This is a genomic window from Micromonospora sp. DT31 (assembly GCF_049841795.1).
In the GTDB taxonomy this organism is placed as follows: Bacteria; Actinomycetota; Actinomycetes; order Mycobacteriales; family Micromonosporaceae; genus Micromonospora.
Genome location: NZ_JBNCKZ010000006.1, coordinates 54,450 through 168,316 on the forward strand (window position 1 = coordinate 54,450; position 113,867 = coordinate 168,316).

The following is a 113,867-nucleotide window of genomic DNA, read 5'->3' on the forward strand; positions in this document are numbered from 1 at the left end:
GGCCGGCCACCACGACGGCGACCGGTTCGCCCGGCCCCGGCGCGGTGACGCCGAGCCGGGTCGGCAGCGGGGCGCACCCGGGCGGCTCGGCCCGACCGCCGGGGTCGGGCACGTCGACCGAGGGGAGTGGACCTGTCGTCATCAGGCGGCCCTCCCGGTGAGGCGACCGGGGCGACCCGGTTCGCGGTTTGTCCCTACTTGCAGGGGGGTGCCCTGCTTGCAGGCGGGTGCCGGAAGAGTACGGGTGCCGCGCTCCACCACCCAACCCATCTGGTACTCACCAGTAATTGCCAGATTACTCAACTTCACTACGTGACGCCGACGCGCATGGGGAAAACGGTCGATATGCTGCGTCGATGACCAGGTGGGAGTTCGTCGGACGAGCGGATGAACTCCACCGGCTGTCGTCGGCCATCGGCCGGCCGCACGGGCGCGGCCTGCTGTTCAGCGGCGACGCCGGGGTCGGCAAGAGCCGACTGCTGCGGGAGGGCGTGGCGACGCTGTCCCCCGAGCGGCACGCGATCTGGTCCGTCGCGGCCAGCGCCACCACCGCCGCGCTGCCCTTCGGCGGGCTGGTCCAGATGCTGCCCACCGCGCCGCCGCAGGGCCTGTCCCCCGCCGGCATCCTGCGCTGGGCCGTGGACGGGCTCCAGGAGCAGGCCGCCGGCCGGCCCATCGTGCTCGCCGTGGACGACGCACACCTGCTCGACCCGCCCTCGGCGGCGCTGGTGCACCTGATCGCCCGCGCCGGGAACACCACAGTGGTCGGTACTCTGCGCAACGGCGAACAGGTCCCGCTGCCCATCCGGGCACTCTGGACCGACGACCTCGTCGAGCTGGTCGAGCTGGGCCCGCTCGACCCGCGGGAGACAAGTGGGCTGCTCGCGGCCATCCTCGGCGGCCCGGTCGACGCCTGCACCGCCGAGCGGCTGTGCCAACTCTCCGCCGGCAATCCGCTGCTGGTACGCGAACTGGTGCTGGCCGCCGGTGACGAACTGCAGCGCAACTACGGCATCTGGACCTGGACCGGCCGGCTGGAGCTGGCGCCCAGCCTGACCGACCTGATCGACGTCCGGATCGGCCGGCTCACCCCCGGCGTCCGGGCGGTGGTCGAGCTGGTCGCCTTCGGCGAGCCGCTCGGCCTGCACCTGCTCCAGCAGACGGTCGACGCGGCCGACGTGGAGGCCGCCGAGGAACGCGGCCTCATCACCGTGACCCACGACGACAGGCGGCTCAACGTCCGCCTGGCGCACCCGCTCTACGGCGAGGTGATGCGCCGACGCTGCCCGGTCAGCCGCACCCGCCGGCTCCAGGCCACCCTGGCGGGCCTGCTCGAACAGGTCGGCAAACGCCGCCGCGACGACCTGTTGCGGGTCGCGGTGTGGCGGCTCGACTCGGGCACGGCACAGGACGTGGCGTTGCTGCTCGACGCGGCGGCCCAGGCGTTCGGCCGCTACGACGTGCCCCTGGCCACCCGGCTGGCCCGGGCCGCGCTGGCCGCCGGTGGCGGCACCGACGCGGCCGAACTGCTCGCCACCATCCTGATGTTCGGCGACCGGCCGGACGAGGCGCTCGTCGTCCTGGACCAGGTCGCCGACGACCTGCACGACGACCGACGGCGCAGCCGCTGGCTGGCCGTGCGGGGCATGGTCGGCTACTGGGGGCTCAGCCGGGAGTCCACCGTGGAGGAGATCGCCGCGCGTGGCGCGGAGCTGTCCGACCCGGCCGACCGGTCTCGGGTCCGCGCCTTCGAGGCCTGCATGCGGCTGCACCGGCTGGACATCGACGTCGCGGTACGGCTGGCGCAGGAGGTGCTGGACCGCCCGGCCACCCCGGCGGCGGCGCGGGAGCTGGCCCGCTGCACGCTCGCCCAGTTGCACGCGGCCCAGGGGCGATTCCAACGCAGCGCCGCCGCGATCGCCCGGGTGCAGGCCGAGGCCGCGCGCTGGCGGGCCGACATGCCCCACCTCCAACTCGCCATGGAACTGGCCCGGGGCACCCGGCTGACGCTCTCCGGCGACCTGCCCGGCATCGACGCGATCGTCGCCGACGAGTTCGCCGGCCTGGCCGGTGCCGGTGACTTCCGGCTCGGCACCGGCTACCTGACCATCCTCCTGGCATACTCGGCGCGCATGCGCGGACACGGCGAGGTGGCGCTCACCACCAGCCTGGAGGCGTGCGCGGTGCTCGCCACCAGCCGGGCGTACGCCGGCCTGGCGCACGCCGAGCGCGCCCAGGCAGCCGCGTTGCGCGGGGATGCCGCCCACGCGGCCGAGGCGGTTGCCGAGGCGGATCGCACCCATGCGCCGGGAATGGCCATCCTCTACCCCTGGCTGGAGCAGGCCCGGGGCGCGGCGCAGGCCGCCGTGGGCGACGTGCCGGCCGCCACCAAGCACCTGTGCGCGTTGGCCGACCGGCTGCGCGAGGACGGGCTGGCCGGGCACGAGTTGCTCGTCCTGCTCGACCTGGTCCGCCTCGACCAGGCCGCCGCACCCATCGGGCCCACCTGCACCGACGGCGGCCGGCGCACTGTGGCGCAACGCCTCGCCGAGCTGTCCGAGCAGGTCGACGGCGGGTTGCCACCCCTTGCCGCACGCTTCGGCCGGGCCGCGCTCGACGACTCCGCCGACGACCTGCTCGCCGTCGCCGACGACTTCGCCGCCCGGGAGCTCACCGTCTACGCGGTCGAGGCGACCGCGTTGGCGCTGCACCGGATGCGCCACGCCCGCGCCGGGGTCGCCGCGCCGGCCCGGGCCCGCCTCGCGGACCTGCTGCGCCGCTGCGACGAGATCACCACCCCGGCGCTGCGGCTGCTCCGCCCGGCGCTCAGCGACCGGGAGTGGGAGATCGCCCACCTCGCCGCCGACGGCGTGACCAGCCGCGCCATCGCCGAACGCCTGTTCCTGTCCACCCGCACCGTGGAGAACCACCTGCAGCGCGTCTACAGCAAGCTCGGCGTCGCCGGGCGCGGCGAGCTGCGGTCCGCGTTGCGGGCGATGCCGGGGCCAGACGGCGCCGGTCCGGCCTGAACTCTAGGCTGGGGTGGTGAGCACCTTCCGCCCCGCGCTGCTGACCGACCACTACGAGCTGACCATGGTCGGCGCCGCTCTGCAGGACGGCACGGCCGACCGGCGCTGCGTCTTCGAGGTCTTCAGCCGCCGCCTGCCGGCCGGCCGCCGGTACGGGGTGGTCGCCGGGACCGGCCGGCTGATCGAGATGATCCGCGACTTCCGCTTCGACCCGTCGGAGATCGACTTCCTCCGGCGTACCGGGGTGGTGGACGAGCGCGCCGCGCGGTGGCTGGCCGACTACCGGTTCACCGGCGACATCGACGGCTACGCCGAGGGCGAGCTGTTCTTCCCCGGCTCCCCGATCCTCACCGTGTCCGGCACCTTCGCCGAGTGCGTGGTGCTGGAGACGCTCGTGCTGTCCGTGCTCAACCACGACAGCGCGGTCGCCGCCGCCGCGGCCCGGATGGTCACCGCCGCCCGGGGCCGCGCGCTGATCGAGATGGGCTCCCGGCGGGCGCACGAGGAGGCCGCCGTCGCCGCGGCCCGGGCCGCCTATCTGGCCGGCTTCCGGTTCACCTCCAACCTGGCCGCCGGGCAGCGCTACGGCATCCCGACCGCGGGCACCGCCGCGCACGCGTTCACCCTGCTGCACGACGACGAGCGGGCCGCGTTCGCCTCCCAGGTCGCCACGCTGGGCAAGGACACCACGCTGCTTGTCGACACGTACGACATCGCCCAGGGCATCCGCAACGCCATCGCGGTGGCCGGGCCGGAGCTGCGGGCCGTCCGGATCGACTCCGGCGACCTGGCGGTGATCGCCCAGCAGTCCCGCGAGCTGCTCGACTCGCTCGGCGCCACCGAGACGAAGATCGTCGTCTCGGGCGACCTCGACGAGTACGCCATCGCCGCACTCGCCGCCGAACCGGTGGACATGTACGGTGCCGGCACCGCCGTGGTGACGGGCTCCGGCGCGCCCACCGCCGGTCTGGTCTACAAGCTGGTCGAGGTGGAGGGGCGGCCGGTGGTCAAGCGCTCCGAGCACAAGGCCACCATCGGCGGTCACAAGGTCGCCGTCCGCCGGCACAAGCCCACCGGCACCGCCACCGAGGAGGTCATCGTGCCGCAGGGCGTGCCGGACCGGCAGCCCAACGACCGGCTGCTCCAGCACTCGTACGTGGTGGCCGGCGAGCCGGCGCCGCTGCCCACGCTTGAGGAGTCCCGGGAACACCTGCGGCAGTGCCTGATCTCCATCCCGTGGGAAGGGCTCAAACTCTCCGTCGGGGACCCGGCGGTACCGGTGACCGTCGTACCCGCGAGCTGAGGAGGAACCGGTCAGATGACGAATGCCCTGATCATCGTGGATGTGCAGAACGACTTCTGCGAGGGCGGCTCCCTCGCGGTCGGTGGCGGGGCCGGCGTGGCCGCCGGGGTCTCCCGGCTGCTCGCCGCCGAACCGGGTCGCTGGGACCACGTGGTCGCGACGAAGGACTACCACATCGACCCGGGCGCGCACTTCGGCGATCCGCCGGACTACGTCGACTCCTGGCCCCGGCACTGCGTGGTCGGCACGGCCGGCTCCGAGTTCCACCCGGACCTGGTGACCGACCGGGTCGAGGCCGTCTTCCACAAGGGCGAGTACGCGGGCGCGTACTCCGGCTTCGAGGGGCATGCGTCCGACGGCCAGGGCCTGGCCGACTGGCTACGCGCACGCGGCGTGGACCGGGTCGACGTGGTCGGCATCGCCACCGACCACTGCGTACGCGCGACCGCGCTGGACGCCGCTCGGGAGGGCTTCCGCACCACCGTGCTGCTGGAGCTGACCGCCGCCGTGGCGCCGGGGACGCTGGACGTGGCGTTGCGCGCACTGGACGGCGCCGGGGTGACCATGGTGGGCGAGCCTGTGATCAGGGCCGCTTGACCGGGTAATCGCTTGCGGGTGTCGTACCCCGGCCCCAGGATGGCGCCGGAGGTACTGACCCTGGTGAACCTGAAGCCCTACCGGGAGGCGCTCGCCCTACCCGGTCTCCGGTCGTTGCTGCTGGTGTCGGTGCTGGCCCGGGTGCCGTTGACCGCCACCGGGGTGACGCTCACCTTCTACGTGGTGCTCGACCTGGGGCGTGGCTACGGCGCCGCCGGCCTGGTCGGCGCCGCGTCGACGATCGGCGCCGCGGTCGGCTCGCCGCTGCTCGGCCGGCTCATCGACCGTCGAGGGCTGCGGCCGGTGCTGCTGCTCACCACGGTCGCCGAGGCGTTGTTCTGGTCCGCCGCGCCCACGCTGCCGTACCCGGTGCTGCTGCCCGCCGCGTTCCTGGCCGGGCTGCTCGCGCTGCCGATCTTCTCGATGGTCCGCCAGTCGATCGCCGCGCTGGTGCCGGCGGAGAAGCGCCGCCCCGCGTACGCGCTGGACTCGATGGCGGTGGAGCTGTCGTTCATGGTCGGGCCGGCTCTCGCCGTCGCCCTGGCCACCGCCGTGACGCCGCGCCTGACGCTCTGGGCGGTCGGCGCCGGGATCGTCGGCTCCGGCGTCTGCTTCTGGCTGCTCAACCCGCCGGTCCGCGCCGCCGGCGAGCAGACCGGTTCGCCGCGTCGGGTGCACCGCCGCGAGTGGCTCACCCCGCGCCTGCTCGCCGTGCTGGCGGTCAGCCTGGCCGCCACGCTGGTGCTCGGCGGGACCGACGTCGCGGTGGTCGCCGTGCTGCGCTCCGGCGGCGAGGTCGGCTGGACCGGCGCGGTGCTGGCCGCCTGGGCGGTCGCCTCGCTTGTGGGTGGCTTCGCCTACGGCGCGGTACGCCGCTCGCCCTCCCCGCTGGTGCTGGTGGCCGCGCTCAGCCTCACCACCATCCCGGTGGGGCTGGGCGGATCGCACTGGTGGCTGCTCAGCCTCGCGTTGATCCCCGCCGGGGCGCTCTGCGCACCGACCATCGCCGCCACCTCCGACGCGGTGAGCCGGCTGGCCCCGGCGGGGGTACGCGGCATGGCCATGGGCCTGCACGGCTCCGCCGTCACGGTCGGCATCGCGCTCGGCGCGCCCCTGGCCGGCGCGGTGATCGACGCCTCCGCGCCCCTCTGGGGTTTCGTGGTCACCGGCGCGATCGGCGCGCTTGTGGCGCTGGCCGTGCTCCCGGTCGAGCTGCGCCACCGCCGCCACACCCTCTCCACCCCGTCCCGGGACCCGGAACTGACCCCCGCACCCCTGTAAGCCCACTCCCGCGCGGGTTGACCAGGGGGTTCGCGGGCGGACAGGGCAGGGCGCAACGGCAGCGGGCGCCGCACCCCGGGTGGGGTGCGGCGCCCGTGGTCAGGCTGGTGCGGCTCTAGCGCTGGTCCAGGTTGCCGGCGGTGTCCTCCTGGTAGCTGGCGCCACCGTTGACCTCGCTGGTCAGCGGCTTGGCACCGCCCTCGGGCGGACCGGCCAGGGACTGCCCGGCGGCCAGCTCGGGGAACTTCGCGTCGAAGGCGGGTCGCTCGGAGCGGATCCGCGGCATCTGGTCGAAGTTGCGCAGGGGCGGCGGCGAGCTGGTGGCCCACTCCAGCGAGTTGCCGTGGCCCCACGGGTCGTTCACCTCGACCACCGGGCCGGTCTTGTACGACTTCCAGCAGTTCCAGATGAACGGCAGCGTCGAGATACCGGTGATGAACGCGCCGATCGTGGAGATCATGTTCAGCGTGGTGAAGCCGTCGATGGCCTGGTAGTCGGCGTACCGGCGAGGCATGCCCTCGGTGCCCAGCCAGTGCTGCACCAGGAACGTGGTGTGGAAGCCGACCATGGTCAGCCAGAAGTGGATCTTGCCGAGCCGCTCGTCGAGCATCCGGCCGAACATCTTCGGGAACCAGAAGTAGATGCCGGCGAACACGGCGAACACGATGGTGCCGAAGAGCACGTAGTGGAAGTGCGCGACCACGAAGTACGAGTCGTGCAGGTGGAAGTCGAGCGGCGGGCTGGCCAGCAGCACACCGGTCAGGCCACCGAGGAGGAAGGTCACCAGGAAGCCGATGGCGAACAGCATCGGCGTCTCGAAGGTGATCTGCCCCCGCCACATGGTGCCGATCCAGTTGAAGAACTTCATCCCGGTGGGCACCGCGATGAGGTAGCTCAGGAAGCTGAAGAACGGCAGCAGCACCTGGCCGGTGGCGAACATGTGGTGCGCCCAGACGCTCATCGACAGGGCGGCGATGGCGATGGTGGCGGCCACCAGACCCTTGTAGCCGAAGATCGGCTTGCGGGAGAACACCGGGATGATCTCGCTGATGATGCCGAAGAACGGCAGCGCGATGATGTAGACCTCGGGGTGCCCGAAGAACCAGAACAGGTGCTGCCAGAGCATCGGGCCGCCGGTGGCCGGGTCGTACACGTGGGCGCCCATCAGGCGGTCCGCGGCGAGCGCGAACAGCGCGGCGGCCAGCAGCGGGAAGACCAGGATGGCCAGCAGGCTGGTGACAAGCATGTTCCACGTGAAGATCGGCATCCGGAACATGGTCATGCCGGGCGCGCGCAGGGTCAGGATCGTGGTGATCAGGTTGACCGCGCCGAGGATCGTGCCCAGACCGGAGATGGCCAGGCCGACGACCCACATGTTGGCGCCGACGCCGGGGGCGTGCTCGACCGTGCTCAGCGGGGTGTAGGCGGTCCAGCCGAAGTCGGCGGCGCCACCCGGGGCGATGAAGCCCGCGGTGGCCATCGTGCCGCCGAACAGGTACAGCCAGTACGCGAAGGCGTTGAGGCGGGGGAACGACACGTCCGGCGCGCCGATCTGCAGCGGCACCACGTAGTTCGCGAAGGCGAACACGATCGGCGTCGCGAAGAACAGCAGCATGATCGTGCCGTGCATGGTGAAGAGCTGGTTGTACTGCTCGGGCGACAGGAACTGCAGGCCCGGTCGCGCCAGCTCGGCGCGCATGATCAGGGCCATCACGCCACCGATCATGAAGAACACGAACGCGGTGACCATGTACATGATCCCGATTTGCTTCGCGTCCGTGGTGCGCAACAGCCGCGCGAGGGCCGACCCCTTGACCGGCTCGCGGACCGGCCAGGGCCGGGTCACGACCGGCTTGGGTGCGACGGTGGTCACGAGTGGCCTCCGGTTCTGGTTGTCCCGCTCGGCGCGCTGGTCATCGGCGCTGCCGTCATCCGTAGGGAGGATAGTCCCCGGTAGGTGGCCCCGCTGCGTGGGGTGGGCGGCTACGATCGCCCGCCCGTCAGGGCGGCCCGGTGAGGAGCCGGTAGTGCTCCTGGAAGATCCGTCCGCCCCGTCCGCGCAGCAGCGGGTCGCGCAGCGCCGGCGGCACGTCGCGGGTGCGGTTGCGGTCCCGGGTCCGGTCCCGCACCCAGCGGGTACGCGGGCGGCGGCGACTCTCATACGCGATCAGGGCGGCGTCGACGCTGGCGGCGGCCCGGAGTGACTCGGCGAGCACGACGGCGTCCTCCAGCGCCATGGCGGCACCCTGGGACAACGTGGGTGCGGTGGCGTGAGCGGCGTCACCGACGAGCAGCACCCGGCCGCGGAACCAGCGGCCCAGTTCGACCTCCTCGGTGCGCTCGGCGGTGACGGTCTCCAGCGCGGCCAGCACGTCGGGCACCGGCCCGCCGTAGGAGCCGAACAGCTCGTGCAGGCGCGCGGTCGGGTCGGCGGGCAGGTCGGTGCCGGCCTCGTCGGCATAGCAGTAGAGCCGGCCGGCGCCGATCGGCACCAGCAGGAAGCCGGCCCGCTGCCCGAGCAGCGCGGTCCAGTCGGCGATCCGCGGGCCGCCGCGCACCAGCGCCCGGTAGACGACCTGTCCGGCGGGGCGGGGCGGGCCGCCGAGCGCGGCCAGGGTCCGTACCGCCGAGCGCGGCCCGTCGGCGCCGACGACCAGGTCGTACTCGCCGCTGGTGCCGTCGGTGAAGCCGACCGCGACGCCGCCGGGCAGCGGGTCGACGGTGCTCACCTCGGCGCCGTGGCGGACCGCGCCGCCGGCTCCGGTGAGCAGCACCCGGTGCAGTTCGGCGCGGGGCAGCGCCCGGCACTCCCCGACCCCGGCCCAGAGCGTGTCGAGGTCGACCTCGCACAGCGTTGCGCCGGCGGCGTCGAGGAAGCGCTGCCGGTGGATCACCTGGCCGAGCGGGCGCAGCGGCCCGTCGAGGTCCAGCCGGCGCATCGCGCGGGCCGCGTTGCCGGGAAGGTAGAGGCCGGTGTCGGTCCGTTCGGTGGGCGGCAGCCGGTCGGTGACATCGGGCCGGAACCCCGCCCGGCGCAGCGCCCGGGCCACGGCGAGGCCGGCGAAGCCCGCGCCGACGACGAGGATGCGCAGGGGGGAACCACCCATCGTGGGGTACGCCTCCGGAGGGAACGGCACGCGTTGGAGGCAAGACATTACTCCGCGCAACCAGGCGTGGGAAGTGACCGTACGCTCCGGCGCGGGCCGCCGGTCGGCGTCGCCAGCCGTCCCACCGGCAGGAATCCCGGCTCCAACCGGGGGAGTCGACCGGCGGCGGTTTGCGGGGGCGTGAGCGCGCGGACGCGGAGAGTCAACCCGCCTGCCGCATTTGCGCAATGGTTCCAGGCATGTAAATGTATCTGTTGAATATGGGAGCGCTCCCGCGCATGTCCCCGACAGATCCGGCGCCGTCCCGCGCCGACCCAAGGAGCATCATGAAGCGTCCACTCAGAGCCCTCGCCGCGGCCGGTCTCCTGGCCGCCGGCACCATCGTCGCCGTCGCCCTCGGCGGCACCGCCTCCGCCGACACCCAGATCTGCGAGCAGTACGGCTCGACCACGATCGGCGGGAAGTACGTGGTGCAGAACAACCGCTGGGGCACCTCCGCCCAGCAGTGCATCAATGTCACCTCGACCGGCTTCTCGATCACCCGGGCGGACGGCTCCTCGCCGACCAACGGCGCGCCGGTCTCCTACCCGTCCATCTTCGTGGGCTGCCACTACACGAATTGTTCGCCCGGCACCAACCTGCCGGTCCAGGTGAAGAACATCAGCAGCGCACCGAGCAGCATCAGCTACAACTACGTCAGCGGCGCGACCTTCAACGCGTCGTACGACATCTGGCTCGACCCGTCGCCCAAGCGGGACGGCGTGAACCAGATGGAGATCATGATCTGGCTCAACCGGCAGGGCTCGATCCAGCCCATCGGCTCCCCGGTCGGCACCGCCAGCATCGCCGGCCGGACCTGGGAGGTCTGGCGGGGCAGCAACGGCTCCAACAACGTCATCTCCTACCTGTCGCCGTCGGCCATCCCCAACTTCAGCTTCGACGCGATGGCGTTCATCAGCGACACCCGCAACCGGGGCGCGATCACCAACGACTGGTACCTGACCAGCATCCAGGCCGGTTTCGAGCCGTGGCAGGGCGGCGTCGGGCTGGCCGTGAACTCGTTCTCGCAAACCGTGAACACCGGCGCCACGCCGCCGCCCACCACCACCGCCCCGCCGACCACGACGCCCCCGCCGTCCGGTGCGGCGTGCACGGTGACCTACCGCGCGCCGAACGTCTGGAACAACGGCTTCACCGCCGAGGTGACGGTCAAGAACACCGGATCCGGCACCATAAACGGCTGGACGCTCGCCTACAACCTGCCCTCCGGGCAGACCGTCACCAACGCGTGGAACGCCACCGTGAGCCAGAGCGGCTCGGCGGTGACCGCGCGCAACGCCGCGTTCAACGGCACCCTGTCGCCCGGGGCCTCGGCCACCTTCGGCTACCAGGCCACGCTCAACGGCAGCTACTCCGCGCCGAGCAGCTTCACCCTCAACGGCTCCACCTGCGCCCGGGGCTGACCACCGGACGCAACGGGGGCGCGGTCCGTGCGGACCGCGCCCCCCTTGCGTACAGCGGGTCAGCCGGCGAGGGCGTCGATGTCGCGCATCTCCTCGGCGGTCAGCGAAAAACCGAACACGTCGGCGTTGGCGCGGATCCGCTCCGGCGTGACCGACTTCGGAATGACCACGATCTCGTGGTCGATGTGCCAGCGCAGCACCACCTGGGCCGGCGACACGCCGTGCGCCCCGGCGATCCGCACCAGCACCGGGTCGGACAGGTCGCTGCTCTTGAACGGGCTGTAGCCCTCCAGCGCCACGCCCCGGTCCCGGTGCGCGATGTGCGTCTGCCGGTCGTACAGCGACGGGCTCCAGCGGATCTGGTTGACCGCGGGCATCTCCCCGGTGGCCTGGATCAGCTCGTCGAGCTGCGCCACCGAGTAGTTGCTCACCCCGACGGCCCGGGCCAGGTCCTCGTCCCGGGCGGCGAGCATCTCCCGCCACACCGGGATGCTGTCGCCGGACGCGGAGGGCGGCCAGTGCACCAGCCACAGGTCGACGTACCCGGTGTCCAGCGCGGCCAGGCTGGCCTCGATCGTCTCCCGCTCCCGGCCCACCCGGTCCGGGGGCAGCTTGGTGGTGATGAAGACGTCCTCGCGGCGCAGCCCGCTCTCCCGGACCGCGCGCCCGACCTCCTTCTCGTTGCCGTACATGGTCGCGGTGTCGATGTGCCGGTACCCGGCGTCCAGCGCGGCGAGCACCGCCTCGCACCCGGCCTCGGCGGTGGCCTGCCAGGTGCCGAAGCCGAGCAGGGGGATCCGGACGTCGCCGGGGAGCGGGAGGGTGGGCTGGTCGATGTCCATGTCCCCCGTTCTACCCCTGATCCGTGCCGGCACACCGGCATCCCGGCGCACACGGCCGCTCTGACGGAGAATGCGGGGATGGCGGACCGGTTGGCGGAGTACCGGCGCAAGCGGGACGCCGCGCGTACCCCGGAGCCGGTGCCCGCACGCGCCGGGGGCCGGAAGCGGTCCGCGCGGCCCCGCTTCGTGATCCAGCAGCACCACGCCCGCAGCCTGCACTGGGACCTGCGGCTGGAGCACGACGGCGTGCTGGCCTCCTGGGCGGTGCCGCGCGGCCTGCCCCGCGACCCGGGCCGCAACCACCTCGCGGTGCACACCGAGGACCACCCGATGGAATACCTGACCTTCCACGGCGAGATCCCGGCCGGGGAGTACGGCGGCGGGCGGATGACCATCCACGACACCGGGACCTACCGCGCGGAGAAGTGGCGCGACGACGAGGTGGTCGTGGTGCTCGACGGCGAGCGAACCAAGGGGCGGTACGTGCTGTTCGCCACCGGTGGCCGGGACCGGGACTGGATGGTGCGCCGCACCGACCCGCCGCCGCAGGGCTGGACGGCCATGCCGGAGCTGGTCCGCCCGATGCGCGCCACCGATGGTCGGCAGCTGCCCCGCGACGAGGCCGCCTGGGGGTACGAGCCGCGCTGGGCGGGCGTGCGGGCCATGGCGTACGTCTCCGGGGGCCGACTACGGCTGCGCGACGGCGACGACACCGACGTCACCGGGGCGTACCCGTGGTTGCGGGCGATGGCCGAGGCGCTGGCCCCCACGGAGGTGGTGCTCGACGGCGTGCTGGTCCGCATCGACCCGGCCGGGCGGGTCCGGCAGCCGACCCGGCGCGACGGGCAGTTCCTCGCCGTCGACCTGCTCTGGCTGGAGGGCGTGGCAAGCCTCGACGTGCCGTACGCGCAACGCCGGGACCTGCTCGACACCCTGGCGTTGGCCGGTTCGCACTGGCAGACTCCGCCGTGGTTCCCGGGCGTCGGCGCGGACGCCCTGCGGGCCGCCCGTGAGCAAGGGCTCCCGGGAGTGCTGGCGAAACGCCTCGACTCCCCGTACGAGCCGGGCCGGCGCAGTCGGCACTGGCTGAGCATCGACGCGAGCTGAGGACCACCGTGCACCTGACGCACCTGGAATGCCCGCGCTGCGGCCTGGACCATCCGGCCGACAAGCCGCAGAACCTGTGCGGATGCGGTTCCCCGCTGCTGGCCCGCTACGACCTCGCCGCGGTGGCCGCCACGGTCGCCCCCGAGCAGTTCGGGCTGCGCCCGGCCGACCTGTGGCGCTACCGGGAACTGCTGCCGGTCGCCGACCCCCGGTTCGTCACCACGCTCGGCGAGGGCTGGACACCACTGTGGCGGGCCCCGGCCTACGGCCACGAGATCGGCATCCCGGACCTGCTGGTCAAGGACGAAGGGTTGATGCCGACCGGCTCGTTCAAGGCGCGCGGCGCGGCCGTCGGCGTGAGCCGGGCGCGGGAGTTGGGCGTGGAACGGATCGCCATGCCGACGAACGGCAACGCCGGCGCGGCCTGGGCGACGTACGCGGCGCGGGCCGGGATGGGCGCGACGATCGCCATGCCGCTGGCCGCGCCGACCGTCTGCCGCGCGGAGTGTCGCGCCGCCGGGGCGGACCTGCGGCTCGTCGACGGGCTGATCAACGACGCCGGCCGGGAGATCGCCGAACTGGTCGCCGGGTCGCACGGGCAGATCTTCGACGCGGGCACGCTACGCGAGCCGTACCGCCTGGAAGGCAAGAAGACCATGGGGTACGAGATCGTCGAACAGCTCGGGTGGCAGGTGCCCGACGTCATCATCTATCCCACCGGCGGTGGCGTCGGGCTGATCGGCATCCACAAGGCGCTGCACGAGATGCGTGAGTTGGGCTGGGTGGAGGACCGGCTGCCCCGGCTGGTCGCGGTGCAGTCCACCGGCTGCGCGCCGATCGTGCGGGCGTTCGCGGCTGGCGAGGAACGCGCCACCCCGTGGCGGGACGCGCACACCGTGGCGTTCGGCATCACGGTGCCCGCCCCGCTGGGCGACGAGCTGGTCCTGTCCGCGCTGCGGGACAGCGCCGGCACCGCGACCGCGGTGGACGACGCGGAGATCCTCACCGACCTGCGGGACTTCGCCGCCCGTGAGGGCCTGCTGCTCAGCGCCGAGGGCGCGGCGACCCTGACGGCGGCCCGGCACCTGCGGGCCGGCGGGTGGATCCGGCCCGGCGAGCGCGTGGTGGTGCTCAACACCGGGTCCGGGTGCAAGGCGGGGTCCCCGCTCGACGCGTGAGACAGCGGCGGGGCCCCCGCTCGACGATCGGCTATCCGGAGGTCGGCGGCTCGTCCTCGCCGGCCTCCTCGGCGGCGTCCGCCTCCTCCTTCGTCTTGTGCACCGCGCCGTCGGCGTGCTCCGGCGGCCCGTAGACGGTGTAGAGCACCAGGGGGTTCGGCCCGGTGTTGACGAAGTTGTGCTTCGTGCCGGCAGGGACGACCACGAGGTCGCCGGCGACGACCTCCTTCTTCTCCCCGGCCACCCGCGCCTCGCCGGTGCCGCTGACGAACGTGAGGATCTGGTCGATGCCCTCGTGCACCTCCTCGCCGATCTCGCCGCCCGGCGGAATGGTCATGATGACCAGCTGGGTGTGCCCCCCGGTCCAGAGAACGCGGCGGAAGTCGGGACTCTTCTCGGCGACGGTCGCGATCGTGAAATGCTCCATGACCCGCTCATACCCCGTTCCCGCATCCGCCACGCCGCGGAGTCACGGATGGTGGAATTCCCCACGCCTGCTGGTTTGGGCCCGCCGCGACGGGGCATGTGCTGGCCATAAGACCGGCGCATCCGCTGGCCGGTCGAGCCAGGTCCCCGCTGACGTACGGCCCTGCCGGCTGCGGCGGTGGGAGACGGCCAGAGCGCGGCGACGTGACGACCACCGGTCGGGCGGCGCCGTGCGCTCGTCTGCGCTCACTCCTGCTCGGAGAACCCGAACTGGACCACACCCTCGTCGTCGACGAGCGCGTCCATCGAGGTGTCGTTGAGCAGTTCGGCGGCGTCGGAGTCCAGGAAGATCCGCGCCCCCTCGGTGTGCACCACCTGGTCGCCCTGCGCCGGCTGGGGCACCAGTTCGAGGGAGAGCGAGCCGGCGTCGGTGTCGGCGGCGATGCGCAGCCCGCCGGCCTCGGCGACGTCCTGCTGGGCGGCGAGGTCGCGGATCACCAGGACGGCGTTGTCGGTCATGGTCAGCATGGCGGAACTCCTCGTGGCTTGGTGTCGGGTTTCGCGGGCGACTCGGCCCACGCGGTCGACTCGCGACCCGGATGCGGGCGAAACACGTGGTCGCCGCGCGGAGGGGCCCGGTTCCACGGCCCTCACCCCCACCGTGCCTGCTGTCCGGGCATCCGTCAAATAGAGCCCGGTCAGCGGTAGCGCTCCCGTGAGCAGGTCTTTCCCGGCGCGGACCGGCTCGTGGAAAATAACCTTTCTCACCGGAGTCTTCTCCGCAGGAAATCTCCATGGCAGCATCGGGCCCATGCATCGTCGCCTATTCCCCCGGGCACTCGCGGGCCTGGTGCTCGTCGCCACCGCGGCCACCGCGGGCGCCCCCACGGCCACCGCCGAGGCGCCCACCCCCGCCCAGACCCGGCTGCACGCCACCATCGACGCGATCCTCGCCGACAACCGGCTCGACGGGGCGCAGGCCGGCGTGGTCGTCGTCGACACCACCACCGGCCGTACCCTCTACGACCGCAACGGCACGCGACGGCTCATCCCGGCCTCCAACACCAAGCTGCTCACCTCCACCGCCGCGATGGAGCTGCTCGGGCCGGGCCACCGGTTCGCCACCGACGTCAGCACCGACGGCCGGCGCCGGGCCGGGGTGCTCTCCGGCGATCTCTACCTGCGTGGCGGCGGCGACCCCACCATGCTCGCCGCCGACTACGACCGGCTCGCCGCACAGGTCGCCGCGGCCGGGGTACGGGTGGTCACCGGCGATCTGGTCGCCGACGACACCCGGTACGACCACGACCGGCTCGGGCCGGACTGGACCTGGGACGACGAGCCCTACTACTACGCGGCACAGGTGTCCGCGCTGACCGTGGCGCCGGACACCGACTACGACGCCGGCACCGTGATCGTCAACGCCGTGCCGGGCAGCCGGACGGGCGCCCGGCCGAAGGTGACCATGACCCCGGACAACGGTTGGTTGCGTATCGACAACCGGGCCGAGACGGTCGCCGGCGGCGAGACCTCGATCTCCTTCGAGCGGCAGCACGGCACGAACACCGTGGTGGTGACCGGCCAGATCGCGCTCGGCGCGGCCACCGAGAGCGACTGGGTGACGGTCTGGGAACCCACCGGGTACGCCGCCGACATCTTCCGGTCCGCGCTGCGCCGCCACGGCGTACGGGTCATCGGGCGGACCGTGCTCGGCACGGCCACCCCGGACACGGCCACGCCGCTGGCCCGGCACGACTCCATGCCGCTGGCGGAGTTCATGGTCCCGTTCATGAAGCTCTCCAACAACGGCCACGCCGAGGTGCTCACCAAGGAACTGGGCCGGGTGCTGTCCGGTTCCGGCACCTGGGCCGCCGGCCTGTCCGCGATCGGCAACTACGTCGGCGACTCCGGCATGGACACCGGCACGCTGCGCCAGCGCGACGGCTCCGGGCTGTCCCGCCGCAACCTGGTCCCGCCGGCCCAGTTCGTCACGCTGCTCACGTCCGTGCGGGACGAACCGTGGTTCGGCACCTGGTACGCGGCGCTGCCGGTGGCCGGCAACCCGGACCGGTTCGTGGGCGGGACGCTGCGCAGCCGGATGACCGGCACCGCCGCCGCGAACAACGTGCACGCCAAGACCGGCAGCCTGACCGGGGTGTCCGGGCTGTCCGGCTACGTCACCTCCGCCGACGGCCGGGTCCTGGCCTTCTCGATCGTGCTGAACAACTACCTGACCTCGTCGGTCAAGGGGTTGGAGGACCAGATCGCGATCGCGCTGGCCACCTACACCGAGAAGGCGACGTCCACGGCCCGGCGGGCGGTGCCGACCGCGCCGGAGTCGCCACGCGTGCCCGAGGGGCGGGAGTGCTCCTGGGTCAAACCGGCGCTCTGCTGACCGACCGTGCCGCCCTGGCGTACCCCGCCGGGGCGGCACGGCCCGCACCGTCAAGCGGACCGCACCGTCCAGCGGCTCTGGCCAGTCAGCGGCCCTGGCCGCTCAGCGCAGCGCGACGGCCTGCAGGCTGACGTTGCCGCAGTCGCCGAGCGATTCCTCCACCGTCCAGTTCATCAGCAGCCGCGCGCCGCGCGGGGCCTGGAACCGCACGGTGAACTCGGTGGTCAGTGCCGTGTGCGGATCCTCCATCCGGAGCGTGGTCGTCGGCCCACCGCCGGATACGCGCACGTCGAGCCGGCCGCGGGCCATCCAGAGACCGGCGTAGAGACGCACCGTGCGTGGGCGCCCGTCGGCGGTCACCGACAGCTCGAACCCGCTGCCCCGGTGACAGGCGTAGACGCCGGACATGGTGCCGCCGGCCGACGCCACCGGGTTGCCGTCGCGCCAGGCGTACGCCTCCGGGTTGTTGCTGAAGCTCTGCCGCCGCCCCCGGCCGCCCTCGTCCCGGATCTCGCCGGAGCCATCCCGCTTGCGGACCGCCCGGTCGGCGCCGAGCAACCCCCAGTGCACCCAGTCGGTGGGGCCGACGGCGGTCAGGTCGACAGTGGCGGGCACCTCGGCGCGGCTCACCGTGACGATCGGCGGCGGCACGCGTGACGGCGACGGGGTGGGAAGGGACGGTGACGGGCTCGGCGACGGTGACCGCAGCCGGGGGCGCAACCCCGGGTTGACCACGGTGTCGTCGGCCCCGTTCGGCGGGCCGACCCGGCCGGGCGGCGCGACCGGCAGGCCGGTGTCCTCGGCGCGCGGCTCGTCGTGCCGCTCGACGCCGAGGTAGGCCGCCACCGCCGCCAGGCAGAGGACCGCGGCCACCACTTCCAGCATCAGCCGCCTGCGACGACGCAACCGGCGCAGCGCGGACCGCGTCCGCGGAAGGTCGTAGCGGTGCGAGCCGGGACCGGTACGCGAATGGTCCTGCTGGCCCACCGCACCCTCCGCTCCGGTCGCGCGGCCCCGTGAAAACGGCCGGAACGCGACTGATTCACCGTGTCATCGGACGGCTGTTTGCGCCATATGTGGGCCGAAGGGCGTTTCCACTTCGTTACCGAGCGGCCGCGAGCGGGCCCGGCCCACGGGGCGGCTCAGCCTACCGCGACCGACTCCGGCGTCACCGCCGTCGTCCGACCCCGTCGGCGCCGCCGGTTGCTCAGCCGACCTGGAAACCGAGCGCCTGGGCCAACGCCACCGCCTGCTCGACGTCGACCCGCGCGCCGGAGCGCTCCACCGCCGTCGGGTCGAGTGCGGACAGGTCACTGCCCCGCAGGTCGGCACGGTTCAGCTTGGTGGCGTGCAGTTGGGCGCCGGAGAGGTCCACGCCGGTCAGCACCGCGCCGGTGAGGTCGGTCCCGGTCAGGTCGACCTCCCGCATCCGCACGTCGGTGATCCGCGCCCCGCGCAGGTCGGCGCCGGCCAGGGTGACGAAGGACCAGTCACCCCGGTCGATCCGCAGCGGACGCAGGTCGCAGCGGTCGAACGTGCTGCCGACCAGTTTGCAGCCGGTGAACTCGGCCTCGAAGAGATTGCACTTGCTGAACGTGCAGCGGGTGAACGCCGAGTCGGTGTGCCGGGAGGAGTTGAACGCCACGTTGCCGAAGACGCAGTCGGTGAAGACGGCACCCCGGCTGACCGCCTCGGTCAGGTCGACGTGGAAGAACTCACACCGCGTGAAGTGCCGGTCGGTCAGTTCCTCGGCATACCAGTCCTGCTGGCGGTACGTGGTGTCCTCGACGGGTTCCGGCATGCCGCCGACCCTACTGCGACCGACGGACACTTCCGGCCCGGCCTACCGGCCGGTACGTTCGCGTCGTGACTGTCACCGTGAGCACCGACCCCGGCCGTGTCGGCTTCGATCCCGCCCGGTTGGCACGGATCGACGAACACTTCGCGCGGTACGTCGACGACGGCCGGCTCGCCGGCTGGCAGGTCGTCGTCACCCGCCGGGGCGAGATCGCCCACTCCGCGACGTACGGGCTGCGGGACCGGGAGGCCGGCACCGCGGTGGAGCCGGACACGCTCTGGCGCATCTACTCGATGACCAAACCGATCACCTCGGTCGCCGCGATGATGCTCTGGGAGGAAGGCCGGTTCGAGCTGACCGACCCGATCAGCCGCTGGCTGCCGGAGTTCGCCGACGCGCGGGTCTTCGACCGGGGTTCGGTGCTCAAGCCGTACACCGTGCCGGCGGTCGAGCCGATCCGGATCTGGCACCTGCTCACCCACACCGCCGGCCTGACGTACGGCTTCGCCCAGGTCTCGGTGGTCGACGGCCTCTACCGGGCGGCGGGTTTCGACCTGGGCGTGCCACCGGGGGCGGACCTGGCCGCGGCCTCGGCCGGGCTGGCCCGGCTGCCGCTGCTGTTCCAGCCCGGCACGAGCTGGAACTACGGCGTCTCCACCGACGTGCTGGGCCGCCTGGTCGAGGTGGTCTCCGGGCAGTCGTTGGAGGCGTTCTTCGCCGAGCGGATCCTGCGCCCGCTGGGCATGACCGACACCCGCTGGTGGGTGGACGCGGCGGACGCCACGCGCCTGGCCGCCCTGTACGCCCCGCATCCGGCCACCGGTCAGGCGGTACGCGCCGACGCGGTGGGCCGGGCCGCGCTGGCGGAACCGACCTGGCACTCCGGCGGCGGCGGGCTGGTCTCCACGGCGGCCGACTACCACCGCTTCACCCAGTTCCTGTTGCGCGGCGGCGAGCTGGACGGGGCACGCCTGCTCGGCCCACGCACGGTGCGTTTCATGACCCGCAACCACCTGCCCGGCGGCGGGGACCTGGCGTCCTTCTCGCCGAACGGCTTCGCCGAGACGATCCTGGACGGGATCGGCTTCGGGCTGGGCTTCGCCGTGGTGCTGGACCCGGTGCCGTCGCGGGTGCCCAGCAGCGTCGGCGAGTACTACTGGGGTGGCCTGGCCAGCACCGCGTTCTGGGTGGACCCGGTGGAGGAGGTCACCGCGCTGCTGTTCACCCAGCTCATGCCGTCGAGCACCTACCCGCTGCGCGGCCAGCTGCGCCAACTCGTCTACGCCTCGCTCGTCGACTGAGCCGAGCCGTGGTGGGGTCCGGTGCCGGCGGACGTTCACCCGACGACCTCCACGTGCGGCGCCGACCTCGGCAGAGCCGGCAACACATCGCCTACATCGGTCGAACACTTGAGGATCGCTCAAGCGCGGTCCTTGCCGTGCGGCAGGTGGCTTCACGCGCGAAGATCGTCCTACCTTTCGGAATGGCTGATCTGACGCGCGCACGGTGAGAGTGGACATGACTGCGGATAGTGGCGGCAAGGGGCGTTCACCGGTGACTGCCAGCAACAGTCGGCGAAGCGGTGCCGACCTGGGTCAAGGTCGGGCGCCACGAACTCATCGTCGCCAGCCTCGGCGTCGCGGCGGTCTCCTGGTGCTGGTTTGTGTCGTTCTCAGCGGGCTGATCGTCCTCGGTGTGACACATGGTGCGGGGATAATCGACAGGCTGTCGCCGGCGTCATGTGAGAAGGGCACCGAGTCCCTGCGCGTCGTCGCGGCCCCGGAGATCACCTCCACTGTGGAAGCGGCCGTGCGGAGACTGGGCGACCAGGGTTCCACCTGCAACCGGGTGGAGCTCGTCAGTGAAGACCCGGCGGTCACGGTGCAGAAGGGCGCGCCGAAGGCGCTCCAGGTGTGGATCCCGTCGTCTCGGATCTGGTTGGACGGCCTCGACCCGGACCGGCAGATCTTTCCCGTCCACGACAACTACCTGGCCCGGTCTCCGCTGGTTCTCGCTGCCCCCGCGGGCGTGGCCGGCACGCCGTGGGCGCGATCCGACTTCTCGTGGACGACGTTGCTGGGGAGCGTCGCGGGAGGGGCGGTCAGGCTCAACATGGGTGATCCCACCCGGGACACCGCCGGCCTGCTGTCTTTCGTGGCGGTGCAGAAGGCCGCCGCCCCGCCTGGGACCGATGCCGGCGTCGCGCAGCTTCGCGCACTCGCGCTGCGCAGCAGGCTGCGCGACGACTCGGCGTCGACCGCCGACTTGCTGCGCCAAGCCGACGAGCGCGGTGACCAGAAGGCGCTCGCCGAACTCGGCTTCTTCCCGATAATCGAGCAGCAACTCTGGAAGCACAACGCCGGTCGGAGCAAGCCGGTGCCGAGCCTGTACGCCAGCGACGTCGCGGTCGAGGCCGATTATCCAGTGGCGGTCGCAGGCGAGGCCACCGCAACCGCCGCGCAACGTCGACTGCTGGCCAGCTTCATCGACAGTCTCCGGTCTCCGGACATCGGCGACACCCTGTTGGCCGAAGGCTTCCGCCTCACCGGGTTCGGGGGGCCGACACCCCGGCTCGGCGTCCCGATGGGGCTGCCCTTGAACCTCGCCGGTCCGCTGGCGGCCGTGGACCTGAACGTCGGCGTGAAGGCAGCCGAGTGGTCCCGCTACAGTCCGGAGCGCTTCCAGGTGCTCGTGGTGATCGACCGTTCAGGTTCCATGGCCGCTCCCGTGGCCGTCGGGAAGGGTCGCACCACGACCAAGGCGACGTTGCTTCGGACCTTCGGGGCCGTCGCCGCGCAGACGTTCACCGAGGACACGGAACTCGGACTCTGGTTCTTCGGCACACCGACCGGCAGGAGCCCGGCCACCGAGGTGGCGGTTCCCCTGGGGCCGCTCACCAGTGCGGTGAAGGGCGGAACGCGTCGTCAACTCATCGGCCGACAGATCGCCGGCTACCGCCCCATCCCCGACAGTGGAACACCGCTCTACCGGGCCGTGCTCGACGCGGTGAGCCATATGCAGGCCAAGGCCAAGCCAGGTCACCGGCCGATCGTCGTCGTGCTGACCGACGGCCGGGACGGGAACTCGCCCTACACCATGGACAGAGCGACGTTCCTGAAAGAACTCGTGCGGGACCAGCCCTCGGTGCCGGTGTTCTCGATCGGTATCGGCGAGACCGCGGACATGGACACGTTGCGCGCAGCCGCCGAGGCGACCGACGGCCGGGCCGAGGCCGCACTGAACCCCAAGGACCTCGCCGCCGCGATGGCGCGCATCTTCTTGGCGGCAGTCGCCGGAGGCAATTAGCGACGGTCGGCCACCGTGCGGCTGTCGCCCGGTGGCCGGCGCGTACCGGGTCAGTCGGCGAGCCGGGCCGGGAAACCGCCGGTGGCGACCGGGCCCCAGGACTCGATGGTCACCCGGATCAGCGACTTGCCCTGCCTCACCATCGCCGACCGGTACTCGTCCCAGTCCGGGTGCTCGCCGGAGATGCTGCGGAAGTAGTCGACGAGTGGTTCCAGCGCCTCGGGCAGGTCGAGCACCTCGGCCACGCCGTCGACCTGCACCCACGGGCCGTTCCAGTCGTCGGAGAGCACGCACGCGCTGACGCGGGGGTCGCGACGGATGTTCGTCGCCTTGGCCCGCTCGGGGTAGGTGGAGATCACCAGCCGGCCCTGCGCGTCCACCCCGCAGGACACCGGTGAGGACTGCGGGCGGCCGTCGGCGCGGGTGGTCATCAGCACCACCCGGTGCCGGGGCCGGAGGAATTCGATCAGGGCGTCCCGGTCGACCCGGGTGTTCGTCGCGATGCTGCGTGTCATGCCCTGGTTCTACCAGGCCCACGCGGAACCCTCAGCGCTGCCGATCGGCGGCGCGGCGCGGGGTGGTCTGCTCGGGCACGCGCGGACGGGCCGTGGGGCGCCAGGCCCGACCGTTGGCGTAGATCACCCGGAACCCGAGGTACGCGGCCAGCGGCGCCCAGTGCGCGGAGCGCATCCGCAGCTCGGCGGCGTTGTGCCGCTGCCCGTTGGCCAGCACGTCGAGCAGCACGGTCTCGAAGGCGGCCGACTCGACCCAGTCCACCTCGCGGGTGAAACCGCAGATCAGTGCCGCCCCGGTCACGTCGAGGAACTCGCGCAGCACGGCGTCGGAGGCGCGCAGCACCGAGCAGCTGCCGAAGTACAGCCGCCGGCCCTCGCCGCGCCCGGCCATCCGCTGGGCCACGTCCGACAGCTCGACGGAGTCCCAGTCGGTGAGGCAGAGCCGGCTCGGCTCACCGTGCATGGCGAAGAAGCCGACCCGGTGGTCGGCGTACTGCTTGAGCAGCCAGCGGTCGAGGAAGTAGAACAGCTCGTCGCGGGTGGCCGCGTCCTTGTGGATGTAGCGGATCCGGCCCAGGCGTTCGAGCAGGTCGAGCGTGGGCAGGACGGAGCCCCGTTCGTTGAGGTCGCGGTGCCACTGGCCCTCGACGCAGAACACTCCGCCGCGTGCCACCGCCCACCTCCTGCCCGTCCCAGGTCGCCGTCCGGGTCCGCGAGCAGACGTTACCGGCCACCTCCGACGTCGACAGCGCACGGGCCGCCCGATGAACCGCGCTTTTGCCCGCAGGACGGGCGAACCATGAATGTGAGAACAATTTCCGCTTATCGCGACGAAGTGGCCCGACGCCTGTCACGGTGAGAGGGACGGGACGTACCTGTCGAAGTGCCGTCGCCACCTCAGTTCCGCTCATCTATCGGGAGGACTCCTGTGCGCGTCAACACCTTCAAGCGAGCGGCAGTCGCATTCGCGCTCGCCCTGCCCGGCGCCGCCGTGGCGACCGTCGTCGCCGCGCCCGCGGCCCAGGCCGACGGCTGCTACACCTGGCCGCGGACCCTGACCCAGGGCCGCTCCGGCGAGGACGTCCGACAGCTCCAGATCCGGGTCGCCGGTTGGGCCGGATACGGCGGCGTCGTGCGCGTCGACGGGAGGTACGGCCCGGAGACGGCCACCGCGGTCAAGCGCTTCCAGGCCGCGTACGGGCTGCCCGCCGACGGTGTCGCCGGTCCGCGGACGTTCGCCAAGATCTACGGTCTGCAGGACAACGACTGCACGCCGAAGCACTTCAGCTACGCCGAGTTGGACAACGGTTGCGGCAAGGGCGGGTGGGGCGGGGGCCCGCTCTCGTCGTCGGCCACCCGGGAGAACGCAGTACGCACCATGTGGAAACTGGAAGCGCTGCGGCGCAGCCTCGGCGACAAGCCCCTCTACGTCACCAGCGGATTCCGCAACCTCGCCTGCAGCCGGCAGGTCGGCGGCACCGCGAACAGCCAGCACCTCTACGGCAACGCGGCCGACCTGACCTCCCGCGACCGCACCCTCTGCGAGATCGCCCGGTCGGCGCGTGACCAGGGCTTCAGCGGCATCTACGGGCCCGGCTACCCGGACCACGGCGACCACACGCACGTGGACTCCCGCAAGGAGAACAACCGGGACTCGATCGCCAACACCACCGACTGGTCCGCCTCCCGCTGCGGCGTCAACTGACCGCCGACGGCGGCCCGGCACGGGGATGAGGACTCCCCGGGGCCGGGCCGCCGTCGCGGGGGCCCACGACCCGCCGGTCGACGCCGCGACCGGCGGCACCGCACCGGGCCCGGCGGGTGTCAGCTCGCCCGCGGCCAGTGCGGCCGGACCACACGCGGAACCGCGCCACGCGCCGCAGCCCCGGACCGCACCGCCGGCCCGGGCGCACCCGGACGGGCGGCCGGACCGGGTGCGGCCGCCCGCCCGACCGGACGGGCGGCCGACGGACCGGTCAGCACGAACGGGAACGGCACGTGCACGAACGGGTTGCCGTGCCGGATCAGCGCGTCGACCTGACGGTCGTTGAGACCGTGCGTGGTCAGCACCCGGCGCCCCCAACGGTGCAGCCGACAGGGGAACGACGCGCCATCGTTGCGGCACTTCGGTCCGGCGGGCCACTCCTCGGCGGCGTGCACCACCACCGCCCGGACCGCGAGGCGCACATCCTCGGGGGTCAACGGCGCCGGCACCGGCACCTCGCCCAGAATCTGATCGATGGGGTCCGTCGACTGCTCACCAACTCGCACGGCAGGCCTCCCGCAGCTCGGCAGCGGTACGGCGGAACGGCCGCACCACATCCTCGCCCACTGGTACGGTCGGGGAGGCGCGACAGTTCAATACCGCCGGACACCGAAGTCAGACCAGGCCGGCGTCCTGCACCAGCAGCGCCACCTGCACCCGGTTGTTCAGGTCCAGCTTCGTCAACAGCCGGGACACGTACGCCTTGACGGTCGCCACGCTCATGAACAACTCGGCGGAGATCTCCGCGTTGGTCCGACCCCGGCCGAGCAGCAGCGCGACCTCCCGCTCCCGCTCGGAGAGCCCGTCCAGCAGGCGCGCAGCCCGCTGGCGTTTCGGGTCCGGCGCGGGTTGCGCCACGGTGGCGGTGACGTGGGCGATGAGCTTGCGGGTCACCGCCGGGGACAGGGTCGCCTCCCCCGCCGCGACCCGGCGCACCGCCGCCACGATCTCCGCCGGCGGGGTGTCCTTGAGCAGGAAGCCGCTCGCCCCGCCGCGCAGCGCCCGCAGCACCTGCTCGTCGGCGTCGAAGGTGGTCAGGACCAGCACCTCGGGCGGCTCGGCGGTGGCACGCAGCGCCTCCGTCGCGGCCAGTCCGTCGACCCGGGGCATCCGGATGTCCATGAGCACGACGTGCGGGGCGTACGCGGCGACGGCCGCCGGCACCTCGGCGCCGTCGGCGGCCTCCCCGACCACGGTCAGGTCGGGCACGCCGCCGAGGATCATCGACAGCGCGCCCCGGACCAGCGGGTCGTCATCGACGATCAACACCCGCACCGGGCCGCTCACCGGGCCGCCCAGGGCAGCCAAGCGGTCAGCCGGAACCCGCCGTCGGCGTCCGGACCGTGTTCGAGGCGGCCGCCGGCCAGCGTGACCCGCTCGGCGATCCCCACCAGACCGGTGCCGGTGCCCGGGATCGCGGTGGCCGGGCCGCCACCCACCGGCCGGGGATTGTGGATCTCCACCGCCAGCCCTGCCCCGGGGGCCCCGGCCAGCCGGAGCGCCACCACCGCGCCGGGCGCGTGCTTGCGGGCGTTGGTGAGCCCTTCCTGCACGATCCGGTACGCGCTGCGCCCGACCGCCGCCGGCACCGTGTCCGGTTCCGCCACCTCGTCGACCACGCCGACCCGTACCCCGGCTTCGCGGCTCTCGGCGACAAGCGCGGGCAGGTCGCCGAGGGTCGGCTGCGGCCGTTCCGGCGTGGCCCCCGGGCCCACCTCGGCCCGCAGCACGCCGATCACCTCGCGCAGGTCCTGCAACGCGGCGTGCGCGCTGGCCCGGATCACCCCGGCCGCCCGGGCGACCTCCTCCGGCGGGGCGTCCGGGCGGAACTCCAACGCCCCGGCGTGCAGGCTGAGCAGGGAGATGCGGTGGGCGAGCACGTCGTGCATCTCCCGGGCGATCCGGCCGCGTTCGAGCTGCCGAGCCTGGTCGAGCCGGAGCTGCTGCTCGGCCTCGGCCCGCTCGGCACGGTCGCGCAGCGACAGCACCAGGTGGCGCCGGGCCCGGACGAACAGCGCCCACGCCACCACCGCGGCGATGAACAGCGCGGTCCAGACCACGGAGGCCCAGAACGGCATCGTCGGATCGGGTCGGACGACGAGGTAGATCGGCAGGCTCAGGAGGTTCCAGCCCACCAGCGCCAAACCCACCGGCAGCGGTCGGTGGACCAGAACGGTGAACACGACGACCAGCAGCACGACGCCGGCGGTGGTCGAGAAGAACGCCAGCGGTGCGGTGGCCACCGCCAGCCCCACCGGCCAGCGCCGGCGTAACCAGAGCGCGCCACTGACGAGCAGGCCGGCGAGCAGGTCGACCTCCTCCAACCAGTGCGGGCCGGCGTTGAGCCCGAACTGCGGGCCGGGACCGGTGGCGTCGGCGTGCGTGACCAGCACCCAGAGCAGCGCGGCCAGGAAGAGCACGCTGTCGACGAACCAGTCCCGCGGGGTCCGCCGCGCCGCCCGGGTGGGCATCAGGGTGCCCGGCAGGAGCCAGGAATGATCGGGTACGGCGGCGCTGGTCACCAGCCCATGCTAGGAAGCCGTCCGGCCCGGCTGCCAGCTACCAAAGTCGACGACTGAGCAGGACCGAGGTCGACGCCGGCGCCGACCGCCGGCCGCAGCGGGTGACCGGGTAGCCCCGGCAGGCTCGACGGCATGATCGAAGCCGACCAACTCACCAAGCGGTACGGCCCGCACACCGCCGTCGCGGATGTCACGTTCCGCTGCGAACCGGGCACGGTGACCGGCTTCCTGGGGCCTAACGGCGCCGGGAAGTCCACCACGATGCGGATGATCTGCGGGATGACGCCGCCCACCTCGGGTGGGGCGACGGTCGCCGGCCGCCCCTACCGGCACCTGCCAAATCCGGGGCGGCAGATCGGCGTGCTGCTCGACGCCTCGGCGCAGCACGCGGGACGCAGCGGGCGGGAGACGCTCACGCTGGCCGCCCGCACCATGGGAGTGGACCAGGGCCGGGTGGCGGCGACGCTCGACCGGGTCGGTCTGAACGACACCGCCGCCCGGCGGCGGGTGGGCGCGTACTCCCTGGGGATGCGGCAGCGGCTCGGCCTGGCGCTGGCGCTGCTGGGCGACCCCCGGGTCCTCATCCTGGACGAACCGGCCAACGGCCTCGACCCGGAGGGGATCTTCTGGATGCGCGGCCTGCTGCGCGACTTCGCCGACCGGGGTGGCACGGTGCTGCTCTCCTCGCACCTGCTGCGCGAGGTGGAGGCGGTGGCCGACCGGCTGGTGGTGATCGGCGGCGGGCGGGTGGTCGCCCAGGGCGGCAAGGACGAGTTGCTGGCCGGCGCCGGCACGCTGGTGCGGGCCCGCGACCCGCACGCCCTGCGCCTGGCGTTGGAGCGGGCCGCGCTGCCGGCCACCGCCGGCACCGACGGCGGCTTCGTCGTCCGGGCCGAGCCGGGCGAGGTCGGCCAGGCCGCGGCCGACGCCGCAGTGGTCCTCACCGAGCTGCGCCCGGCCGGCAGCGGCGGCCTGGAACAGCTCTTCCTCACCCTCACCGCAGGCGCGTCGACCAAGGAGGCCGTCCGATGACCACCGCCACCCTGCCGACCGCCCCGCCGCGGCACGAACCGACCGTCGCCGGCCCCTCCCTGGTCCGGCTGACCGAGGTGGAGCTGCGCAAGCTCGCCGACACCCGGGCCGGACGCTGGTTGCTGATCGCGATCGGGCTGATCGCCGCCGTGATCGTGGTGGTGCAGCTTTTCGTCCTCGACGGGCGGGACCAGACGTTCACCGCGTTCTTCACCCCGTCGCTGTTCCCGGTCGGACTGCTGCTGCCGGTGCTCGGCATCCTCTCCATCACCTCGGAATGGTCGCAGCGAACCGCGCTGACCACGTTCGCGCTGGTGCCGCGCCGGGAGCGGGTGATCGTCGCCAAGCTCGCCGCGGTGGTGCTGGCCGCGCTCGCCTCGGTGCTGGTCAGTCTGGCCGTCGCCGCCGCCGGCACGGTTGCCGCGACCGCCACCGGCGGGGCGGGGACCTGGGCGTTCGACTGGCAACTGCTCCCCCACGCGGCCGTGTTCCAGGTGGCGAGCGCGCTGATGGGCGCCGCGTTCGGCCTGCTGCTGCTGAACACCCCGCTGGCGATCGTCACCTACCTGCTGCTACCCACCGTGTGGAGCCTGCTCGCCGCGATGATCGAGGGCCTGCGCGCGGCGGCCCGCTGGCTGGACACGTCCTACACGATGGAGCCGCTGCTCGGCACGGAGCTGAGCGCCGGACAGTGGGGCCGGCTCGGCGTCTCGCTCGCCGTCTGGGTGCTGCTGCCGCTGGCTGCCGGTCTGCTCCGTACGCTGCGCCGGGAGGTGTCGTGACAGTGGTGGAACCTGTGCCGGACGAAATCGTGGTCGACGGCGGACGCGGCGAACTGGTGCTCATGTGGGCGGGGTTCCCGCTGGTCGGGGGCGGGCTGGGGGCCGCGGTGACGGCCCTGTCCAGCTGGATCGCCGGGCTGCCGTGGTTCCCGTTCCAGGGTGTGTTCGAGCTGCTCGACCGGTGGCCTGACGAACTGTCGTACGCGATCGGCGCGGGGGCGGGCGTGCTCGGCGGCCTGCTGCTGGCGGTGGTCGCCGTGCGGGACCGACTGACCGTCACGGTCGGGCACCGGTCGGTACGCCTGCACCGCGACGGGCACGGTCGGGACGTGGCCCGCACCGACGTGGCCGGGGTGTTCGTCGACGGCAAGGCGCTGGTGCTGCTGAACACCGCCGGTGGTGAACTGGCCCGGGAGACGTCCGATCTGGACGGTGAGCGGCTGGGTGCGGCGTTCACCCGGCAGGGCTGGCCGTGGCTCGCGCAGGACCCGCACCGGGACACGTACCGGCGGTGGGTCGAAGGGCTGCCCGACCTGCCACCGGGCGCGGACGCCCTGCTGCGCGCCCGCCAGCGGGCGCTGGACGGCGGGCACGACGGCGAGGTCCGGGAGCTGCACGGGGAGCTGGTCCGGCTCGGCGTCGTGGTGCGCGACGAGGGAAAGCGGCAGTACTGGCGGCTGGTGGCCGGACCGCCGTCGCGGTGACCGCTGCTCCGGCGGGCTGCGATCTTGCCGACGTTGATTTACGTTTGTCGATGGTGGGCCGCGGCTCGTCGGATGCGGTGGCCCCCGGGCAGACGTCAGCGCGGCGAGAGGGGCCAGCATGTCGCAGAGCATCTTCCGGCGTAAGCCGGTCGAGGAGATCGCCGACGAGACCGACGAAGGTCTCTCCCGCGAGCTGGGGCTGTGGCAACTCACCGCGATCGGCGTCGGCGGCATCATCGGCGCGGGGATCTTCGCCCTGGCCGGGGCGGTGGCCAACGAGACCGCCGGCCCGGCCGTGCTGGTGTCGTTCCTGATCGCCGGCCTGGCCAGCGCCGCCGCCGCGCTGTCCTACGCGGAGTTCGCCGGCATGATCCCCAGGGCCGGCTCCGCCTACACCTACGGGTACGTGGTGCTGGGTGAGGCGGTCGGCTGGTTCATCGGCTGGGACCTGCTGCTGGAGTACACCGCGATCGTCGCGGTGGTGGCGATCGGCATCTCCGGCTACTTCGGCTTCCTGGTCAACGAGCTGGGCGCGGACCTGCCGGCCTGGATGCTCGGCGCGCCGGGCACCGGCGACGGGCACCGGGTCGACCTGTTCGCGGTGCTGCTCTGCCTGCTCATCGCGTTCCTGCTGACCCGGGGCATCAGGGCCGCCGCGCGGTTCGAGACGTTCGTGGTGGGGCTCAAGGTCGCCGTCGTGCTGCTGGTGATCGTGGTCGGCTTCTTCCACGTGAAGACCGCCAACTACTCGCCGTTCTTCCCGTTCGGGGTCGGTGGCGCGATCACCGGCGCCGCCACCGTCTTCTTCGCCGTGTTCGGGTACGACGCGATGAGCACCGCCGCCGAGGAGTCGCGCGACGCCCGCCGGCACATGCCGAAGGCGATCATCTGGTCGCTCGCCATCTCGATGGTGCTGTACGTGCTGGCCACGCTCGTGCTCACCGGCATGCAGAACTACCGGGACATCGACCCGGAGAGCGGCTTCTCCTCCGCGTTCGCCTCGGTCGGGCTGTCCGGCCTGGCCAGCGTCATCGCGGTCGGGGCGATCATCGGCATCCTCACCGTGATGTTCACGTTCATGCTCGGCGTGACCCGGGTGTGGTATTCGATGAGCCGGGACGGGCTGCTGCCGCGCTGGTTCGCCAAGGTGGATCCGGTGCGCCGGGTGCCGACCCGGGTCACCTGGATCGTCGGCGTCGGCTCGGCGCTGATCGCCGGTTTCCTGCCGATCCGGCAGGCCGCCGAACTGACCAACATCGGCATCCTGCTGGCCTTCGTGGTGGTCTGCGTGGCGGTGATCGTGCTGCGCTACCGCCGGCCGGACGCGCCGCGCACGTTCCGGCTGCCCGGCATGCCCGTGGTGCCGGCGCTCGGCGTGGTCTTCTCGATCTGGCTGATCACGTTCCTCGACCCGGTGACGTGGCTGCGCTTCGGCGTCTGGTTCCTGCTCGGCGCGCTCGTCTACGCGCTGTACGGCTACCGCCGCTCGGCGCTGGCCCGGCGCTCAGACGACGATCACCACCACGGCCAGCCCGGCGAAGGCGACGGACAGCGCCGCGCCCGTCCAGCGCCGCCACGGTGACGCCCCGGCCACGAGCGGCAACCCACGCCACCGCTTGACGGCGGGCACCACGGCGGCTCCGGCCAGCGCGGCGCCGAGGGGCCAGAGCCAGCCCGGCACCACCGACCAGTCGCCGAGCCGGTGGCCGAGGCCCAGGGACACCACCGCCCAGATCGCGTCGGAGAGCACGGTCACCCGGTCCCTGCCACGCCGCGCGGTGCTCCACAGGGACATGCCGCCGAGGAACGTGAGCGTCAGCGCGAGCGCGGCGCCGATCCAGCCGTCCAGGCCGATCGACTCGCTGGCCGCGTCACCCCGCACGCCGAGCAGCCGCAGGCCGATCGGGTCCATGTCGCGGGTGCTGTTGGCGAGCACCACCACCCCCCTGCCGGCGCCCCGGTCGTAGCCGAGGTACGACCGGAAACCGCCGGTGCCGCCGTTGTGCCAGACGATCTCCCGGTCGCCGTGGCGGCTGGTGAACCACCCGTACCCGATCCGGCGGTCGCCCCCGGCGTCGAAGCGCGGCGTCGCGGCGTCCGCGCCGGGGGCGGTGCCGGCGAGCATCGCGGCGGTGAGCCGGGCCAGGTCCTCGGCCGTCGACCAGATACCGACGCCGGCCGGGGCGTAGCCGGCGCCCAGCCACGGGTCGGCGGAGCGACCGGCGGCGGTGACGCCCTCCGCACGCCCGGCGGGCAGGCGGCCGTCGTCGGTGACGGCCACGGTGTCGGTCATGCCCAGTGGACGCAGCACGTCCCGCCGGAGCAGTTCCGGATAGTCGACCCCGGCCCGGGTCGCCAACGCCTGACCGAGCAGCGCCGCGCCGAGGTTCGAGTAGGAGACGGTGCCGCGGTCGTCGTCCGGCTCCACGCCCCGCGCGGCGGCGACGATCCGGTCGACGTCGTTGCCGGCGTACGCGTTCCCGGCGGTGGACGCCGCCCACCACGTCCGGAGCATCGCGCCCGGGGAGTCCAGCGCCAGCCGGGGCAACCCGGACCGGTGGCTGGCCAGCTCGGCGAGGGTGACCTCGCCGGCCGGACCGCTCACCTCGGGCAGGACGGCGGCCAACCGGTCGTCGGGGCGGACCGCACCGGCAGCCACCTGCTCGGCCAGCAGCATCCCGGTGAGCGGTTTGGTGATCGAGCCGATCTCGAACGGGGCGCCCGGTTCGACGGGCGGCCCGCCGGGAGCCCGGTCGCCGAGGCCGGCGACGCGGACCCGGTCGCCGTCGACCACGGCCACCGCCAGGCCGCGCAGACCCTCCGGATCACCGACGGCGGCGCGGACGGCGGCGGCCAGGTCCGCGTCGCCGGTCTGTTGCCGGCCCAGTTGCGGCGGCCCGGGCATCAGGCACGCCGCCACGGCTGCCGCGGCGAGGCCGGCGGCGGTGAGGACGATCGGGGTACGCATGCTCCTGCCTTCGGTCGGGGTGGGTGGCGCGGTCAGCGGCGGGCGGCGGTGAGGACGGCGAGCAACGGCACCACCCGCTCGGGCGGGATGTGGTAGCGGCCGCGGGCACCGCTGCGCAGCCAGCCCGCGGCGGCGAGTTGCCGCAGGTGGTGGTGGAGCTGGCCGGTGGTGCCGAGACCGTCGAGGTTGGCCAGTTCGGCGGTGCCGTGCCGACCGCCGAGGATCTCCCGCAGTAACCGCAGCCGCACCGGATGGGCCAGCGCGCTGAGCGTGCCGGCAAGCGCCGACCAGTCGTCATCGAGCAGGTCGTCGACCGTGGCGCCGTACTGCCAGTCGTAGTTCCGCTCGCCGGTGCGGACGGTGCCGGTGTAGAGCACCGCGCCGGTGCCGTCGGCGGGTATCCGCTGCTTCAGGCCGCCGAGCGCCCAGAACACGTCGCCCGGCGCGGTCTCGGCGGGCTGCGGGGCGGGCGGTGCCGCCCGCTCGCCGGCCAGCCGGGCGACCTGCGCCTCCAGAGCCGCCAGCCGTTCCTCCACGTTCGCCACGACCACCAAAGTACGCAAGTACGTATCTACGCGCAAGCGAACATGCGCCAGTGGTCACCCGGTCCGTCCCGCCGCCGGCGACGACGAGTCGCGGAAAACACACATCCACGGTCCGGCTTCAGAACGAACTGTTCGGGCATGTTCCTCGTATCCAGGTGTGATTCGTGACGGCTACCTCGGAGGCACGGTGTCCGCAGTTCGAACTGATCCCTTCGCGGGGGCGTTCCTCCAGCTCGGCGTGCTCGTCGGCCTGGGCGCGACGGTCGGCCTGAGCCCGTACGGCTGGCTGGCCGGTCTGCTCTTCGGGGCGGTGATGGTCGCGGCGCTGCGGCACGGGCTGCACCGCTCGGACGCGGACCGGCTCGGACCGGCCGACTGGGTGACCCTGACCCGGGCGACGCTGGCCGGCGGTGTGGCCGCGTTGACCGTCGACTCGTTCCGCGGGCCGGTCGTGGTGCCCGTCCTGGCGGCGCTGGCCGCCGTGGCGCTCTCCCTCGACTGGGTGGACGGTCAGGTGGCCCGGCGCACCGGCACGACGAGCGCGCTCGGCGCCCGGTTCGACATGGAGGTCGACTCCTTCCTCGTCCTGGTCCTCTGCGGATACGTCGCCGACCAGGTGGGCGCGTGGGTGCTGGTGATCGGGGTGATGCGGTACGCCTTCCTCGCCGCCGCCCGGGTGCTGCCCTGGATGCGTGGATCGCTGCCGCCGCGTTACTGGCGCAAGGCGGTGGCCGCCACGCAGGGCATCGCGCTTGTGGTGGTGGCAGCCGGCGTGCTGCCCACGCCGCTGGCCGTCGCGGTGCTGGTCGGCGCGCTCGCACTGCTCGTCGAGTCGTTCGGCCGCGACGTCGGCTGGTTGTGGCGCCACCGCGTACGGCGGCCGCTGGCCCTGCCCGCCGCGCCGGTCTCCCCCGCGCCGGTCTCCCCCGGGGCGGCGGATCGCCCGGCCGACTGGTCGCTGGCGGCCCACGGGCTCGACACCCGGCAGCCCGCCGAGGTCGCCGGACGACGCCGGTGACCGACCCGCACCGCCCGGCGGGCGCCGACGAACCCGGCGACGGCGCTGCCACGCAGACCCCGGGCCCTGCCGACACCAGCACGCCCGCCGACGCGACAGGCGGGAACGTCACCCCGGCCGGCGGGCCGGGTGGCCGACGACCGCGCCGGGTGGCCGCCACAACGGTCACCGCGCTGGCCGCCGCGCTCGTGCTGACGGCCCTCGTCGCGCCGACCGACGTGGACCGGCTCACCCCCGGCGCGTTCCTGCGCATCCCGGTGGAAGGGCTGATCGCGATGGCCCTCCTGCTGTCCCTGCCGGTGACTCCCCGCCGGGTGGCCGCCACCCTGCTCGGCGCGCTGCTCGGCCTGGTCCTCGTCCTGACCATCACCGACCTCGGTTTCTCGCTGGTGCTGGACCGCCGCTTCGACCTGGTGGCCGACTGGACGTTCCTCGGCGCGGGTGCGGAATTCCTGTCCGAGTCCTACGGTCGGGCCGCCGAACTGGGTGCGGTGGCACTTGTCGTCGTCGCGGTCCTCGCCGTACCCGTGCTGGTGACGCTGTCGGTGCGGCGGCTGGCCCGGGTCGCGGCCGACCACCGGCGGGCGACCGCGCGGGGCACCGGGGCGCTCGCCGCCGCCTGGATCGCCTGCGCCGTGCTGGGCGTACAGGTCGTGCCCGGGGTGCCGGTCGCCGCGAACACGGTCGCGACCGGCGTCTACGACCGGGCCCGACAGGTGCGTGCCGGCCTGAACGACAAGGATGTCCTCGACACCCAACTCGCCGTCGACAGGTACCGGGAGGTCCCCGGCGACCGGCTGCTGACCGCGCTGCGCGGTAAGGACGTGCTGTTCACGTTCGTGGAGAGCTACGGGCGGGTCGCGGTGGAGCATCCGGAACTGGCGCCGCGGGTCGACGCCGTCCTCGACGAGGGGACCCGGCGGCTGGGTGCTGCCGGCTACGGCAGCCGCAGCGCGTTCCTCACCTCGTCCACCACTGGCGGGGGCAGCTGGCTGGCCCACGCCACGCTGATGAGCGGCATCCGCGCCGACAACCAGTTGCGCTACACCAACCTGGTACGCAGCGACCACCTCACCCTCAACGGCGCGTTCAAGCGCGCCGGCTGGCGGACCTCGCTCGTCATGCCGGCGCTCACCCGGGCCTGGCCGGAGGCCGACTTCTTCGCCCCCGACACCGTGTACGGCGCGAAGGAACTCGCCTACCGGGGGCCGCTGTTCAGCTTCTCCTCCCCGCCGGACCAGTACACGCTGTCGGCGTTCCAGCGCCGCGAACGCGGACCCGGGCACCCGCCGGTGATGGCGGAGATCCCGCTGCTGTCCAGCCACCTGCCGTGGACGCCGGTGCCGGACCTGGTCGACTGGGACGACGTCGGCGACGGCTCGGTGTTCGCGGGCACGCCGCGCGACGGCGGCGACGGCGGCACCCGGGAGGCGTACCGGCGCTCCGTTGTGTACACCCTGAGCACGCTCATCTCCTACGTGGAGCGCTACGGCGACGAGAACCTCGTGCTGGTCTTCCTCGGCGACCATCAGCCGACCCGGGCGATCACCGGCGACGGGGCCGGTCGGGACGTGCCGATCACGATCGTCGCCAAGGACCCGGCCGTGCTCGACCGCATCAGCGGCTGGGGCTGGCAGGATGGTCTGAACCCGGACCCGCAGGCCCCGGTCTGGCCGATGGAGTCGTTCCGCGACCGGTTCCTGCGCGCGTTCGGACCGCAGCCCGGGAGGCCCACCGGCTGACCCCGGGCCGGCGGCCCGGCGACGCCCCCGAGGAGGACCGATGACCCGGTACGCCGCCCTGCTACGGGCCGTCAACGTCGGCAGCAACAAGCTCGCCATGGCGGACCTGCGCCGCGTCGTCACCGGCCTCGGCCACGACGACGTCAAGACCTACCTGCAGAGCGGAAACGTGGTCTTCACCAGCGCGCCCACCCGTGGCGAGGTGCTGGCCGAAGGCATCACGAACCGACTCGCCGACGAGGTGGGACTGCGCGTGCCGGTGCTGGTCCGCGACGGCGACGAACTGGCCGCGGTGGCCGCCACCAACCCGTACGCCGGTCGGCAGGACGACCCGACGCGGGTGCTCGTGGTGTTCCTGTCGGCCGCGCCGGAGCCGGCGCGGGTCCGCGAGCTGACCGCGCCGCCCGGTGAGGAGATGGAGTACGAGGTCATCGGCCGGGAGGCACACCTGCACTTCCCGGCCGGCGGCTACGGGCGCACCAGGTTCACCGCCGCGTACCTGGAGAAGACGTTGGGCGTGGTGGCGACGGCCCGCAACTGGCGCACGGTGCTCGCCCTGCGCGACCTGACCACCGGCTGAGCACCCTCCCCAAACCGGCCGGCGCCGACTAACATCGCTGACCATGGATGCGAAGAGCGTCGTCCGCTCCCGGACCGGGCGGCTGATCGCGGCGGTCGTGCTTGTCGTCACCGGCGCGGTACCCCTGGTGGTGAGCGGTGCGGCGTCGGCGGCGACCGCGCTGACCGTCGCACAGGCGCTGGCCGCCCAGGACGGCCGCACCGCCACCGTCACCGGCTACGTGATCGGCCAGCCCACCTCCGCCAGCACGGTGCTCACGTCCGGCTTCACCGCGGACACCGCATTCGCCATCGCCGACCACGCCGGCGAGACCAGCACCGGCCGGATGCTCTACGTCCAGGTCACCGCCGCCTGGCGCACCACGTTCGGGCTGCTGTCCAACCCGTCCCTGCGCGGGCGGCAGGTGACCGCGACCGGCGCGCTGACCGCGTACTTCAGCCACGGGGGCCTGAAGAACCCGACCACGTTGAGCCTCGGCGGCGGCACCACGCCCAGCGCGAGCCCCAGCCCGGCGCCGAGCGCGAGCCCCACCCCGGCGCCCGGCGGCACCGCCGCGCCGGGCACCTACTACGCGGCCGCCGCCGGCAAGACCGGGCCGGCGCTGCGCACCGCGCTGCACGGCATCATCAAGGTGCAGACGAAGCTCAGCTACGACCAGGTGTGGGACGCGCTCAGGGACACCGACCAGGACCCGGCCAACCCGGCCAACGTGATCCTGCTCTACAGCGGACGCTCGCAGAGCAAGACCAGCAACGGCGGCGGCGCCAACGACTGGAACCGGGAGCACGTCTGGGCGAAGTCGCACGGCGACTTCGGCACCGCCACCGGCCCCGGCACCGACGTGCACCACCTGCGGCCGGAGGACGTGTCGGTCAACTCGCTGCGCGGCAACAAGGACTTCGACGCGGGCGGCGGCACCGTGGCCGAGGCGCCCGGCTGCTACACCGACGCCGACTCGTTCGAGCCGCGCGACGCGGTGAAGGGCGACGTGGCCCGGATGATCCTCTACATGGCGATCCGGTACGAGGGTGACGACGGCTGGCCGGACCTGGAACCGAACGACTCGGTTGCCAACGGCGGCGCGCCCCGGCTCGGCCGGCTGCCGAAGCTGCTGGCCTGGCACGCGCAGGACCCGCCGGACGCCTTCGAACAGCGCCGCAACCAGCGCATCCACGAGCGCTGGCAGGGCAACCGCAACCCGTTCGTCGACCATCCCGAATGGGCCGGGGCGATCTGGGGTTGACCCTCCTCACCCCAGGTGAACCGGCGCGGCGAGCGGGTAGAGAGCCCTCATGACCCCGAACACCGTTCCGGACATTCCACTCAACGACGGCAACACCATCCCGCAGCTCGGCTTCGGCGTGTTCCAGATCGACCCGAAGGACACCGCCCGGGCGGTCGGCCAGGCGCTGGAGGTCGGCTACCAATCGACACCGCCCAGATGTACGGCAACGAGGCCGAGGTCGGGCAGGCGGTGCGCGCCTCCGGGTTGGACCGCGACGAGGTCTTCGTCACCAGCAAGCTGAACAACGGCTTCCACCGCCCCGACGACGCCCGTAAGGCGTTCGATCAGTCGCTGCGGGAGTTGAAGTTCGACCACCTCGACCTGTTCCTGATCCACTGGCCGCTGCCCACGCTCTACGACGGCGACTTCGTCTCCACCTGGAAGGTCCTGGAGGACCTCCAGCGCGCGGGCCGGGTGCGGTCGATCGGCGTGTCCAACTTCCAGGTGCCGCACCTGCAACGGCTGGCCGCCGAGGCGGACGTGGTGCCGGCGGTCAACCAGATCGAGGCGCACCCCTACTTCGGCAACGAGGACGTGCGCGCCTACGACCTGTCGCACGGCATCGTCACCGAGGCGTGGTCCCCGATCGCGCAGGGCAGGGTGCTCGACGACCCGACCGTGGTCGACCTCGCCGAGCAGGTCGGTCGCACCCCGGCCCAGGTGGTGCTGCGTTGGCACGTGCAGCGCGGCGACATCGTCTTCCCGAAGTCGACCACCCCGAAGCGGATCGAGGAGAACTTCGCCATCTTCGACTTCACGCTCGACGACACCGCGATGGAGCGGCTCACCGCGCTGGACAAGGGGGAACCGGGGCGGCAGGGGGCGAACCCGGACACGTTCGACTATGTGCCGAGCTGAGCGTGCGCGGAGGAGGGGGGGTGGCCGCCCCTCCTCCGCAGTTCGGCGCACCGGCCCCCGTCAGATCCGGCCCACCGAGTCCTGGTTCTGCACCACCAGCCAGCGTCCGTGTTCGTGGGTGAAACTCACCCCGATCAGCAGCGGCACGCGAACGTTCCCGCCCGGCTCGGCGTAGACCGAGTCGAAGAGCACGAAGCCGGAGCGGCAGCCGCTGACCGTGCGCTTCGCGACGGTGAAGGACTGCGTCCAGGACGGGTCCGCGAAGAAGCCGGCGAGCCAGTCGACCGTCTCCCGTTTGCCGTCGAGCACCTGCCCGTCGGAGGCGAAGACCACGGTGACGTCCGGGTGCAGCAGGGCGGCGAAACCGGTCAGGTCGCGGCGGACCATCGTGTCGACGTACGCCTGGACGGCCCGGTCGAACGTGGCCTGGCACCCGGGGGGGCGCCCCCATGGACGCGGTGCCGGCGGCCGGAGCCGCCAGGACGCCGGCACCCGTCACGGTCAGCGTCAGTGTGCGGGCGGCGGAACGGACGCTCCCCATGTCGCCTCCTCGGTCGGTGGTGTGCCCTCATTGCAGACCGGCGCCAGCACTTGGCGGTACTGATTCGAACGTCCTCGAACGGGGGCTGCCCGCCGACCGGTTTGCCGGTACGCTGCGTGATGTGATGGTCGCGCGACTGGACGGCCTCAGCCTGTCCCGGCTGCGGCTGGCCGCATCACCGGTCGCGGAGACGACGCGGTGGATGCAGATCACCGTCGCCCGCGCGGGGCACCCGATCCACGGCGATCCAGGTCCGGTCGCCCGCGCCGCGCTGCGTCACCCGGATGTGGCACTGGCGGCGCAGCTGCTCATCCCGGTCGGCAGGCCCGGCTACATGCCGGATCTGCTCACGCCGAAGCCGCCGCCGGGCTCATCGGCCGCCGTCCTGGAGGGACAGTTCGCCGCGATCGCGGCCACCCCGGCGGAGCAGGTGGCCGTTCAGGTCGAAGCGCGCTTCGACGGGCGTCCGACGCCCACGGCGGTACGGACGGCGACGGACGACGGCACACTGCCCGTACGGGTCGCGTCGGGCCTGCACCGGTTCTGGCGGGAGTGCCTGGCCGACAGGTGGCCGCACCTGCGCCGGCTGTGGGAGGCGGAGCTGTCCGAGCAGGCCAACCGGATGGCGACCGGCGGAGTGGGGTATCTGCTCGACGGCCTGCACCCGACGATCCACTGGACGGCCGGGGTCGTGTCGGTGGAGGGCCGGATGCGCAGCGAGCACACGCTGCGCGACGCCGAGGTGGTGGTGACCCCCTCCGTCCTGGGTTGGCCCCAGGTCACCGTGCAGTTCTGCGACGCCCGGGACGCCGTGCTCGCCTACCCGGTGCACGGCCTGCCACCGCCCGGCAGCGGTGGGCGCCTGGGCGACCTGATCGGCGTGAGCCGGGCCGACCTGCTCGCCGACCTGGACGTGCCGCGCTCGACCGGCGAGCTGAGCCGCCGGCACCACCTGGCACCGGCCACGGTCTCCTACCACCTGGGCGTGCTGCTCCGCTCCGGTCTGGTGCGCCGCCGGCGGGACCGGCACCGGGTGCTCTACCAGCGTTCGGTCTCCGGCGACGGGCTGGTCGACCGGCCGCTGACCGGCGCTTGACTTCGCGCGCACTCGAAGGGGCAGGGTGGCCCGAAACGCCCCGACGGGAAGGAACTCCATGCGCTATCGCACCATCGGCGCCGACCCGGCCACCCGCCGTGAGGTCAGCGTGCTCAGTCTCGGCGCGATGCTCTTCGGCACGGCCACCGACGAGGCCACCTCGTACGCCATCCTCGACCGCTACGTCGAGGCCGGCGGCACGTTCGTCGACACCTCGGACAACTACGCCTTCTGGGAGAACGGCGGCCAGGGCGGGGAGAGCGAGGAACTGCTGGGCCGTTGGCGGCGCAGCCGCGGGGTGGGCGACGAGATCGTCGTCGCCACCAAGCTCGGCGCCCGCCCGCTCGCCCCGGGCACCAGCTATGTGGACAATGCGGAAGGGCTGTCCGCCGCGGTGATCCGCGAGTCCGCCGAGCGCAGCCGGGAGCGGCTCGGCCTGGACCGGATCCCCCTGCTCTACGCCCACATCGAGGACAAGACCGTGCCGCTGCGGGAGACCGTGGAGGGCTTCGCCGAACTCGTCGCCGAGGGCACCGTCGGGCTGCTGGGCGTCAGCAACCACCGCGCCTGGCGGGTGGAGCGGGCCCGCGCCATCGCGGCCGCCGCCCGCCTACCCGGGTACGAGGTCCTCCAGTACCACCGCAGCTACCTGCCCCGACGCCTGGACGTGCCGAGCGAGCTGGACGTCGACGGTGACGTCGGCTGGGTCGGCCCGGACCTCGCCAGCTACCTGCGCGCCGAGCCGCAGCTCACGCTGGTCGCGTACTCGCCGCTGCTCAAGGGTGCGTACGCCAGGCCGGAGCGGCTCGGCGAGGAGTACGCGGTGCCGGCCACCCCGGCCCGGTTGGCGGCGCTGCGGGCAGTGGCCGCCGAGACGGGAGCGACGGTGAACCAGGTGGTGCTGGCCTGGCTGATGGGCGCGGACGTGCCGACGATCCCGCTCGTCGGCTTCTCCTCGGTGGCCCAGTTGGAGGAGAGCCTGGGCGCGGTCGACCTCGAGTTGACCACCGAGCAGCGGTTGCGGCTGGACACCGCCCGCTGACCGGGCCGCGGGCGGGTGGTCGGGGGCCACCCGCCCGCGGTCACGTGTCGCTCAGCCGATCGGGAACCGGCTCGCCCGGATGTCCAGCCGCAGGCTGCCGGTGCCCGGGAGGGTCACCTCGGTGGCGTCGGCCAGACGCGCCGCGCCGTCGTACCAGCCGGCGTACCGCACGTAGGGCGGCGTCCAGTGCCAGGCGACGGTGACCGGCTGGGGACCGAGCACGCGCAGCGCGTATTCCCCGTCGCGGTCCAACGTCCAGCCGATGACCTCACGGGTGCGCGCGTTGCTCACCGTCAGCTCCGCGACGATCGCACGGCCCTCGGGATCGACCAGCCGGCCGGTGACCAGGACGCCGCGTCGTAGGGCCGGGCTGTACGTGGTGGTGACGCCGGCCCGGACGGTGACCGGCGTGGCCTTGCCCCGCAGGGCGACCCCGCCGGACCACTGCGTGGCGTTGTCGGCGGTGGTGAACAGCAGCGGCCACTGGTACGGGCCGAGCCAGTCGATCCGGTAGTGGCCCTGCGCGTCCAGTTCCACCCCCCACTCCGGGTAGACGCCGCCGGGCTCGTGGGCGATCGACACCGTGCCGGAGGTCACCGACCCACCGGTGGCCGCGCTGGTCACCGTGCCGGTGATCACGCCGGCACGGTCGAGCCGGATGGTGGGCACGGTCGCGGTACGCCCGGCACCGAGGCTGATCACCCGGGCCTGCTTCGCCTCACCGGTACCGCCGGTCGCGCCGATCCACTGCGCACCGTACGGCGAGCCGGTGGCCGGGCGGGCGAACAGGTTCCAGGAGCCGGCCTCCACCTGCCCGAGGCGGACGTCGCCGCTCTGGTCGGAGCAGGCCCGGGGATGGACGCGCGGGAGGTTGCCGGTGCCGGCCGGCGCCACGGTCAGGCAGACGCCGGCGACGGGTGCGCCGGTGGCCGCGTCGACAACCCGTGAGACCAGGTGCGCGGCCGGGGTCAGGTCGACCACCGCGGTGCCGCTGCCGTCGGCCAGCACGGTCACCGTGGCGTCGCGGGGCAGGTAGGAGTCGTCCTGGGTGTAGACCCGCACCTTTTGGGGGCCGGGGACGAGCGGCGGCACGGTCACCTGGGTGTCGCCGCACACGTTCCGGCGGGCGTCGACGAACACGCAGATTCCGTCGATGGGTGCGCCGGTGAGCGCGTCGCGCGCCCGCAGGGTGGCCGGGCTGGGCGCGAGCTGACGCTCGGAGACCTCCGTCGTGTCCCCCGCGGACACCCGGACGCGCCCGGCCTGTGCCCAGTTCGTCCGGCCGGGCACCCACTGCCGCAGTGTCTGGTCGGACGGGACGTCCGCACCGGCCGCCGGGATGATCGCGATCTTGTAGTCGGTGGGCGGTAGCTGGACGCTGAGCTGCCCGGAGTCGTCCAGCGCCTGGGACGCCTTCTCGTAGCTGCTGTCGGCGGCCACCAGGTCGACGGTGCCCTGGGCCGGGGTGCCGTCGGGGCGGGTCACGGTCAGGTGCAGGACACCGACCGGTTCCTCGGCCGCACCGGCGGCGGGCGGTGACGCGGTGACGGCCAGCGTCGCCACGGCGACGACGGCGAACACTCGTCGGGCAACGGACACAGTGGACCCCTCTCGGGTCGGTGCGCGGAGGGCCCGGACAGCGCCACCACCGGAACGCCCCCGCGCGTCGGATGTCGGCCAGCATATGGTGAGCCGACCGTCACGTGCTGTCCCCGGCCGGTCGCCCGGTGGACCGCTCCGAGAACGGCGGGCTCCGCCAGATCCGATCTGGCAGACCGTCTGGCGCCTGCCGGGTGGAACCACAGCTCCCCCGGCCTCGTTGAGACCGACGACCCCCTCGGGGCGGCGTGCGGCCTCGTCGCCGGCGAGCTGGGCCGGAGAGGACCGACGTCGCACGAGGACGGGCGGCGCCTGCCGGACACCGAACGAGAACAAGGAGAGACGATGACCAACCGCAACACCGGCCTGGCCGTCGAAGCCGACGGCCTGGTCCGGTCGTTCGGCTCGACCCGGGCCCTCGACGGGTTGGACCTGCGGGTTCCCGCCGGCACCGTCTACGGCGTGCTCGGCCCGAACGGCGCCGGCAAAACCACCGCCGTACGGGTGCTGGCCACGCTGCTGCGCCCGGACGGCGGCTCGGCGCGGGTCTTCGGCCACGACGTGGTGAGCGACGCCGGCGCGGTCCGCGCCCGGGTGAGCCTGACCGGCCAGTACGCCTCGGTCGACGAGGACCTGACCGGGGCGGAGAACCTGATCCTGCTGGGCCGGCTGCTCGGGTTGAGCCGGCCGGCGGCCCGGGATCGGGCCGACCTGCTGCTCGCCGCGTTCGGGCTGACCGAGGCGGCGGGGCGGCAGGTGAAGAAGTACTCCGGCGGCATGCGGCGGCGCATCGACATCGCCGCGAGCATCCTGAACACCCCGGACCTGTTGTTCCTCGACGAGCCGACCACCGGCCTGGACCCGCGCAGCCGCAACCAGGTGTGGGAGATCGTCCGCGCGGTGGTGGCGTACGGCACCACGGTGCTGCTGACCACGCAGTACCTGGACGAGGCGGACCAGCTCGCCGGCCGGATCGCGGTCGTCGACCACGGCCGGGTGATCGCGGAGGGCACTCCGGGCGAGCTGAAGTCGTCGGTCGGCTCCGGCACCGTCCACGTCCGACTGCGCGACGCCGGGCAGCGGCCCGACGCCGAGCGGGTGCTGCGGACCACGCTCGGCGTGCCGGTGCAGCTCGCCGCCGACCCGGTGGCCCTGACCGCCCGGGTCGGCGAGGACGGCACCGACCTGGAGGCCGGCGAGCAGGCCGCTCGTGCCCTCGGCGAGCTGGCCCGGGCCGGCATCGTGGTGGACGACTTCTCCCTCGGCCAGCCCAGTCTGGACGAGGTGTTCCTGGCCCTGACCGACCATCCTGCCGTCGCGGACGACGAGCGGGACGACGAACTGGAGGCGGCCCGATGAGTGACACCGCGACCACTACCGGACGGCCGCCGTCGGTCTACGTGCCGTCCGCCGACGCGCTGGCCACGGTGCTCACCCCGGGTGAGCGGCCGACCCGGCCGGGGCCGCTCGCGGCGTCGCTGACGTTCGGCTGGCGAGCCCTGTTGAAGATCAAGCACGTGCCGGAACAGCTGTTCGACGTGACCGCGTTCCCGATCATCATGGTGCTGATGTTCACGTACCTGTTCGGTGGCGCGCTCGCCGACAGCCCGCGGGCGTACCTTCAGTTCTTCCTGCCCGGCATCATGGTCACCAGCGTCGTGATGATCACCATGTACACCGGGGTCGGGTTGAACAACGACATCGAAAAGGGTGTCTTCGACCGGTTCCGTACGCTGCCGGTGTGGCGACCGGCCGCGCTTGTCGGCATGATCTTCGGCGACGTGCTGCGTTACGTGCTGGCCGCGGTGGTCATCCTCGGGGTGGGGCTGGTGCTCGGCTTCCGTCCAGACGGTGGGGTGCCCGGGGTGCTCGCCGGGATCGGCCTGCTCGTGGTGTTCTCGTTCGCGTTCTCCTGGGTGTGGACGTTCTTCGGCCTGGTGCTGCGCAGCGAGAAGTCGGTGATGGGCGTCAGCATGATGGTGTTGTTCCCGCTGACGTTCCTCAGCAACGTGTTCGTCGAGCCGTCCACCATGCCTGGCTGGTTGCAGGCGTTCGTCAAGGTCAACCCGATCACCCACCTGGTCGCCTCGGTCCGGGCCGTGATGGCCGGCTCGGTGGACGCGTCGAGCACGATGTGGCTGCTGCTCTGGACCGCCGGGTTCCTGGTGGTGTTCGGCACGCTCACCATGTACCGCTACAACCGCCGCTGACCGCGTCGGGTGATCCGGTCAGAGCTGCCAGGGCACCGGCTCGGCGGGCAGATAGCGGCAGGTGCCGCCGGTGGTGACCGCCTCCCGCAGGTGCGCGGCGAGCACCGGATGCCGCTCGTCGATGCGACGCAGCGTGTCCCGGATGCGGGCGGTCACCGCCTTGCGGGCCCGCTCGGGCTGGTCGCCGAGGCGGCGGCTGCGCCCGGCCAGCCCGGCGGCGGTACGCAACTGGTCGAGCAGCGCCGCCCGTTCGGCGTCCAGCGCGGCCAGCCGCTGCCCGTCGTCGCGCGACGCGGCCCGGTCGATCTCGTCGTCGAGCCGGCGCAGGTGCTGCCGGTAGCGGGCCTTCGCCTCGTCGTCGAGCACCGGATCGGCGCCCAGGCGACGGGCCGCGACCAGTTCCGGGCCGGCGGCCGGGTCGAGCAACTCGACCGCCGGCACGTCCACCCCGGGGCGGCTCACCAGCAGCCGCAGGTCGTGCAGGCCCTTGGCGTCGGGCAGGTGCACCACCCGGCCGGCGTACGCGAGCCGCCACACCGGACCGTCCGGCCGGAACTCCGGCCGGACGGTCCGGGCAGGGTCTTCCGTGTCCGGACCGGGCGCCGGGGCGATTCCCCCGGCGTCGCCCCGGCGCCCGGCCACCACGGACGCGGACACGAGAGCCGGAACGCCGAGGTGCGCGGTCAGGCGCGGGGACACGGCGGACGTCGCCACCGGCCCGGCCACGTCCAGCCGGTCCACCACCTGAACCATGCCCAGCGTCCGTGCCTCGCCCACCGTCTCGGCACGCAGCCGCCGCGCCCCGGCCGCGGCGCCCGGCCCGGCGCGCCCGGTGAGCACGGCCACCAGCCCGGCCCGGGCCAGCACCGACCAGGGGCGGGCGCCCAGCCGGTCGGCGGCCTCCCGGGCCGCCGTGTAACCGGCGACCGCGTCGTCCCACCGGCCCTGAGCCGCGTCCACGCCGGCCAGCCACAGGTCGACCGGGCCGCCGATGTCGCAGCCGAACAGCGCGGCCATCCACCGCCCACGGTGCGGCGTCAGGGCCGCCCGCACCTCGGCGCACCGGCCCGGGTCGCCGTCCAGAGCTGCCACCTGGGCCCGCAGTCGCAACCACAACGGAGACACCGGCCGGGGGTACGTGATGCCGGCCTCGATCCCGGCGGTGAGCCGCAGCGCCGTGGCAGTGTCGCCGCGTTCGACGGCGGTGAGGGCGCGCAGCAGTTCGGCCTGCGGATGACCGCTCCCCACCCGGTCGAGCAGCGCCTGGGCCTCGGCGACGCGGCCGTACAGCAGCAGCACCGACCAGCGCATGTGGTGCGTCATGAACGCGTGCTCGGATCGCTCCGACTCGCGGTAGCCGTCCGCCTCGGCGAGGCATGCCTGCGCCGCGGCGAGGTCCCCCTGGAAGGCCGCGATGATCCCGGCGTCCATGATCGCCGCCACCCGCTGCTGGGCGACGCCGCCGCGTTCGACGCCGGTCACGAACGCGGTCAGCTCGTTCCGGTAGCCCGGGTCGCCGAGTTCCAGCAGCGCGACCCAGCGCAGCGCGGTGGCCCACAGTTCGGTCTCCCGGTCTCCGCCACGGCGAGCCACTTCCCGGATCTCGGCGGTGACCACGGCCCGCTCCTGCGCGGTGCCGAGCCCCCAGGTGGTGTCGTGGCGGGCCCACAGGCTGAAGGTGAGCGCCTCGTCGTCGCGGCCGTGCCGGGCGAGCGTCTCGGTCGCGGTGATCAGGTCGGTGACGAGCATCCGCACCGACCGCCCAGGCTCCGGCTCGGCGATCAACCGCCGGTACGCCTCCCGGACCAGGTCGGCGGCGTCGAGCCGGCGGGTGGTGGAGTGTGCCCGGTGGGCGGTGAGCGCCACCCGGGTCAGCGCGGTGGGATCGGCCAGTCCCCGGGCCAGCGTGGCCGCCTCGGCCAGCAGCCGTTCGACCTCGGCCGCCGAGCTGGTGTGGTGCAGCAGCCCGGTCAGCTCCAGCAGCACGCGGACCCGCTGGGCGGGCTCGCCGGGCAGTTCGAGCGCCCGCCGGTAGTGCCGGACCGACTCGTCCACGGCGAGCCGGCCGGCGGCGTCCCGCGCGGCGGCCAGCAGCAGGTCAGCGGCGCGTGCCGGCTCCAGTTCGGCGCCGGCCAGCCACACGTGCCGGGCCAGGTGCGCCGGGCTGAGCGCCTCGGCCAGCGCGTCGGAGCGGTCGGCGGCGCGGACGACGCCCGCATGCCGGGCCCGCCGGTCGTCCTCGGCCAGCCCGTCGTAGAGCGTCTCCCGGACCAGGTCGTGCACGAAGACGAACCGCCCGCCGCCGCGTGGCAGCACCAGCCGGGCCGCGGCGGCGCGGCCGAGCAGCCGGTCCGCGTGGGCGACCGCAACGGGTACGCAGGCGGCGAGCGTCGGCTTGTCGAACTCGCGGCCGAGCACCGCGGCAACGGTCAGTGCCTCGACCACCGGGGCGGGCAGCTGGTCGAGCCGACGGCGTACCACCTCGCGCACCCCGGGGGCAACCGTGTCGGTGAGACCGGCGGCATGCCAGAGCCGCGCGGTCTGTTCCACGAAGAACGGGTTCCCGCCGGTGCGCCTGTGCACCTCGGTGACCAGGCTCGCGTCCGGCTCCCGACCGGCGGTGCGGGCCATCAGCGCGGCCACCTCGTCGCGGCCCAGCCCGGTGAGCGTGACGGTGGTGGCCTTGGCGGTCAGCGGCAGCAGCAGCGGACGCAGCGGGTGCTCGCCGGGTTCGACCTCGGCGTCCCGGTAGGTGCCGATCAGCAACAGCGGCTCGAAGCAGGTGTGCTGGGTGACGAACCGGAGCAGCCGCAGCGACGCCGGGTCGGCCCAGTGCAGGTCGTCGAGGACCAGCACGACCGGCCGGTGCTGGGCGGCGGCGGCGAGCGCGGCGGTCACCGCGTCGTGCCTGTCGAACTCGGCCCGGGCGGCGTCACCGGCCGGAGCGGCATCACCGTCGCCTCCGGCATCACCGTCGCTTCCGGCCGAACCGGCCGCGGGCTCGCCGAGCAGTGCCGCCAGCCCGGCGCCGGCGGCCTCGGCGGCGGCCGGGTCGCCGGCGGACCGGGTCAGGCGGCGCAGCACCTGGACCCAGGGCCAGTAGTCGGGGGCGGTGTCGGAGTCCCAGCAGGCGGCGCCGACCACCCGTGCCCCGCGCCGCCGGGCCTCGTCGGCGACGGCCGAGACCAGTGTGGTCTTGCCGATACCCGGCTCGCCGGTGACCAGGGCGAGGCCGCCATGACCTGTGGCCAGCCGGGCCACCTCGGCACGCAGCAGCGCAGCGGGATGCTCCCGCCCGATGATCTCCTGGCCGATGCTTGCCTGGCCGATGCTTGCTTGGCCGATGACTTCTTGGCCGATGACTTCTTGGCCCATGACTTCTTGGCCCATGACTTCTTGGCCCATGACTTCTTGGCCCACCCCCGGTTCCATGACCTCCCGACGCTAGTCCAGGGGTCCGACAGGACGGACCGTTCAGCCCCGCGCGTCGGTCACCACGTACGCGCAGGCCGGGCACGCCGACGGCCCCTGCTCGGCGAACCACCGACAGGTACGCCGGATGGCGCACTTGGGCAGCGCCTCCTCCACGGGCGGGGCGGCCTCGGCGTACGAGGCGGCCATCCGGGCACCCAGGCCGCAGTGCGAGCCGGTCCAGAAGCCGCAGGACGAGGTGACGCACGGACCGGCGAGCCGGACCCGAGCCTCGACCGGTCCGTCGCCGTCACCGAACCCGGCGAGCGCCACCTCGGCCGGGACGGCCGGCGTCACGTAGGCCACCCGGCCCGCCGGAGTGATCATGCCGAGGAACACCGTGGCGTTGGACGCCGGGGTGCTCGGGCACATCCGCTCCGGTGGGCCGGCCGGCGGGGTGGCGTCGGTCACCGCTGGATCCAGAAGCCGAAGTCGTTGATCCGCTGACCGAGTTCCTCTGCCAGCGGGCCGTCGATGACCCAGAGACCGTTCCACTCGGGGCGCAGCTTGAGGTTGCGGTGGCCGAGGGTCAGCGGGCTGACCAGCTTGGCGTCGGCAGTACGCAGCGCCGCCAGGCCGGCCTTCTGGATCTCGGTGGCGATCAGGGTCTGCTGTTCGATGCTCAGGTCGACGCCGTCGACCACGAAGCGGAACTCGTTGCGGGACATGTGCTACCTCCGGTCACTCGTACGATTCGGTGCCCAACCCGCGACGCAGGCTGGCGCGGGTGAAGCCCGCCCAGCCGGCATGCGTGGCGGCGTCGGTGTGCTGTCCGGTGCGGGCGAGCACCCGGGCGGCGTGCTCCGTCCACCGGGCGGCGGTGGCCGCCGCGTCGCTCCACAGGCCACGGCAGGCGGCGACCGCGAACGCGACCTGTTCCGGCGTGCCGGTGAACCCGGCGGGTCCGTCGCCGACGCGGATCGCGCCGTCCGGGCGGACCCGCACGCTCGGGAAGTGGTGGTGCAGGCTGGCCAGCGTGGCCAGGTGGCTGGCGTCGCGGCGGTCGGCGGCGAACCCGGCGCGCAGCTCGTCGTCGTGGCGGTGCCGGATGGCGTGCAGGACCAGCGCGTCGCCGGCCGCCTCGACCCGGCCCACCACGTGCACGGGCGTGCTCCAGGCCGGGGGTGAGTTGGCCGACCAGAAGGCCAGCCAGGCGGTGAGCCGGGCGTGGAAGTCGATCTGGACGCCGACGGCGGGCGCGGACCCGTCGGGCGCGCGCAGCGCGGCGGTGGCGATGCGGTCGCGGTTGGTCAGCCGCGCCGCGGGGCGGGCGGGAAGCGCCGCAGCAGCAGGGGTGGAGGCGGCGGGGGTGGAGGCGACAGCCAGGCCGGTCAGGGTGACCGCCGAGGCTGCCGCCGCGCCGGCGAGCAGTCGGCGGCGGTCGAGCAGGTGTCCGTTGTGGTTCATCGTCGGCCCTTCGTCGACGGCAATGAACCGACGCTATCGACCGCAAGCGATCAGGAGAACACCCTGCGTGATGGGAGGTTGACAGGAATGCCGGGAATTCCCGGCGGCGTGAACGGCGGTCCTGTGCCCGGGTTCACGGTGTGGTGGACGGGAAGCGCTGGTGTCCGAGCACGGCGAGTAGTCGCAGTTTCTCCTCGGCCTCGCTGCGCGGCGCGGCGGTGAGCACCAGCAGGGCCTGCGACTGGTCCTCGGTGAAGAGCACCTGGCAGTCCAACTCGATGCGCCCGAGTTCCTGGTGGATCAGTGTCTTGTGGTCGGCGAAGCGCTGCGCCACCTCGTGCCGCTCCCACAACTCGGCGAACTCCCCGCTGGCCGCGCGCAGCGCCCGCACCAGCTCACCCGCCCGGGACCGGGGGCCCATCGACCCGTACGCGGCGCGCAGGTTGGCGACCTGGGCCCGGCCCTGCCGGTCGCGGTCCTCCACCGGATAGTGCTCCCGTTCGGCCAGATCGGTGAACCAGCGGTAGACCTCGCTGCGGGCCAGTCCGGTGTGGCCGGAACGGTCCCCGAGCAGCGCCGCCGCCAGCCGGTTCTGCACAAGCGTCTCGCTCAGGTCGGACAGGATGAGCGCCGGGGTGTCGGCCAGCCGGTCCAACACCCGCAACAGCGCCGGCGCGACGTGGCCGGTGCTGGCCACGGTCTCGGGCGGGCTGTGCCCGGCGACCCGGAACAGGTAGTCGCGTTCGTGACCGGTCAGCCGCAGCGCGCGGGCCAGCCCGCCGAGCAGGTGCGGACTCGGTTGCGGGCCGCGCCGCTGCTCCAGCCGGGTGTAGTAGTCGGCGGACATGGCCGCGAGCGAGGCGACCTCCTCCCGTCGCAGGCCGGGCGCCCGGCGTCGGGCGCCCTCCGGCAGCCCGACGTCGCCGGGGCGCAGCGCCTCGCGGCGGCGGCGCAGGAATTCGGCCAGGGCTTGGCGGTCCACGAGCCAAGTATCCGCCGTGCGCCGCCAGGAACCAGGGATCGCCGATCCCCCGATAACGGATCTCTTCATCCGCGGCGCCGGACCCCGCAGGCTGGCGGCATGGACATCTCCGGAAACACGATCTTCATTCCCGGCGCCACCAGCGGCATCGGCCTGGCACTGGCGCTCGCCCTGCGGGACCGGGGCAACACGGTCATCGTCGGAGGCCGGCGCGCCGAGTTGCTCGACGAGATCGCCGCCGCCAACCCGGGTCTGGCCACCGTCCCGATCGACATCACCAACCCGGCGAGCATCGCCGCCGCCGCCGTCCGGGTACGGGCGGCGTACCCGGATCTCAACGTGCTGGTCACGATGGCCGGCGTGATGCGGATCGAGGACTGGCGGAGCGCGGACACGTTCCTCGCCTCGGCCGAGGAGGTGGTGACCACGAACGTGCTGGGCACGATCCGGCTGATCGCCGCGTTCGTCGAGCACCTGCGGCAGCGCGGCAACGCCACGATCCTCACCGTCTCGTCCGGCCTGGCGTTCGTGCCGTTGAGGGTCACACCGAGCTACAACGCCTCCAAGGCGGCGGTGCACATGCTCAGCGAGTCGATCCGGCTGAACCTGGACGGCACCGGCGTGCGGGTGCTGGAGTTGGTACCGCCCGCGGTCCGCACCGCGCTCCGGCCCGGCCACGAGAGCAATGAGCTCGCCATGCCGTTGGACGAGTTCGTGGCCGAGGTGATGGTGCTGCTGGAGACGCAGCCGGACGCGACGGAGATCCAGGTGGACCGGGTGAAGTTTCTCCGGAACGCCGAGGCGCGCGGTCACTACGACCGGGTTGTCGCCGCGGTGAACGAGGCCGATCCGGCCACATCCACCCCTTGATATAGACAGATGCCTATCTATAGGCTGACGGCGTTCCGCTCACCCCCCATCCCAAGGAGTGCGAACCATGCGTACGCCCAAGCTGTCCCGGATCCTCGCCACCCTCGCGACCGCGACGCTCGCCGCGCTGGGCGCGGTCGCCGTCAACCCGGCACCGGCCTCCGCCGCCGTCCGCAACGTCTGCTTCAACATCAGCCAGGCCGGCCCGTTCGCCAACACCGCGGTGCAGGCGGCATCCATCTGGAACAACTACACCAACAACATCAACATGGCCCAGTGCGGGTCCAACCTGCGAATCACCTACACCTACGGCGGCGGGTCGTACGCCCAGCGCACCAGCCTCGGCAACGGCCGCGTGGTCATCGACTACAACCAGGCCCAGCAGTACTCGCCGCTGCGCATCATGACCCACGAGATCGGCCACATCCTCGGCCTGCCGGACAACTACAACGGCAACTGCGCCATCCTGATGTCCGGCGGCAGCGCCGGCACGAACTGCACCAACCCGTACCCCAGCTCCACCGAGGCCGCCCGGGTCGACTCGCTGTTCGGCTTCGCCGCCCGCAGCGCCACGCCCGCCCAGGTCTTCACCGGCAGCTGGCCGGCCCCCGCCACGGTGGGCGCCCAGCGTTGACCGCACCGCGACGGGGTCGGCGGGTCACCGCCGGCCCCGTTCGCGTCCCCGGCCCTTTCGCGTCATCGGTCCTGTGGCGGGCACCGGCACCACCGCTGCCGGATCGTCACCGGCCAGCGGGTCCGACCCACCTCCGGTGACGGCGGAAGCGCGCTCGGTCAACTCCTCGACGCGCATCCACAACTGGCGCACCGCCCGCGTGTCCTGCTCGTCCAGTGCGGACATCCGCTCCACCAGATCGACGTAGTCCACGGCGAGAGACGCGTACGCCACGGCGGGTCGCCCCGCCCGGTCCAGGTCCATGATCTGCTGGGCGATGCCGGCCATGGCGGCGCTGAGCGCACCCCGGGTGTCCCGCCGCTCGGCCCGCGCGGCCTGACGCGCGTCGGCCAGCCGACCGGCCCGACGTCCGCCCCACCACAACGCCGCCGCCCCGCTCAGCACGCCGAGGACGGCACCGCCGGCCAGCAGGTAGCGCGGCAGTGGCGGGGAGAGCACCCGCGCACCGTCGGGCACGATACCGGCCCGCACCAACCGGTCGTAGTTGAGCACGATCACCTTCATCGCCTCGACCGGCCGGTCCACGAACGCGTCCGCTCCCCGGCCGATCGTGGTCTCGGCGACCACCGCCTTGCCGAAGTCCCCCGACTCCTCGTACCGGAAGCGCGAGCAGCCATAGGTGTCCCAGTCGTCACCGTCGCGGCTCATCGCCAGCGTCAGCGTCCCCCCGGTGGCCGACTTGGTGTCACGACAGGCGTCACGCAGGTCCGCGCCCGGGGCCATCACCAGCACCACCAGCCGCCGGTTACCGACGATCCGCTCGGCCTGGGCCCGGTCCAGGTCCACCCCGGGAGCCACGTAGACCGACGAGGTCCGCACCTGCCGGGCGACCGGTCCGTCCATGATGCCGCCGGTCCACCCCGCCCAGCCGGCCAGCAGCAGGCAGCCGAGCGTCACCCGGCCGAACACGGTGAAGAACAACCGGCCCAGCAGCCCACGCCGCGGCTCCACGTACCGGTGGCGGCCGACGACCGCGGCAGCGGTGCTCACGACAGCCTCGCCCGCAGGTAGACGTCCGGCCGGTACCCGGGCATCCGCACATGCCGGGCCACCTCGTCCAGATCGGCCGCCGCGTCGGTCAGCAGCCCGCGTACGTGCCGGTCGGGCAGCCCTCCGTCGACCGCGTCCCGGGCCGCCCGCAACAGGCTGATGCCCCGGACCAGCGCCGGATCGCTGCCCGCGTCGGTGAGCAGGGACAACTCCACGGCCAGCGCGGAGAGCCCGGCCATCTGGGCGACTCGGCCGGCCGGACCGAGATCGGCCCGGTGCCGGCGCCCGGCGGTACGCACGGTGTGGATCGACAGCACCACGAAACCGGCCACACAGCCGGTGAAGAGCCACGGCAGCGCCGGCAGCGCCACCCGCAGCGGGTCGAACGGCTGGTACGGCAACGGCCGGCCGAACAGCCCCGCGTACCGCACGTCGGTGACCCGGCCCAGGTACACACCGAGCACCGCCTCCTGCGGGTAGTCGAAGCGGCTGAGCCGGCTGCCGAACTGGGCGTAGAAGCTGACCCCGGCCACCTCGGCGAACTCCGCCGCCTGCGGACCGTGGTACTCGACCCAGCCGCCGTACATCACCACGATCGGCTGGTCCGGGGCGAGCCGGTGCAGCGCCGGCCCGTACGCGGGCAGCGGCTTCCCGTACGGCTGCTGGGGCAGCGCCACGAACCACGCGCCGTCCGGGAACGCGGTGGCGGCAGCCCGCTCCGGCACACGCGACAGGCTGGCCCCGGGAGCCGCGTACCGTCCGGTGGCGCGCAACGCGGCGACCACCGGGGTCAACTCCCGGTCCGTGGGCTCCCGCCAACCCAGGGCGTCCCGGTCCGGCGGCAACGGCGTCCGACGCTGCGCGGCGATCAGGGCGACGATGGCATCGGTCACGTCGCCGGTGGCGAACCGCGCCCGCCAGCCGGGCAGATCGTCCGGCGTGGCCGTGTAGCCGCCGCCGCTGACCTCGGTGCCGACGATCCAGATGTCGGCGTTGTCCACGTCCCGCACCCGCTGCTGTTCCGCCTCGTCCAGGCCGGGCGGGGCAGCCAGGATGCGGGCGCCCCCGTCGCCGATCGTCGCCCGTACGCGCTGCTCGTCCCAGCGGGCGACCGTGCCGGGCAGGCGGACCACCGGGTCGGCCGCCACCAACGCGGTCATCTCCGCCACCGACGGCACGCTCGCGTCGCTCAACTCGCCCGCCGACCCCTCCGGCAGAGCCGCCGTCGACGGTGAACGCCCGTAGCTGACATCCGCGACCCGGTCCTGCGCCACCATGAACGTCGACAGGGCAGCCGCCGCCGCGAGCAGCAGCGCCCAGCGCAGCACCTCCCGGCTGACCAGCCACCTGAACGCGTTCACCGGACCGTCCGCCACAACTCGTCGGCGCGGCGGGCGTGCTCGGCGGCCGCACGGGCCGCGTGCGTGCCGCCCCGACCGGCGGCCAGCAGCTCGGCGCGGGCCAGCAACCGCTCCGCCTCGGGCACCGGCACGACGGCCGCGTCCCGGCTCACGGCGGCGATGTCGATCGCCGCGCGCGCCGACGACCAGGCCACCCGGCGGTCCTCGGCGCGGACGCGGCGGCCGGGCAGCCAGACGGCGAGGAAGCCGGCGGCCACCGCCACCACGCTCCCACCCAGCCAGGGCAGCACGCTCGTGATCATGCGTCCTGTCTAGCGCACCGCCGCCAACCGGTGCGCGTCGAGGTGGGCCAGCACCGTCTGGTTGGCCTCCCAGCCGTCCGGGAACCTCACCGGCACGTCCAGGTGCACCCGCTCGGTCGACGGATAGGCGTCGAGCAGCTCACCGATCCCGGCCCGGGCCACCACCACGCAGGCATGCCGGTGCCGAGACGCCAACACGCACAGCCGCCCCGACTCCAGGTGGAAGGCGGTCGCGTCGCGCCGGCCGGACAGCGGGTGCAGCACGATCGTCACGTCGTACTCCCGGCCCTGGAGCCGGTTCGCCGTGTCCACGGTGATGCCCGCGCCGGCCGCGCCCAGCCGGGACCGGATGGCCGCGACCTGGTCGCGGTGCGCGGCCCCGATCGCGATCCGGTCCGCGGTGACCGGCGTGCCCCCGGGTGCCGCCTCGCTGACCGCCACCGCGCCGCGCCGCAGCACCCGCAACGCCAGCTCCGCGCAGGCCGCCGCGGCGTCGGCGTCGGTACGCACGGTGTGCCGGGCCGGCAGCTCGTACAACGCCCAACCGGTCGCGGCCGCCACCTCGACCGAGGCGTCGATGGCGTCACCCGGGCCGGGCTCGGTGAACGTCAACACCCGATCGGCCGGCCCGGTGCCGGCGCGGAACCCGGTGAACGGATAGAAGGCGGCGGACACCACCGGGGCGGCCGTGGCGGGCAGCCGCCACGACACCGGCAGCCGGTGCACCGGCAACTCCGGGTTGTGCCGCAGCAACGTGGCCACCGCCGACTGCATCGGATCCCAGCTCAGCCCGGTCCAGCGGGAGGTCTCCACGGTGGAGAACGGGTCGAGCTGCCCCGGGTCGCCGACGAACAACGCCCGCTCGAACCGCCCCGCCACCCGCAGCAGCGCGTCCGCGCGCATCTGGTACGCCTCGTCCACGATCGCCCACGGCCAGGTCCCCTCGGTGACCGTGGCCCACTTTGCCGCCGTACCGATGGTCACCGCCGGCCCGCCCAGGTCGGCGACCTTCGCCGCGACCCGGACCGCCGGGTGGCCGGTGACCCGCCCGGTGGGCCGGTAGTCGGTCGCGGACAGCCGCCCCACGCGCAGCTCCGGGGCCCTGCGCCCGAGTCGGTCGATGAGGTCGTCGACCTGCTCGTTCGTCTGCGCCACGACCATCAGCGGCTCACCGGTGGCAGCGATCTCCGCGGCGGCGCGGACCACGAGGGTGGACTTCCCGGCGCCGGGCGGCGAGTCCACGACGACGCCGCGGTGCGTGCCCGCACGCAGATCCCGCAGCACACGCCGGATCACCAGCTCAGCTTCGTGCAAGGAAGGGCCCCCTTTTAACGTCTCCGGTAGAGGCGGGGCCCCTTCTTAACACGCGCCGGGTAGGACTGCCGGCATGAGTGGAGCGCCGGTGCTCCATCTCATCGTCCGTGCCGCTCCCGGCGAAAACGCGGGGCGGGGTGCACGACGACGTGCTGCCGTCGGCGAGGGCCGGTCGGCGGTGACCGACCCCTCGTGACGGAAGGGCCGCGGCACGCGCACCGTGACCAGGACCGCGCCGGCGCCGTATCTGACCTCGTTGGCGATCGGGGGCAGCAGTCGACCCGGCACCTACCGGTTCCACGGTCGTAGCGGCTTCCGCGGTATCCGCGTCGTCGCTAGTTTGCCTGTGTGGGAGATCTTGAGCAGGGCATCTACGAACACCTGGTCACGCAGGAGCTGGCGAAGCGGATCCAGGACATCGACCGCTCTCTCGTTCAGGATGGAAAGCTCGATCCCGCCAGCTCACACGACCTACTCGCCCGCCACCTGGCGGTTCTCGCGCGGCGGGCGTTACTCGCGGTCGGTGGCGGGGAGAGCCGACTCGCCCGACAGGTAGATCTGGCGAACCGCATCGCCGCGTCCATCGCCCAGGCCGAACCCCGCGCCGTCACCGCCGACGACCAGGTGGCCGACGCCCATCGCCTGCTGCACGCCATCGCTGCTCCGCCCACCCCGCCGGCCGCGCCGTCCTTTCCGCCCCGTCCCGCCACCTCGCTGTCCACCGGCGCACTCCTGGTCAACGGCCGGCACCAGCCGCGCATCGGGCACGAGGTCGGCCACGAGATGGCCTCGGCGGACGAGGTGGACCTGCTCTGCGCCTTCATCAAGTGGCACGGTCTGCGCATCGCCGAGCCGGCGATCACCGAGCTGATCGCGCGGGGCGGCCGCGTCCGCGTCATCACCACCACGTACCTGGGCGCCACCGACCAGCGGGCCCTGGACCGGCTCGCCGAGTTGGGCGCCGAGGTCAGGGTCTCCTACGAGACGCGGACCACCCGCCTGCACGCGAAGGCGTGGCTGTTCCGGCGGAACAACGGCACCACGACCGCGTACGTCGGCTCGTCGAACCTGTCGAAGGCCGCGCTCGTGGACGGCGTGGAGTGGAACGTGCGCATCTCGAACCTGGAGCAGCCGCACGTCATCGACACGTTCGAGGCGACGTTCGCCGACTACTGGAACGACTCGGCGTTCGAGGCGTACGACCCGACGACCGATGCCGAGCGGCTGCGCGTCGCGCTGCGGGGTGAGCGCGCCGACGAGGCACCGACGGAGATCGCGAACCTGGACGTGCGGCCCTTCCCGTACCAGCAGGAGGTACTGAACGATCTCGACGCCGAGCGGCTGGTGCACGGGCGCTGGCGGAACCTGGTGGTGATGGCGACCGGCACCGGCAAGACGGTGGTGGCGGCGCTTGACTACCGGCGGCTGCGACGGGCCGGGCACGTCGACTCGCTGCTCTTCGTCGCGCACCAGGAGCAAATCCTGCGGCAGAGCCGCGCGGTGTTCCGCCAGGTCATGGGCGACGCCACCTTCGGCGAGACGTTTGTCGGCGGCGATCGGCCGCAGGGGTGGAAGCACGTGTTCGCGTCGGTCCAGTCGCTGCACCGGCAGGAGATCGACCCCGGGGCGTACGACATGGTGATCGTCGACGAGTTCCACCACGCCGAGGCGTCGACGTACACGGCACTGCTGGAGCGGCTTCGGCCGCGCGTACTCCTGGGACTGACGGCGACCCCCGACCGCAGCGACGGCGGCGACGTGCGGCGGTGGTTCGACGGCCGCGCGTCGGTGGAGCTGCATCTGTGGGAAGCCCTGGAACGGCAGTTGCTCGCGCCGTTCCAGTACTTCGGGCTGCACGACGACGTGGACCTGGCGCGGGTGCGGTGGAAGCGGGGGCAAGGGTACGACAGGACCGAGCTGGATGGCGTCTACACCGGTAACCACGCGCGGGCGCGGCTCATCCTGCACGCGGTCAGCCGCATCGCCGACGTCCGGCGGATGCGTGCGCTCGGCTTCTGCGTCAGCATCGGGCACGCCGAGTTCATGGCCGACTGGTTCACCCGGCATGGCGTGCCAGCGGCGGCCGTGACGTCGACACTGCACCGCACCGAGCGGCACACATTGATCGACCGCTTCCGCAAGCGGGAGCTGAAGGTGCTGTTCACGGTCGACCTGTTCAACGAGGGCGTCGACCTGCCGATGGTCGACACGATCCTCATGCTGCGCCCCACCGAGAGCGCCACGATCTTCCTTCAGCAGCTCGGCCGGGGTCTGCGGCTGGACGACGACAAGCCGTGCCTGACCGTGCTCGACTTCATCGGCGGCCAGCACGCGAACTTCCGGTTCGACATGCGCTGGCGGGCCCTGGCAGGGGTCAGCCGGCGGGCCGTCGAGGCCGCGGTGCGGGAGGACTTCCCGTCGCTGCCCAGCGGTTGCCACATCGAGCTGGACCGGGTGGCGAAGGACATCGTGCTCGCCAACCTGAGGTCGGCGCTGCCCACGTCGAAGAACGCGTTGGTGGCGGAGCTGCGGCAACTCGGTGACGTCGACCTGTCCGACTTCCTGCGGGAGACCGGCCTGGAGATCGAGGACGTCTACCGGTCGGCGAGCGTCGGCGGCTGGGCGGGGCTACGGCGCCTGGCCGGACTCGACGCGACCGGCGGCGGTCCTGACGATCGTGACCTCGGCCGGGCCATCGGTCGGATGCTGCACGTTGACGACGTCGACCGACTGGATCTCATCGGCCAGGTCGCGGACGGCCGACCACCCGGCCCGGGGCGGCTACCCGACATGCTGCACTTCAGCCTCTGGGGGCCGTCGGTGCCGTTGGCCGAGCGAGACGCCCGACTCAGGCGGCTGTGGGCGGAGCCGGCGCGGTGCGCGGAGCTTCGGCAGGTCGCCGCGGTGCTGCGCGATCGGATCCACCGGGTCACCGAACGGCCGGCTTCGGGGCGGGTGCCGCTACGGGTGCACGCCCGCTACAGCCGGAACGAGGCGTGCGCGGCCTTCGGGATGACGAACCCGGGCTCGCTGCGCGAGGGCGTGAAGTGGCTGCCGGACGAACAGGCGGACCTCTTCTTCGTCACGCTCGTGAAGTCGGCGGAGCATTACTCCCCCACCACGATGTACGCCGACCGCGCCATCACCGACCGGCTGTTCCAGTGGGAGTCGCAGAGCACCACGTCGGCGGCGTCAGCGACCGGCCGACGGTACGTCAACCATGTGGCGCAGGGCTCGACCGTGCACCTGTTCGTCCGCGAGACCAAGGTCGCCGACCGTGACCTGGGCGCCCCGCCGTACCTGTACGCCGGGCAGATGACGTACCGGGAGCACAGCGGAGACCGTCCCATGCGGGTCCGGTGGGACCTGCGGCACCCGCTGCCGGCCGACATGTACGCCGCCGCCCGCGCCATCGCCGCCTGAGCCGCTGCACGGAAGGGCTCTCGGCGAGTCGTTGCTACGACCGTTGATCGAGCTGACACAATCTCCGAAATTGTCTTCCGGTAGGAGGCGGCGTGAGCTTCGACTTCCTCATGACCGACCACCCGGGATGGCGGACCATCCACGGTCGCCAGGTCCGTCTCCTGACCGCCGACACCGGGGCGTCCTGGCTGGTCGAGGTGAATGGACGGGACCTGAGCTGGACGACACTGTCGGGCGACTGCCCCCTGACGGCCTCCGAGGTCTTCAGGCTACCCGGGTCGCCTCAGCCGGGGACCACGCTTCTTGACGTCAACCTGGCACAGCTCGGTCGCGTGGTGCGGCTGAGTAATCCGAGCCTCTGGGATGCACTCGCCACAGCCATCGGCCGTCAGGTCATTCGCGCCGGGCAGGCCCGGAAGCTTTATCGCGAGTTCTGCGACCGCTTTGGGGTCGTCGTCGCACGATTCGATGAGACAGACATTCACTCTTTCCCATCTCCAGAGCGTGTGTTAACTCTGAGCGATGGAGATTTCACCGAGTGTGGGATGGCGTTCAAGCGCCGGCCGCTTCGGCGCGCCGCCGAGGCGTATCTGGCACATGGCCACCACTGGCTCGGCGTCGCCCCCTCCGTACTGGTCAAGGAGCTTCAGACCGTCCCTGGCATCGGCCCGTGGAGCGCGGGTGCTGCCGTGGCCGACTGGAGCCACGACTGGGCCCTCTACCCCTACGGCGACCTGGCCGTACGCACGTGGGCCCGGCGCGCCGACCCAAGCGCAGATTGGCCGCCTGACGAACCGGCTTTCGCCGCGCACTGGCGGCGGGTAGCCGGTGAGCAACTCGGCACGTACACCCTCCTCACTCTCGCTTTCGGATGCCGGGAAGTCGGAGCCGTCTGAACGACCAATCCTTGGCAGCCGCCCGGGGGACCCGCTGGACCTGCTGCTGGTAAACGCACCACTACGCGACTACACCCTGCGGCCTCGGGTGAACGACTTCACCCTGCCGGTCCTCGGGATGGGCTACATCGCCACGGCTGCGGCAGCCCACGGATTCAACGTAGGAGTCCTCGACGGTGAGGCGTCGGGCCTCGGCATCGAGCAGATCATCACGGTCATCGATGAGGCGGCACCACGCTGGGCAGGCTTCAATCTCCTGGCGCCGACCTACGAGTTGAGCGCCCGTATCGCCGCCGGTATCGATCCGGCCATCCAGGTTGTGGTGGGCGGCCACCAAGCCAAGGCCATGCCGCTGGCGGTCATCGAGGATGAGCGGTTCCGAAGATTGGAAGCGCTCGTGGTGGGCGAGGCGGAGAGCCGGGTCGTGGAGCTGCTACGCGACCGCGGCCACCGGTCGCGGTTGCCCGGCGTGATGTGGCGCGATCCGATCCTCAAGACACCGGTGACGGGCGGCGTGCCCGGCTCGATGGGCCACCTGGCACCGGACATCAACGCGCTTCCCTTCGTCGACCGCCGATTCTTCGCCGCTGACCCGTACCAGCAGGCCGGCGGTCCATTGGAGGCGGCAATGGTGGGCGCTCGGGGGTGCCCATACGACTGCTCCTTCTGCGGCGCGGCGGTCAGCGCGAATCCTGACGTCACCATCCGAGCTCGGGATCCGCTGAACATCCTCGCGGAGATGGATCAATTGCATGACCGCTTCGGGGTCACCGCCTTTCGGTTCGTGGACGACCTGTTCCTCGGCTACGAGCGGTTCATTCGTCGTTGCATGGCAGCCTTCAGCGAGGCCGACGTCGGCAGCCGATACGTCTGGGACGCAACCGGGCGAATCAACATCCTGGCCCGCGCCGACGACGCGCTTGTCGAAACAATGGCGGCCAACGGCTGCCGAGAGGTGGCGCTGGGCATCGAGTCCGGCAGCGAGCGGATGTTGACCCGAATCGGCAAGCGAATCAATCCGGATTTGACGCGGCAGGTGGTCCGCCGTCTGACCAGGGCCGGCATCGGGGTCAAGGGATACTTCATTCTCGGCCTGCCGACCGAGACTCGCACCGAGCTCGATGCCACGGTTCGGCACGTCCATGAACTGTGGGAACTCTCAGAGGGCGCACCGGGCCGGTTCCGGGCCAGTGTCTTCGAATTCCGCCCGTACCCCGGCACGCCCGAGTGGAACCGGCTCCTTGCTACCGGCCGATACGACCCGGCTCAACTGTTGGACTACGCCACAGTCGACCTGACCAACGACGGATTGGACGAGGCCATGCGAGAACGCGACGAGTTCAATTTCTCGGTCAATCTACAGTTCGGTGAGGTGGAAATCGCCTACGTCCGGCGCAAACTGGTAGAGCTGGCCCGGGCCCAGCATGAGCGGCTGGCGCGATCGTGACTGGCTCTTTCGTGGTGGTCGACGGCCCGAGCGGGGTCGGGAAGACCACCGTGGCGGCACTGCTCGTCCGACTCCTTGCCCAGGAGGGGCGGCCGGTTCATCCAACCAAGGAGCCAACCAGCTCGACACTCGGCCGCACCGCCCGCCATGGCACCGACGAATACCATGGTCTGGCGCTCGCGTGCCTCGTCACCGCCGACCGCTACCACCACCTTGAGACGGAAATCCGACCAGCGGTCAAGGGCGGGAAAGTCGTCGTCTGCGACCGATACCTGCCCACCTCGCTGGTGCTGCAGCGCCTCGACCGCGTGGAACCCGACTACATCTGGCGACTCAACCAGTATGCCGACCGCCCCGACCTGACGATCATCCTCACCGGCGATCCGGTTCGCTCCCGGGCCCGTGCAGCGGAACGCGGCATTCACAGCCGTTTTCATCGGGGCGGGCCTGAGTCGGGCCGCCAAGAGCGTGATCTATACGTGCAGGTAGCCTCGGAACTGGATGACGCCGGCTTCCGGGTACACGTACACGACGTGGGCGAACAGCCCCCAGAGCAGGTCGCCGCCGAGTTGTTCACCGAGGTACGCCGAGTCCTCGCCGACACATCGACCGCTCAGGCGGTGACCGCTGACGCCGACCTGATCAGCGAGTCGTAACTCGCCGTGCTGCGTTCCAGCTCGACACCCAGGGAACGGGCGAACCGATCCAACTCCGCCTGCACCTGCCCTGCCGGCCTACCCCCGGCGACCATCACCTCGATCTCGAAGAAGGCACCGAGCCCGTCCACCTCGTCCAGGCAGAGCACCATCTCACCGAGCCGGGCGGTACGGCGGATCTTCACGATCCGTACGGTCGGATGGAAGCCCATCGCCAGGATCGCCGCGTGCATCTCGGTACGGCCAAGCACCTCGGTCTCGTGTTCCTGGCAGGCCAGTTCGTTGTCGAGCGGTGTCTTGACGCAGAACAGGTGCCGACCATCTTGGGTACGCAGCCGGGCGAAGGTCCTCCCTTGTTTACTCTGCCCGTAATCCCATCCGTTCGCCGCATATGCCTGGTCATCCTGCCGCGCCGCCAACGAGAAGGTGACTCCCTTGGCGGCCAGTGCGCGGACCAGGGCGTCGGGTTCCGCGACCCGATACTTGACCTCGATCTCCCGGATGCCGTCGCTCATCACGTCTCCATGGCTGTTGGCCGCCGCGTACCCGGGGTACTCAACCACAGCAGGGGATGCGCCGGTTGACGACACCCCGAAACGCCAACAAGCACTCAAATGCCTCGACGTCATATCCCCGACGCTCGGCTCACGCAGGTCGCTGTGTTCCGGGAGGCCTGCCCACCGGGTTGACGCGACGGAAGGGTGCGCCAAGGAAAACCGGTTAACGAGGGGGGTCCGCTGGCGCGGGCAGCAGCCGGCACAGCAGCACCGCGAAGCCACCGGCGATCATGCCGACCGCCGCTCCGGTGAACAGGCTCGCCACCACCGCCGCACCGCGCAGCAGCGCTTCCCGCGCCCCCGGCGCCAGCCCGGCCAGCCCGGCCGCGTCCATCCCCAGCGACGAATCCCAGAACACCTGGTGGCCGACCGCCAGGAACACCCCGTACAGCACGCCGATCACCCCCGCCGTCAGGAACGGGCGCGGCGGGCGCCGCCACACCACGGCGGCGATCCAGCACAGTGGCGGCCCCACCGCCAGCAGGGCGGCCACCACCGTGCCCTCCGGCACCACGTCCAGGTCGTGCAGGGCGATGCGCGGGGCGGCCAGCGCCGCGAGCGCGACGAGCGCCGGCCAGGAGAACCCGAGGGTACGGCGGGCCGCGGTCATGGCGTCACGTTCGTCCGCGCCGGGGCCGGAGCCGACGTCGTGACCGGGGCGGAAGCCGGCGCGGTCGAGCGGACGAAGCGCAGCAGCGCCACGAACGCCAGCACGGCGGTGACGGCCCCTCCGGCGAAGCGCACCCAGTGCCCGGCGACGAACTCGGCGGCGACCTCACGCAGGTACTCGGCGGAGTGGGTGCCGGGCGGGTCCGCGAACATGATCTCGTTGCGCGGCCAGAAGAACACCACCGAGAACAGGAACTCGCAGGCGATGAAGACGGCGGTGGCACCGGCGACGTACCAGCGCAGCCGACGGTCACGCCAGGTCAACAGCGTCGAGGCGAGGCTGCTCAACACCACGGACGCGCCAAGCGGCGGGAAGTAGTCGTGCGGGCCGCCGTAGACCAGGAACTCACGTGCCCGGTCGAGGGAGGCGGGCGCGTCGTTGAAGACGTTCGGGTAGAGCATGACGGTCTCGGCCGCCACTCCGCCGAACGACATCATCGCCGCCCACACCATCGCGATCAGCGCGATCCAGGTCAGCTTGATACGGGACATGGGATTTCTCCTCGTCGTAGGGATGTTCTCGACGCTAGGTCCGCGCCGGCCGGCCGTCGTCCGCGTCGTCGCGCGAACGGATGTCGCCTGCCGGCGTACGTCTCGGGGTTGTCCCTGACGCCTGTGGACGACAGCGCCGGGTGTCCGGGCGGACCTAGGCTCGGGGGCGTGTCCGACTCCTCGCCCACCCGCGCCGACGCGCTGCTCGCGGCGGCCACACTCGGCCTGGTCCTGGTCGCCGTGGCCACCGGGGGGACCTCACCCGGCGGGGCGGCGCTGGCCGGCACGCTCGCGGTGGGTCTCGGCGCGCTGGTGCTGTGCGCCCGGCGGTGGCCGTTGCCGGCGCTGCTGGCCACCGCGGTCGGCATCCTCGGCTACTACGCGCTGGACCTGCCCCCGCTGGGGGTGGCCGCGCCGGCCGCCGGGGTGCTCTACCGGGTGGCGGAGCGGGGGCGGGTCGCGCCGGCCGCGGTCGTGGCCAGCGGGCTGCTGACCCTGTCGGTGACCGTCCGGCTGGTCGAGGACGACGACGTGGCGGTCGTGGTGGGAGCGGCGCTCGGATCGGAGGCGGCGTTGATGCTCGCGGTCATCGCGCTCGGTGACGCGGTGCGCAACCGGCGGTCGCTGCGCGCGGCGATGGACCGGCAGGCCGCCACCGCCGCCGAGGAGCGCCGCCGGGAAGCGGCCCGGCAGGTCGAGGCGGAACGGCTGCGCATCGCCCGCGAGGTGCACGACACGCTGGGGCACACCGTGTCGGTGATCACGTTGCAGTCGGCGGTGGCGCGGGAGGCGCTGGCCGACCGGGAGCCGGCGCAGGCGGACACCGCCGTCGCCGCGATCCAGGCGGTGAGCGGCAGCGCGATGGCGGAACTGCGGGCCACCCTGGGTTCGCTGCGCCGCGAACCCGGCCCGCACGAGCCGGCACCCGGGTTCGCGCAGCTCCCGGCGCTTGTCGACGGCGTACGCCGGGGTGGGCTGCCGGTCGAGTTGCGCGTCGACGGGCCGGTGGACGGGCTGCCGTCGGTGGTGGGCGCCACGGTCTACCGGGTGGTGCAGGAGGCGTTGACGAACGTGCTGCGCCACGCCCGGGCCCGGCGGGTCGTGGTCGCCGTGCGGGCGGCACCGGGCCGGCTCACGGTGGAGGTTCTCGACAATGGTCGCGGTGGTCCGCCGGGCCCCTCCGGCCAGGGTTTACGGGGCATGACGGAGCGGGTCGCGCTGCTCGGCGGCACGGTCGGGGCCGGCGCCGTCGCGGCCGGTGGCTTCCGGGTGTACGTGGATCTGCCGCTCGCGCGGGTCGCCACGTGAACCCGGTCCGCGTCGTCCTCGTCGACGACCAGCACCTGGTCCGCACCGGCTTGCGCGCACTGCTCGACCGCGCACCGGACATCGAGGTGGTGGGCGAGGCCGGTGACGGCGGCGGCGGTCTCGCGGTCGTCCGGGAGCAGCGGCCCGACATCGTGCTGATGGACGTGCGGATGCCCGGCGGGGACGGGCTTGCCGCGACCCGACGGATCCTCACCGACCCGACGTTGACCGGCGTGCAGGTGGTCGTGCTGACCACGTTCGACGACGACGAGTACCTGTTCGAGGCGATCCGGGCGGGCGCGGCCGGTTTCCTGCTCAAGGACACGCCGCCGGACGCCTTGCGGGACGCGGTGCGGACGGTGGCCGGCGGCGACGCGTTGCTGTCCCCGGCCGTCACCCGGCGGGTCCTCGCCGCGGCGGCCCGTTCCCCGGTGGTCGACCCGACGCGGCTGACCGGCCTGACCGCCCGGGAACGGGACGTGCTCGCCCAGGTCGGCGCGGGGCGGTCGAATGTGGAGATCGGGCAGGAGTTGTTCCTCAGCCCGGACACCGCCCGCACCTACGTGAGTCGACTGCTCCAGAAGCTGCACGCCCGCGACCGCGCCCAACTCGTGGTGATCGCGTACGAGAGCGGGCTGGTCCGTCCCGGCGAGCGGTGACCGGGCCGGCTACCTGCTCTCGGCGGGGGCCGGTTCCGGTGCGGCGTGCCGGCCGACGCTGCGCCGCTGGTCACCGTGGCCCGGCCACCACGCCCGGTGCCCGATCAACCCGGTCAACGCCGGCACGAAGAACATCGACATGACGAACGCGGACAGCACGATCCCGATCGCCACCGCGAACCCCATCTGCTGGAGGAACGAGATCGGGGCGAGCATCAGCACCCCGAACGTGCCGGCCAGGATCAGCCCGGCCGCGGCGACCGTCGGGCCGGCGTGTTCCACGCCGATGGCGGCGGCCTCGTGCGGTTCGTGGCCCTCCCGGGCCTCCTCGCGTAGCCGGGCGATCATCAGGATGTTGTAGTCGGTGCCGATCGCCACCACGAACAGGTAGAGGATGATCGGCAACTGGAACGTGACGCCGGGGTTGCCCTGGAGTCCCTGGAACACGTAGACGGTCGCGCCCAGCGTGGCGGCGAAGTTGAGCAGCACCGCGACCACCAGGTAGATCGGTGCGACGAGGCTGCGCAGCAGCAGCGCGAGGATGAGCGCGATGAGGGCGGCGGCGACCGGCAGGATCACCGACAGGTCGCGGTTGTTCGCCGAGTTGATGTCGGCGAAGATCGCCGTGCTGCCGCCGACAAGCGCCGTGGTGCCCGGCGGGGCGGCGGTGTGCAGCGCGTCGCGCAGGTCGTCGCGGACCAGGCTGATCGCCTCGTTGGAGACCGGGTTCTCGTCGAGCAGCAGGTTGACCCGGGCGACGCTCGGGTCGGTGGCGCTGCGTTCCGGCGGCTGCACCCGGCCGACGCCCGGCGCGTCGGCCGCCCGGGCGGCGAAGTCGCTGACCTGCTGCTCGCTGAGCGGGGTGCCGTTGCCGGTGGTCAGGTAGGCCTCGGTCGGGGCGAGCGCGCCCGCCGCGAAGCCCCGCTGGAGGTCCTTCGCGGCCCGCGCCGACTCGGTGTCCTGCGGGAAGCCGGCGCTGAAGTCGTAGTCGGCCTGGTAGCTGAGGACCCCGGCGGCGAGCGCGACGAGCAGCGCGCCGGAGGCCGCGGCCACCACGGCCGGGCGGCGACCGACGGCGGCGCCGAGCCGCCGGGACAGGGTCGCCCTGGGTACGCGCTGCCACGCCTTCGACGGCCAGAACACCCACCTGCCGAGCAGGGACACCAGCGCCGGGATGAGGGTCAGCGAGGTGACAAGCATGACGGCGACAGCGATGGCGAGCGCCGGGCCGAGCGAGCCGAAGAAGCCCAGCGAGGCCAGCAGCAGCACCAGGAAAGCCACGATGACCGCACCGGCGGCGGAGGTGATGACCTCGCCGACCCGCAGCACCGTGACGATCATCGCGGTGCGCTTGTCGTCGCCGGCGCGCAACCGCTCGCGGTAGCGGAACAGCAGGAACAGGATGTAGTCGGTGCCGATGCCGAACAGCACGATCAGCAGGATGGTCTGCAGGTCCTGGCTGACGTTGAGGTCGAACGCCTTGCCGGCTGCGGCGACCAGCCCGGTGGTGACGGACATGACGACGCTGATCACCACCACGGGCAGCAGCGCGGCGATCGGGCTGCGGAAGATGACCAGGATCAGACCGATGATGAGGATGATGGTGGCGACGCCGACCACCGCGAACGCGTCGTTGAACGTGTCCTCGTTGTCGACGAAGCTGGCCACGTCGCCGGCCACCCCGGCGGTCAGGCCGCTGCCCGCCAGGCCCGGCGCGAGGGCGGCGCGCAGATCGCGTACGGCGTCGAGCAGGGCCGGGTCGTCGGGGCTGTCGGCGTCGAGACCGACGGTGACCACCTGCACCGACTTGTCCGGTGCCACCGACGGCGGCCCGGTGAGGTAGCCGGAGGTCTGCGCGATGTTCCGGGCCTTGAGCGTCTCGGCGAGCTGCCCGACGCGCGCCTCGTCGGCCGAGGTCAGGGGCTTGCCGTCGGCACGCTTGACCACGATCGTCGCGGTCGCGGTCGCCGCCTGCGGGAACGCCTTGCTGCCCAGTTCGGTGGCCCGCACCGATTCGTAGCTGCTCGGCAGGAAGCTCTCCTGGTCGGCGGAGGTGATGTCACTCAGGGACGGACTGGCCACGATGACGGCGACCGCGGCGAGGACCCACCCGCCGATCACCCACCAGGCCTTGCCGACGACGAATCTGCCCAGGCGCTCGAACATCGCTTCCCCCGTGTGTTCGCATTCTCGACCGGGAGCTTACCGTGAGTGAGCAATCGCTTTCGGACGGCACGCGGGCTTCCGTCGATGATCCGGGTGGTCGAGGATCGCTGGATGCGCTCGCGTCCACCCGGCCCCGGCCTCCTGGCAGCATGGCTGCTGGCGACCGTGCCGGCCCCGCTGCTGTTCTTCGACTGGTCCCACCGGTGGGAGGAGGACCAGCCGATCTCCACCGCGCTGTGGTGGCCGGTGCTGGCCGCGCCCGTCTTCGCCGCCCTGGCCGCGGCCCGGCAGCCCCGCCGCGCCGGCCTCCCCCTGGCCGTCACCGGGTCCACCCTGGCCACTGCGGTGCTGCTGGGCGTGTCGCTGGCCTTCTTCCGGTGGGTGGTCCCGTTGACCGGTGAGGCCCGCTGGGGGCGGGCACTGCTCACCGGCCTGGCGCTCGCGGTCGGCGGCGCGCTGGTCGGGTACGCCGCCGGCACCCGCCTGCCCGAGCGCGACGCCCGGCCGGCGTCCCCACGCGGCTGGCTTGTCGGCGGGCTCGCCGTCGCGCTCGGCGCGCTGCTGGCGCAGACCGCGGTCCGGCTCGGCGCCGAGGACAGCACGACCGACCAGGGCCGTGAGTACGGCGGGGTCGGGCCCTACGCCACATCGGCGGGCCGGTTCACCGCGCCGGCCGCCGGCACGTACGCGATCTTCTCCGGGTCCCTGGCCGAGCCGGACTGCCAGGTCACCGACGGCGCGACGGTCCGGAGCGCCGAACCGGTGTCGGTGCCGCCGGCCGACTACGGAACGGACGCGGCGACACTGGCCTGGGTGGCCACCGTCCGGGTGCCGGCGACCGGGGCCTGGACGTTGAGTTGCCGCACCGCCGATCCGGAGGCGTCATACGTGGTCGGCGACGTGCCGGAGATACGCGGGGCCGTGCGCTCGCTGATCCACTGGCCGGTGGGCGTGATCTGGTTGATCGGCGCGGCTCCGGGACTGCTGATCCTCGGCGACACCGTCCGGCGGCGCCGGGCTACTGGCTTCCCTCCGAGGTGAAACCCTGCCAACCGTCCGCTCCGGTCACCGTCGGGGTGGGCAGCACATGCCGGCTGATGCTGGCCGCGTCCTCCTCTCTGATCTTGTCCACCAGCGCGTAGACGATCGCATTGAGCGCGAGATGTTGCGCTCGGGTGGTCACCACGGTCATGTCCACGATGTCGCTGTCCGGCACCTCTGCCCGCCGTACGACGAGACGCCCGTCGCCCCACTCCTCGTTCTGCTCCACACCCGCACCTCCGTCAATCCGCGTTGCTCGTTGTCTGGCCTGGTTCGACGTGCTTGTTCGCCACCGCTCGCTCCTGCGCATTCAGGTAATACCGCGTGGCCTGCTGCCGCTGGCGAATCAGGAAGGTGGCGAGGACCAGCGCGAGGAAGGACAGCACCAGCCAGAGGACATCGGTACGGACCTCGTGCGGGAGTCCGGCAAGGCGCATGGTCACCTCGGTCGGCAGGCGTTTCGCGGCGTCGAGGACGTACAGCAGCACACCCGCGAACGACAGGAACATCACCGAGTGAAGGCCGAAGTACGCGATGAGCGAAGCGCGACCGACCCGCTCCTGGTCGAGTCCCCGCCCCAGGGCGCCTGCGACGAATGCGGGCAGCGCCAGCACGAGCGCGGGCAGACCGACGGCGGCCGCGGCATTGTCCAGACCGGCGCGGGACAGCGTGAAGAAGAGAAGCACGATCGCGGTCAGCGTGGCCAGAGTCGCTGCGTTGCCCAGTGCGCCTGGTGGAATCTCTCGCAGGTAGACGATCGACTTGAAGTCCCAGGACACCCGTTCGCCGGGTCCGATCGACCTCAGGTCGCCCCAGCGTCCGTGTCGGCGGACGTACAGATGCGCCACCGGGCGGGCCTGCTCGTGGTGAAGTCGGACGTACTGTTGAAAGCCGTTGATCTTGAAATGGGGCTGCCGGAGTATCTCTCGGCCACCCAGCACCTCAAGATGATGGCTGAAGACATAGCAACCCGCCGGGGCGAGCAGTTCGAAATGGTAGCTTTCCGCCTGGAGTGCCCTTGTCATCGGCACGTCGAGCGTGAAGGGCGCCAGACCGAAGCGCGCCCTCAGCTTTTCGTACGGGCTGACGTGCATCCTTTCCGGCGAGTAGAGGGAGCTGTAGGTGACCAGGACGTTCATCGTCTCCGGAACCGGCACCTCGCCGACCACGACATAGCTCCTGGCCAGCACCTTGCAGATGTCGAGAATCTTGTCCCGCCAGACCGCGGAGATCTCCTCACTGAGTCCGGTGACCTGCTTCAGCGCGTCCTGCACCTCCTCCCACGCGGATTTGGGAGCGTCGGTCAACCTCGCCCCGCCGGTTCGGACCGGAGGCGCAGCCGGGCGACAGATCGCCACGATCACCCGCGCCATGATGTCGCGGTCCGACGTCCTGAGCACAGGGGATGTGGGCCGCTGAGCCGTCTCCTGCCGGGCCAGCAGGAAGAGGGACTCGATCGCGAGCGCGGTGAGACCGCGAACCTCCCGCTGGGAGAGGACCGAAATGGTCTCGCCCTTCGCATCGGTGGCGCTCACCAGATCGAACAGCAACCCCTTTCGCGCCGTCACCAGCGGGATCAGTACGCCGGTCGCGCCTCGCTCGCTCCGGGGCCCCTCGTCGGAACGGGGATCGGTGCCGGCGGGTCCGGCGGCACTCCCGGCGCCGGTTGCGCCGGTGTCGCCCATCCGACGGACCGACCGCGGCAGGTCGATCCGGTATTGCAGCGTCGTCCGGACACGGAGCATCCGCCCGTTCGGCTCGACCTCGTCGTGAACCCTCGCCAGCGAACGTGGCGGATCGAGCAACAGGTTGATGAAGCAGGCGATCGCGTAGGGGTCGTAGTTGCGGGCGACGTAACTCGCGGCCTCCTGTATCTCCTCCCGGCTCGGAGATTCGGCGACCGGCGCGCCGGGTGCCATTGCTTTGAGGTTGGGTGTTTCCCGCAGCAGCACCAGCACCACGAAAGCGCCCACCGCCAGGGCTCCGAAAATGATGTGCACGGCCAGGTTGGCCCACGGAAACTCGACGAGCGCAAGGAGGAGAAATATCAGGAGGAGTGCCGTCACCGCCAGGAACGCGAGCCGTTTCGGCAGCATGCCGAATCCTTCGGATCGGCTGTCCTTCGGAGGATCTGACGCCACAGGCCACACTCCCCGGATTGTTCGGCGCCCGGAGGGCCCAATCCTGACCGGCCCACCCAGCGCAGTTCATCGCTGCGGTCTCATGCATTCCGTCCGTCCATGGTGTCAACCCGCCCCGGAATGTCAACGGACGCTTCGGTCCGTCCTGAGTGCACGATCGACAAGGGCGCGGCCGTTTCCACCCGCCTGGCCGGAATTCGCCGCCGACATTGACGCTTCTCACGACGATTAGGGCGCTGTCGCGTATGCGACACGGAGCGTCCGGGGCGATCGCCGGGCTCGCCGGCGCGGAAGTGTCGGGGGTGGGTCGTAACCTGACGCGGTCCTCGACCATCTGCGGGGGCAGTGAATTCAGGAGGCCCTGTGCTCGACCACTTCTCCGTAGCGGTACGCGACCTGGCGGCCAGCGGCGCGTTCTACGACGCCGTGCTCGCCCCGCTGGGCGGGCGGCGGCTGATGGAACCCGGCGCGATCGGCTACGGCGTCCAGGCGCCCGACTTCTGGGTGGAGCCCGCCCCGGCCGGCACCACACCTGCGCCGGTGCACATCGCGTTCGCCGCCGCCGACCGGGCCACGGTGCGCGCGTTCCACGACGCGGCGGTGGCAACGGGTGCGGAGGTGCTGCACGCGCCGAAGGAGTGGCCGGAATACCACCCCGGCTACTACGGCGCGTTCGTCCGCGACCCGGACGGCAACAACGTCGAGGCGGTCTGCCACCGGCCGGAGTGACTCCCGGTGCGTCCGGGAGGCAGGATGGACCGGTGGAGATCGAGCCGGTCCAGCACGCACCCGAACGCGCGATCCGCCGGGCCTGGCTGGCGCAGCGCTGGCACGATCTCGCGTTCCTGCACTGGGCGGTCCCGCCGGAACGGGTCGCCCCGCTGCTGCCCGCCGGCACCCGGCCGGACACGCTCGACGGGCTCACCTACGTCGGGCTGATCGGTTTCCGGATGGTCGGGGTGGGGCTCGGTCGTGGCCCGGGCGTGCCCTACTTCGGCTCGTTCTGGGAGACGAACGTCCGGCTCTACTCGGTCGACGGCTCCGGGCGGCGCGCGGTGGTGTTCCGCTCGCTGGACGCGTCCCGGCTGGTGCCGGTGCTGGTGGCCCAGCTCAGCCTGCGCCTGCCCTACAAGTGGTCGGCCATGCGGCTGGACCGGGACGGCGACACGCTCACCTACCGTTGCCGCCGCCGCTGGCCCGGCCCGGTCGGGACGACAAGCCGGATGGCCGTCCGCGTCGGCGCGCCGATTCCCGAACCGACGCCGCTGGAACACTTCCTGACCGCTCGGTGGGGCCTGCACACCCGCGCGTACGGGCATACCCGCCACCTGCCGAACTGGCATCCACAGTGGCCGCTGCACCGCGCCGAGCTGCTGCACCTGGACGACGAACTGGTCACGGCCGCGGGGCTGCCCGCACCGGACGGACCGCCGGTGAGCGTGCTCTACTCCCCCGGTGTACCGGTCGTCTTCGGCGGCCCCACGTCGGTCGACTGATCACCCACCCCGCCGCGACACGCGAGGCGGGACGGGCGGGTGGGCGGGTGGGGTCAGCGCAGGGGGTCGCGGGTGCCGTGCGGGACGTCGGGACGACAGCGGCGTACCCGGTCGGCGGCCATCCGACCGCCCACCGCCAGCCCGTACCGCTCCACGGCCGCGAGCCCGTACGCACTGCATGTCGGCGTGTAGCGGCACGTCGCCGGCCAGCGGTGCGACAGCCACCGGCGGTAACCGAGGATGGCGGCCCGGCCGGCGCGGTCCACGGCGGGCCTGCGCACGACGCCCGCAGTCACCGAGCCGAGGGTGAGCAACATCGAGAAGAGTCCCAGGTCGCAGCAGCCCGGACCGTTGCAGGTGGGCACGTCGCAGTCGCACCCGTCCCGGTTCTTCTTCTTGTTGTGGTGCCGCTTCCGAAAGATCACCACATCATGATGCGACATCCCCGCCAGCCGGGAGGAGGCGACCGGACCGGGTCGGTTGTGATCGGGCCGACCGGCGGCCGGAGACCTAACGTCGAGGGCGTAACCAGGAAGGAACACCGGGTGCTGGATCGGCTCAACGCGGCGCTGGACCACCTCGAACAGCGGCTCGACCGACCGCTCGACGTGGCCGCGCTGGCCCGGATCGCCGGCGTGTCGGAGCACCACTTCGGCCGGCTGTTCTCGGCGCTGGCCGGACTGCCGTTGTCGGAGTACGTGCGCCGCCGCCGGATGACGCTTGCGGGCGCCGACGTGCTCGCCGGGCGGGAGTCACTGCTCGACGTGGCGGTCCGCTGGGGGTACGGCTCGAACGAGGCGTTCGCCCGCGCGTTCCGGGCCGTGCACGGCGTCGGGCCGACGCAGGCCCGGCGCAGCGGTGCGGCGCTGCGGTCCCAGCCCCGGATGTCCTTCCGGCTCGTCGTCGAAGGGAGCACCAGCATGGACTACCGGATCGTCACCAAGGACGCCTTCCGGCTCGCCGGGTTGAAGGCCCGGGTGCCACTCGTCCACGAGGGGATGAACCCCCACATCGTGGCGTTCATCAGGGGCATCGACCCGGCCGCCGTACGCCGGATCGAGGCTCTGTCGGACCAGGAGCCGCGCGGCATCGTCAACGTCAGCGACGACCTGGGCGGTTCCCGCGACGAGGGCGCCGAGCTGGACTACTGGTACGGGGTGGTGACTGGCGCGGAGGTGCCGGACGACCTGGCCGGCCTGCCGGTCGAGGCCGGCGACTGGGCGGTGTTCCGAAGTTCCGGGGCGTTCCCGGTGGCGGTGCAGCACCTGTGGCGCACCGTGTTCACGCAGTGGTTCCCGTCCAACCCGTACGAGACGCGGCCGGGGCCGGAGATCTCGCGGGTGCAGGTCGCCGGGGACGGCGCCACCGCGGACGCGGAGCTGTGGATCCCGATCCGCCGGGTCTAGGGTCGCGCCGCCGCCACGGCGCGCGCCAACGCGGCCGGCACGTCGTGCACGTGGTAGGGGTGCTCGCTCGGCTCGATCGCGGCGACGAACATCGCGTACACGGCGGCCTGCCGCAGCGCGGCGACCGGCCGGAGCAGGTCGACGGCCCGTTCCGGGTCGCTGCCGGGCACGTCGGTCCGCCACCGCCGCGCCCAGCCGCCGACCAGCCGACGTGCGCCCGCAGCGCCGACGTCCTCGGTGAGGCGCAGGATGTCGAAGGCGGGATGGCCGACGAACGCGTCCGCCCAGTCGATCACGACCCGTCGTCCGTCGTCGCCGCGCACGTTGCCGGGGTGCAGGTCGCCGTGCACGAGCGTGTCGGGCAGTCCGCAGTCACGCACCCGCCCGAGCCGGTCGTCGAGTCCGGCGAGCAGGTCGGCCGCGGCCGACACGTCGTATCCGGCGAGCCGGCCGCGGATCCAGCGCGCCAACGTCGTCCCCCGCAGGTCGGGCACCCCCGCCGCGAGCAGTTCGTCGACGGCCGCGCAGGCCCGCCGCTGCACCTGGTGGTGCGCGGCCGCGACGGCGGCTCGCTCCGCCTCCGGTGCCCCGTACCGGTCCGCACCCGGCACGTCCTCCAGCAGCATCCGCCCCTGTGCACCGACGGCGAGCAGCACCGGCGCGCCGGGGAGGGCGAGCCACCGGAGGACGGTGGGCTCGTGGCGGGCGAAGGCGGGAAGCTGTTTGAGCCACGCCGCGCCGTGCGTGGTGTCCAGGCGCCAGATCGCGGACAGGTTCCAGGTGCGCTGCTGCGCCACCGCCGTCACGGTGCGGCCGAGCCGGCGCAGCTCGCCGGTCGCCCAGGCGACACTGCGGGCCGGTCCGCCCGGGTGCGCCCACGGCGGGCGCCGCGGATGCGGCGCGAGGTCCACGGCGACCGGTTCCAGGGGTACGGCGGGCGGCTCGGCGACCTGCGCCAGGTAGCGGACGTGACCGCCGGGCGGCGCGGGCCGGTCGGCGTCGAGCAGCCGCAGCACGGCCACGTCGAGGCCGTGATGGCGGCGCGCTCCGGCGACGACCGAGTCGACCTGCTGCCACCACGGTTCGGGCACGTCGAACGGCGGCAGCGCGCCCAGCGGGCGGCCGGTGGCGTCGAGCAGGACCAGGGTCACGGTGCGGGACACAGCCGGACGGTAGCCGGGCGCGCGCACCTGGCGCGACCGGTTGGGCCGGGGGGCCGTGGCCCCCGCGCGTCGGGTCAGGTCCACATGGTGCGGCGCCACCCCTGATGGCCGGCGCACACGTCGCGCTGCCCGCCGGTGCGGCTGATCGCGCCGTCCCGGCACTGCACCAGCCAGCCCTGGCCGGACCAGAAGTCCGGTACGCACTCGAACCAGTCGCAGACCCCGGCGGCCGGCCGGCGGATGCGCTGGCCGCCGCAGAAGTCGTACCCGAACGGGTTGGTGGGTGCGCCGCAGCGGCGCTCGGCGGGCGGCTGTGGCGTGCCGCGCGACGGCCCGGGGCGTTCCCGGGACGGTTCCGAGCCGGCGGTGGGGCGGGCCTCGACGGCCGGTGCGACGTTCGGCGAGCCGGTGGACGTCGGGACGGCGGTGGACGCCGGGGTGACGGTGGACGTGGGGACGGCGGTGGGCGTGGGGGCGGCCGGGGTGGCCGCGGCGGCGCGCTCCGAGCCGGCCCGGGTGGGCGGGTTGGCCTCGACGAGCATGGCCGGCAGGATCAGCGCGAGCGCCGCGGCGACCGCCAGGGTCCGCCGCCCGCCGGGCACCAGAGCGCAGAGCCGGGCCTGGGCGGGGGTGAGGATCGCCGGGCGCTGCGGGCGGGTCGCCGCGTGCTCGTCGATCAGCTCGTCCAGTTCGGCCACCACCGCGGCGCGTTGCTCGATCGCGTCGGCGAAGGCGAGCGTCAGCGTGAAGCGGAAGTCGGCCACCGCCCCGGTGGCCAGCAGCAGCCCCGAGGTGCGCCGCCGGTCCAGCACCTGGATCAGGGTGACCGGCGCGGCGGGGTCGTGGGACAGCCCGGTCATCCGCCCGTACGCCCAGTCGCGCCGGCCGCGCCCGCCGAGCAGCGCCAGCCGGCGATTGGTGAGCACGGCCAACCCGGCGTCGATCACCCTGACGCCTTCGGGTCGGCGCGCGCGGAGCACCCGCGGTTCCGGGCCGATCCGCAGCTCGGGGGCGGGCAGCACGGCGGTGTGCCGGACCTCGACCAGTTGCGCGGCCGGCAGCGTCCAGAAGACCACCTCGTCGGGGGCCAACTCCATCGGCAGACCCACGCCGGCCTGCGCCGACCCGTGGAAGGACACCGCGAGGGTACGCAGGCGGCGCAGTTCGTCGTCGCGGCGCCGCCACGCCTCGTCGGCCGCACGGAAGAGCCGCTGCCGCCGCTCGTTCTGCCGGTGCGCCCACCGGTACCGCCATGTGGAACCCGTCGAATCAGTCTTCGTCACGCCGACTCCTCCGCCGCGCGAGCCCACCCGGGTGTCATTCATGTCAACTGCGGAGCAGGGGGAGGAAGAAACGCAAAAGTCGCCAATTAGACCGATCGGCTGATTGACCACCACCATCGGCGGAATCTCCGGCCTCCTACTTGTCATGCGCGTCGATGGACGGGTCGGTAACGTCACGAACACGGTGGGGAGCGGACCGCGCCCCCGGGGGCGAGGAGGTACGGCGGTGGACGACCCGGCCGTGGTGGTGGGCGTGGACATCGGCACCACGAGCACCAAGGCGGTCGCGTTCGACACCGGCGGGCGTCAACTGGCCAGCCACTCGATCGGCTACCCCCTCGACGAGCCACTTCCCGGCCGGGCCGAGCAGGACCCGGAACTGATCCACCAGGCCGTGCTCGGTGCGATCCGCGCCGTCGTCGACGAACTGAGCACCCCGGTCGCCGGGCTGTCGTTCAGCACCGCCATGCACAGCCTGATCGGGCTGGACGCGGATGGCAGGCCGCTCACCCCGTCGATCACCTGGGCCGACTCGCGGGCCAGCGCGCAGGCCGAGCGGCTGCGGGCCGTACCGTCCGGGCTGGCCCTGCACCGGCGCACCGGCACCCCGGTGCACCCGATGGCGCCGCTGCCCAAGCTGGTCTGGTACGCCGAGCAGGAGCCGGCGCTGCACGCGCGGGTCGCGTACTGGGTGGGCATCAAGGACCTCATCCTGTGGCGGCTCACCGGGACACTCGCCACCGACCACTCGGTCGCCTCGGCCACCGGGCTGATGGACATCCACCGGCTGGCCTGGGACCCGGAGGCGCTGCGCGTCGCCGGCGTCACCGAGGCGCAACTTCCCCGGCTCGTCCCCACCACGCAGGTGCTGCCCGGGCTGACCGCCGTGGCCGCCAGGGCCACCGGGCTGCCCGCGGGCACTCCCATCGTGGTCGGCGCCGGTGACGGTCCGCTGGCCAACCTGGGGCTCGGCGCGGTACGCCCCGGCGTGGTGGCCTGTTCGATAGGCACCAGCGGCGCCATGCGGGTGGCGGTGGAGCGCCCCGGCGTCGACCCGCTCGGTGGCGTGTTCTGCTATGCGCTCACCGAGGACCGCTGGGTCGTCGGCGGCGCGATCAACAACGGCGGGATCGTGTTGCAGTGGGCCAACGACGCGCTCGCGCCGGAGTTGGGCGAGCACGCTGAGGAGGAACTGCTCGACCTGGCCGCCCGCGCGCCGGTCGGCTCCGGTGGGCTGATCATGCTGCCGTACCTGCTCAGCGAGCGGGCGCCGCACTGGAGCGCGGTGCCGCGCGGCGCGTACGTCGGGTTGACCCACGGTCACGGCCGGCCGCATCTGGTCCGGGCCGCGCTGGAGGGGGTCTGCCAGCAGCTCGCCCTGGTCCTCGCCTCGGTCCGCGCGGCCGGCAACGAGGTACGCGAGGTCCGCGCCGGCGGCGGCTTCGCCCGCAGCCCGCTGTGGCGGCAGATCCTCGCCGACGCGCTCGGCATGCCGGTGCGTTTCCCCGCCGGACACGAGGGCTCCGGCTTCGGGGCCGCGCTGCTCGGCATGCAGGCGCTCGGTCTGATCGAGTCGATCGAGGTGGCCGCCGACCTGGTACGGATCGACGAGACGGTCCACCCGGACCCGGCCGCCGCCGCCACGTACGCGGCGCTGCTGCCGCTGTTCTCCGAGTTGTACGACGCGCTCGTGCCCACCTTCGCCTCACTGCGCCGGCTGGCCCCCGGCCTGCCACCGGAACCGGCACCAACCTCCCCTCCCCCCTGACCGACCGAAGGTCGTGATTGCCGTGGTCACACTGCTCGCCGCACCCGCGGAGCCCCTCACGAACGCCGGTGACACCCAACTCGTCGTCGCCGCCCTGTTGGGCATCGCCGCGGTGGTGCTGCTCATCGCATGGGGCAAGGTGCACCCGTTCCTGGCGTTGATCCTCGGTGCGGCGGTGCTGGGCGTGGCCGCCGCCGTACCCGCCGACAAGATCGTCACCTCGTTCAGCGGCGGGGTGGGCTCCACCGTCGGCGGTGTCGGCCTGCTGATCGCGCTGGGCGCGATGATCGGTGGCCTGCTGGCGGAGTCGGGCGGAGCCGACGGCATCGTCGAACGTGTGGTCGGCCGGGTCTCCGGTGGCGCGTTGCCCTGGGCGATGGCCGGTGTCGCCGCGCTCATCGGGCTGCCGTTGTTCTTCGAGGTCGGTGTGGTGCTGCTGGTGCCGATCGTGCTGCTGGTCTCCCGCCGGGTGGACGTGCCACTGATGAAGATCGGCATTCCGGCGCTGGCCGGCCTGTCGGTGCTGCACGGCCTGGTGCCGCCGCACCCCGGCCCGCTGGTGGCGATCGACGCCCTGGGCGCCAACCTCGGTCAGACGCTCGCGCTGGGCCTGCTGGTGGCCGTCCCCACGGTGATCGTCGCGGGGCCGGTCTTCGGCAGTTTCATCGCCCGGTACGTGCCGGCCACCGCCCCGGAGGCGCTGCTGCCCACCCGGCGGGACCCCGGCGACCGCAGCCCGACCCGTCCCGGCGACGGACGGGCCGACGCAGACGGCGACCTGGTGGCCGACGACGACCTGGCCAACCCGGGTGCCGGCCGACCCGGCGCGCCGATCGACGAGCCGGTTTCCCGCCGTACGCCGGCGTTCTGGGCGGCCGTGGCCAGCGTGCTGCTGCCCGTGGCGCTGATGCTGCTGCGGGCGATCGGCGAACTGACCCTCGACGAGGGCACCGCCGGCCGCCAGGCGCTGGACATCGTCGGCACCCCGATCGTCGCGCTGCTGGCCGGGGTCATCTTCGCCATGGTCTTCCTGGGCTACCGGACCGGCTTCAGCCGTACCCAGGTCTCCGGTTTCCTGGGCGGCTCGCTGCCGGCGATCGCCGGCATCCTGCTCATCGTCGCGGCCGGCGGCGGTTTCAAGCAGGTGCTCGTCGACGCCGGGGTGGGCAGCCTGGTGGCCGACGCCGCCGAGGGCGCCAATCTCAACCCTCTGCTGCTGGGCTGGCTGGTCGCGGTGGGCATCCGGGTGGCCACCGGATCCGCCACCGTCGCCACCATCACCGCCGCCGGCATCGCCGCGCCGCTGGCCGCCACGCTCCAGGGCCCCGAGGTGGCCCTGCTGGCCCTGGCGATCGGATGCGGGTCGTTGTTCTTCTCACACGTCAACGACGCCGGCTTCTGGCTGGTCAAGGAGTACTTCGGGCTGACCGTGGGGCAGACCGTCAAGAGCTGGTCGGTGATGGAGACGATCATCTCGGTGGTCGGTTTCCTCGGCGTGCTGCTGCTCGACGTCTTCGTCTAGCGGTACGCGATCGGCGGACGGTGGTGCGGGGTTGTCTCGGCGTCGCGGAGGGCTTGGGTGGTGACCCGGGAGGCGAGCAGGAGTGCGGCGAGCCCGAGTCCGAGTGCTGCGGCGATGAAGGGGGCGCGGATCCCGAGGCCGCGCCCGAGCAAACCGCCGGCGAGGGCCCCGAGGGGGACGACACCCAGGACGATGAGGCGGTAGGCGGCGGTGACGCGGCCGAGGAGTTCGTCGGGGACCGCCGCCTGGCGCAGGGTGCTGACGACGATCTGGTTCAGCGAGGTGGCGATGGCAGCGCAGAACATGCCGGCCAGGGCGAGGGGTGTGTGGTTGCCCAGGCCGAGGATGGCGTAGCTGGCGGCCGGGGTGAGGGCGGCAAGCCAGGTGACGGGGCCGCCACCGACGCGGGGCACGACGTGTTCGGCGAGGAGCGAACCGGCGATCGCGCCGGCGGCGGGAACGGCGATGAACAGGCCGTAGTGCGAGGCGGATATCTGGTACGGGCCGGTGATCAGCAGGACGAGCACCCCGCCGGTGGCCGCCCCGAAGAAGTTGGTCGCCGCCGAGATGAACGCGACTCGGCGCAGCAGGTCATGGCGCCAGAAGTAGGCCCATCCGGAGCGGATGTCCTGGGTGATGGTGGTCGGCGTCGAGCGGCGGCGCTCCTGTTCCTCGTTGGTGGGGCGCAACGCGGGCAGCAGCAGGGCCGCCAGGCCGGCGAGGGCGAACGCGGCCGCGCCGGTGTAGAAGGCTGCTGACGCGGCGAGCGCGAACAACGCCGCTCCGGCAGGCGGACCGACGAAGGTGTTGATGACGGACTGGGTCGCGAACAACCGCCCGTTGGCGCGTTCGAGCTGCTCGCGTGGCAGGAGGCGGGGTGGGATGGCCAGTGCGGCGTTGTCGACCATCGTCTCGGCGCAACCGGCCAGGAACACCGCGGCGTAGAGCAGTGCGACGTGGCGCCATCCGTTCGCCAGGGACACGGCGAGCAGGGCGAACGCGACCGCGCGCAGCCAGTTGCCAGCGGTGAGGATCCGACGTCTGTCGACCCGGTCGGCGATCACACCGGCCGGAAGCGTGGCGACCAGCCAGGGCAGGAACTGCACCACCGTCATGCCCGCCACCACGAGCGGGTCACGGGTCAGCGTGGCGACGAGCAGCGGCGCTGCGGCCTGCAGCAGCCCGTCGGCGAGATTCGAGGACGCTTGAGAAGCCCACAGTGCCGTGAACGATCTGCGTGGGGCGGCGGCAGCCACGATCGGTCTCCAGGCACTTATCACGGGTGATTAGACATTCGACCATGAGCCTGTCAGGAGATCGCCTCACATGCAACAATGCTTTTGGCCATGAGAGGAGCCGACGGTGAGGTTCGGCCACGTCGCGGGCGACCGCATGCTCGACCTGGTGAACACCGTTGACTGGCGCCTCGACGGGCGCGCACGCAGAGAGAACCTGAATACCTTCTCCGACGTCGTCGACTGGTGCGTGGAGTCCGACCTGATCAGCGCAGACGAGGCCGCGGCTCTGCTCGACCTCGCCGGCCGGGACGACGCCCGGGCCGAGCGGGAACGACAGCAGGTCGTCGAAGCCCGCGAGAGGGTCTACGCAGCCCTGTTCGAGGATGACCCCGAGGCCGCCGCGGACCTCGCGGACATGTACCGGGCAGCGATCGCCGCATCCGACCTGGTCCGCTCCGGCGACTGCTGGCAGTGGCGAGACCGGGAGACCGACCTCCGCCTGCCCCGCCATCGCATCGTCCGCGGGCTCGTGGCGCTCACCGAGCGGGCCGACCTCGACCGCCTCCACCAGTGCGAGGACGCCAGGTGCGGCTGGGTCTATCTCGACACCTCACCGCGGCGGAACCGCCGCTGGTGCAACACGAAGGACTGCGGCGACCGCAACCGCGCCCGCGCCTACTACGCCCGCCAAAAGGCGAAGAGCCGCCGCCCCTAATTCCTCCACCTCCTGCGACCGCTTGATCACGACGCGCGAGGCTCCATGACGCCCCGGGAGTGGTCACCCTTCCTCAAGTCGCTGTCGAGCTGATAGCGCAGGCGACTCACTCGACCCGCAACGCGAAGCGCCCCGCCTCCGCCACCGCCGGTCACCGGCACCGGCACCGGCACCGAACGGCCACGGCCACGGCCACGGCCACGGCCACGGCCACGGTTGGTGATATCACCAACGACTCAGCTCGAAAGGCGGGCAGAACCACTCGCTGCCGGTAGCCCGCCAACGCCGTCGACGACTCGACGGAACGCGGTCGGTCCGCTACGCCAACCGCGCAGCGGACCGACCGCCGTCGTCAGGCTCGGCTGATCGCGTTGGCGTGGATCGCCTCGTTCAGGTAGGCAGCCATACCCGGGCGCATCGTCTCGAAGTACGCGGTGAACCGCGGGTCCGCCACGTACATGTCGGCCAGGCAGGTGTGCATCTCGTAGGAGCAGTCGTAGAACCAGCGGTTGATCAGCTGCCTGTGCTCCTCGGCCAGCGCCATCGCCTCCGGACCGTCCGCCGGGGCGCCGGAGTCCAGCACCGCGCTGATCCGCCGGGCCCAGTCCTCGTTCTCCGCCTTGTTGCGCCCCCAGTCCTCCTTCGAGTAGCGGCCGGTGCGCTCCCGCGACTGCCGGTACGCGTCCGTGTCACCCCAGCGCTGATCGACCTCATCGGCGTGCTCCGCCGGGTCGAAGTCCCCGAACACCTCGAACCGTTCCTCGGGCGTCAACTGGATCTCCAACTTTCTCGCCTCCATCGCGCGTTCGATCGCCGCGACCATCTCCTGGAGCTTCCCGATCCGACCGGACAGCAGCTCGTGCTGCCGGCGTAGGTGCGTGGCCGGGTCGACATCCGGGTCGTCGAGGATCTCGGCGATCTCCTCCAGCGGGAACCCCAGCTCGCGGTAGTAGCGGATGAGCTGCAACCGGTCCAGGTCCGCGTCGTCGTAGCGGCGGTAGCCCGCCGACGTGCGCCCGCCGGGCCGCAGCAGCCCGATCTCGTCGTAGTGGTGCAGCGTCCGGACCGTCACCCGGGCCGCCCGCGCCACCTGTCCCACCGTGTACGCCATCGGTTCCCCCCCTTGCCCGACCAACGCTCCCGCCTCCCGTCGCGTGAGGGTCAAGCTGGGACAACAGAACGCCCCCGACCAGGATCGGCCGGGGGCGCAGCGCGTGGGGGTCAGCTGGTGACCTTCTCCTTCTCCGGAGCGGCGAAGGTGGCGTTGGCCGGGGTACGGAAGGCGTGCACCAGGCCGGCGGCCGAGAGCAGCACGAGCAGGCCGGCGCCGAGGTACAGGGCCAGGGCGCCCTGGCCGGCCTTACGACCGAACTCGCTGAAGCCGTACGAGGTGAGCAGCAGGCCACGCAGCGTCTCGCCCTTGAACACGGTCTCCCGCTGGGCGCTCACCTCGGCGAGCTGCTTCTGCAGCTCGGGCAGGTTGGCGGCCTTGCTCTGCTCGGCCTGGGTGACCTGCTCACGCAGCGCGCTCTGCGGCTCACCGAGGTCGGCGTACGTCTTGCCGCCGGCCATGGACTTCAGGTGCAGCCCGATGTACTCGTTGGCGTAGCACTCCGCCTGCTTGCCGGTGGTGAGCCTCTCGCCAGCGTACTCGCGCAGGCAGTCCACCTTCTTCTCCTCGTCGGTCAGTTTGTCCGCCGGTGTGAAGGTGATGTTCTGTGCGCCTAGCTGATCGCGTACGTAGTTGTTGGCGAAGTTGGCGTTCGTCGTCAGCACGATGCCGACGACGAGCAGCAGGACCGCCAAGCCGAACCCACCGATGCTGAACAGCAGGTCGAGCGTCCGTCGCTTCATGTGGAACCCCCATTTGGAAGATCAATTAGTCAGGTCGTTGATCACCATAGTGGCGGGGATGGGTGGGCGCGAACAGGGCCGAAACCCTCGGACCAGCCGGGACCTTCGCCCCCTGTCTGTCCGGACGGTCAGCGTGCCGCGCCCGCCGCGGCCAACGCGGGAAGCAGATCGGGCAGGGCGGCTGGGCGGCCGTACCGCCAGCCCTGGCCCTGCCGGCAGCCGATCGCGGTGACCGCCGCGTGCTGCGCCCCCGTCTCCACCCCCTCGGCCACCACGGCCAGGTCGAACGCGCCGGCCAGCCGGTTGACCATCTCCACGGTGGCGTACGCGCGGGCGTCACCGGCTCCCAACCGGGACACGAACGACCGGTCGATCTTCAACTCGGTGGCCGGGATCCGGTGCAGGTAGCTCAGCGAGGAGTAGCCGGTGCCGAAGTCGTCGATGGCGATGCGGATGCCCAGGTCACGCAGCTGGGACAACCGGTCCAGCACGGCCTCGCTGCCCTCGATCAGCGCCGACTCGGTCAGTTCCAGGGTGAGCGCCCGCGGTGGCAGCCCGGCCGCGCCGACCGCTCCGGTGACGGTGGCGATCAGGTCGGGCCGGCGCACGTGGGCGGCGGCGACGTTCACCGCCACGGTCACCTCGGGCGCGTGTTTCCGCCAGGTCGCCGCCGCCCGGCAGGCCTCGTGGATGACCCACCTGTCGATGGCCACGATCAGCCCGGTCTCCTCGGCCAGCGGCAGGAACCGCGCCGGGGTGAGCACCCCCAGTCGGGGATGCCGCCAGCGCACCAACGCTTCGGCGCTGCGTACCGTGCCGGTGTTCAGGTCGACGATGGGCTGGAACTCCACAAGCAACTGACCCTCGTCGACCGCGCGCCGCAGGTCGGCGATCAGCTCGGCCCGGCTCACCGCCGACTCGCGCAGCTGCGGCGTGCAGGTCCGGTACGCGGACTTGCCGGCGGCCTTCGCCGCGTACATGGCGATGTCGGCGTCGCGGAGCAGGTCGGTGTGGGAGGCGTGCTGCGGTCCGTACTCGGCGACGCCGATGCTGGCCGACGGGTGCACGCCCAGATCCTCCTCGCCGGATCGCGGTTCGAGGGCGGCGAGCAGTCGGGCCGCGAGCCGCTCGGACTGCGCCGCGCCGTCCCCGGCCACCAGCACCGCGAACTCGTCCCCGCCGAGCCGCGCGATGATCCCGTCCGGGCCGACCGCCTCCCGCATGCGCGTCGCGGTGGTGCTGAGCAACCGGTCCCCGGCGGCGTGCCCGAACCGGTCGTTCACCTGCTTGAACCCGTCGAGGTCGAGGAGCACCACGGCGACCGGCCCGCCGTCGCGCAACGCGCGGCGCAGCAGCCGGACGAAGGTGAGCCGGTTGGGCAGTCCGGTGAGCTGGTCGGAGTACGCGAGCCGGCGCAGCCGGCCGACCAGCCGCAGGTTCTCGTTCGCGGCCAGCCCCTGGCGCAGCGCGAGGACGCCGAGCAGGGCCATCATGCCGACGAAGACGACGTGCGGGGTCTGCCCGGTGGGTCGCCGTGACAGCAGGACGGCGACGATCGCACCGCCCACCGGCAGGTACGGCAACGCGACGCGCCACCACGGCGGCAACGGTGACTCGCCGATGTCGTCGTCGGCGTCCTCGCCGGCCGGAGCCGGATGGCGGGTGGCCAGGCCGACCAGCAGGTAGCTCAGCGGCCAGCAGACGTCGACCGGGTGGCCGGGGGCGTAGGTGCCGTTCGCGACGAGGGAGACGTAGACGGCGTCCGCACCGGCCCGGATGGCCAAGGCCGCCCCGATCACCGACAGCGCCCGCCACATCGACCGGCCCGGTCCGGCGACCGCCACCAGGATGGTGAGTTGCATCAGGTCGAACATCGGGTAGAGCAGGCCGAACGTCCGAATCGGATCGGCCAGGCCCGCCTCGGTGATCTCCTGGAACACCACCACCCAGCCGATCGGGATCAGGGCCAGCCCGACGATCACCCCGTCGAGCAGGGTGCGGGTCCGGCCGGTCATGCTGCGCGGGCCGGTGCGGGCGCAGAGCAGCGCGCCGGTGCCGGTGACGATGCCGGCGGCGAACAGGCCCCCCACCAGCGGCGTGTGGGGCAGGCCGAGCCCGCCGAGCCGTTCGACGGTCCACACCGCACGACCGAGGGCCGCGAGGATCATGGTGGCCGCGAGCAGCTCCCAGAACCGGCGTAACGCCACCGGCGGGCGTCGGGAGGCGCCGAAGCACAACACCGCCGCCCAGCTCGACACCGCCATCGCGCCGAGGTCGCTTACCAGCGCCGCACCCGGCAGTCGGGCGACCAACCAGGTCATCTCCGCGAGTACGACGACGGCGGCCGCGACAAGTCCGAGACGGCCGGCGAGCGGATGACGGACCGGCGCCGAGACGGTGCGGCTCACGTCGTGCGGGGATACAAGGTGGCGCTCCGGCTTTCTTCCAGACGTGCACCCTCGACGATGAGGACCGGATGACGGACGGCGCAAGCCTAGTCAGCGCCGGGGTTGGCCGCCAGGGTCGAGGACTGTCGGTCACCTGACCTGGCGCGGGTGCCGGTAGAGGGAGACCAGGACGCCGTAGCGCGCCTGACCGGGTGGCGCCTCCTCGGCTTCGCCCACCAGTTCGTCCAGGGTGGACCGGAGGCGCTGCGCCTGTGCCGGGGTGAGCCGCAGGTGCCGCAGGTGCATCAGCGGGTCGGGGTCGCCCGCGAGTTCCTCGGCGAACGCGCCGAGCAGGGCGGCGGTGGCGGCGCTGTCGGTGCCGACGCCGGTGAGGCGGCGGAAGGTGCGTTCGTGGTAGCGCTCGGTGCCGCCGCGGACCTGGCGACTGTGCGCCGGGCGGACCATGCCGGCCTCGGTCAGCACCCCGAGATGGTGGGCCACTGTGCCCTTCGCCGCGCCGAGCCGGGCGGCGAGCTGGCTGAGCGTGGCGGGACCGGCCCCGAGCGCGAATAGCAGCCGGTGCCGGAACGGATGGGCCAGTGCCTTGAAGTGAGCCGCGGTGCGGATCTCCATGGGGTCGTCGGTCACCGTTAAAGCGTCTAACTCTCTTGACGCTTTTGTCAACCGACTGGTCTACTGCCCTCCACCACGAGAACGGGGAACACACATGGATCCAGACGAGATCACCGGCATCGTCGAGCGGGCCGCCGGCCTGGTCGCCGACCAGTACGTCCTGCCCGACGTCGCCGACCGGGTCGCCGCACACCTGCGTGAGCGCCTGAGCGCCGGGGCGTACGCCGGGGCGGGTGACCCGGCCGCGCTCGGCGCGCTCGTCACCGCCGACCTCCAGTCGGTGAACAGTGACCTGCACCTGCGGCTCAAGCACCACGAGCAGCCGCTGTCCGACAAGGCCGACGACCCGACCGAGGAGCACTTCGAACGCCTCGCCGCACTCGGCATGGGCGGCGTGACCCGGGTGCAGCGGCTACCCGGCAACGTCGGTCTGCTGGAGATCCAGCCGTACGTGTTCCCGCCCGACCTGGCCGGTGACGCGCTAACCGCCGCGCTGCGGTTGCTCGCCGGCACCGACGCGCTCCTGCTCGACCTGCGCGGCAACGTGGGCGGCAGCCCGGACGGGGTGGCGCTGCTCTGTGGCTGGTTCTTCGCCGAGCCGACACACCTGCACACCATGCACGAACGCTCCGGCGTCACCCGCCAGTTCTGGAGCGCCGCCTGGCTGCCCGTCCCCCGATACGCGCCGGAGAAGCCGGTGCACGTGCTCACCGGGCCGGCGACGTTCTCCGGGGGCGAGGAACTGGCATACGACCTCCAGCAGTTCGGCCGGGCCACCGTCGTCGGCACGCGGACCCGGGGCGGCGCGCATCCCCGGATCGGGCACCGGCTGCACCCGCACCTGGAACTGACATTGCCGGTGGCCCGGCCCGTGCACGCAGCGAGCGGCACGAACTGGGAGGGCCGCGGCCTCACCCCGGACGTGGAAGCCCCTGTCGACCAGGCATGCGACGTCGCGTACCGCAGGAGCCTGGAGGCACTGCTGGCGGCCGACCCGGACCGGCCGACGGCGGCCGAGGCGCGGACAGCTCTCGCCGCCCTGAGCTGAGCCCGGTCAGGCCCAGTCCTCCGCGGGGGCCGGATCCTCGGGCGTGGTCGTGCCCGGCGGCCCGCCGTGCGTCCACGGTGTCTCCTCCGCCGCCGGGAACGCGCCGCCCGGCAGGAAACCGTCCGACAGGCTGGTCAGGCAGACCCGCTCCCCCACCTCGGGCACGCTGCCGGGTGTCGCGGTCAGGCCGCGTCCCATGCCGCCGGACAGCTCCAGCACCACCTCGGTCTTGCCGTCCGCGGCCGGCGTCACGAACACCACCTTCGCCTTCTGCCCCGGCCGGGCCGGCGAGAACAGCGTCGCACCGACCGGCGTCGACACCGGCTCGGTGGTGACCACCTGGATACGCGGACGCAGCACCGGCCGCCTGCCGGTGTCGTCGACCCGTTTCGGGTCGGCGAGGGTCACCTCGCCGACGAACGCCTCACCGGTCAGCCGGTACTCGGCCATCACCAGCGGATCGTCGTAGGCGCGCTGCACCGCCCACGCGGTCGACGCCCGCTCCAGCCGCTGCAACCGCAGCGCCGCCGCCACCGCGCCGTCGCGGCGTGGCTGCGGGCCACCCCCGGCGTCCACGTGCTCGGCGTACGCGGTGAATGCGTCCCGGTCGCCGGCCCACCGGCCGGTCACCCGCACACCGGGCGGCAGTATCCGCAGCAACCCGACGCCGCGCCACATCAGCTCCCAGGTGGGCGCGAGCTGGCCGCGCAGCAGCCCGGCGAGTTCGTCGTACGCGGCGGCGCGGGCCGGCGGGTCGTCCCCGGCCCGGCCGTACGCCTCGATCGCCGGGGCGAGCGCGTGGTTGTCGAAGTCCGGGTCGGTGGCCGGCCCGGCCGGCGGGCACCGCGCCGGGTCCTCGGCGCGGACCGCCGCCTCGGCGCCGGTCAGCCCGGCCGGCGGGTCGAGCCAGCCCAGCACCGCCGGCAGGTGCAGGTCCTCCACCGCGCTCTGCCCGGTCGCCCAGTGCAGCGTCAACGCCTCGGTCAACGCCAGCAGGGCCGACGAGCCGGGCTGCTCGGCCCGCTCGGCGAAGAACGTCAACCAGCGGCCGAGCAGCGGCACCGACGGGTGCACCGGATGGTCGCCGTCGACCCGGCGGAACCGGGTGGAGCGGCCGAACAACCGCAGGAACGTGATCCCGGCCGGATTCGGCACCAGCAGTTGCGGCGCGTCGACGTACCGGTGGCGGACGTCGCGGCCCCGGTCGACCGGCACCGCCTCGGTCAGGTCGCGGAACTCGTCCAGGTAGGCCAGCACGATCCCGGCCAGCTCGGCGGCGAACGCGAACCGCTGGTCCCGGTTGCGGGGCTGCGGCACCACAAGCAGCCGTGCCGCGTCGGGCGCGGTGCCGACCATCGCGGCCAGCGGGGCGTTCGCCTCACCGGCCAGGGCGAGCGGCACCAGCACCAGCGGCCGGTCGGACAGGTGCAGGTGCCGCACGGTGGCCACCGGCTGGGCCCGCCCGGTGGCGACCGCCTGCGCCCGGGCCAGCGCGCGCAGCGTACTCACGTGGGGTTGCCGGCGAGGGCGTCGGCGCGCAGGCGCGCGGCGGCCCGCAGCAGCGCGGCCACCTCCTCCTGCTCCGGGTCGGGCGCGCGGTGCCCGTCGGCGAGGGCCAGCACGTCGGCCACCTCGACGACGCCGCCGAGCGCCTCGCGGACCGGCCGGCCCAGCACGCCGGTCTGGCCCCGCGCCTCGTGCCGGCAGAAGTAGGCCAGCTCGCAGGCGGCCAGGCAGTCCGGCGCGTAGCGGGCCGGCACCTCGTGCAGCGCGGCGGCCAGCGCCTCCGGGTCCGCCGCCGGGTCGGCGGTGAAACCGGACGGTACGGCGGCCAGCAGGTCGTCGACCCGGTCCATCCGGGCCAGTTGGCGGCGCAGCACCAGCAGCTGCCGACGCACGTCGAGCAGGCTGGCCACCGGCCGGTTGGCGAAGTCACGCGGGCAGACCAGCACCACCTCGTGCGAGACACGTTCCGGGTCGTGTCCCTCGGCGGCGAGCAGCTCGCGTAGCGCCAGCACGTAGACGGCGGACTGGATCGCGGCGGCGGCGACCTTGCCCGGGTCGGCCTGCCCGTCGATCACCGGAAACGATTTGATCTCCACGACGTGGAACCGGCCGGCGAGCCGCGCGGCGACCAGGTCCGGCTCCAGGTGCACCCGCCGGCCGGCCACGTCCAGGCCGAGCAGCGGATGGTCGAACAGCGCCGGGCCGTCGCCGCCGGCGGTCAGCGCCACCCGGGACCGTTCCGGCCGGTCGCCGTCGGCGCCCAGATCCGTCCAGGTCGCGCCGGCCGGGACCGGTACGCCGAGCCGCTCGGCCACCAGGCGCAGCAACTCCACTCCGCCGTCGGCCTTGACCTGCGCCTCGAAGGCGTTGCCCCGGGTGATCGCGAAGCGGGACTGGCCGAAGCGGGCCGGGAAGCCGAGCCGCTCGGCGAGCGCCGGCTTGTCCGCTCCGGCGCTGTCCAGCACCGCGCGGCGGGTGCAGCCGGGGTTGCCGGTCAACGCGGCGATGGTGCGGGCGTTGTGCCGCCGGGGCGGCCCCCCACCCCGGATCTGCGCCAGCCGCTCCTCCATGATCCCCCACCATAGGCGTAAGGAAGGGCCCCTTGTTAACGCCTCCGGTAGAGGAAGGGCCCCTTATTAACACTCAGGCGGACCGCCCCGGTCAGTGGCCGGCGGACCGGTTCCAGGGCGAGCGGGGCGACTGCGCGCCCGCGACCGCCCGCCGTCGGCGGCGGTGCCGGCGGCCGGGCGTGCAGGGCGGCCGCGCGGCGGTGTGCACCGGTACGGCGGACGGGGCGACCGGCTGCCGCCCGATCAGCCAGCAGAGGAAGCGGGTCACCGGTCAGCCGACCGGAAGGCGCTGGGCCTCGGCGCGCGAGATGTCGTACTCGGCACCGCAGAACGTGCACTGCTGCGCGTAGCGGGTGCGTACCGGGATGAGGGGCACGAAGAAGAGGCTGAACTTGGTGGCCCGGCGGGTGATCACCTGGGCGGCCTGGTTGCCGCAGTTGCGGCAGACCTGGGTGACGACGCCGGACCGGTCGACCTTGGTGCGCAGCCCGAAGATGAAGAACATCGTCCGGCAGTACCCACTAGGCGTCCGTGTTAAAAGGGGCCCCCTCCTCTACCGGAGGCGTTAAGAGGGGGCCCCTCCTTACACGTCAGGGGAGCCAGATCGGCTGCCAGTCGGGGACCTCGTGGAAGCGGCGCAGCTCGACCAGACCGGCGACGTTGCCGCTCCAGGCCGCGTACGGCGGGTTGCCCTCGTCGAAGCCGGACTGCACGAACGTCAGCTTCGTCCGGCCGTCGGACTCGGCCAACTCCCAGGTGGTGATGCCGACCGGCCCCCAGTCGACGGACATCGCCCGCCCCGGCGTGACGTCGAGCACCTTGGCCACGAAGCCGTCGTCGAAGCCGCCCATCGCGTACCGGCCGCCGGTCCAGGGTTCGATGCCGATCGGGTAGCCGAACCAGGCGCTGGCCTGCTCGGAGTCGGTGAGCGAGGTCCACACCTGCGCCATCGGCGCGTCGATCAGCATCTCGCCGCGCAGGTCGGCGGAGGTGAAGTCGGTGCGCGGCAGCGGCGGGCGCCCTTCCAGGTGGGCGGCGAGGTTGGCGATCGCCAGCGCCCAGTACGTCTGGAGCACCCCACGGATGCTGCTGCCACTCATCGCCTCCTCGAAGCTGAAGTGGCTCTGCCGCAGCGTGAGTATGGTGGCGTCGCCGTCGGGCTCCAGCTCGAACTCGGTGGTGGTCTCCACCCCGTCGAGCGTCCAGGCGAAGCGCAGCGTCCGGTCGTCGGTGTGCAGCAGCCGCTGGTGTGGCGCGTCGCCCTCGGGTGTGTAGCGGCCCCAGAACTCGTACCGCCGGGGCAGGTCGACCTCGGCGTCTTCGGCGAGCCACACACGCAGCTCGGCGGGGTCGATCAGGGCGCGGCGGACGGTCGCCACGGGGGCGGCGAGGCGGGCCCGGACGGTCATCGGCTCAGTCATGCGTGTCGCCTTTCGGGTAGCAGGCCACGGCGAGCTTGAAGGCGTCGCCCTCGGTGCCGCCGTAGCGCGTGAACAGGTCCTGAAGCGTGGTCTGCAGGTCGTGCAGGAACTCCTGCCGCCGTTCGGCGGGCACCCGGATCTCGCCGGAGACGCCGACGGACGGCAGTTCGGGAGCGGTGCGGTCCAGCCCGGCGATGTCGGCCTGGACCTCCTCCATCAGGTCGAGCAGGTAGCCCAGGCTCAGTTCGTCGCGCGCGCGGCGGGTGCCGCCGATGCGGCCGACGAGGCGAGGTGAGAGCCAGTAGGAGCGGGCGGCGGCCTGGTAGATGCCCTCGGTGATGCCGCGCACCTGACGCTGCGCCACCCGCTCGGCCAGCCCGGCCGCGACCAGTTGCTTGACGTGGTAGTAGACGCGCTGCGGCGTCTGGTCGAGCCGGGCCGCGACCTCGGTGCAGGTGCGGGGTTCGGCGAGTTGCCGCAGCACCTCGATGCGCTGCGGCTTGAGCAGGGTCTCGGCCTGCTCGCGTTCTTCCAGGTACAGGACGTCTCTCATGGCAAAAACAGTTTGTACGTACAAAACTTCTTTGTCAATCAGGTCGACGAAAGGCCGCGCGGTGGCGCGGCCTTTCGTCGGTACGGGTCAGGGCGTCCAGTCGGGGCGCAACGGGTAGCCGTCGGCCCCCTGCGCACCGTTGTGCGTGGCCAGCACGTGGTGCAACTGGATGCCGTTGCGCTCGAACGCCAGCCGGGAACCGGCCATGTAGAGCCCCCACACCCGGGCGGTGCCCGGCCCGACCTCGCCGACGCAGAAGTCCCAGTGCGCGACCAGGTTGCGGCACCAGCCGGCCAGAGTCAGGGCGTAGTGCCGGCGCAGGTTCTCCTCGTGGTGCACCTCGAACCCGGCGTCGTGGAGTTCGCTGATCAGCCGGCCCGGCCCGGCCAGCTCGCCGTCCGGGAAGACGTACCTGTCGATGAACGCGCCGGAACGGTGCGGCGCCCGGTTGTCGGCCCGGGTGATGCAGTGATTGAGCAGCCGCCCGCCGGGCTTGAGCCGCGCCCGCAGCGCGCCGAAGTAGGCCGGGTAGTTGCGCACCCCGATGTGCTCGGTCAGCCCGATCGACGAGACCGCGTCGAACTGCTCGCGCGGCGCGTCGCGGTAGTCGAGGTGGCGCACCTCGGCCAGGTCGCCCAGCCCGTCCCGTTCGATCGCGGCGCGCGCCCACTCGGCCTGCGCCCGGGACAGGGTCACTCCGAGCGCCTTCACGCCGTACTCCCGGGCCACGTGCCGGACCATGCCGCCCCAACCGCAGCCGACGTCCAGCAGCCGCATCCCCGGCCTGAGCGCCAGCTTGCCGGCGACCAGGTCGTACTTGGCCCGCTGCGCCTCCTCCAGCGTGTCACCCGGGCTGTGGAACACCGCGCAGGTGTACGTCATGGACGGGCCCAGCACCTTCTCGTAGAAGGCGTTCGACACGTCGTAGTGGTGGGAGATCGCGCTGCTGTCCCGTACCCGGGAGTGGCGCAGCCCGCTCAGCACCCGCCGCCAGCGCGGCGCCGCCTCCTGCGGCGGGGGTGGTGGCGGCCGCAGCCGCTCCCAGCCCAGCCCGCGCACCAGCGCGAGCGCCTCACCGACCGCCGGGGCCCGCAGCGGAACCTCGTCCTTGAGCACCCGCAGCGCCTCGTACGGGTCGCCCGGGTGCACGCCCGTCAAGCCCAGGTCACCGCTGACGTACGCGCGGGCCATGCCCAGGTCGCCCGGCGCGGTGAGCAGGTAGGACAGGCCACGTTCGGTGCGGATGTCCAGGGTGATCCCGGCGTCCGCGGGGCCCACCGCGCTGCCGTCGTAGCCGGTGACCCGGATGGGCAGGTCACCGGTGGTCACCGCGCGGACCACGTCCGCCACCCTCGGTGCGGTACGCCGGCCGCCCGTGGGCGGCCCGGCCGGGGCGCTCGCCGCCCCCGGTGTGCGGTCGGTCAGACTCATGCTCGCGTTACCGCCTTCTCGTAGAGTCCGGTGAGTCGGTGGTCCGGGTCGTAGCGGTCCTTCACGGCGCGCCAGGTATCCCCGCCGTAGAGCCGGTTGAACGCCGCCCGGTCGTAATACGCGTCGGAGTAGAGCGACTTGTGGCCGCCCGACTCCGACACCATGCGCTCGATCCTGCGGTTGACGTCGCCGTCGGCGGCGCCCGCCGCGATCGGCACGCTCCCCCAGAAACCGATGTTCACATACGTTTCGCCTGGTCGGAGCGGATATAGCAGCCAGGCCTTCGCCGACCCCGCCCCGGCCGGCTCGCGCAGCCGCAGCGGACACAACCACACCGGCGTCATGCCCACCTCCCCCGCGAACCAGTGCAGGAACTCCGCCGTGCGGCCCAGCGGGATCTCCACGTCCTGCACCACCCGCTCGCGCGCCGGCCGCCCCCGCCACCGGTCCACCCGGGCGGCCACCCGGTGGCGGTGCTCCAGCCGCACGATCCGGTGGTAGACGTCGCTGCGCCGGTAGCGCCGGGGCCACAGCCGGCGGACCACCGGGTGCTGCGCCCCGAACGCCGACGAGCACCAGAACCAGTCGGTGTCCCACCGCCACAGGTAGTCGTACGTGGTGAGCGTGTCGCGGGTGCGGCGACGCAACGAGCGGTAGTAGATCTCCTGCCCGGTGTAGTCGGAGGGGCCGCCGTCGGCCTCGTCGGAGAACGCCCCGAGCACCAGGTAGGCCTCGCCGGGGCTGAACACCACCCCGTCCATGGCGTCGACCGGCTCCCCGCCCCAGGCGCCCTTGGCGACCACCTCGGCGACCGCGTCCACCAGCTCTTCCAGCCGGGTGAACCGGATGTTGCGCAGGGACACGTACCGGCGTACCGGTTGCAGCTCGATGCGCAACCGGGTCGCGTACCCGAGGCTGCCGAGCGAGTTGGGGAACGCGCGGTGCAGCTCGGCGTGCTCGCCCCGGGGCCGGGTGGTGACCACCTTCCCCGCGCCGGTGAGGACGTCCATCTCGAGCACCGACTCGTGCGGCAGGCCGTTGCGGAAGGAGGTGGACTCGATGCCCAGCCCGGTCACCGCGCCGCCAAGCGTGATCGTGCGCAACTGCGGCACCACGAGCGGCATCAACGCGTACGGCAGCGTGGCGTCGACCAGATCCTCGTAGGTGCACATGCCCTGCACGTCGGCGGTGCGGGCGGCCGGGTCGACGCCCAGCACACCGGTCAGGCCACGCACGTCCAACCCCGGCGTACGCGGCGCGGAGCGGGGCCGGAAGAGGTTCGACGTCTGCTTGGCCAGCCGTACGGGGTCCCCGGCGGGCACCGCGGCGTAGGAGCGCCGCAGTGCGTCCACCGCCCGTTCATGATCACGGACAGCGCGCATGCGATCACCCTACGCCCGGGTACGACAAGTTCGTGGGATGTCCACGGTGGTCGACACGCGGAGCCCGACATAGCGTGGAGGACATGCCGAAAGCCGTCTGGAACGACCTCGTCGTCGCCGAGAGCGACGACACCGTGCTGGTGGAGGGCAACCACTACTTCCCCCGGGCCGCCCTGCGCGACGACCTGCTGCGTGAGTCCGACACCCACACGGTGTGCCCGTGGAAGGGCACCGCCTCCTACTACACGCTCGAACACGGCGGCGCCACCAGCCCGGACGCCGTCTGGTACTACCCCGAGCCGAAGCCGGACGCGGAGATGGTCCGCGACCGGGTGGCGTTCTGGAAGGACGTCCACGTCGTCGACTGACGTCACCGCCCGCCGGGGCGACTGGCCCCGGTGGCCCCGGTGGTTCAGGATGCCACCATGGCCGACCCGCACACCGACCCGCCCGGCACCGTCTACGGCGCCCGCCGCCCGAGCGGCGTCCGGCTGCCGCAGGACCCGCTGATGCGGACCGCGTTGGGCGTCGCCACGGCCGGCGTACTCCTCGGGGCGTTCTTCGCCACCGGCGTGCTCGGCGGCGGGACCGACCGGCCGGTGGTGCCGGCGGCGGCCGTGCCGAGCCCGCCGGCGAGCGAGCCGACCACCGCCCCACCGACCACGGCCGCGCCCAGCCCGACGCCACCCTCGCCGAGCCCCGAGCCGACGCAGGCCGCGCCGGTGGCCACCCCGAAGGTGGTCCGCGGCGTGCCGTCCGGACGCTGCCTCGGCGTGACCGGCGACGAGGCCGAGGGCGCGCAGGCCGCACTCGCCGACTGCACCGGCGGCCCCGAGCAGCAGTGGGTGGTCACCCCGGTCGCGCCCGAGACCTACCTGCTGGTCAACGCGGCCAGCGGCAAGTGCCTGGACGTCAACGAGGCCAGCACCGACGACGGCGCGGACGTGCAGCAGTGGTCCTGCAACGGACAGGGCAACCAGCAGTGGAAGTTCCAGCCCGCCGGCGGCGCGGTGCTGCTCGTCGCCGTGCACAGCGGCAGGTGCGCGCAGGTCGACGACGCGGGCACCGAGGCCGGCCGGCAACTGGAGCAGGCGCCGTGCGGCGGTGCCCCCGAGCAGCAGTGGGCCGTCGGCTGACGGTGCGCCACGCCCACCGACCCGACGGTCAGGCGAGGTGCGGTTGGCGGCGCAGCGCGCGGAGCTGGGCCAGATGCATCGGCAGATGGACACGGACGTGCAGGTCCAGGGTCCGACCCCAGGGCAGCGCGTCGTCCACGTCCAGGTCGAAGCCCTCCCGCAGCACCGTCTCCACAGGCGTCTCCACCGCCGGTCCGAGCTGGTCGGCCAGCGCACACAGCCGCCGGCTGGTGACCCGGAACAGGGCGGCCAGCCCGTCCAACCCGCCGCACTCGGACACCAGCGCGTCCAGTTGCGGACGGTGGATGGTGTCCAGGTCGTAGTACGCGAACGGCGAACCGGCCAGGACCGCCTCGGTCGTCTCACTCATCAACTCGTCGTTGGCGGCCAGGTGCGCGACGACCTGCTCCGCGCTCAGGTCACCCTCCGCCGGCGGCCCGAAGCCACCCGCGTCGATCTCGGCGAACAACTCGTCGTACGCCCGGCGTAGCGCCGGGGCGTCCACCTCGTCCATGCCCGCATCCAACCCCCGCCGCCGCTGCCCGCACCCCGGCTACCCCGCCCGGTTCACCCGGACGGGTCCGCCGGTGGCGGCTCCCGGAGCCGGCGGGCCGGGTCAGCGGCGACCGCGCCGGGCCCGCAGGTAGTCGGAGACCACGTACTCGCCGAGGTCGTCCAGGTCGGGGGTGAACATCCGCCCCCTCGACCGTCGGGCCACCGCGTCCACGAACCGGCGCAGCCCCGGGTCGTCGCCGAGCATGAACAGGTTGAGCGTCGCGCCGTACCGGGTCAGCCGGTCCACCTCCCGGATCGTCGCCGCGATCGTCTCGGGCAGCGGCGGCCAGTGGAAGTACGCCGCACCGTCGTCCGGGTCCAGGTGCGCGGTGGGTTCGCCGTCGGTGACGACCAGCACCACCGGCTCCGCGCCGGGGTGGCGGCGCAGGTGCCGGCCGGCCAGCCGCAGCGCGTGCTGGAGGTTGGTGCCCTGCTGCATGTCGGGTTCCACCGCCGCCAACTCCTGCTGGGTCAGCGGCATCGCCTCCCGCCCGAAACCCACGATCTGCAACGCGTCCTGCGGGAACCGCGTGGCCATCAGGTGCGACAGGGCCAACGCGGTCTGCTTCATCGGCCCCCAGCGGCCCTGCGAGATCATCGAGTACGACAGATCGACGCAGAGCGCCACCGCCGCCGACGCCCGCCGTTCGGTCTCCACCACCTCGAAGTCCTCGACGGCGAGCGGCACCGGCACCGTGGGCCCGGCCCGGCCCACCGCGCGGGTGAGCGTGCGCACCACGTCCAAGGGCTGCTCGTCGCCGTACTCCCAGGGCCGGGACGCGCCGCTGACCTCACCGGCGGCACCGGCCGAGCGCAGGTCGTGCTGGCCGCGCGGCCCGGCAGTCAGCGCGCCGAAGACGCGTCGCAGGGCGGTGCCGGCGAGCCGCCGCAGCGCCTTCGGGCTGAGCGTCAACCCGTCCGCGTCCCGGGTCACCCAGCCCTGCCGGCGCAGTTCCCGCTCCAGCTCCCGCAACCGGCGTACGTCGTCGGCGGCCTCCCGGCCGAGCGTCCGGGTGACCGCCTCGACGTCGACGTCGTCCAGGGTGGCGCCGGGCTGGTCCTGGTCGAGGGCGTCGAGCAGGTCGTCGAGTTCGGCGATCTCGTCAAGCGCGCCGGTGGCCTCGCCGTAGCCCAGCGGCTCGTCGCCGCGGACCCGTTCGCCGCGCTGCCAGTTCAGGTCCGGCCGCAGCGACCGCAGGTGCGTGTCGAGCTGGGACAGCTCACCGGTGAGCCGGTCGCCGAGGGACTGCCGCATGAGGCCGGCCAGTTCCTCGCGCTGGCGGTCCGACAGCGACCGCATCAGCCGTTCACCGGCCGCCGCCCGCCGGGCCAGCACGTCGACCAGCTCGTCGACGTCGCGGGGTTGCTCCGGGAAGAACTCGCCGTGCCGGCGCATGAACTCGGCGAACGCGTCGGTGGTGTCCTCCGAGCGGGCGTGCCGGGCCAGCAGTTCGTTGAGGTCGCGCATCATCTCGGCGAGCTGCCGTTGGGTGGCCGGGTCGGCGGCGGCCCGCGCCGCGTCGCGCAGCCCGGCGAAACGCTGCTCCAGCACGTCGCCGCGCAGCCCGTCGAGGATCCGCTGGTAGGTCTGCCGCGCCTCGGCGCTGGCCCAGTCGTACCCCTGCAGGTCGGCCACCGCCCGGGCGGTGGAGCGGGGCAGGTTGTCCAGCACGGTCTCGGCGAACCGGGCGTCGTCGCCGTCGCGCCCGCGCAACTCGTCGCGTTCGGCGGCGAGCGCCTGGTCGAGCAGCGCCCGCGCCCGGGTGACCGCGCCGTCCAGGTCGCCCCGGCGCAACGCCTCCCGGCGCAGCCGGCGGGCCCGGGCGGCCAGGTCGTCCAGGCCGCCGCGCCCCTGTGGACCGCGGCGCAGCAGTTCGCGCAGCGACTCGCGCAGGCTGCCGCCGGCCAGGACCTCCGCCCCGACCGCGTCGACCGCGGCGCGCACGTCGTACGGCGGGGCGAGCGGGTCGGGTCCGCCACGCCACTGGCCGTACCGGAAGCGGTTGCCGGCCATGGTCAGTCCCGGTCGCCGTACACGGTGCGCCCGCTGTCGGTGACGTCCTTGCCCAGGCGGCGGGTCAGGTGCAGCCCTTCGAGCACGAACTCGATGCCGGCGGCGGCCTCCTCCGGGCTGGGCGCGTCGCCGAGGCCGAGCCGGTCGAGCGCCTTGGCCAACCCCGGTACGGTGCCGACCTGGCGCAGCAGTTCCACCGCGGAGACCAGTTCCCCGGTCTCGATGACACCGCCCTCGGCGACCAGCGCGGTGAAGCCGGACAGGTCGACCCCGGCCAGCCGGGCGCGGAACGTCTCGGCGGTGGCGGTACGCAGCAGGTGCGCGAGCACCTCGGTCTCGCGTCCCTCCTCACCGCTTTCGAACTCGACCTTCCCGCGCAGCGTCGACGTCACCGACACGGTGTCCCCGATGCGCGCGACGGGCACGTCCGGGACGGGGTGGGCCCGGTCGACGCCGCCGGGCGTGGCGTGCCCGGCACGTGCGCTCCCGGCACCGGCGAGCAGGCCGGAGCGGCGCAGCGCGGCGGCGGCGACGGTCTCCGCGGCGGCGATGGCGAACCGGGCGGAGACACCGGAGCGCGGGTCCACCGATGGTGACTCCCGCACCGCCCGGGCGAACCGGGCGAGCACCTCCAGCACGTGCTCCGGGACGGTGGCGACCAGATCGGCCTCCTGCCCGACCAGCGCCAACTCCAGTTCCAGCTCCAGCGGGTAGTGGGTGCGGATCTCCGCGCCGAAGCGGTCCTTGAGCGGGGTGATGATGCGGCCCCGGTTGGTGTAGTCCTCCGGGTTGGCGCTGGCCACCAACAGCAGGTCCAGCGGCAGCCGCAGCTGGTAGCCGCGGACCTGGATGTCGCGTTCCTCAAGCACGTTGAGCAGCGCCACCTGGATCCGCTCGGCCAGGTCGGGCAGCTCGTTGACGGCGAACACGCCCCGGTTGGTGCGCGGCACCAGCCCGAAGTGGATGGTTTCCGGGTCGCCGAGGGTGCGGCCCTGGGCGAGCCGCACCGGGTCGACGTCGCCGATCAGGTCACCGACGCTGGTGTCCGGCGTGGCGAGCTTCTCGCCGTAGCGCATCGACCGGTGCAGCCAGCCGATCGGCAGGTCGTCGCCGGCCGATTCGACGAGCGCGCGGGAAGCCGGGGTGAGCGGGCGCATCGGGTGCTCGTTGAGCACCGAACCGGGAATGACCGGGGTCCACTCGTCGAGCAGCGCGCCGAGCGAACGGATCAGCCGGGTCTTGCCCTGCCCGCGTTCGCCGAGCAGCACCATGTCATGGCCGGCGAGCAGCGCCCGCTCGACCTCGGGCAGCACCGTGTCCTGGTAGCCCACGATGCCCGGGAAGCGGTCCTCGCCGGTGCGCATCCGGGCGAGCACGTTGTCGCGCAGTTCCTGCTTGACCGTGCGGTACTGATGGCCGGTCGCGCGCAGCGCCCCGAGCGTGGTGGGCAGCTCGGCGGGCGGGGTCGCGGGAGCCTGGTGGGGAGCGGTCACCCGACCCACGCTAGCTCAGAAATCCCGCACCGCCCGGGGGTCGGCCCCGCCCCGTGCCGGGTCGACCCCCGGGGGCGTCTCAGGGGCGGCGGCGGAGCTGGTACGCGTACGTGGCGGCGGCGAGCGCAACCGCCCACACCGGCCACAGCACCATCGGCAGCACGCCCGCGTCGCCGGCACGGACCATGTCGGCGAACTGCGGCGCGGCCAGCACGTCGAGGCCGGCGGCCAGCACGGCCAGCGCGACAAGCCCGGCCGGGATCACCGCGAGGAGCACCGGCACCCGCCGGCCCGCCAGCCCGGGCAGCCAGCGCGGGAACCGCTCACCCCACCGGGCCACCAGCCCGAGGGTGAGCACCGCGCCGGCCACGGCGAACAGTCCCAGCCCGGCGCCCACCCAGATCGCGCCGTCGGCCCGCATCTCGGCGAGCGCCTCCTCCGGCATGCCCAGCGGGATGCCGGCCAGCCAGGCGAACCGGGTGAGCGCGTAGAGGACCGGGATGGCGGCCGCCGTCCACGCCGCCCACCGGCCCCACCTGGCCGCCGAGCGGGGCGAGGTCCAGCCCGGGGCAGGCCCGAGGGCGGTCCGACGACGCCAGCGCAGCAGCGCGGCGGCCAGCAGCATCCCGCCGGCCAGGGCGACCAGCCGGGCGAACAGCGGCCAGGTGAAGACCTGCGCGTAGTCCACCGGCGGCCAGCCGAACGGCGCACCGAGGATGAGCATCGGCGCGTATCCGAGCAGGGCCAGCACCCGCATCCCGGGCACCGCCACCGCCAGGGTCAGGGCAACCGTAGCCGCGTAGGCGGTGATCGGGGCGCGCAGCGACCGGGGTGGCCACCCGGCCGGGCCGGTCATGGCCAGGGCGGCGAGCGCGCCGGTCAGCAGCACCGCGGCGAACACCGACGGACCGGCCGAGGCCGGCAGCAGCCGGAGCAGACCGGTGGCGCCGTCGGCGTCCGGGGCGTTCGCGCCGAACGGGTAACCGGCGCCGGTGCGCGCGGACAGCAGGGCGAGCACACCCCAGCCGCCAAGCCAGGCGGCGGCGAGCGTGGCCGTCGGTTCGGGCCGGATGCGGTCCCGCCGGGCAGGTGCGGAGGTGTTCGTCGGCATGTCCTCAGCCTCGCCCGGTGGGCCGCGCGTGCCCTCCCGCCCGGGGGTGGACCCGCTCCCCCACGGGAGGGACGGGTCAGCCGGCCGGGACGACGAAGCCCGACTCGTAGGCGGCGACCACCGCCTGGGTGCGGTCCCGCACCCCGAGCTTGGCCAGCACGTTCCCGACGTGCGTCTTGACCGTCTCGACGCCGACGACCAGCCGGGCCGCGATCTCCGGGTTGGACAGGCCGGCGGCCATCAACCGCAGCACCTCCGCCTCGCGTTCGGTCAGCCGGGCGGCGCGCAGCCGGTCCCCGCCGTGCCGCCCGTACGCGCCCACGAGCTGCCGGATGGCGGCCGGGAACAGCAGCGACTCGCCTGCCGACACCACCCGGATCGCCTCCACCACCTCGCTCGGCCGGGCCCGTTTCAGCAGGAAGCCGCTCGCCCCGGCGCGGAGCGCCTCGTAGACGTACTCGTCGTTGGCGAACGTGGTGATCACCAGGATGCGCGGCGGGTCGGCGGAGGCGGCGAGCAGCCGCCGGGTGGCCTGGATGCCGTCGACGGCCGGCATCCGCACGTCCATCAGCACGACATGTGGCCGCAGCTTCGCGACGAGCGGCGGCACCTGCGCCCCGTCCGTCGCCTCGCCGACGACGCGCAGGTCCGGCTGGGCGTCCACGATGGCCCGCAGGCCGACCCGGATCAGTTCGTCGTCGTCGACGACCAGCACGTCGATGCTCACCCGGTCTCCCCTCGCGGCGCGGGCACCGTGGCCCGGACCCGCCAGCGGTCCCCCTGCGGGCCGGCGTCGAGGCGCCCGCCGAGCAGCAGCACCCGTTCCCGCATGCCGTCCAGTCCGCGCCCGCCACCGGCCGGGCCACCGCCCCGCACGGTGTTGACCAGCTCGATCTCCAACCCTTGCGGCGGTACGGCGACCCGCAGCGTGACCGGCCCACGGCCGTGCCGGGTCGCGTTGGTCAGCCCCTCCTGGACGATCCGGTAGCCCTCGCGGGACACCACGGCGGGCAGCGCGTCCAGTGCCCCACCGACCTGGGCGTCGATGACCAGCCCGGCGGCCCGGGCGGTGGCGACCAGCTCGTCCAGCCCGGCGAGTGTGGGCTGCGGGGCGGTCGGCCGCCCGGCGTCGCTCTCCCGCAGCAGCCCGAGCACGTGGTCCAGGTCGTCCATGGCGCGTCGGCTGGTCTCCTCGATGGCCCGCAGCGCGCGTCGGCTGAACTCCGGGTCGGTGTCGAGCAGTTCCCGGGCCGCGCCGGCCTGGAGCGTCGCCACGGTGAGCGCGTGACCGACCGAGTCGTGCAGCTCCCGGGCCAGCCGGTTGCGTTCGGCCAGCCGCACCGCGCGGGCCTCCAGCGCGGCGATGCGTTCGGCCTGGGCCGGGCCGAGCAGCACCGGGGCCATCGAGGCGGCGAGCGTGCCCAGGCCGGCGACCGCGTAGCCGAGCGCGACGAGCACGACGAGCCCGGCCAGGCCGGCCCGGACCGGGTGCGCCGGGTCGAACGGACCGACGCGCCCGTCCGCCACGGCGCCGGTGTCCACCCCGACAAGTCCGGCGGCGAAGACCAGCGCCATCGGGAACGCGCTGACCGCGGCGAACCACACCGCCGCGCCGGTGCCCAGGTGCAGGGCGATCCAGAGCGCGGCGCGCAGCCGGGCCTCCCGGTCGATCCGGTGTCCGGGCGTGGGCTCCGGCAGGTCGACGGCGAGCAGCGCCCGGGCGGCGGCGATCTCCAGCGCCCGACTGCCGGACAGGAACACCGGCACCACGGCCAGCGCGACGCCCACCAGCAGCAGCCCGACGCCGGGCAGGCGGGGCACCCCCGAATGGGACAGCAGTTGCGCGAACGCCACCGCCAGCAGGGCGTACGGCAACGCGAGCACCCCGCCGAGCAGCAGGAACACGGCGCGTCGCCAGGTGCTGGCGCGCGCCAGCGGCGCGAGCGCAGCCCGGACCGTCACCCGGTCATTGTCCCGCCCGTCGAATCTCCCCGGCTCCCCCACGCCGGGGAGATTCCCGGTTCACCTCCCGAGTCGGGCGCGGAGCATCCGGGGCATCGCGGCCAGGCCGGTGACCGGGCGGAACGCCCGCGCGGCGGCCACCAGGGCGGCGTACTCGTCGTCGGTCAGGTCGATCTCGGCGGCGGCGGCGTTGCGTTCCATCTGCTCCACCCCGGACGCGCCGGGGATGGCCACCACGTTGGGGTGCCGCAGCACGTACGCCAACGCGATCTGGCTCGGCGTCGCGTCGTGCGCGTCGGCGACCTCGCGCAGCGTGGCGATCAGCTCGGTGCCGCGTTCCAGGTTCTCCGGCAGAAAGTACGGGTTGGCCCGGCGGACCGCCCCGGCCGGCGGGTTGGTGGCGTCGTAGCGGCCGGAGAGGAACCCCTGCGCCAGCGGGCTGTACGCGATGACGACCCGGCCGGCCTGCTCCGCGTACGGGATCAGGTCGTCCTCGGGACCGCGGTCGATCATGCTGTAGCGGACCTGGTTGCTCAGCACCCGGCGGCCCAGCGCGGCCTCGGCGAACCGCCACCGGCGCAGGTCGTAGTTGCTGACACCGACCTCACCGACCAGCCCGACGTCCTGGAGGATGCGCATGCCGCGCATGGTGGTGGTGTCGGCGACCACCGGGTTGGCCTGGTGCACCTGGTAGAGGTCGATGGTGTCGACGCCGAGCCGGGCGGCGGAGGCCACCGCGCGCTGCTGCACCACCGGGGCGACCGGCAGCAGCGGGAAGATCTTGCTGGCCACCACGACCTTCGCCCGGTCGTCGCCGAGCGCCGCGCCGAGGATGCGCTCGCTGCGGCCGAAGCCGTACAGCTCCGCGGTGTCGAACAGGGTGACCCCGAGGTCGAGCGCCCGGCGCACGATGTCGGCCGCCCGGCTCTCGTACTCGGGGCCGTAGCCCCACTCGCGGGAGCCGAACTGCCAGGTGCCGAGGCCGATCTTGGAAATGGGCTTGGGGGTGTCGAGCCGCACGTAACGCATGGGGCCGAACGTACCCGCGCCGGTGCGCACGCACTCCGGCGACGAGAGAATGAGCTGGTGACCTACCTCGCCAGTGACGACCGCTACCGGTCGATGAGCTACCGCCGCAGCGGCCGGAGCGGGCTGCGGCTGCCCGTCGTCTCCCTCGGCCTGTGGCACAACTTCGGCCCGGACCGGCCCTTCGAGCGGCAGCGCGACATCGTCCGCCGGGCCTTCGACCTCGGCATCACCCATTTCGACCTGGCCAACAACTACGGTCCGCCACCGGGGTCGGCGGAGGAGACCTTCGGCCGGTTGCTCGCCACCGACCTCAAGCCGTACCGGGACGAGCTGGTGATCTCCAGCAAGGCCGGCTATCTGATGTGGCCCGGCCCGTACGGGGAGTGGGGCTCCCGCAAGTACCTGATCTCGTCGCTGGACCGGTCGCTGCGCCGGCTGGGGCTCGACTACGTCGACATCTTCTACTCGCACCGGTTTGACCCGGACACCCCGCTGGAGGAGACGATGGGTGCGCTGGACGCGATCGTGCGCTCCGGCCGGGCGCTCTACGTCGGCATCTCCAACTACGACTCGGCGCAGACCGAACGGGCCGCCGGGATCCTGCGCGACCTCGGCACGCCGTTGCTGGTCAACCAGCCGTCGTACTCGATGCTCAACCCTTGGACCGAGGACGACGGCCTGCTGGACACCCTCGACCGGGTCGGCGCGGGCTGCGTCGCGTACAGCCCGCTGGCCCAGGGGCTGCTCACCGACCGTTACCTGGGCGGTGTGCCGGCCGACTCCCGGGTACGCACCAGTGTGTTCCTCGACGAGAGCGACCTCGACGAGACGACGATGACCACCGTGCGAGCGCTCGCCGGGGTGGCGGAGCGGCGGGGTCAGAGCCTGGCTCAGCTCGCGCTGGCCTGGGCGTTGCGGGACCCGCGGATGACCAGCCTGATCATCGGCGCGAGCAGCGTGGCGCAGCTGGAGGGCAACGTCGCCGCGCTGGGTAACCTCGACCTCGGCGACGAGGAGTTGGCCGAGATCGGTCGCCTGCTCGGCTGAGCGGCCGCCGTCCGGGCGCCGACTGTGGACGCGACCACGCGCCCAGCCGTCGGCACACCGGTACGCCCGCAGGCTCGGAACAGGCGATCCGCGCCGATCGGTCAGCCCGGGCGGCCGAACGGACAACCGGGGCGGCGGCACGCCTCGACTCGGCCCTACAGTGACGGCCAGCCTGCAGCAAGGAGTGCGCCTTGTCCGATTCGGTACCGCCCTCGAAGCCGCCCCGCGTCGACCCGCCGGACGGTCCGGGCACCGGCGAGGCGCCCGCCGTCCAGCCGTACGTGCTGATGCTGCCCACCGGGGAGGGCGCGCCGACGCCGGTGCCGTGGCCCGGCGCGCCGGGGCAGCCCGCCTGGGCGATCCCGGTCACCGTGCCGCCCGGCACCCAGGGGTACGCCCTGTTCGTGCCGCTGGTCCCGGCTGGCCGCGCTGGCGGAGGCGTCGAGGCAGCCGGCCAGTCCGGGGCGGCCGGCGTGCCCGTCCAGGCGCCCCCGCCTGCGGTGGAAGGCTCCACCCGTGGCGGCGCGCCCGCCCCGGCCGGCGGGAAGCCGGTGGTGGCGCCGTCGGTCGCCGCGCCCGTGGACGCCGTGGCCGGCACCTCCACGTCGGACAGGACCACGGTCGGTGAGTCAACCGACCGCACCGCGCCGGAGGCCACGGCATCCGAGCCGGCCGGCGCCACCGTCGGCAGCGGGGAGGCCGGGCCTGCGGAATCCGCCGCGCCCGCGTCCGCCGAGACGCGGCAGGGCACACCGCAGAACGCCCCGGCCGGGACGCCGCAGGGCGCACCGGAAGCCGGCGGCCGGCCGCCCGGTGCTCCCGGCATGCCGGTCGGGCCGCCGCCGCCCGCCGGGTGGGGACCACCGCCGACCCACCCGGCCGCCCGCCCGTGGGGCCCTTACACGATAGGACCGGCACGACCGGCCGGGCCGCCGCCGCCCCGCACGTCCTTCCTCGGCGTACCGTGGCCCGGCCCGACGTCGGCCGGCGGTCGCGCCGTGCCGCTGGCCGTGCTGGCGGGCGCGCTCGGCAGCGCGGTCTTCGTGCCGTTGGGCCGGGTCGGCATCGGCTGGTTCCTGGGCGGGCTCACGCTCACCCTCGCAATACTGCTGGCGGTCCGGGCCAGCACGGCGGGTCTGCCGCGCGCCGACCGGCTGATCCGCACCGGCTGGGCGGTGGCCGCGCTGGCGCTGCTGGCCGTGCCCGCGTTCCGCAACGCCTGGTGGCTGGTGACGTTCTGCGTGCTCGGCGCGCTGGGCTGCGCCACCCTCGCGATCGTCGGTGGGCGGCTGATCCGCTCGATCCTGTTCGGCCTGGTCGCCACCCCGTTCGCGGCGCTCCGCGGCCAGCCCTGGGTCCGCCGGCACGTCACCTCCTCGCCCCGGCAGGCGACGGTCCGCAAGGTGACCGTCTCGCTTGTCGCCACCGTGGTGGTACTCGTGGTCTTCGGCAGCCTGCTCGCCTCGGCCGACGCGGCGTTCTCCGAGGCGCTCGGCGCGCTCGTACCGGAAACCGACTTCGGCAGCGTCTTCGGCGGGCTGTTCCTGGCCGTGGTGGGCGGGCTGATCGCGGTGGCCGCGCTCTACACGCTTGCCGCGCCACCGGATCTGTCCACGCTGGACCGCGCCGGTGACCGCCGGTTCGGCCTGCTGGAGTGGGCCCCGGCCATCGGGGCGCTCACGCTGCTGTTCGCCGGGTTCGTGGTGGTGCAGTTCACCGTGCTGTTCGGCGGTCAGAAGCACGTGCAGCGGGTCGCCGGCCTCAGCTACGCCGAGTACGCCCGCAGCGGCTTCTGGCAGTTGCTCTTCGTCACGCTGCTCACGGTGGCGGTGCTCGGCGGGGTGAGCCGGTGGGCCCGGCGGGACAAGCCGATCGAGCGGCTGGTGCTGCGGGTGCTGCTCGGGCTGCTCAGCGCGCTCAGCGTGGTGATCGTGGCGTCCGCGCTGTCCCGGATGTGGACCTATCAGAAGGTCTACAGCTTCACCGGAGAGCGGATCTTCGTGATGGCGTTCGAGATGCTGCTCGGCGCGGTCTTCCTGATGGTCCTCGTGGCCGGCATCCGGTGGCAGGGCCGGTGGATTCCCGGCACCACGCTGGCGCTGGCGGTGGCGATGCTGCTCGGCCTGGCGGTGCTCAACCCGGAGGACTACGTCGCCCGCCGCAACACGCTGCGGTACGAGCAGACCGGCAAGATCGACGCCTGGTACCTGCGGGCGCTGTCCGCCGACGCCACACCCGCGCTCAGCAAGCTCCCCGATCCGGTACGCCGCTGCACGCTGAGCTGGATCGCCGACGAGCTCGCCGAATCCGACCCCTGGTACGCCTGGAACCTGGGCCGCCAGCGGGCCCGCGCGGCACTGGACCGGGTGGGCCCGGCGGCGGTCGGCGGCCCGAAGGACTGCCGCCGCGCCGACCAGTTCGACCTGCCGAAGACCCGCAGTACTCGTTGACGTGCTGTCCCGGGCTCACGTCTGGCCGGATGACGGTTTGATGGGCACATGCGACTCCTTCACCAACTGACGCTGATCGGGGCCACCGTCGGGGCCGGGCTGATGGCGGGCCTCTTCGCCGCCTTCGCGTACGCCGTGATGCCGGCGCTGCGCGGCGCGGACGACCGCACCTTCGTGGACGCGATGCAACGGATCAACGTCACCATCGTCAACGGCTGGTTCCTGCCGGCCTTCCTGGGTACGCCGGTGCTCGCCGTGCTCTCGGCGGTGCTGGCCTGGCGCGGCGCGGGCCGCCCGGCGCTGCCGTGGATCATCGCCGGGCTCGCGTTGTACCTGGCGATGTTCGTCGTCACGGTGGCGGTGAACGTGCCGTTGAACGACGCGCTGGCCGCGGCCGGCACCTCCGACCCCGACGTCGCGCGACAGCGGTTCGAGGCCACCTGGGTCACCTGGAACGTGGTCCGCGCACTGGCGGGCACGGCCGCGTTCGGCGCGCTGTGCTGGGCGTTGGTGCTCGCCGGCCGGGCGGCCGCCTGACCGGTTCCCGCCCCGCCGGCCGCTCCGACCACGTTCCGTCCATGATGGACCGTGACGGTCCCCCGGCTGCTCAGCCGGACGCGGTCACCGACCAGCGGCGGGCCAGCGCGGTTGCCGCGAGGAAGGCAGCGAGCACGAGCGCCGCCTCGGCCCCGATCGCCAGTGGGGTGAGCGGGAAGTTGAGCGCCCAGCCGAGTGCGACCGCCGCGGCGATCCCGGCGGCGAGAGCGGGCGGCAGCAGCAAGGCCATCCGCGCGACGGTGTGTCGGACGCGGGGCGCATCGCGGAGGACGACGCGCACGGCAAGGACCGCACCGCCGACGACCACCGCCGCGACGCCGCCGTAGAAGACGCCACCGGGGTCGGAGCCGAGAAGCTCGGCGGGATCGAGCCCGTCGGCGGCTGCCGCGTCGAGCTCGGTCCGCAGGTCGGAAGCCAGGGCTGTCCGGTCGCGACGGTGGATGCCGAGAGCGCGCCACTCCCGGTCCACGGCGGCGAGGAGGGTGTCAACGTCCGACGTCGACGTGCTCATGGTCGTCTCCTGAACTTGGTGGACGGACGGCGAGGGTCTGGTTCACCACGCCGGCGAAGTGGGCCCACTGTTCGCGCCAGGCGTTTAATCGATCATGGCCGGCGTCGGTGAGCCGATAGACCCTGCGGGGCGGGCCACTGGGACTGGCCTGCTGCGCGTTGTCGACGAGCCCCAGGCGGTGCAGTCGGGTGACCAACGGATAGACGGTGCCGTAACTGACCGCTCCGAATCCGGCGGTGTCGAGCCGGCGGACCAGCTCATAGCCGTGCGCCGGCTCGGCGGCGAGCAGCGCGAGCAGGCACATGTCCAGGCAGCCGCGCAGCAGCTGGGCCTGCCGGTCGGCCGAATCGTCCGGCTGATCTGCCGCTATCATGCGGCACATATTACCGCCGGTATTATGCGGCGTCGAGTACCCGCGGGGCGGTTCATCGTCCGCCGGCAACCGCAGCCGGGACAGCCGGGTCACGCTCGCTCGGCTTGGCTGCTCAGTCAGCCCCATCAGTTGCTACTTCTGCCGCCGGGAACGACGAAGGGCGCTCGCCATTTCTGGCGAGCGCCCTGTCGCGAAAGGTGGGCCGGAGGTACCACCATGCGAACCACACCGCCACGATCGCCGGTGACCCACTCCCACTGACTTTGCCCAGCTCACGGGCACCGGGCGGTGCCCGATGAACCCGGCCCAACCGTCCGACCCGCCAGTGCGGTTCGCCGATACGGAAGAGATCAACCCGTTCCAACTCCTTCTCGATCTTCATGATCATGCCGTCGCTCGGACGCCGGGAACCGGACTCGATGACGTCCTGACGGAGCTGGCGTTGTCCGCTGCGGTTGTGTCCTGGTGGACTCGCTGGCAACCTTCGGTGATCCACACCGCGCTGCGGGCGGGCATGGACCTGACGGACATCGCGAAAGCGACCGGTCTCGACGCGGGCGAAGTCGTCGACCGGTGGCGGCGATGGGTCGATGTCCAGACGCGGTTGGACATCGGTGGACGTCCGTCCGTGGACCCCGCCGAGGTTCAGGCCATCGAGCGACAGCTCGGGTCGGGGGTGGTTCGATGACGCCGACCCGGCTTGCCCGAGACGTGAGCACGGTGGCGGTGGCCGGAATTGCTGCCTGGTCGTCGTGGAGTCACATGGTCGCCGTGGCGTTGAGATTCGGTGAGCGTCCCGAGGTTGCCTACGTACTTCCGCTGTCGGTTGACGGGATGCTGGTTGTCGCGTCGGCGGCCATGGTCGAGGACAAGCGCGCCGGCCGGAGGGTGCGCTGGTCGGCCCGGACGGCTTTCGCGGTCGGGGTGGCGGCCAGCGTGGCGGCGAACATCGCCGCCGCCGAGCCGAGCCTCGGTGCTCGGATCGTGGCGGCGTGGCCAGCGGTGGCGTTGCTGCTGGTCGTAGAGATGCTGACGAGATCGCAACCGGCCCCACACAACGACCATCGAACGTCAGACGACACCCGCCCGAAGCAACCGCCGGGCTTCGACGCTACGTCTACGCTGCCACCGCAGTCGCGCCCGTCGGACTTCGCGACTGAGGCGAAGCAAGCTCAGCAGGCTAGGGGCGCCGACGGCCGGACGACGAGTCAGGTGGCGCCGCCCCTGCGGGGAACCGGGCGACGCAGGCGGATGACGGGGCGCGCGGAGCGGACGGCAGACGTCGTAGCCCGGCTGCGTGCCGAGCGTCCCCTGGCCAGCCTGGCGGAGTTGGCTCTGGCCGCAGGCGTGTCCGAACGTCATGTCCGACGCCTTGTAACGGAAACGATTGTGGACGGACAGCCGGCAAAGGGCTCACCTTGACGTGCTGATGACCTTGGAGCGGCCTCCCAAAATTTCGGCTTACCCCTCTCCCGCCTTACGAAATACGGCTTCGGGCCGCAACGGTCGGGACACGAAGAGTGGACCAAAGTCGCTACACTTCCCGGCTGTACCCAACGGCGACGGGGAGACGTGACGCGGTGCGCAAAGCAAATCTGGGCGTGTTCGGCGTAAGCCTGGGCGTCGTTGCCGCCACCATCGGCTGCGGAACCGCACCGGAGGCGCAACAGCCACCAGCCCAAGCGACCGCAAGCGCGCCGAGCGAGCGCCCGACCTTCGACCCGCCGCGCACCTTCGACACGACTGATGCCATCCCGCTACCTGACAGCGCGTCGTTGTCGAAGATCAACCTGGGGGGACAACGCGTCGAGACGCTACCAGTGCTACTCGAAGGGAAGCGCGTCTGGATCTCATCGGTGGACCGGCTGGAAATCGTTGACGTCACCTCCGGCACGGTCACCGGCACGCTGCGACCCGCGCACGAGCCTGCGCTGTCGCCATCGACGCAGAACCCGTTCGTCGGCGGCAACCCCGCCCAACCGCCGGTGCTGGCCGAACTCGGTGCGCAGCGCCGTGTGGTGACGGCTTTCGCCACCACCGCGCCCGGTCAAGGCACGACACCGCCGCGCCCGGTTATCGAAGTCCTCGCCGCTGATGCCGGCACCGGGCATGAGGCTCAACGCATCGAGATCGAGCCCAGTGACGACGACCAGCACACGTTGACCCGGAAGCACCCGGTCGTCGTCGGCGCACACGGCCCCGTGGTCGTCGCCCAGGTCGGCACCGACACCGTCGCCGTGAACCTTGATGATCGACGCGAGGTCTGGCGCCGTCCGGACTTCAACCTCGGTGCCATCGCTAGCGATGTGGCGGTCGGTACCGACGCCAAGAGTGCAGTGGCACGTGCGCTCGCCATCGACAGCGGTGCCGAGCGCTGGCATACCGAGCCGGCAGAGACGATCGCCATCAAGCCGGGCAGCCCGAAAATCGTGACCGCGACCGGAGCGTCGCAAGGCCGCAAGCAGTTCTTCCGCCTCCTCGACGCCGCCACCGGCCGCCTCCTCGACGAGTCACAGGCCACCAGCAGCACCGCCTACAACATCACCTGCCTACACGACGGCCGCAGCGTCACCATCTGCCAGAACCAACGCCAGGACTGGGCAGGCGCCTTCGACGACAGCGGGAAGTGGCTCTGGGAACTACCCGACAAGAAGGCAAACCGCATCGCCCCCACCGTCACGACCGCCTGGCACGGAGCCGTCTACGGCCGCACGGCGAACGGCCCCGTCATCCTCGACGGCCGCACCGGCGAGGACCGGGAAACCGCTCCCGGCCTCACGCCGTGGCTCGTCAACGAACACGCCGCAGTCGCCAGCCCACCGGATGCCAGCGGCGGGATGAAGCTCTACCGCGCCACCAGCTGACAGGTGTACGACCCGAGCCAGCAGTGGATGCTCCAGCCCTCCATGTCGTGTCCAGCAATTAGCCTTCGCGTGCCGTCAGTTCGTCTGCCCGTTCGGTAGGTGCCGGCCGATGTAACCGACATAGATCCGCCCGCTCTGCGCCGTGTCGTCGTAGTAGTGCATCCGAGGGCTGATCATGGCGAACTGGACGATCTTGAAATGGGCTCCCATGAAGGCCTGTCCAACCGGAACGACGGAGGTTGGCACGGGCAGAACGCGCCTACTCCGGAACGTTGGGTTGGTTCGCACCTCCTCGCTTTCATCGCGGGCGTGCCGTCGCATCGGCCATTCGTGGCAGCCATCAGGGGTGTGTTCAAGGAAGCCGTGCACGTCGCGGCCCCAGCGCCCGTCCGCCTTCGCCACTGCATAGTCATGAAGCACCAACAACGCGTCCCACGTCTTCGAAGCCCAGGCTCCCAGGGGGTCGTTGCTGTCGAGGTCCTCAGCGTGGTCAGGATCGCCGGTGAACACGACGTGCTTGAGCTTCGGTAGCCAACGGAGCAACTCGCCGAAGCTACCCGGCCGAGAGACATCCTCATCCGCCGGCTGCGCCGTCCAAGCCACCTCAGCTTGCCCCATCGAGGCCAGCCGATGGCGCAGCGTCCGTACGGTCTCCTCGGACCGGGTCAGAAGGTCGACCGCGTCCCGGTTCTCGATCTGCTCATCGTCCAGCTGCCATTTGACGTCGTGATATGCCTTCTGTGTCTCATCGAGTTCGGCTTGAAGCTGCGCGAGGCGGGATGCGATGTCTTCCTGTGCCTCCTGCGATGACCGACCGACCTCGATCAGACGTACGATTTCGTCGATTCGGTCGACGGAGAGGTCATCGATTCCTACCTTGATCTTCAGGTAGTCCAGCAACATGCCTTGCTGCGCGCTGACGTCATCTTGCCGGCGACCACTCTCTCGCGTCTCGACGGCCGCCGCCTGGGGCTGCGACGGAACGAGCGATGGCCGCTTCGAACCGACGTCGCCGAGCCGGTGCACCAGCATGTCGTCGGCGATACGTTCCAGCATCCGGTGTACCCGCGCCACCGATGCGGGTAGCGGCTGTTCGAGAGCCTGAAGTTGGGCGTTGGAGGCGAGGACCCGCGCGAGTCGGGGCTGTTCGTTGTCGTCGGCGATCCGTTCGGCGCTCAGCACCCGGTGCCGCAGCCCGTCGACGACGGAGTCCGGTTGCACCTGGGAGCGATAGGTACGAAGCCGGCCGGGCAGTACGGCGTGGGCCTGGCCGAGCCGGTCGTTGAGCAACTGTGTGGCCTCCCCGTCCAGCACGTAGCACGAGGCCATGCCGTTGGTGAACCGGGTCAGATTGGCGATCCGGTTAGTCCATGGGACTGACGGCAGCGAGTCGTCGTTGCCTGCGA

General features: G+C 72.7%; 104 protein-coding genes and 1 pseudogene (2 of these 105 cut by a window edge). 48 read left to right on the top strand and 57 right to left on the bottom strand.

Translation table 11 applies throughout. The features are described 5' to 3' along the window. Positions 1-142 carry the 5' portion of a hypothetical protein gene (locus ACLQ2X_RS12405; protein WP_425681142.1) on the bottom strand. The gene continues 1,379 nt to the left of window position 1, outside the view, so the window shows 142 of its 1,521 coding nt (coding positions 1-142); its start codon is at positions 140-142; its stop codon lies beyond the left edge, outside the window. Between the two features lie 214 nt (positions 143-356). Between ACLQ2X_RS12405 and ACLQ2X_RS12410 the strand changes: the two genes are divergently transcribed. Genes ACLQ2X_RS12410 through ACLQ2X_RS12425 form a run of 4 tightly spaced genes read left to right on the top strand, consistent with a single transcriptional unit; the run spans position 357 to position 6,210 of the window. Continuing rightward, positions 357-3,029: a LuxR C-terminal-related transcriptional regulator gene (locus tag ACLQ2X_RS12410; RefSeq protein ID WP_425681143.1), complete on the top strand. Its 2,673-nt coding sequence runs from the start codon at positions 357-359 to the stop codon at positions 3,027-3,029. Positions 3,030-3,045: 16 nt separating this feature from the next. Further along, on the top strand, positions 3,046-4,332 hold the full coding sequence (locus ACLQ2X_RS12415; RefSeq protein WP_425681144.1) for a nicotinate phosphoribosyltransferase: 1,287 nt from the start codon (positions 3,046-3,048) through the stop codon (positions 4,330-4,332). A gap of 15 nt (positions 4,333-4,347) precedes the next feature. After that, on the top strand, positions 4,348-4,929 hold the full coding sequence (locus ACLQ2X_RS12420) for an isochorismatase family protein (RefSeq protein WP_425681145.1): 582 nt from the start codon (positions 4,348-4,350) through the stop codon (positions 4,927-4,929). A gap of 39 nt (positions 4,930-4,968) precedes the next feature. Next, a complete protein-coding gene (locus tag ACLQ2X_RS12425) occupies positions 4,969-6,210 on the top strand; it encodes an MFS transporter (RefSeq protein WP_425681146.1) in 1,242 nt (413 codons plus the stop codon). 115 nt (positions 6,211-6,325) lie between these two features. On the opposite strand, the gene ctaD is transcribed toward ACLQ2X_RS12425, so the two are convergent. After that, positions 6,326-8,083 carry a cytochrome c oxidase subunit I gene (gene ctaD / locus ACLQ2X_RS12430; protein WP_425681147.1) on the bottom strand — a complete coding sequence of 586 codons (1,758 nt, stop codon included), beginning with the start codon at positions 8,081-8,083 and terminating at the stop codon, positions 6,326-6,328. Positions 8,084-8,210: 127 nt separating this feature from the next. Continuing rightward, positions 8,211-9,317: an FAD-dependent monooxygenase gene (locus ACLQ2X_RS12435; protein WP_425681391.1), complete on the bottom strand. Its 1,107-nt coding sequence runs from the start codon at positions 9,315-9,317 to the stop codon at positions 8,211-8,213. Between the two features lie 326 nt (positions 9,318-9,643). Between ACLQ2X_RS12435 and ACLQ2X_RS12440 the strand changes: the two genes are divergently transcribed. Beyond that, positions 9,644-10,780 carry a GH12 family glycosyl hydrolase domain-containing protein gene (locus ACLQ2X_RS12440; protein WP_425681148.1) on the top strand — a complete coding sequence of 379 codons (1,137 nt, stop codon included), beginning with the start codon at positions 9,644-9,646 and terminating at the stop codon, positions 10,778-10,780. Positions 10,781-10,839: 59 nt separating this feature from the next. Here ACLQ2X_RS12440 and ACLQ2X_RS12445 read toward each other — a convergent pair whose 3' ends face one another. Further along, complete coding sequence (locus ACLQ2X_RS12445) at positions 10,840-11,622, bottom strand: aldo/keto reductase (RefSeq protein ID WP_425681149.1); 783 nt, start codon at positions 11,620-11,622, stop codon at positions 10,840-10,842. A 78-nt stretch (positions 11,623-11,700) separates the two neighbouring features. Between ACLQ2X_RS12445 and ACLQ2X_RS12450 the strand changes: the two genes are divergently transcribed. Beyond that, a complete protein-coding gene (locus ACLQ2X_RS12450) occupies positions 11,701-12,729 on the top strand; it encodes a DNA polymerase ligase N-terminal domain-containing protein (protein WP_425681150.1) in 1,029 nt (342 codons plus the stop codon). An 8-nt stretch (positions 12,730-12,737) separates the two neighbouring features. Then, complete coding sequence (locus tag ACLQ2X_RS12455) at positions 12,738-13,907, top strand: threonine synthase (RefSeq protein ID WP_425681151.1); 1,170 nt, start codon at positions 12,738-12,740, stop codon at positions 13,905-13,907. Positions 13,908-13,938: 31 nt separating this feature from the next. Here the strand turns inward: ACLQ2X_RS12455 and ACLQ2X_RS12460 are convergent, their stop codons facing one another. Further along, positions 13,939-14,334: a cupin domain-containing protein gene (locus ACLQ2X_RS12460; protein WP_425681152.1), complete on the bottom strand. Its 396-nt coding sequence runs from the start codon at positions 14,332-14,334 to the stop codon at positions 13,939-13,941. A gap of 245 nt (positions 14,335-14,579) precedes the next feature. Beyond that, entirely contained in the window at positions 14,580-14,861 is a 282-nt protein-coding gene (locus tag ACLQ2X_RS12465) for an iron-sulfur cluster biosynthesis family protein (protein ID WP_425681153.1), read from the bottom strand. A 283-nt stretch (positions 14,862-15,144) separates the two neighbouring features. Between ACLQ2X_RS12465 and dacB the strand changes: the two genes are divergently transcribed. Further along, positions 15,145-16,728 (top strand): D-alanyl-D-alanine carboxypeptidase/D-alanyl-D-alanine endopeptidase, encoded by a 1,584-nt coding sequence (dacB, locus tag ACLQ2X_RS12470; RefSeq protein ID WP_425681154.1) that lies wholly within the window; start codon positions 15,145-15,147, stop codon positions 16,726-16,728. Positions 16,729-16,830: 102 nt separating this feature from the next. Here dacB and ACLQ2X_RS12475 read toward each other — a convergent pair whose 3' ends face one another. Both ACLQ2X_RS12475 and ACLQ2X_RS12480 read right to left on the bottom strand, forming a co-directional pair. Next, positions 16,831-17,715 (bottom strand): hypothetical protein, encoded by an 885-nt coding sequence (locus tag ACLQ2X_RS12475; protein ID WP_425681155.1) that lies wholly within the window; start codon positions 17,713-17,715, stop codon positions 16,831-16,833. Between the two features lie 220 nt (positions 17,716-17,935). Then, positions 17,936-18,529 (bottom strand): pentapeptide repeat-containing protein, encoded by a 594-nt coding sequence (locus ACLQ2X_RS12480; RefSeq protein ID WP_425681156.1) that lies wholly within the window; start codon positions 18,527-18,529, stop codon positions 17,936-17,938. Between the two features lie 65 nt (positions 18,530-18,594). On the opposite strand from ACLQ2X_RS12480, the gene ACLQ2X_RS12485 reads away from it, so the two are divergent. Both ACLQ2X_RS12485 and ACLQ2X_RS12490 read left to right on the top strand, forming a co-directional pair. After that, positions 18,595-19,827, top strand: coding sequence for a serine hydrolase domain-containing protein (locus tag ACLQ2X_RS12485; RefSeq protein ID WP_425681157.1), 1,233 nt, complete (start codon positions 18,595-18,597; stop codon positions 19,825-19,827). Positions 19,828-20,179: 352 nt separating this feature from the next. Further along, positions 20,180-21,832 (top strand): substrate-binding domain-containing protein, encoded by a 1,653-nt coding sequence (locus ACLQ2X_RS12490; protein ID WP_425681158.1) that lies wholly within the window; start codon positions 20,180-20,182, stop codon positions 21,830-21,832. A 50-nt stretch (positions 21,833-21,882) separates the two neighbouring features. Here the strand turns inward: ACLQ2X_RS12490 and ACLQ2X_RS12495 are convergent, their stop codons facing one another. Together ACLQ2X_RS12495 and ACLQ2X_RS12500 are read right to left on the bottom strand one after the other, a co-directional pair. Next, complete coding sequence (locus ACLQ2X_RS12495; protein WP_425681159.1) at positions 21,883-22,347, bottom strand: PPOX class F420-dependent oxidoreductase; 465 nt, start codon at positions 22,345-22,347, stop codon at positions 21,883-21,885. Positions 22,348-22,378: 31 nt separating this feature from the next. Then, positions 22,379-23,020 (bottom strand): DUF6642 family protein, encoded by a 642-nt coding sequence (locus ACLQ2X_RS12500; protein ID WP_425681160.1) that lies wholly within the window; start codon positions 23,018-23,020, stop codon positions 22,379-22,381. Positions 23,021-23,275: 255 nt separating this feature from the next. On the opposite strand from ACLQ2X_RS12500, the gene ACLQ2X_RS12505 reads away from it, so the two are divergent. Beyond that, the gene (locus ACLQ2X_RS12505) at positions 23,276-24,052 is read left to right on the top strand and encodes a D-Ala-D-Ala carboxypeptidase family metallohydrolase (RefSeq protein ID WP_425681161.1); all 777 of its coding nucleotides are present in this window, start codon (positions 23,276-23,278) and stop codon (positions 24,050-24,052) included. Positions 24,053-24,171: 119 nt separating this feature from the next. Here the strand turns inward: ACLQ2X_RS12505 and ACLQ2X_RS12510 are convergent, their stop codons facing one another. From ACLQ2X_RS12510 to ACLQ2X_RS12520, 3 genes are all read right to left on the bottom strand, one after another. Further along, on the bottom strand, positions 24,172-24,618 hold the full coding sequence (locus tag ACLQ2X_RS12510) for a hypothetical protein (protein ID WP_425681162.1): 447 nt from the start codon (positions 24,616-24,618) through the stop codon (positions 24,172-24,174). A 109-nt stretch (positions 24,619-24,727) separates the two neighbouring features. Continuing rightward, entirely contained in the window at positions 24,728-25,399 is a 672-nt protein-coding gene (locus ACLQ2X_RS12515) for a response regulator (protein ID WP_425681163.1), read from the bottom strand. After that, on the bottom strand, positions 25,396-26,634 hold the full coding sequence (locus ACLQ2X_RS12520) for a sensor histidine kinase (RefSeq protein ID WP_425681164.1): 1,239 nt from the start codon (positions 26,632-26,634) through the stop codon (positions 25,396-25,398). The genes ACLQ2X_RS12515 and ACLQ2X_RS12520 overlap by 4 nt, the downstream gene beginning before the upstream one ends. A 132-nt stretch (positions 26,635-26,766) precedes the next feature. On the opposite strand from ACLQ2X_RS12520, the gene ACLQ2X_RS12525 reads away from it, so the two are divergent. The 4 genes from ACLQ2X_RS12525 to ACLQ2X_RS12540 all read left to right on the top strand — a co-directional run bounded on the left by ACLQ2X_RS12525 (position 26,767) and on the right by ACLQ2X_RS12540 (position 30,734). Then, positions 26,767-27,666 carry an ABC transporter ATP-binding protein gene (locus ACLQ2X_RS12525; protein ID WP_425681165.1) on the top strand — a complete coding sequence of 300 codons (900 nt, stop codon included), beginning with the start codon at positions 26,767-26,769 and terminating at the stop codon, positions 27,664-27,666. After that, positions 27,663-28,448: an ABC transporter permease gene (locus ACLQ2X_RS12530; protein WP_425681166.1), complete on the top strand. Its 786-nt coding sequence runs from the start codon at positions 27,663-27,665 to the stop codon at positions 28,446-28,448. Before ACLQ2X_RS12525 ends, ACLQ2X_RS12530 begins: the two co-directional genes overlap by 4 nt. A gap of 14 nt (positions 28,449-28,462) precedes the next feature. Then, entirely contained in the window at positions 28,463-29,152 is a 690-nt protein-coding gene (locus ACLQ2X_RS12535; RefSeq protein WP_425681167.1) for a YqeB family protein, read from the top strand. 118 nt (positions 29,153-29,270) lie between these two features. After that, positions 29,271-30,734: an amino acid permease gene (locus ACLQ2X_RS12540; RefSeq protein ID WP_425681168.1), complete on the top strand. Its 1,464-nt coding sequence runs from the start codon at positions 29,271-29,273 to the stop codon at positions 30,732-30,734. On the opposite strand, the gene ACLQ2X_RS12545 is transcribed toward ACLQ2X_RS12540, so the two are convergent. Further along, positions 30,657-32,120, bottom strand: coding sequence for a serine hydrolase domain-containing protein (locus tag ACLQ2X_RS12545; RefSeq protein WP_425681169.1), 1,464 nt, complete (start codon positions 32,118-32,120; stop codon positions 30,657-30,659). The two genes, ACLQ2X_RS12540 and ACLQ2X_RS12545, sit on opposite strands and share 78 nt — an antisense overlap. Positions 32,121-32,152: 32 nt before the next feature. Further along, positions 32,153-32,665 (bottom strand): ArsR/SmtB family transcription factor, encoded by a 513-nt coding sequence (locus tag ACLQ2X_RS12550; RefSeq protein WP_425681170.1) that lies wholly within the window; start codon positions 32,663-32,665, stop codon positions 32,153-32,155. A gap of 187 nt (positions 32,666-32,852) precedes the next feature. Between ACLQ2X_RS12550 and ACLQ2X_RS12555 the strand changes: the two genes are divergently transcribed. From ACLQ2X_RS12555 to ACLQ2X_RS12575, 5 genes and pseudogenes are all read left to right on the top strand, one after another. Beyond that, positions 32,853-33,683 carry a CDP-alcohol phosphatidyltransferase family protein gene (locus ACLQ2X_RS12555; protein ID WP_425681171.1) on the top strand — a complete coding sequence of 277 codons (831 nt, stop codon included), beginning with the start codon at positions 32,853-32,855 and terminating at the stop codon, positions 33,681-33,683. Then, entirely contained in the window at positions 33,680-35,425 is a 1,746-nt protein-coding gene (locus ACLQ2X_RS12560; RefSeq protein ID WP_425681172.1) for a sulfatase, read from the top strand. The genes ACLQ2X_RS12555 and ACLQ2X_RS12560 overlap by 4 nt, the downstream gene beginning before the upstream one ends. Before the next feature lie 40 nt (positions 35,426-35,465). Further along, entirely contained in the window at positions 35,466-36,005 is a 540-nt protein-coding gene (locus ACLQ2X_RS12565) for a DUF1697 domain-containing protein (RefSeq protein WP_425681173.1), read from the top strand. Positions 36,006-36,048: 43 nt separating this feature from the next. Further along, positions 36,049-37,248, top strand: a complete 1,200-nt coding sequence (locus tag ACLQ2X_RS12570) for an endonuclease (RefSeq protein ID WP_425681174.1) — start codon at positions 36,049-36,051, stop codon at positions 37,246-37,248. Positions 37,249-37,297: 49 nt separating this feature from the next. Continuing rightward, a pseudogene (locus tag ACLQ2X_RS12575) lies at positions 37,298-38,148 on the top strand (aldo/keto reductase). A gap of 60 nt (positions 38,149-38,208) precedes the next feature. On the opposite strand, the gene ACLQ2X_RS12580 reads toward ACLQ2X_RS12575, so the two are convergent. Beyond that, complete coding sequence (locus ACLQ2X_RS12580) at positions 38,209-38,640, bottom strand: nuclear transport factor 2 family protein (RefSeq protein ID WP_425681175.1); 432 nt, start codon at positions 38,638-38,640, stop codon at positions 38,209-38,211. Positions 38,641-38,813: 173 nt separating this feature from the next. Here ACLQ2X_RS12580 and ACLQ2X_RS12585 point away from each other — a divergent pair, with 173 nt between their 5' ends. Then, positions 38,814-39,785, top strand: coding sequence for a winged helix-turn-helix domain-containing protein (locus ACLQ2X_RS12585; RefSeq protein WP_425681176.1), 972 nt, complete (start codon positions 38,814-38,816; stop codon positions 39,783-39,785). A 58-nt stretch (positions 39,786-39,843) separates the two neighbouring features. Continuing rightward, the gene (locus ACLQ2X_RS12590; RefSeq protein WP_425681177.1) at positions 39,844-40,827 is read left to right on the top strand and encodes an aldo/keto reductase; all 984 of its coding nucleotides are present in this window, start codon (positions 39,844-39,846) and stop codon (positions 40,825-40,827) included. A gap of 51 nt (positions 40,828-40,878) precedes the next feature. Here ACLQ2X_RS12590 and ACLQ2X_RS12595 read toward each other — a convergent pair whose 3' ends face one another. Next, positions 40,879-42,426, bottom strand: coding sequence for a hypothetical protein (locus ACLQ2X_RS12595; RefSeq protein ID WP_425681178.1), 1,548 nt, complete (start codon positions 42,424-42,426; stop codon positions 40,879-40,881). Between the two features lie 345 nt (positions 42,427-42,771). Between ACLQ2X_RS12595 and ACLQ2X_RS12600 the strand changes: the two genes are divergently transcribed. Continuing rightward, positions 42,772-43,785 (top strand): ATP-binding cassette domain-containing protein, encoded by a 1,014-nt coding sequence (locus tag ACLQ2X_RS12600; RefSeq protein ID WP_425681179.1) that lies wholly within the window; start codon positions 42,772-42,774, stop codon positions 43,783-43,785. After that, positions 43,782-44,636, top strand: coding sequence for an ABC transporter permease (locus ACLQ2X_RS12605; RefSeq protein ID WP_425681180.1), 855 nt, complete (start codon positions 43,782-43,784; stop codon positions 44,634-44,636). Before ACLQ2X_RS12600 ends, ACLQ2X_RS12605 begins: the two co-directional genes overlap by 4 nt. An 18-nt stretch (positions 44,637-44,654) precedes the next feature. On the opposite strand, the gene ACLQ2X_RS12610 is transcribed toward ACLQ2X_RS12605, so the two are convergent. The 5 genes from ACLQ2X_RS12610 to ACLQ2X_RS12630 all read right to left on the bottom strand — a co-directional run bounded on the left by ACLQ2X_RS12610 (position 44,655) and on the right by ACLQ2X_RS12630 (position 50,496). Further along, positions 44,655-48,011 (bottom strand): ATP-binding protein, encoded by a 3,357-nt coding sequence (locus ACLQ2X_RS12610; RefSeq protein WP_425681181.1) that lies wholly within the window; start codon positions 48,009-48,011, stop codon positions 44,655-44,657. Positions 48,012-48,110: 99 nt separating this feature from the next. Further along, positions 48,111-48,518, bottom strand: a complete 408-nt coding sequence (locus tag ACLQ2X_RS12615) for a hypothetical protein (protein ID WP_425681182.1) — start codon at positions 48,516-48,518, stop codon at positions 48,111-48,113. After that, the gene (locus ACLQ2X_RS12620) at positions 48,515-48,775 is read right to left on the bottom strand and encodes a hypothetical protein (protein ID WP_425681183.1); all 261 of its coding nucleotides are present in this window, start codon (positions 48,773-48,775) and stop codon (positions 48,515-48,517) included. The genes ACLQ2X_RS12615 and ACLQ2X_RS12620 overlap by 4 nt, the downstream gene beginning before the upstream one ends. Positions 48,776-48,788: 13 nt before the next feature. Beyond that, entirely contained in the window at positions 48,789-49,514 is a 726-nt protein-coding gene (locus ACLQ2X_RS12625; RefSeq protein WP_425681184.1) for a hypothetical protein, read from the bottom strand. Between the two features lie 133 nt (positions 49,515-49,647). Next, the gene (locus ACLQ2X_RS12630; protein ID WP_425681185.1) at positions 49,648-50,496 is read right to left on the bottom strand and encodes a helix-turn-helix transcriptional regulator; all 849 of its coding nucleotides are present in this window, start codon (positions 50,494-50,496) and stop codon (positions 49,648-49,650) included. 99 nt (positions 50,497-50,595) lie between these two features. Between ACLQ2X_RS12630 and ACLQ2X_RS12635 the strand changes: the two genes are divergently transcribed. Further along, complete coding sequence (locus ACLQ2X_RS12635; RefSeq protein ID WP_425681186.1) at positions 50,596-51,366, top strand: SDR family oxidoreductase; 771 nt, start codon at positions 50,596-50,598, stop codon at positions 51,364-51,366. A gap of 67 nt (positions 51,367-51,433) precedes the next feature. Continuing rightward, positions 51,434-52,000, top strand: a complete 567-nt coding sequence (locus tag ACLQ2X_RS12640; protein ID WP_425681187.1) for a snapalysin family zinc-dependent metalloprotease — start codon at positions 51,434-51,436, stop codon at positions 51,998-52,000. 24 nt (positions 52,001-52,024) lie between these two features. On the opposite strand, the gene ACLQ2X_RS12645 is transcribed toward ACLQ2X_RS12640, so the two are convergent. Genes ACLQ2X_RS12645 through ACLQ2X_RS12660 form a run of 4 tightly spaced genes read right to left on the bottom strand, consistent with a single transcriptional unit; the run spans position 52,025 to position 56,027 of the window. Beyond that, complete coding sequence (locus tag ACLQ2X_RS12645) at positions 52,025-53,050, bottom strand: hypothetical protein (protein WP_425681188.1); 1,026 nt, start codon at positions 53,048-53,050, stop codon at positions 52,025-52,027. Next, positions 53,047-54,411 (bottom strand): hypothetical protein, encoded by a 1,365-nt coding sequence (locus tag ACLQ2X_RS12650; protein WP_425681189.1) that lies wholly within the window; start codon positions 54,409-54,411, stop codon positions 53,047-53,049. The genes ACLQ2X_RS12645 and ACLQ2X_RS12650 overlap by 4 nt, the downstream gene beginning before the upstream one ends. Further along, positions 54,408-54,713, bottom strand: coding sequence for a DUF6403 family protein (locus ACLQ2X_RS12655; protein ID WP_425681190.1), 306 nt, complete (start codon positions 54,711-54,713; stop codon positions 54,408-54,410). The genes ACLQ2X_RS12650 and ACLQ2X_RS12655 overlap by 4 nt, the downstream gene beginning before the upstream one ends. A 9-nt stretch (positions 54,714-54,722) precedes the next feature. Continuing rightward, the gene (locus ACLQ2X_RS12660) at positions 54,723-56,027 is read right to left on the bottom strand and encodes an AAA family ATPase (RefSeq protein WP_425681191.1); all 1,305 of its coding nucleotides are present in this window, start codon (positions 56,025-56,027) and stop codon (positions 54,723-54,725) included. A gap of 348 nt (positions 56,028-56,375) precedes the next feature. Here ACLQ2X_RS12660 and ACLQ2X_RS12665 point away from each other — a divergent pair, with 348 nt between their 5' ends. From ACLQ2X_RS12665 to tmk, 4 genes are all read left to right on the top strand, one after another. After that, complete coding sequence (locus ACLQ2X_RS12665) at positions 56,376-59,450, top strand: DUF3427 domain-containing protein (protein ID WP_425681192.1); 3,075 nt, start codon at positions 56,376-56,378, stop codon at positions 59,448-59,450. A gap of 92 nt (positions 59,451-59,542) precedes the next feature. Further along, entirely contained in the window at positions 59,543-60,346 is an 804-nt protein-coding gene (locus ACLQ2X_RS12670) for a hypothetical protein (RefSeq protein WP_425681193.1), read from the top strand. An 88-nt stretch (positions 60,347-60,434) separates the two neighbouring features. Continuing rightward, positions 60,435-61,793, top strand: coding sequence for a B12-binding domain-containing radical SAM protein (locus ACLQ2X_RS12675; protein ID WP_425681194.1), 1,359 nt, complete (start codon positions 60,435-60,437; stop codon positions 61,791-61,793). 11 nt (positions 61,794-61,804) lie between these two features. Next, complete coding sequence (gene tmk / locus ACLQ2X_RS12680) at positions 61,805-62,449, top strand: dTMP kinase (protein ID WP_425681392.1); 645 nt, start codon at positions 61,805-61,807, stop codon at positions 62,447-62,449. Here tmk and cyaB read toward each other — a convergent pair. The 3 genes from cyaB to ACLQ2X_RS12695 all read right to left on the bottom strand — a co-directional run bounded on the left by cyaB (position 62,407) and on the right by ACLQ2X_RS12695 (position 64,167). Next, positions 62,407-62,964: a class IV adenylate cyclase gene (gene cyaB, locus ACLQ2X_RS12685; protein WP_425681195.1), complete on the bottom strand. Its 558-nt coding sequence runs from the start codon at positions 62,962-62,964 to the stop codon at positions 62,407-62,409. The genes tmk and cyaB overlap by 43 nt on opposite strands. A gap of 205 nt (positions 62,965-63,169) precedes the next feature. Continuing rightward, the gene (locus ACLQ2X_RS12690) at positions 63,170-63,616 is read right to left on the bottom strand and encodes a hypothetical protein (protein WP_425681196.1); all 447 of its coding nucleotides are present in this window, start codon (positions 63,614-63,616) and stop codon (positions 63,170-63,172) included. Further along, on the bottom strand, positions 63,613-64,167 hold the full coding sequence (locus ACLQ2X_RS12695; RefSeq protein ID WP_425681197.1) for a DUF1772 domain-containing protein: 555 nt from the start codon (positions 64,165-64,167) through the stop codon (positions 63,613-63,615). Before ACLQ2X_RS12695 ends, ACLQ2X_RS12690 begins: the two co-directional genes overlap by 4 nt. A 168-nt stretch (positions 64,168-64,335) precedes the next feature. On the opposite strand from ACLQ2X_RS12695, the gene ACLQ2X_RS12700 reads away from it, so the two are divergent. Next, positions 64,336-65,475 carry a sensor histidine kinase gene (locus ACLQ2X_RS12700; protein WP_425681198.1) on the top strand — a complete coding sequence of 380 codons (1,140 nt, stop codon included), beginning with the start codon at positions 64,336-64,338 and terminating at the stop codon, positions 65,473-65,475. After that, entirely contained in the window at positions 65,472-66,134 is a 663-nt protein-coding gene (locus ACLQ2X_RS12705) for a response regulator (RefSeq protein WP_425681199.1), read from the top strand. Before ACLQ2X_RS12700 ends, ACLQ2X_RS12705 begins: the two co-directional genes overlap by 4 nt. Before the next feature lie 9 nt (positions 66,135-66,143). On the opposite strand, the gene ACLQ2X_RS12710 is transcribed toward ACLQ2X_RS12705, so the two are convergent. Beyond that, on the bottom strand, positions 66,144-68,300 hold the full coding sequence (locus ACLQ2X_RS12710) for an MMPL family transporter (protein WP_425681200.1): 2,157 nt from the start codon (positions 68,298-68,300) through the stop codon (positions 66,144-66,146). Between the two features lie 111 nt (positions 68,301-68,411). On the opposite strand from ACLQ2X_RS12710, the gene ACLQ2X_RS12715 reads away from it, so the two are divergent. Beyond that, the gene (locus ACLQ2X_RS12715; RefSeq protein WP_425681201.1) at positions 68,412-69,341 is read left to right on the top strand and encodes a hypothetical protein; all 930 of its coding nucleotides are present in this window, start codon (positions 68,412-68,414) and stop codon (positions 69,339-69,341) included. On the opposite strand, the gene ACLQ2X_RS12720 is transcribed toward ACLQ2X_RS12715, so the two are convergent. Both ACLQ2X_RS12720 and ACLQ2X_RS12725 read right to left on the bottom strand, forming a co-directional pair. Continuing rightward, positions 69,319-69,570, bottom strand: coding sequence for a hypothetical protein (locus ACLQ2X_RS12720; RefSeq protein ID WP_425681202.1), 252 nt, complete (start codon positions 69,568-69,570; stop codon positions 69,319-69,321). The two genes, ACLQ2X_RS12715 and ACLQ2X_RS12720, sit on opposite strands and share 23 nt — an antisense overlap. A 13-nt stretch (positions 69,571-69,583) precedes the next feature. Next, complete coding sequence (locus tag ACLQ2X_RS12725) at positions 69,584-71,437, bottom strand: hypothetical protein (protein ID WP_425681203.1); 1,854 nt, start codon at positions 71,435-71,437, stop codon at positions 69,584-69,586. 408 nt (positions 71,438-71,845) lie between these two features. Here ACLQ2X_RS12725 and ACLQ2X_RS12730 point away from each other — a divergent pair, with 408 nt between their 5' ends. Next, positions 71,846-72,211, top strand: a complete 366-nt coding sequence (locus ACLQ2X_RS12730) for a VOC family protein (RefSeq protein ID WP_425681204.1) — start codon at positions 71,846-71,848, stop codon at positions 72,209-72,211. A gap of 32 nt (positions 72,212-72,243) precedes the next feature. Beyond that, positions 72,244-72,978 (top strand): YqjF family protein, encoded by a 735-nt coding sequence (locus tag ACLQ2X_RS12735; RefSeq protein WP_425681205.1) that lies wholly within the window; start codon positions 72,244-72,246, stop codon positions 72,976-72,978. A gap of 53 nt (positions 72,979-73,031) precedes the next feature. On the opposite strand, the gene yidD is transcribed toward ACLQ2X_RS12735, so the two are convergent. Further along, on the bottom strand, positions 73,032-73,403 hold the full coding sequence (yidD, locus tag ACLQ2X_RS12740; RefSeq protein WP_425681206.1) for a membrane protein insertion efficiency factor YidD: 372 nt from the start codon (positions 73,401-73,403) through the stop codon (positions 73,032-73,034). Positions 73,404-73,523: 120 nt separating this feature from the next. Between yidD and ACLQ2X_RS12745 the strand changes: the two genes are divergently transcribed. Next, positions 73,524-74,384, top strand: coding sequence for an AraC family transcriptional regulator (locus tag ACLQ2X_RS12745; RefSeq protein WP_425681207.1), 861 nt, complete (start codon positions 73,524-73,526; stop codon positions 74,382-74,384). On the opposite strand, the gene ACLQ2X_RS12750 is transcribed toward ACLQ2X_RS12745, so the two are convergent. Both ACLQ2X_RS12750 and ACLQ2X_RS12755 read right to left on the bottom strand, forming a co-directional pair. Further along, on the bottom strand, positions 74,381-75,547 hold the full coding sequence (locus ACLQ2X_RS12750; RefSeq protein ID WP_425681208.1) for an aminoglycoside phosphotransferase family protein: 1,167 nt from the start codon (positions 75,545-75,547) through the stop codon (positions 74,381-74,383). The genes ACLQ2X_RS12745 and ACLQ2X_RS12750 overlap by 4 nt on opposite strands. Positions 75,548-75,621: 74 nt before the next feature. Then, positions 75,622-76,830, bottom strand: a complete 1,209-nt coding sequence (locus ACLQ2X_RS12755; protein WP_425681209.1) for a hypothetical protein — start codon at positions 76,828-76,830, stop codon at positions 75,622-75,624. A gap of 226 nt (positions 76,831-77,056) precedes the next feature. On the opposite strand from ACLQ2X_RS12755, the gene ACLQ2X_RS12760 reads away from it, so the two are divergent. Together ACLQ2X_RS12760 and ACLQ2X_RS12765 are read left to right on the top strand one after the other, a co-directional pair. Further along, positions 77,057-78,598: a gluconokinase gene (locus ACLQ2X_RS12760; protein ID WP_425681210.1), complete on the top strand. Its 1,542-nt coding sequence runs from the start codon at positions 77,057-77,059 to the stop codon at positions 78,596-78,598. A 22-nt stretch (positions 78,599-78,620) separates the two neighbouring features. Further along, positions 78,621-80,120: an SLC13 family permease gene (locus ACLQ2X_RS12765; RefSeq protein ID WP_425681211.1), complete on the top strand. Its 1,500-nt coding sequence runs from the start codon at positions 78,621-78,623 to the stop codon at positions 80,118-80,120. Here the strand turns inward: ACLQ2X_RS12765 and ACLQ2X_RS12770 are convergent. Beyond that, positions 80,117-81,376 carry an MFS transporter gene (locus ACLQ2X_RS12770; protein ID WP_425681212.1) on the bottom strand — a complete coding sequence of 420 codons (1,260 nt, stop codon included), beginning with the start codon at positions 81,374-81,376 and terminating at the stop codon, positions 80,117-80,119. The two genes, ACLQ2X_RS12765 and ACLQ2X_RS12770, sit on opposite strands and share 4 nt — an antisense overlap. A 106-nt stretch (positions 81,377-81,482) precedes the next feature. On the opposite strand from ACLQ2X_RS12770, the gene ACLQ2X_RS12775 reads away from it, so the two are divergent. Continuing rightward, the gene (locus tag ACLQ2X_RS12775) at positions 81,483-82,073 is read left to right on the top strand and encodes a CGNR zinc finger domain-containing protein (RefSeq protein ID WP_425681213.1); all 591 of its coding nucleotides are present in this window, start codon (positions 81,483-81,485) and stop codon (positions 82,071-82,073) included. A 352-nt stretch (positions 82,074-82,425) separates the two neighbouring features. Here the strand turns inward: ACLQ2X_RS12775 and ACLQ2X_RS12780 are convergent, their stop codons facing one another. The 4 genes from ACLQ2X_RS12780 to ACLQ2X_RS12795 all read right to left on the bottom strand — a co-directional run bounded on the left by ACLQ2X_RS12780 (position 82,426) and on the right by ACLQ2X_RS12795 (position 86,962). Then, positions 82,426-83,184, bottom strand: coding sequence for a MerR family transcriptional regulator (locus tag ACLQ2X_RS12780; RefSeq protein WP_425681214.1), 759 nt, complete (start codon positions 83,182-83,184; stop codon positions 82,426-82,428). 110 nt (positions 83,185-83,294) lie between these two features. Beyond that, entirely contained in the window at positions 83,295-83,927 is a 633-nt protein-coding gene (locus tag ACLQ2X_RS12785; RefSeq protein WP_425681215.1) for a hypothetical protein, read from the bottom strand. A 128-nt stretch (positions 83,928-84,055) separates the two neighbouring features. After that, entirely contained in the window at positions 84,056-86,335 is a 2,280-nt protein-coding gene (locus tag ACLQ2X_RS12790; RefSeq protein ID WP_425681216.1) for a putative bifunctional diguanylate cyclase/phosphodiesterase, read from the bottom strand. A gap of 129 nt (positions 86,336-86,464) precedes the next feature. After that, positions 86,465-86,962, bottom strand: coding sequence for an ArsR/SmtB family transcription factor (locus tag ACLQ2X_RS12795; protein WP_425681217.1), 498 nt, complete (start codon positions 86,960-86,962; stop codon positions 86,465-86,467). Positions 86,963-87,041: 79 nt separating this feature from the next. Here ACLQ2X_RS12795 and ACLQ2X_RS12800 point away from each other — a divergent pair, with 79 nt between their 5' ends. Next, positions 87,042-87,995 (top strand): S41 family peptidase, encoded by a 954-nt coding sequence (locus ACLQ2X_RS12800; protein ID WP_425681218.1) that lies wholly within the window; start codon positions 87,042-87,044, stop codon positions 87,993-87,995. 6 nt (positions 87,996-88,001) lie between these two features. Here the strand turns inward: ACLQ2X_RS12800 and ACLQ2X_RS12805 are convergent, their stop codons facing one another. From ACLQ2X_RS12805 to ACLQ2X_RS12835, 7 genes are all read right to left on the bottom strand, one after another. Next, a complete protein-coding gene (locus ACLQ2X_RS12805) occupies positions 88,002-89,504 on the bottom strand; it encodes a hypothetical protein (protein ID WP_425681219.1) in 1,503 nt (500 codons plus the stop codon). Continuing rightward, positions 89,501-90,571 (bottom strand): hypothetical protein, encoded by a 1,071-nt coding sequence (locus tag ACLQ2X_RS12810; protein WP_425681220.1) that lies wholly within the window; start codon positions 90,569-90,571, stop codon positions 89,501-89,503. Before ACLQ2X_RS12810 ends, ACLQ2X_RS12805 begins: the two co-directional genes overlap by 4 nt. 271 nt (positions 90,572-90,842) lie before the next feature. Then, the gene (locus ACLQ2X_RS12815; protein WP_425681221.1) at positions 90,843-91,076 is read right to left on the bottom strand and encodes a zinc-ribbon domain-containing protein; all 234 of its coding nucleotides are present in this window, start codon (positions 91,074-91,076) and stop codon (positions 90,843-90,845) included. An 85-nt stretch (positions 91,077-91,161) separates the two neighbouring features. After that, positions 91,162-91,992: an SRPBCC domain-containing protein gene (locus ACLQ2X_RS12820; RefSeq protein ID WP_425681222.1), complete on the bottom strand. Its 831-nt coding sequence runs from the start codon at positions 91,990-91,992 to the stop codon at positions 91,162-91,164. After that, entirely contained in the window at positions 91,985-92,545 is a 561-nt protein-coding gene (locus ACLQ2X_RS12825; protein WP_425681223.1) for a helix-turn-helix domain-containing protein, read from the bottom strand. The genes ACLQ2X_RS12820 and ACLQ2X_RS12825 overlap by 8 nt, the downstream gene beginning before the upstream one ends. Positions 92,546-92,632: 87 nt before the next feature. Then, on the bottom strand, positions 92,633-93,976 hold the full coding sequence (locus ACLQ2X_RS12830) for a class I SAM-dependent methyltransferase (protein ID WP_425681224.1): 1,344 nt from the start codon (positions 93,974-93,976) through the stop codon (positions 92,633-92,635). Beyond that, a complete protein-coding gene (locus ACLQ2X_RS12835; RefSeq protein ID WP_425681225.1) occupies positions 93,973-95,358 on the bottom strand; it encodes an FAD-binding oxidoreductase in 1,386 nt (461 codons plus the stop codon). Before ACLQ2X_RS12835 ends, ACLQ2X_RS12830 begins: the two co-directional genes overlap by 4 nt. A gap of 83 nt (positions 95,359-95,441) precedes the next feature. Here ACLQ2X_RS12835 and ACLQ2X_RS12840 point away from each other — a divergent pair, with 83 nt between their 5' ends. Both ACLQ2X_RS12840 and ACLQ2X_RS12845 read left to right on the top strand, forming a co-directional pair. Then, positions 95,442-95,726 (top strand): DUF427 domain-containing protein, encoded by a 285-nt coding sequence (locus ACLQ2X_RS12840; protein WP_425681226.1) that lies wholly within the window; start codon positions 95,442-95,444, stop codon positions 95,724-95,726. Between the two features lie 57 nt (positions 95,727-95,783). Further along, positions 95,784-96,494: an RICIN domain-containing protein gene (locus ACLQ2X_RS12845; RefSeq protein WP_425681227.1), complete on the top strand. Its 711-nt coding sequence runs from the start codon at positions 95,784-95,786 to the stop codon at positions 96,492-96,494. Positions 96,495-96,522: 28 nt separating this feature from the next. On the opposite strand, the gene ACLQ2X_RS12850 is transcribed toward ACLQ2X_RS12845, so the two are convergent. From ACLQ2X_RS12850 to ACLQ2X_RS12880, 7 genes are all read right to left on the bottom strand, one after another. Continuing rightward, entirely contained in the window at positions 96,523-97,008 is a 486-nt protein-coding gene (locus ACLQ2X_RS12850) for a hypothetical protein (RefSeq protein ID WP_425681228.1), read from the bottom strand. Positions 97,009-97,110: 102 nt separating this feature from the next. Continuing rightward, positions 97,111-99,063: a vWA domain-containing protein gene (locus ACLQ2X_RS12855; RefSeq protein ID WP_425681229.1), complete on the bottom strand. Its 1,953-nt coding sequence runs from the start codon at positions 99,061-99,063 to the stop codon at positions 97,111-97,113. A 2-nt stretch (positions 99,064-99,065) separates the two neighbouring features. Further along, positions 99,066-100,565 (bottom strand): magnesium chelatase, encoded by a 1,500-nt coding sequence (locus tag ACLQ2X_RS12860; RefSeq protein ID WP_425681230.1) that lies wholly within the window; start codon positions 100,563-100,565, stop codon positions 99,066-99,068. A gap of 70 nt (positions 100,566-100,635) precedes the next feature. Next, positions 100,636-101,667: a hypothetical protein gene (locus tag ACLQ2X_RS12865; RefSeq protein WP_425681231.1), complete on the bottom strand. Its 1,032-nt coding sequence runs from the start codon at positions 101,665-101,667 to the stop codon at positions 100,636-100,638. 76 nt (positions 101,668-101,743) lie between these two features. Next, a complete protein-coding gene (locus ACLQ2X_RS12870) occupies positions 101,744-102,394 on the bottom strand; it encodes a response regulator (RefSeq protein WP_425681232.1) in 651 nt (216 codons plus the stop codon). After that, positions 102,391-103,629, bottom strand: coding sequence for a histidine kinase (locus ACLQ2X_RS12875; RefSeq protein ID WP_425681233.1), 1,239 nt, complete (start codon positions 103,627-103,629; stop codon positions 102,391-102,393). Before ACLQ2X_RS12875 ends, ACLQ2X_RS12870 begins: the two co-directional genes overlap by 4 nt. A 60-nt stretch (positions 103,630-103,689) precedes the next feature. Then, positions 103,690-104,658, bottom strand: coding sequence for an aldo/keto reductase (locus tag ACLQ2X_RS12880; protein ID WP_425681234.1), 969 nt, complete (start codon positions 104,656-104,658; stop codon positions 103,690-103,692). 57 nt (positions 104,659-104,715) lie between these two features. On the opposite strand from ACLQ2X_RS12880, the gene mgrA reads away from it, so the two are divergent. The 3 genes from mgrA (at position 104,716) to ACLQ2X_RS12895 (ending at position 108,692) form a co-directional block, all read left to right on the top strand. Beyond that, positions 104,716-105,705: an L-glyceraldehyde 3-phosphate reductase gene (gene mgrA / locus ACLQ2X_RS12885; RefSeq protein WP_425681235.1), complete on the top strand. Its 990-nt coding sequence runs from the start codon at positions 104,716-104,718 to the stop codon at positions 105,703-105,705. A gap of 191 nt (positions 105,706-105,896) precedes the next feature. Then, positions 105,897-108,155: a DUF4153 domain-containing protein gene (locus ACLQ2X_RS12890; RefSeq protein ID WP_425681236.1), complete on the top strand. Its 2,259-nt coding sequence runs from the start codon at positions 105,897-105,899 to the stop codon at positions 108,153-108,155. A gap of 48 nt (positions 108,156-108,203) precedes the next feature. Next, positions 108,204-108,692 carry a DUF1772 domain-containing protein gene (locus tag ACLQ2X_RS12895; RefSeq protein ID WP_425681237.1) on the top strand — a complete coding sequence of 163 codons (489 nt, stop codon included), beginning with the start codon at positions 108,204-108,206 and terminating at the stop codon, positions 108,690-108,692. Positions 108,693-108,762: 70 nt separating this feature from the next. Here ACLQ2X_RS12895 and ACLQ2X_RS12900 read toward each other — a convergent pair whose 3' ends face one another. Further along, positions 108,763-109,224 carry a hypothetical protein gene (locus ACLQ2X_RS12900; RefSeq protein WP_425681238.1) on the bottom strand — a complete coding sequence of 154 codons (462 nt, stop codon included), beginning with the start codon at positions 109,222-109,224 and terminating at the stop codon, positions 108,763-108,765. Then, positions 109,199-109,597 (bottom strand): PadR family transcriptional regulator, encoded by a 399-nt coding sequence (locus tag ACLQ2X_RS12905; RefSeq protein ID WP_425681239.1) that lies wholly within the window; start codon positions 109,595-109,597, stop codon positions 109,199-109,201. The genes ACLQ2X_RS12900 and ACLQ2X_RS12905 overlap by 26 nt, the downstream gene beginning before the upstream one ends. Positions 109,598-109,892: 295 nt before the next feature. Here ACLQ2X_RS12905 and ACLQ2X_RS12910 point away from each other — a divergent pair, with 295 nt between their 5' ends. The 3 genes from ACLQ2X_RS12910 (at position 109,893) to ACLQ2X_RS12920 (ending at position 112,461) form a co-directional block, all read left to right on the top strand. Continuing rightward, complete coding sequence (locus ACLQ2X_RS12910) at positions 109,893-110,285, top strand: hypothetical protein (protein ID WP_425681240.1); 393 nt, start codon at positions 109,893-109,895, stop codon at positions 110,283-110,285. After that, on the top strand, positions 110,282-111,019 hold the full coding sequence (locus ACLQ2X_RS12915) for a DUF2637 domain-containing protein (protein WP_425681241.1): 738 nt from the start codon (positions 110,282-110,284) through the stop codon (positions 111,017-111,019). The genes ACLQ2X_RS12910 and ACLQ2X_RS12915 overlap by 4 nt, the downstream gene beginning before the upstream one ends. Positions 111,020-111,177: 158 nt before the next feature. Continuing rightward, a complete protein-coding gene (locus ACLQ2X_RS12920; protein WP_425681242.1) occupies positions 111,178-112,461 on the top strand; it encodes a hypothetical protein in 1,284 nt (427 codons plus the stop codon). 75 nt (positions 112,462-112,536) lie between these two features. Here ACLQ2X_RS12920 and ACLQ2X_RS12925 read toward each other — a convergent pair whose 3' ends face one another. Next, positions 112,537-113,867 carry the 3' portion of a hypothetical protein gene (locus tag ACLQ2X_RS12925; RefSeq protein ID WP_425681243.1) on the bottom strand. The gene runs 496 nt beyond the window's last position, so 1,331 of the gene's 1,827 nt are visible here — the last part of the coding sequence; its start codon lies off the right edge, out of view; it ends in the stop codon at positions 112,537-112,539.

Excerpts from the sequence above, each read along its gene's own strand:
- ACLQ2X_RS12865 (WP_425681231.1), bottom strand. The coding sequence starts at position 101,667 with ATGCCGACGAACACCTCCGCACCTGCCCGGCGGGACCGCATCCGGCCC.
- ACLQ2X_RS12410 (WP_425681143.1), top strand. The coding sequence starts at position 357 with ATGACCAGGTGGGAGTTCGTCGGACGAGCGGATGAACTCCACCGGCTG.
- ACLQ2X_RS12525 (WP_425681165.1), top strand. The coding sequence starts at position 26,767 with ATGATCGAAGCCGACCAACTCACCAAGCGGTACGGCCCGCACACCGCC.
- ACLQ2X_RS12905 (WP_425681239.1), bottom strand. The coding sequence starts at position 109,597 with ATGATAGCGGCAGATCAGCCGGACGATTCGGCCGACCGGCAGGCCCAG.
- ACLQ2X_RS12585 (WP_425681176.1), top strand. The coding sequence starts at position 38,814 with ATGGTCGCGCGACTGGACGGCCTCAGCCTGTCCCGGCTGCGGCTGGCC.
- ACLQ2X_RS12570 (WP_425681174.1), top strand. The coding sequence starts at position 36,049 with ATGGATGCGAAGAGCGTCGTCCGCTCCCGGACCGGGCGGCTGATCGCG.
- ACLQ2X_RS12900 (WP_425681238.1), bottom strand. The coding sequence starts at position 109,224 with ATGAGCACGTCGACGTCGGACGTTGACACCCTCCTCGCCGCCGTGGAC.
- ACLQ2X_RS12425 (WP_425681146.1), top strand. The coding sequence starts at position 4,969 with ATGGCGCCGGAGGTACTGACCCTGGTGAACCTGAAGCCCTACCGGGAG.
- ACLQ2X_RS12725 (WP_425681203.1), bottom strand. The coding sequence starts at position 71,437 with ATGCTGCCGAAACGGCTCGCGTTCCTGGCGGTGACGGCACTCCTCCTG.
- ACLQ2X_RS12460 (WP_425681152.1), bottom strand. The coding sequence starts at position 14,334 with ATGGAGCATTTCACGATCGCGACCGTCGCCGAGAAGAGTCCCGACTTC.
- ACLQ2X_RS12610 (WP_425681181.1), bottom strand. The coding sequence starts at position 48,011 with ATGGGCCAAGAAGTCATCGGCCAAGAAGTCATCGGCCAAGCAAGCATC.
- ACLQ2X_RS12600 (WP_425681179.1), top strand. The coding sequence starts at position 42,772 with ATGACCAACCGCAACACCGGCCTGGCCGTCGAAGCCGACGGCCTGGTC.
- ACLQ2X_RS12435 (WP_425681391.1), bottom strand. The coding sequence starts at position 9,317 with ATGGGTGGTTCCCCCCTGCGCATCCTCGTCGTCGGCGCGGGCTTCGCC.
- ACLQ2X_RS12715 (WP_425681201.1), top strand. The coding sequence starts at position 68,412 with ATGCGCTCGCGTCCACCCGGCCCCGGCCTCCTGGCAGCATGGCTGCTG.
- ACLQ2X_RS12540 (WP_425681168.1), top strand. The coding sequence starts at position 29,271 with ATGTCGCAGAGCATCTTCCGGCGTAAGCCGGTCGAGGAGATCGCCGAC.
- ACLQ2X_RS12440 (WP_425681148.1), top strand. The coding sequence starts at position 9,644 with ATGAAGCGTCCACTCAGAGCCCTCGCCGCGGCCGGTCTCCTGGCCGCC.
- ACLQ2X_RS12530 (WP_425681166.1), top strand. The coding sequence starts at position 27,663 with ATGACCACCGCCACCCTGCCGACCGCCCCGCCGCGGCACGAACCGACC.
- ACLQ2X_RS12690 (WP_425681196.1), bottom strand. The coding sequence starts at position 63,616 with ATGACCGCGGCCCGCCGTACCCTCGGGTTCTCCTGGCCGGCGCTCGTC.
- ACLQ2X_RS12495 (WP_425681159.1), bottom strand. The coding sequence starts at position 22,347 with ATGACACGCAGCATCGCGACGAACACCCGGGTCGACCGGGACGCCCTG.
- ACLQ2X_RS12445 (WP_425681149.1), bottom strand. The coding sequence starts at position 11,622 with ATGGACATCGACCAGCCCACCCTCCCGCTCCCCGGCGACGTCCGGATC.
- ACLQ2X_RS12605 (WP_425681180.1), top strand. The coding sequence starts at position 43,782 with ATGAGTGACACCGCGACCACTACCGGACGGCCGCCGTCGGTCTACGTG.
- ACLQ2X_RS12800 (WP_425681218.1), top strand. The coding sequence starts at position 87,042 with ATGGATCCAGACGAGATCACCGGCATCGTCGAGCGGGCCGCCGGCCTG.
- ACLQ2X_RS12785 (WP_425681215.1), bottom strand. The coding sequence starts at position 83,927 with ATGAAGCGACGGACGCTCGACCTGCTGTTCAGCATCGGTGGGTTCGGC.
- ACLQ2X_RS12480 (WP_425681156.1), bottom strand. The coding sequence starts at position 18,529 with ATGCCGGAACCCGTCGAGGACACCACGTACCGCCAGCAGGACTGGTAT.
- ACLQ2X_RS12620 (WP_425681183.1), bottom strand. The coding sequence starts at position 48,775 with ATGTCCCGCAACGAGTTCCGCTTCGTGGTCGACGGCGTCGACCTGAGC.
- ACLQ2X_RS12910 (WP_425681240.1), top strand. The coding sequence starts at position 109,893 with ATGAACCCGGCCCAACCGTCCGACCCGCCAGTGCGGTTCGCCGATACG.
- cyaB (WP_425681195.1), bottom strand. The coding sequence starts at position 62,964 with ATGAGCGACGGCATCCGGGAGATCGAGGTCAAGTATCGGGTCGCGGAA.
- ACLQ2X_RS12565 (WP_425681173.1), top strand. The coding sequence starts at position 35,466 with ATGACCCGGTACGCCGCCCTGCTACGGGCCGTCAACGTCGGCAGCAAC.
- ACLQ2X_RS12780 (WP_425681214.1), bottom strand. The coding sequence starts at position 83,184 with ATGGCGTACACGGTGGGACAGGTGGCGCGGGCGGCCCGGGTGACGGTC.
- ACLQ2X_RS12810 (WP_425681220.1), bottom strand. The coding sequence starts at position 90,571 with ATGGAGGAGCGGCTGGCGCAGATCCGGGGTGGGGGGCCGCCCCGGCGG.
- ACLQ2X_RS12420 (WP_425681145.1), top strand. The coding sequence starts at position 4,348 with ATGACGAATGCCCTGATCATCGTGGATGTGCAGAACGACTTCTGCGAG.
- ACLQ2X_RS12835 (WP_425681225.1), bottom strand. The coding sequence starts at position 95,358 with ATGCGCGCTGTCCGTGATCATGAACGGGCGGTGGACGCACTGCGGCGC.
- ACLQ2X_RS12640 (WP_425681187.1), top strand. The coding sequence starts at position 51,434 with ATGCGTACGCCCAAGCTGTCCCGGATCCTCGCCACCCTCGCGACCGCG.
- ACLQ2X_RS12545 (WP_425681169.1), bottom strand. The coding sequence starts at position 32,120 with ATGCGTACCCCGATCGTCCTCACCGCCGCCGGCCTCGCCGCGGCAGCC.
- ACLQ2X_RS12840 (WP_425681226.1), top strand. The coding sequence starts at position 95,442 with ATGCCGAAAGCCGTCTGGAACGACCTCGTCGTCGCCGAGAGCGACGAC.
- ACLQ2X_RS12695 (WP_425681197.1), bottom strand. The coding sequence starts at position 64,167 with ATGTCCCGTATCAAGCTGACCTGGATCGCGCTGATCGCGATGGTGTGG.
- ACLQ2X_RS12855 (WP_425681229.1), bottom strand. The coding sequence starts at position 99,063 with ATGGCCGGCAACCGCTTCCGGTACGGCCAGTGGCGTGGCGGACCCGAC.
- ACLQ2X_RS12850 (WP_425681228.1), bottom strand. The coding sequence starts at position 97,008 with ATGGACGAGGTGGACGCCCCGGCGCTACGCCGGGCGTACGACGAGTTG.
- ACLQ2X_RS12895 (WP_425681237.1), top strand. The coding sequence starts at position 108,204 with ATGCGACTCCTTCACCAACTGACGCTGATCGGGGCCACCGTCGGGGCC.
- ACLQ2X_RS12820 (WP_425681222.1), bottom strand. The coding sequence starts at position 91,992 with ATGACTGAGCCGATGACCGTCCGGGCCCGCCTCGCCGCCCCCGTGGCG.
- ACLQ2X_RS12825 (WP_425681223.1), bottom strand. The coding sequence starts at position 92,545 with ATGAGAGACGTCCTGTACCTGGAAGAACGCGAGCAGGCCGAGACCCTG.
- ACLQ2X_RS12635 (WP_425681186.1), top strand. The coding sequence starts at position 50,596 with ATGGACATCTCCGGAAACACGATCTTCATTCCCGGCGCCACCAGCGGC.
- ACLQ2X_RS12845 (WP_425681227.1), top strand. The coding sequence starts at position 95,784 with ATGGCCGACCCGCACACCGACCCGCCCGGCACCGTCTACGGCGCCCGC.
- ACLQ2X_RS12655 (WP_425681190.1), bottom strand. The coding sequence starts at position 54,713 with ATGATCACGAGCGTGCTGCCCTGGCTGGGTGGGAGCGTGGTGGCGGTG.
- dacB (WP_425681154.1), top strand. The coding sequence starts at position 15,145 with ATGCATCGTCGCCTATTCCCCCGGGCACTCGCGGGCCTGGTGCTCGTC.
- ACLQ2X_RS12590 (WP_425681177.1), top strand. The coding sequence starts at position 39,844 with ATGCGCTATCGCACCATCGGCGCCGACCCGGCCACCCGCCGTGAGGTC.
- ACLQ2X_RS12450 (WP_425681150.1), top strand. The coding sequence starts at position 11,701 with ATGGCGGACCGGTTGGCGGAGTACCGGCGCAAGCGGGACGCCGCGCGT.
- ACLQ2X_RS12815 (WP_425681221.1), bottom strand. The coding sequence starts at position 91,076 with ATGTTCTTCATCTTCGGGCTGCGCACCAAGGTCGACCGGTCCGGCGTC.
- ACLQ2X_RS12625 (WP_425681184.1), bottom strand. The coding sequence starts at position 49,514 with ATGAACCACAACGGACACCTGCTCGACCGCCGCCGACTGCTCGCCGGC.
- ACLQ2X_RS12915 (WP_425681241.1), top strand. The coding sequence starts at position 110,282 with ATGACGCCGACCCGGCTTGCCCGAGACGTGAGCACGGTGGCGGTGGCC.
- ACLQ2X_RS12465 (WP_425681153.1), bottom strand. The coding sequence starts at position 14,861 with ATGCTGACCATGACCGACAACGCCGTCCTGGTGATCCGCGACCTCGCC.
- ACLQ2X_RS12710 (WP_425681200.1), bottom strand. The coding sequence starts at position 68,300 with ATGTTCGAGCGCCTGGGCAGATTCGTCGTCGGCAAGGCCTGGTGGGTG.
- ACLQ2X_RS12830 (WP_425681224.1), bottom strand. The coding sequence starts at position 93,976 with ATGAGTCTGACCGACCGCACACCGGGGGCGGCGAGCGCCCCGGCCGGG.
- ACLQ2X_RS12880 (WP_425681234.1), bottom strand. The coding sequence starts at position 104,658 with ATGCGTTACGTGCGGCTCGACACCCCCAAGCCCATTTCCAAGATCGGC.